Here is a 110,391-nt window from a genome sequence, read left to right as displayed (position 1 = left end):
GCGATCGTGTCGCCGAAGAACAGCGCCACGATCATCGGCAGCAGGAAGCTGCTGCTCACGAACAGCGTGAGCACCACGAAGTTGATGCCGCTGGCGGTCGCGAGGTCCACGAAGCCGCCGGAGCGGCGGTTCGGGTCGGACTGACCGATCTCGAAGCTCGCCGCGAGGATGAACGGCAGCAACACCAGGAATCCCAGCACGAGCTGGGTCCTGCGGCGGCGGATCTGCCGTTGCAACTCCACGTGGATGCGGAGCGTGCGGCGCGCCTTGTACCCGACCGACGAGCCGTCCGGCGCCACCTTGGTGTGCTGCAGGGCGGCCGCGTCGGTGAGGTCTTTGAGCGCGCCGGGGTCGGTGTGGACGCTGTTCTCGTTCACCGGTCCACCTCCTGCGGGATTGGTGCCTTCGTGCGGTTCGGGTTGGCGGTCCGCACGGGTGCGAACGCGGGCGTCGCCGCGATCTCGTCCGCCACGTCGAGGCCGGCCTCGGCCAGCACCTCGACGGCGGCGGGGTTCGGGGCGTCCGCCGTGGCGGACGCCGCTGCCATCAGGAAGTCATTCACCGACCAGCTCCAAGAACGCGTCTTCCAGCCTGCGTCGCGGGCCCGCCTGGTCCACTGCCACACCGGCCGCCACGAGAGCGGTCAGTGCGACGGAACGCGGGACGCCGTTCATCGACGCGTGCACGGCATCCTCGTCCTCGTGCACGTCGTGCACGCCTTCGAGACTCCGCAGGACATCGGCTGCCTTCGAGGGGGAGTCGACGCGGAACGTCGCCTCGCCGCCTCCCGCCGCGATGTCGGCCACCTCGCCGGCGGCGACGAGCTGACCCTTGTGCATCACGACCACGTGCGAACAGGTCTGCTCCACCTCGGCCAGCAGGTGCGACGACACGACGACCGTGCGGCCCGCCGCGGCGTAGCGGCGCAGGACCTCGCGCATCTGGTGGATCTGGGGCGGGTCGAGCCCGTTGGCGGGCTCGTCCAGGATCAGCAGGTCCGGAAGGCCGAGCATCGCCTGGGCGATCGCCAGCCGCTGACGCATGCCCTGGCTGTACGTGCGCACGCGGCGGTGCACCGCCTTGCCGAGGCCCGCGATCTCCAGCGCCTCGTCGAAGTGCGCCTCGTCCACCGGCCGGCCCGTCGCCGCCCAGTACAGGTGCAGGTTCGCTGCGCCGGACAGGTGCGGCAGGAAGCCGGAGCCCTCGACGAACGACCCGATCCGCGACAGCACCGGAGCGCCCGGCGTGACCTTGTGCCCGAAGACCCGGATGTGGCCCTCGGACGGGTGGATCAGGCCCATCACCATGCGCAGCGTCGTGGTCTTGCCGGCGCCGTTGGGGCCGAGCAGACCGAGCACCATGCCGTGCTCCACGCGGAACGACAGGTCCTTCACCGCCGTCACGCCGCCGGGGTAGGCCTTCGTGAGGTTGGTGATGACCAGCGGCACGTCGGCGAGGTCGGGGTCCGAGTCCTGCGCCATGCGCCGGCGGAACATCGCGATGATGCCGGAGCCGATCAGCACCAGCAGCGCGATCACGATGCCCCACAAGGCTTCCGTCGGGAAGCCCTCGGTGACGTTGCGGCCGGGCACCACGGGCACCGAGATCTCGTCGGAGGCCAGCGAGATCCGGTACGCGGCGGGCTGCTCGGCGTTCGCGAACGCCTGGTCCGTCGTGGACACCACGAGAGCCAGCTTGTGCTCGCTCTCAACAGGACGGACGGTGCCGGGCAGCGTCACCGTCACCTCGGCGGCGGAGCCGTCCGTCGGCAGCGCCACGCGGAACGGGGCGACGATCGAGCCGGGCAGCGTGCGGGTGCCGTCCGCGGAGACGTCGTAGAGCTTCGCGAACAGGATCGCCTCGCCGGACGTCTGGTCACCGCGCGCGACGCGCAGCTTCACCGTCGACGACCCGGTCAGCAGCACCTGCGAGTCCAGCGCGTCCGACGTGAACACCGCGGCCTGGCCCGGCATGTCGAGCGACAGCCGCGACGAGATCGCCGACGACCGTGACAGCGCCGAACCCAGGCCCGGCAGGTTGCTGATCGACGCCGGGTTGCCGCCCGCCGGGTTCACCACGACCTGCTCGCGTCCGCTGAGCTTCAGCGTCTTGCGTTCGGTGGTGGAACCCGCGGCGAGACCGGGGTACGACGGCGCGACGACCGTGCGCAGCGACGGCTGGCCGGACGAGCGGAACGCGCCCTGAACCGTGTACTCGAAGCCGGTGCCGGGGTCGGTTCCCTTGCCGCGCAGGTGGAAGTCCATCCAGTCGGCGATCTCGCCGCGCAGCGCGGTGCCGGGGTTGCCGCCGTCGTGGCCGCCCGCGTACCAGACCATCTTGACCTGGCCGCCGGCCGCCGCGATCTGGCGCGCGGTGGCGTCGGACTGGTCGAGGCCGAACAGGGTGTCCTGCTCGCCCTGCACCAGCATCGTCGGCTGCTTGATCTGGTCGGTCACGGCGACCGGGGACGACTTGCGCAGCAGTTCGAGCGTCTGCTGCGAAGCGCTGCCCGTGGTGGCGACCTCGGTGTAGGCGGTGCAGACCTCGGGCGTGAACCGGCCGCACGCGCCCAATGACGGCGTGGGCGGCTGGAGGCCCTGCGCACCCGAGTTGCCGCCCGGCGCGGGCGCGGTGCCCTGCTGGTTCGACGACTCCCGCTGGCCCGTCTCCGGCGCGTCACCGGTGGGGGACGAGAGGTCGATCGACGTCATGCCCGCGGAGAAGAAGATGCCCGCCCACGACCGCTTGAAGACGCCGTCCTCGCCGAACGCGGTGGCGGACGGGGTGGCGTCCGCCCGCGGTGTCGCCAGCGCCGAGTTCGGCAGCAGCGACTGAGCGAGGTCGTTGTAGGTGATGACGGGGACGATGGTGTCGACGCGCTTGTCGACGCCCGCGAGCAGCAGTGACAACGCACCGCCGTACGACGCGCCTGTCACGCCCACGCGGGGGTCGCCACCGCTGTCCTTCTCCACCTCGTCACGTGTGCCGAGGAAGTCGAGGAGCTTCTGAGCGTCGCGGACCTCGCGGTCGATCGAGTTCAGCGCGATCTGGCCTGTGCTGCGGCCGAAACCGCGCGCGGACCACGTCAGAACGACGAAACCGCGCCGGGCGAACTCCTCGGCCTGGGTGTGCACGCTGCGCAGACTGCCGCCGAAACCGTGCGCGAGCATGATCGCGGGCGCGGGCGTCTGCTGGGGGAGGTAGAGGCGCGTCTCGATCGTCACCGTCTGAGCGCTGTCAGGGCTCTCAGGTGCGTCGATGTTCGCTTCTTTGAAGGAAACGGCTACGGGGTCGTCTCCGGATCGAGTGAAGTACACGCCACCTGCGACGAGGGCGAGGACCACGATCAATGCGGGGATCGTCCACCTGCCGCGAAGGCGGGATAGGCGGGACACGGGGATGACGATATGCGAGTTTTGCTGAGAACCGCCTGTCAGGATCCGCTCGCGGTCTCAGTATGAGTGGATCTTCAGCAGGCCTTCAGGTAGCGGCGGTTCAGGGCCGAACGACACGCGGCGTATTCCCGTTGCGCCTGGTTACGTGGGTCTGCTCACCCTGTGTGGCGCTAACCGCACTTCGTGGAGCACAATATTGACGCAGCATGGAGGGGAGTACTCCCTAAGCGGCGGTGTCGTCAATACGGAGCTTGGCGTGAAGCTCCCGGTGCCGTCGGTCGTTCGAGAGATCATCTCGGCGGCGGAGGAGACCTCCGGGTTTATCTGGCATGCGCTGAGAATCCCGGAGGTTGGGTTGTGAACGTCCCCGCATGGATGTGGCTCGCGACGATCGGTGGTCTGCTCGTTCTGCTCGCCGTGGACCTGGTGATCGTCGATCGGAAACCCCATGAGGTGACGATCGGTGAAGCAGCCCGCTGGGTGGTCTTCTACGTCGCGATGGCCGCGCTCTTCGGCCTCGGGATCTGGTACTTCTCGGGTGGTCAGTACGCCACGGAGTTCTTCGCCGGGTACATCACCGAGTACTCGCTGAGCGTCGACAACCTCTTCATCTTCTTGATCATCATGACGACGTTCAAGGTGCCCGCGATCCACCAGCACAAGGTGCTGCTGATCGGCATCCTGCTCGCGCTCGTCATGCGCGGCATCTTCATCGCGGCCGGCGCGGCGCTCATCAGCCAGTTCAGCTGGGTCTTCTTCATCTTCGGCGCGTTCCTCATCTACACCGGCTGGCAGCTGGCGCGGGAGAACCACGACGAGGAAGAGGAGTACAAGGAAAACCTCATGCTCCGCATGGTGCGCAAGGTTTTCCCGGTGACCGACGACTTCCACGGCTCGAACTCGTTCATCAAGATCGACGGCAAGCGCTACGTGACCCCGATGTTCATCGTGATGGTCGCGATCGGCTCCACCGACCTGCTCTTCGCGCTCGACTCGATCCCCGCGATCTTCGGCCTCACCAAGGAGCCGTTCCTGGTGTTCACGGCCAACGCGTTCGCGCTGATGGGCCTGCGCCAGCTGTACTTCCTGCTCGGTGGCCTGCTCGCGAAGCTCGTCTACCTGTCGATCGGCCTGTCGGTCATCCTCGGCTTCATCGGCGTCAAGCTGATCCTGGAAGCCCTGCACACCAACACCCTGCCGTTCCTCAACGGCGGCGAGCCGTTCCACGTGCCGACGATCGGCATCGAGGTCTCGCTGTCGGTGATCATCGGCGTGCTGGCGATCACGACCATCGCCAGCCTCCTCAAGGTGCGGCGCGACCCGGAGGCCGCGAAGCACGTCGGCGCCGACGCCGGTCACTGAACTCAGCGCTGGTGCGGAAGCGGCACGTGCCCACTGGGGCGCGTGCCGCTTCCGTTTTCGCGTGCTGTCGTGGATCTCAGCTGACGGAGACGCCGTTCTGGTAGACGGCGCGGACGGCCCGCTTCAGCGTTCCGGCCTTCACGTGCTGCTCGGCGTCCCCCTCCACGAGAACGAGATCGGCGAGCTTGCCAGGGGCGAGCTCGCCGAGTTCGTTTCCGAGGCGCATCAGCGCGGCGGCGGACGTGGTGGTCGCGTAGAGCGCTTCCGACGGGGACATGCCGTACTCGACCATCAGCGTGAGCTCGTTGAGGTTGTCGCCGTGGGGGCCGACGCCGGAGTCGGTGCCCATCGCGATCTTCACGCCTGCCTGGTGCGCCTTCTGGAACGCCTGGAAGTGCTGCGAGACAACGGCATTGGCCTTGTCCAGGATGACGTCCGAGATCGCCATGCCGGCCGCGGCCTGGTCGAGCACCATGCGCGGGGCCATCAGCGTCGGCACGAGCCACGTGCCGTTTTTGATCATCTCCTCGACGCCCTCGTCGGTGAGGAACACGCCGTGCTCGATTGACCGCACGCCGTTGCGCACGGCCGTGAGGATGCCGTCGCCGCTCATCGCGTGCGACATGACCGCGATGCCCGCGGCGTTGGCCTCCTGCACGATCATCGCGATCTCCTCGTCGCGGAAGTGCGCGTGGCGGGGATTGCTGCGCGGTGACATCACGCCGCCGCTGGAGGCGATCTTGATGATGTCGGCGCCGTGGCGGACCAGCGTGCGGATGACCTTGCGCAGTTCCTCCGGGCCGTCGGCGACGGTGTCCGGCAGGCCGGGGTGCAGCGGCGGTGAGATGTGCGCGCCGCACTGCATCCAGTCGTCGTTGTGGCCGCCGGTCTGCGAGACCATGTTGACCGCGATCTGCATGCGCGGGCCCTGGATCAGGCCGCGCCGCACCGCCTCCGCGACACCGAGGTCGGCGCCGAGCGCGTCGCGGACCGTCGTGATGCCGCACTGCAGCGTCGCTTTCATGTTGCCGATCGCCTCGTAGAACGGCAGCGAGAACGGCGTGTTCAGCGACCGCACGAGGTCGGCGCCGCTGAACATGAAGTGCACGTGGCAGTCGAACAGTCCCGGCAGGATCGTGTGGCCGGTCGCGTCGACCTTGGTGTCACCGTCGAGTCCGATGCCCACGTCGACGATGCGGTCGCCCTCGACGACCACGTCGCCGGGCTCGGTCGTCCGTCCGGTGAAGACCCTGCCCCCAGAGAACACGATGCGCGTCATACGCGGGAATCTATGCGCTGAGTCAATTTTTGTGATCGGTCAACAAATAACTCTGAGCCTTGCTAACAAGTTCTGTTAACGTCCTGGCCGTGCGCCCTGAAGACCTGCAGCTGCTCACCACGCCCGGCACCGTCGCCGTGTCCGGAGACCTGGTGCTGGTCAGCATCACCACGCCCGACCTCGACAAGAACACCTATCGGGGCGGTCTGCACCGGGTGTTCCCGGATGGCACGACAACACCGTGGACGCACGGTGATCGTGACAATGCGCAGCGCATTTCTCCCGACGGCCGGCTGGTCGCGTTCCTGCGCGTCAGCGGAAAGTCGAAGCCGCAGCTCTACGTCGTTCCGGTGGACGGCGGCGAGCCTCGCAAGCTGACCGATCTGCCGTTGGGCGCCGGTGCCCCGGTGTGGTCGCCGGACTCGTCGCGGCTCGTCTTCGTCGCCCGCGTGCCGGAAGAAGGCCGTTACGGCACGACCGATGACGGCCCCGAGGCCGAGGCGCCGCGCCGCATCACGCGCCTGGACTACCGGGTGGACGACGTCGGCTTCCTCGCCGATCGCCGCCCGCGCCTGCACGTGGTCTCCCTCGACGGCACGGTTTCCGAGGCGACCGACGGCTCCTTCGACGTCTCCGATCCGGCGTGGATCGACGACTCGACGCTGGTGTTCGTGGCGCCGCGCGACCTCGGCGTGTCCGAGACGTTGCACTCCGACCTGTACACCGTTCCCGCTGACGGCGGCTCGGCCTCGTTGCTGGTGCGCGCTGCCGGCGAGGCCTCGATGCCGTTCGTCGCCAACGGCTCGCTCTACTGGCTGGGCACCGAGTTCTCCGGCATCGACGCCGTCGCGCGCAACCACGGTCTGTGGAAGGCGTCGCTCGACGGGTCGTCGCCCGTCCGGCTCACCGACGTCGAAACCGTTGACGTGGAACGACTTTCCGGCCCGCCCGTGGCCGACGCCTCCGGTGTGCTGCTCGTCGTGCGCAACCGCGGCGCGTTGGAGCTGCAGCGGATCCCGTTCGACGGCGGACCCGGCGAGGTGCTGACGGGTTCGTCGGCTGCCGTCCGGTCGTTCGCGACGGACGGGTCCACTGTGGTCGCCGTCGTGTCCACTCCGGACAGCCCGGGCCAGGTCGAGTTCGTCGGAACCGGTGTGCGCACGGCGTTCTCGTCGGTCGAGGCACGCCGTGTGGTCGAACTGGAAGGCTCTGCCTCCGACGGCTACCCGGTGCACGGCTGGCTCGTGCTGCCCGACGGCGACGGCCCGCACCCGGTCGTCATGGCGGTGCACGGCGGCCCGTTCATGTACCACAGCTGGGGTTTCTTCGACGAGGCCCAGGTCTACGCCACCGCCGGATACGCCGTCGTGCTGCCGAACCCGCGCGGCTCCGCGGGCTACGGCCAGGCCCACGGCCAGGCGGTGATCGGCAAGTTCGGCTCCGTCGACGTGGACGACGTCCTCTCCCTTTTGGACGTGGCCCTGGCCCGTCCTGATTGCGACTCCGAACGCGTCGGCGTGATGGGCGGCTCGTACGGCGGCTTCATGACGTCGTGGCTGTCCGCGCATCACGGCGAACGCTTCCGCGCCGCCTGGTCCGAGCGCGCCGTGAACGCGTGGGACTCCTTCGGCGGCTCGTCCGACATCGGCTACTTCTTCGCCGACGCCTACTGCGGCACCGATCCCGAGGCGCAGCGCGCGATGTCGCCGCTGACCTACGCCGAGAAGATCAACCTGCCGTTCGCCGTCGTCCACTCCGAACAGGACTGGCGTTGCCCGCTGGAGCAGGCGCAGCGCATGTTCGTGGCCTTGAAGCGGCGTGGTGTCGAGGCGGAGATGCTGATCTTCCCCGGCGAGGGGCACGAGCTGACCCGGACCGGGCAGCCGCGGCACCGCAGGCAGCGCTTCGACGCAGTTCTGGAGTGGTGGGGCCGCTACCTCAAGGCCTGACCTGCCCGGAACAGCCAGCCGACCGGTGATTCCCGCACCGCGTCCGCCTTCAGCCACACGCGGACGCGGCGCGGGACCAGCTTGACGGAGCGGAGCTTGTCCTCCAGGTCGGCGAGTTCCGCGCGCACGAGTTCGTCCACGGCGACCCCGACGTGCAGGCTCGTGGTCGCGTCCGCCCGCAGTTCGGCGAACCGATCGCCGACGTGCGCGCGGAACTGGTGGAAGTCCTTGGGGAACGTCTCACGCAACTCGAGAATCTTCTCGACCGGCACGTCGGCGAGTCCCTCCGGGATGACGGTCTGCACCGCGGCGGTGATGAACTTCTGGGTCGTCTGCAGGCGCGGAGAGCGCGATGGCAGACCGAAGAGCACCTCCGTGATGCGGTCGGCGGTCGGCTCCAGGAGCGCGTCGTGGGGCAGGACCTGGTCGGTCACCGGGTGCAGCGACTCCCGTTCCGCCAGCCGGTTCGCCAGCAGGCACATGTAGACGGTGGCCAAGTCCGGGTGCATGCCCAGCCAGTTCTCGCCGCCGACGCTGTGCCTTTCACCGAGGCCGTGTTCCACGAGCACGTCGGCGAACCCGCGGCTGAGCCTGTCGTGGTGCAGGTAGGTGAGTCGCGGGTCCGCTGCCGGTCCAGCCGATGACGGGACGGCGCGAGCGTCCCACTCCGCGCGCTTCTCGACGCCGAAGCGGGTGCGAAGCTCGTCCGGGCGGGTCACGGCCACGTGGAGGAAGGCGTCGGAGTCCGCGAAGGACGTGCTCGCGGCGGACAGATCGCTGAGCACTCCGGCGTTCGCGAACCTCGTCGAGACCCGGGAGTCGGCCGGCCTGTAGTTCTGGGGGACCAGGCGGGTGATCACCGGCCAGTACATCGCCGCGTACTTCAGCCACGTGTCGTCGCGGATGTGGATGTACGGGTAGTAGAAGGCGATCGCGGAAACACGGTCCCGCACGTGCGTGACGTGCTGCAGATGTCCGACCTGCACCGCGGTGCCTTGCACGGGTCCGTTGATCTCGTTGTGCGTGCTCACCCGAGCAGTGTGTAGTTCAGTTCCTCGCACACGCGCGCCAACGGGAGATCGAGACCCGGATGGTCCAATGGCAGCAACACGTCCGGCGCCGCAGGCAGCCCGGAAGCCCCGGGCGGGTCCCACAGGCAGATCGCCGGGTCTCCCGAGTCCATCGACGACCGGTACCAAAGCCCGTCCAGCTCCGGATAAGCCGCCCGGATCGCCCGCGACCACGCCTGGGTCACGATCTTCGGCCCGGTCGAGATCTCCTGCGAGGCCCCGACGCGCGTCGGCCACAACCCGCCCAGGTCCAGCAGCCTCAACGTACGGCGAGGCCGGAGCACCACCAGGAACGGCGAGCGGGTGCGGCGGTCCACGATCGACGTGGCCTGGAAGACCTCGGCGATCGACGTGCGCACGGACAGGCCGAAGTAGAGGACGCCGTTCTCGTGGTCCTGGACGGGGCTGCCGTCGTCGGCCGGTTGTTGCGCGTCGAAGCGGGCGTGGGGGAGCGGGCCGGTGTAGCGGAACGTGTTCCAGCGCTGCGGGTGGGAGCCCTTCGCCGTGAACACGCGCACCAGGCGGGTCGCCCGGTGCACCGCCACCACGTCCTCGGTGCGGCGCAGGTGTGCCTGGAGCACGGCAGGGGCAGGCGGCTGCGGAAGCCGTGACATTCGGGTCCTGTCGGGTGTTCGGGAACGCTCAGGCAGGTGTGCCGAGCGTGGAGGCCAGGGTGGCGACGCGGCGGGGGTCTCCTCCGGCGAGGAGCCATTCGCGCGGGGTCGCGGGCTTGCCGTCGACGGGCAGGTCCTCCTGGAGGGTGGTCATGAACGCGGCGACGACGAGCGCCGGTTGGTCCGACGGGATCTCCGCCAGCACGGTTTCGAGGCCCGGGAGCACGCCCGTGCCCGCGAACTGCCAGGCGGGCAGGCGCCAGCTGCCCCTGTCCTTCCAGCCCACGAGCCTGCCGACGCCCAGGCGGTGCCGGATGCGGCTCGTGTCGACCTGGAGCTGGCGCGCGGCGTCGTTCACCGTCAGCGCCGAGTCGCGCAGCACCGCGTGGGCCACGACCGTGCGGGTGCGCGGCTTCGCGTCGGACGGGCCCGCCGGCGAGAGGTCCAGGCCCACGTCGGTCAGCGCCGCCTGCTGGTCCGGCGTGAAGTACGTGGCCGGTTCCGGGTGTGGCGGGGCGAGCCTTCGTGCCGCGTCGGTCACGAGGGCCAGGAACTCGTCGGGACTCACCTGCAGGCCGGCCTTGGCCAGCACCGTCTCCAGGGCAGGACTCATGCGCACAGAATAGCCCGTGCGTGCGCATCTGTGCGCCCTACGAACGGTCTAAGCAGGAACGATCGACGTTGCGCGCTCACGCGACGACGCTACGTGAGAATTCCCGGTCCGGACCGGTGACGTGGGCCTCATCTGGCACATCGATACCATTCCCGGATGCAGCTCGACCGCACCGCCAAGCGGGTCGTGGTGGCGTGGGCCGCCGTCATGGTCGCCACGATCACCTACGTCATGCTCCGCCCACCGGGGTGGTCGCTCGATCTGCGCGTCTACCGCAACGGTGGCGCGGCGTTCCTCAAGGACATCCCGCTCTACGTCGAGGGCTTCGCGAAACCCCTCGGTGGTCCCGACCTGCCCTTCACCTACCCGCCGATCGCCGCCGTGCTGTTCAGCCTGCTGGCGCTCGTCCCGCTCGGGGTCGCGATCTTCGCGGTGGCGGCGGCGAACCTCGCGATGCTCACGGGGCTGTGCCTGATCGCGGCGGGCCGCGTGCTCGGCTGGGGTCCGGACGCGGTGAAGTGGGGACTGGGCGCGGCGGCGGTGTCGTCGATCTTCGACCCGTTGCGCGAGACGTTGTGGTTCGGCCAGATCAACCTGCTGCTGGGTCTGCTGGTGATGGCCGACTGCCTGCTGGAACGCACCCGCTGGTGGCCGCGGGGCGCGCTGATCGGGCTCGCGGCCGCGATCAAGCTGACGCCGGCGTTCTTCGCGTTGTTCTTCGTGGCACGGCGGCAGTGGAAGCCCGTGTTCGTGTCCATCGGCTCGTTCTTCTTCTTCGTGGTGCTGGGGTTCCTCGTCTCGTTCGGCGACGCCAAGGAGTACTGGACGCACGCGCTGCTCGATCCGGGCCGCGTCGGGCGCCTCACCTACGCGTCGAACCAGGCCATCCGCGGCACGCTCGCCCGCTTCGGCCTGGAGAACGGTGCCCAGGTCGGCGTGTGGCTCGTGCTGGCGCTGGTCGTCGTGGCGGCCGTGTGGTGGCTGGCCTCGCAGCTCGGGGACATCGAGGCGTTCTTCGTCGTGGCGATCGGCGGCCTGCTGATCTCGCCCGTGTCGTGGGGGCACCACTGGGTGTGGATCGCGCCTGCGCTCGTGCTGCTCTCACGGCCCGAGTTGCGCCGTCAGTGGGCGTCGTGGGCGGTCGTGGCGGTGTTCGCGATCGGGCCGCACTGGCTGTTCCCGCGCGACAACGACGTCGAGCGGAACTGGGCGTGGTGGCAGCAGGTGATCGGCAACCTCTACGTGTTCGTCGGGGTCGCCGTGCTGGTCACACTCGCGGTGCGGGTCGTACGAGACCGCCGCCGAGCTGCTTCAACCGCAGGCTGAACAGCACCAGCACCACGCCCCACAGGATCGCGAAGACGCCGATGGTGATCACGAACGCCAGCGCGCCCGCGGCCGGGTTCACGACGAGGATGATGCCGAGCAGCACCGTGAGCGCGCCGGTGACGACGTAGAACCACTCGTTCGTCATCACCTTGCGCAGGCGGATGGCGTCGACGATCTGCAGCACACCCGTGACGAGCGCCCACGCCGCGATGAGGAGCAGCAGCGCGGTCGCCGTGATGCCCGGCCAGAACAACGCGATCAAGCCCGTGACCAGCCCGAGCACGCCGATGAGGCCGAGCGCCCAGCGGGCGGGCCACTCCTTGTGGGTGAGGGTCAGGTACAGCATCATCGCGCCGTCGAAGAACGCGTAGGCGCCCCACAGGATGATCAGCGCCAGCAGTGTCAGGCCCGGCCAGAGAAGAGCGGCCAGGCCGAACAGGACCGCGAACACCCCGCGCACCGTGAAAAGCCACCACCGTTGCATGTTCAGGATCGTCTCGGCTGTTGCTGGGCTCGGCAACCTGAGACCCTCGTCCGGTGCTGATCCGAGTGGCTGACTGGGAGCGCATCCGATCCGGCGAGATCACGTTGCAGTTCCGGCGGTGGAAACGGCCGACCGTGCGCGCCGGCGGGAGGTTGCGGACGTCGCAGGGCGTGCTCTCGATCGACGAGATCGAGGTCGTGTCGCGGGTGACCCGTGCGGAGGCGGTGGCGGCCGGATTTCCCTCCGTCGCCGCGCTGAAGTCCTCTGTGGACGGACGGGAGGGCTCGCTCTACCGGATCCGCCTGCGTTTCGCGGGCGACGATCCGCGCATCGAGCTGCGTTCGTCGTCCGATGTGGACGGAGTGGAGCTGAAGGAGGACGCCCTGGCGGTGCTGCGGCTGATCGCGGCGAACCCCGGCGTGCGGGCTGCGGACCTGGCCGCCTCGCTCGGCCGCGAGAAGCTGCCGTTCAAGGCGGACGTCCGCAAGCTCAAGGCCAAGGGACTGACCGAGTCGCTGCGGGTGGGGTATCGCCTCTCCCCGCGGGGAGAGGCGTACCTGAAAACCCTCGACTAACCCTGGCCCGTGATGATCGTGACGGCCCGGTCCTGCGTCTGCTCGTTCACCTCGGCGACCTGGAAGCCACGCGCCGCCGCGTGCGCCACCAGCTCGGGCTCCGGCGGCAGGCCGTACTTGCGCAGGTAGTGCGGCACGGCGCCGGCCCAGATCCAGGTGCCGTCGGTGCGGAAGTTCAGCGGCACGTCCTGCTCGCCGCTCTGCGAGAACTCGTCGAGGTCGTAGCTGCGCGCGGCCAGCACGACCGGCGCCGACTCGAGGTAGGCGAGCAGCCCGTCGAGCAGCTGCGGGTCGACCGGCTGACGGTTCACGATGATGCGGCCGTCGTCGTTCTTGCCGTCGTACACGCGTGCCGTGCGCAGCTCGTCCGAACCAGCCTGCGGCTGCTCCGGCTGCGCGGCCGGCACCTGGTACTCCTGTTGCGGCTGCTGGGGTTCCGGCTCGGGCGCGGGCAGCGGCGGCAGGCCGACGCGCTGACGCCACCAGTCCGGGATCATCCGGTCCGGCCGCGGGAACGTCTGCAACTCGTCGCGGAACCCGATGGGCGGCGGCGCGTTCCGCCAGCGCGGCTCGTCCTCGGCGTTGAAGTCCACCGTGAACGCCGCAGGCGCCTCGATCTCGTACGTCGCGCTCAGCCAGGTGCCGCGCTCGGGGTGGTACATGCCCCCGCGCAGGTGCCCGAACATCTGCACGACGTCCATCGGTGGCCGCACCGGTCGCAGCTGGCCATCGGGCCCCGCGAACGCCAGGTCGACCTCGATGTGCCGGCCTGCCGCCCGGTACTCGGCCCGGATGCGCTGCCAGCCCTGCGGTACGACAGGCAGCATGGCACGGCCGATCTGCCGCACCAGCTGCTGCTGGTCCTGCTCGCTCAGCGGTGTAGCCGGCTGGCTCATGTGGTCCTCGCCCCTCTCCCCGTGAAAGCCCGCTGATCTTATCGGGCTGCCGTGACGCGCGCGGGCCGGTCGTACACCCCACGCCGTTCGCACCACTCTGAGTGGGTGTCCGGCCCTGCGGTTCCAGGACCGGTCAGAGGCTTTCGCGCGTCCAGGAGCCGTTGTACAGGTACGGCGGCAGGTACTCCGACGTGACCTCGATCGGGATGTCCGCGTCGTGCGCGACGCTCGCCAGCCCGAGAGGGCCGATGGCGACGTACCCGTTCGGGGACTCCTCGTTCTCCTCCGTCGACCAGAGTTCCCTGAACAACTCCAGCGCTTCCGCGAGCGCCTGGTCGAACTGCTCCTCGCGGCCGGCGTCGATGATGTTGTGGAACACGTTCAGCTGCGGGAAGGCGACGACGCGCACGTGCTCGCGGTGCACCGGGTCGACCTCGTCCGCGGCGGTGGCCTTCAGCGCCGTGTTCAGCGCCTCGTGCACGCCTGGCTGCTGGAGGTTGAACTTCTGGAACATGTCGACCATGAGGAAGACGTAGTCGGGTTCCTCGCTGCCGGAGGCGCGCAGCACCTCCAGAGGCACCGCGCTGAGCTGCTCCGTCTTCGCGACGTCCCTGGCGATGGCCGCCAGGTGGTTCGTGGTGAGCCAGGTGCCGCCGGACGCGAAGTACACGGGACCTGTCGCGGTGACCGGAATCTGCTTGCCCCGCAGGGTGATCTCGACCGGCGTGCCCTCTTCGGCCGTGGCCACGGCGTAGATCGCTGCGCCGACCTCCGCGGCGAAGCGCAGGCTGTCCCAGGTGTCGCCGTCGCTGCCCGGCGGGTCGACGGCGCACCGGTGGCCGAGATGGCGGAGCGCGTCCCTCATCAACCCGCTCAGCGCGAGCGTGCGGACGTTCGGGAGGGAGTCGACCGTCTCCTCGATCCGCCGCTCGATCTTCTCCAGCTGCTCGGCGGACCAGTCCGGATCGACCTCGTGCCGGCTGACCTCGACCATGTCAGCGGTTGGACCAGGTGCCGCTCACCAGGTTCTCCGGCAGGTAGTCGGACTCGACCTCGACCGCGAAACCGTTGTCCCTGCCGCGGATCGCCATGGCGAGCACGGCGAGCGCGACGAATCCGTCGGGGTTGTCCGCGAAGTCGACCTGACGCCAGTAATCGCGGTGCGCCGTGGTCGCCTGCACCAGTGCGTCGGTGAAGTCCTCCTGCCCGCCGCGCAGGACGCGGAACAGGACGTTCACCGGCGGGTACGCGACGAGCAGCATGAAGTCGCTGGAGGCGAACTTCGCCTGCCCCGGATCGGTCAGGTCGATCACGGACTCGAGCAGAGCGGGGGGAACCTGGTCGCCGCGGAGGTAGCGCTGCATCGTGTCCACCCAGGGGAGGACGTACTCCTCGACCTTCGCGCCGCTGCCGAGCAACGTGTACTTGCCGACCTGGCACAGCTCGGCGATGCGCTGCTCGCTGCGCGTGGCGATGGCGAGCCAGGCGGCGGTCAGCCAGTCGACCGGGGTGGCGTGGTGGTTCGGGCCGAGCACCGGCAGCCGGTACTCCCGGTCACCCAGCCGGTAGGGGACGAAGTCCTCCGACTTGGACGTGCGGGCGAAGACCGCGTTCGCCGTCTGGGACGCGAGCACGGCCGCCTGCCACGTCTCTTCCTTGCCCGCGGCCGGGTCGAGCACGGTGAGGTACTCGAAGCGCATCAGCGCGCGCCTGCGTGCGGCGCTCAGCGCGTCCGGGTCCGACTCGACGTCCTCCAGCGCCGACTCGATCAAGCGCTGGAGCGTGTCCACCTGACCGCGGGCGAATTCCTCGCTGATCTCGTGCCTGGGAATTTCGTGCATCGCGTTGCCGGTCCTCACCTGGGCATCAATGGCAGACGTGGTTGGTAATCGTAGCCTTCGAACGGCCGGTACTTCCATCCGGTCAACTCGTGGTCGACGCCCGTTTCATTCGTTTGTGCGCGCACCTCGACGTAATCGAGCCGACCGTCCTTCTTCGCCTTTCGCAATTCCTCGGCGAGCTCCGCGTCGGCTCCACCCCGGCGTTCCATCGCCTGCAGGGTGTCGTCGAAGTACGCGGGGTGGCCCTGCTGGTAGACCTTGGGGCCCTCCGCGGTCTGCACGATGCGTTCGCTCGCCGGACCGCTGGGCGCCTTGGCCTCGTGGACGACGTAGTCCGGCTTCTGCCCGTCCAGGTAGTCGACCTTGTAGACCTGGTCGAAGTTGCTGTTGCCAGGAGTGCCGGGCCGGTGCATGGGCTCGATCTCGGCCAGCACCCTGCCGGTCTTGGCGTCGTAGACCTCCAGCACGTCACGGCTGGTGTGCGACGGGTCGAAGTCGCCGCCGCCCTTGGTGCGGAAGTCGACCTCCGCGTCCGGGAACGCGTGCGCGAACTGCGAGTGCACCCGGTCGCGCAGGGCGTGGGAGGACACCTGCTCGCCGAAGTGCTCCGAAGCGGTCGTCTGGGCGCCGATGGCCTCCGAGCGTTCCGGCGAACCCTTGGGGGTCTCGTCCATCGCCTTCTGGCGCTCGGCCATCGCTTCCTGGCGCGCCTTGGTCTTCTCGTCGATCCGCTGGTCGTCCGCGGCTTTCCAGTCCTGGTCCTGGCGGTAGTCGTCCGGGCGGGAATCCGTGTCGCCGCCGGAATTCGTGTCGGCGTCCGAACCGTCCCGGGGAACTTCCTTCGCGCGCGTTTCATCGAAGCCGAGAGATTCGGCGGGCGGCCGGTCGGACTTCAGTTCCGGCTTGCCGTCCTTGAGGTCGACGGGCGGCGGCTTCATCCCGTCCACGTCCGGGCTGCGGTCCGCCCGCACCACCAGTTCGGTTCGCCCGTTCGTCGTGCGCTCGTAGTAGTGGTGCTTGATGTAGTCGTCGCTGGCGATCTTGTCGCGCGGCGACATCCCGCTCGTCCCACCGGGCTCGTCCCGCCAGTCGGTGGGACCGCTGTCGTTCGAGCTGTCGCCCCGGTCGACGGCGCCGTCCGTGTCGGTGTCGGCATCCGGGTCGTGGCGCTGCGTGTCGGGTGCGTAGCCGTCGTCGCCGGTCCTCGTGCTCGAACCGTCCGGGTGGTGGGTCTCCCACTCGCCGTTCGGCGGGATCTTCGGCTGGCGGGTGCCGTCGGGCCGGATCTCGGGGTCGCTCGTGAAGACGCGGCCGTTGGCGTCCGTCCAGGCCGGCTTGGTGGGGGCCAGCACGGGTGCGTCGAGGTGCTTCGAGAGCTGCTTGGCGAAGTCGTTGCTGGCGGCGTCGCAGCCGATCAGACGCACCGGCTTGCTGCCGTCGTAGCCGGAGCGGCGGAGCATGTCCGCGTACTCCTTCGGCGTGTAGTCGTGGCCGCCGATGCGAGCCCGGCCGTCCGGGGTGACGTGGACGTCCGCGGTGAAGTAGCGCGGGTCGTTGGGGACGCGGTGCGGCAGGTCACCCATGTCCGGGTCGCCGCCGTGGTGCGAGACGCCGGACGGGGTGGTCTCGGCGTGCCGCTGGTGCGCCTCCTCGGGGGAGGGGCGATCCGCGGGCGGGGCGTCCTGGTCGTGGTTGTTCGGGCTGTCGGGGTCGCCGTCGTGCGGCTTGTCCGGGGTGTTGTCGTGCGGCTTGTCGCCGTCCGGGCCGTGGTGCGGCGCGTCCGCGTCGGGGCGGTGCGGCGCGTCGGCGTCCGGGCGGCGGGGTGCGTCGGCGTCGGGACGGTGCGGGGTCGCGGCTTCCGGGCGGGTGCTGTCCGGGGCGCGGTGGGGCGCCTCGGCCGTGTCGGTGCCGCGGTGGCGGGGGCCGTCCGGGGTGTGCGGGCGGGAGCCGTCCGGGCGGGTGCCGTCGGGACGAGAGCCGTCAGGGCGGGTGCCGTCTGGCCGGTTGCCGGGGCCGCTGCCGTCCGGGCGCGACGGGCTGTCAGGCCGGTGCGGCGCGTCGGGGCGGTGAGGGGCGTCGGGACGTGACGGACCGCCGTGGGGCGCGTCCGGTCGAGACGGCGAGTTCGGGCCGCCGTGCGGTGCGTTGGGCCCGTGCGGTGCGTTGGGTGCGTGTGGTGCGTTGGGACCGCCGTGGGGCGCGTTGGGCCCGTGCGGGGTGTTCGGGCCGTGCGGCGCGTTAGGCGCGTGGGGCGCATTCGGACCGTGTGGTGCGTTGGGTGCATGCGGCGCGTTGGGGCCGCCGTGTGGTGCGTTGGGTGCGTGGGGCGCGTTGGGTGAGGCCGGGCGCGTTGGTGCGGACGGGCCGTTGTGCGGAGCGTCGGGGCGTGACGACGGCGTCGTGTTGCCGTGTGGTCCGTCAGGGCGCGACGGGGCGTGGGGCGCGTCGGGACGCGACGGTCCGCCGTGCGGGCCGGACGGGCCCGTGTTGGGGCGGCCCTGGGGGGCGTCCGGGCGTGACGACGGTGCGTTCGGGGCGTCCGTGCGGGCCGAGGGTGCGTTCGGAGCCGTCGGTGCGGACGACTGCGGGCGCATCGGGGCGTCGCCGCGAGGGGCGTTCGGCCCGGAGGGGGAGTGCGGGGCGCCTGCTCCGGGAGCGTGTGGTGCTCCTGCCGACGGGCTGTGGGCCGGTGGCATGTTCGGACTGGACGGTGCCGACGGGGCGTGCGGTGCGGCTGCCGACGGTGAGGTGGCGCGGCTCGGAGGAGTCGCGTCGGGACGTGCCGCGTTCGGGGAGCCGGCCGAGGGGCCGCCGGCCGACGGGCTGTGCGGGGCACCGGCCGAGGGGGCGTGTGGCATGCCGCCGCCCGAAGGCATTCCGCCCGACGGGGCGGACGGTGCGGAAGGCATCGAGGGTGCCGAAGGGGAGGACGGCATCGACGGGACCGACGGTGCGCTCGGCATCGAGGCCGGACGGGACGGGGCGTCCGCGCGGGAGGCCGACGTCGACATGTCGGGAGAGCGCGGCGCGGGTGCGCCGGAGCCCAGGTCGCCTCGGCTGCCGGGGGTGCCGGTCCAACCCTGGCCGGGACCCGTCGGCGGACGGCCTGCCGCCGGGGACGACGGTGCGCCGCCGCCCGCGGCAGGGGCGCCGCCGCCCATCGGGCCGGACTGGGCCGGCGTCGACGGGGAGGTGTCCGGGGTGCGGGTGGGGGCCTGCGGGGCGTCCGGGCGCAGAGGCGCCTCCGGCGGTGCCACCGAGGACTGGACGGTCTGGCCCGTGTTGCGGGTCGGCGCCGGTGCGTCCGGGGTCGACGAGGTGTGCGGGGCGCTCGGGGCCGCCGGTGAAGAAGGCGAGCCCGGAGAGCCGGGAGAGCTGTCGGGCGTGCGCGGGGCCGAAGGGGGCGAGGAGTTGTCGGGGGTCCGCGACGGGGCGTCGGGCGTCGAGCTGTCCGGGGTGCGCGTGGGCGACGGCGCGGACGAGGGCGACGAGGTGTCCGGGGCACGCGAAGGCGCGTCCGGCGTCGAGGACGGCGAAGAAGGCGATCCCGGCGGCGAGGACGACGAAGGAGAGGAAGGAGACGAAGGAGAACTGTCCGGAGAGGACGGAGAGGACGGTGAAGAAGGCGAGGACGGCGAACTGTCCGGCGAAGAAGGTGAAGAGGGTGAGGACGGCGAACTGTCCGGAGAGGACGGTGAAGAAGGCGACCCACCGGGAGACGACGGCGAACCAGGGGTGCCGGAAGGCGAGAGGTCCGGGGCGTTGGTGCTGTGGAACAGGCCGCCGGGCTTGATGGACTTCGTGGAGATCACGTCGAGTCCGGTCACCTTGCCGACCAGCTTGCCGACGACCTTCATGATCTTCGTGAAGATCTCGACCAGCTTGCCCAGCAGCGGCGAGACCTTCTTGATGGTCTTGATGAGCTTCTGGATCAGCTCACCGATGCGGGTGGCCCACTTCGAGATCGCGGTCACGGCCTGCGCCACGATCACCGGCGTGCCGAAGCCCAGCGTGAACACGGCCTCCAGCACCCACGTGATCAGCTTCGCGACCAGGTCGGCGATCAGGTCGCGCACCATCTCGCGCACGAACCCGACGACCATGCCCATCACGCCGACGACGGTGCCGACCGAACCCGCGGCGGAAGCCGCGCCGGACAACGCGTCCAGCTGCTCGCCGGCGGCTTTGCGGTAGGCGTCGCCCGCGCTGCCGGTCCATCCGCCGGTGCCGTCGACGGCCGCCTTGTAGTCGCCCGCGATCTTGCCGAGCTCCTGCGAGACGTTGCCCCACGTCGTGGAGTACGACTGGATCACCGGCGGGTCGCCCGCCAGCCAGTCCAGGGCCTCCTTCAACGGCTGCATGTGTTCCATCAGGAACGAGGCCGCGGACGACAGCAGCGTGCCGAACGGGTCGATCGCCATCGAGGCGGCGTCGGCCACGAGACCCACGACGCCGAGGCCGCCCTCGATCCAGCTGCCCTCGGAGATGCCCTTGTACGCGTCCACCGCCGAGTCGGCGATGGAGAAGCCGGTCGCCCAGCCGTTGTCACCGGTACCGGCGTTGAAGAAGCCGGACGGTTCGGCGGGGGCCTTCGCCACCAACGGGTTCGGTGAGGACATCAGACGCCACCCTTCAGCGTGCGGGTGATCTGGTCTTCGACCTCTTGGTAGTGCTTCGCGGTCTCGGTGATCTTCTTGGCGGTGGCCTCCATGGCCTCCGCCGCGCCGCTCAGCGCGTCCATGCCCCACTGCTCGACCGGATCGAGCAACATCCGGAACGGCTGGCAGATGATCCCGTACGCGTCAGTCGGCATCGACACGGTGTTGGCCGCGTCCACTGCTCCCTGCAGTCGCCCGTGCAGGCCCTCCAAGGCCTTGGCGTGCGCTTCCAGCACGTCCGAGGTGACGTTGAAACCACCGGAAGTCATCGAACCCCCTCAAGTTCGAGCAGCGGACAGAAAGATCAGGAGAGCACGGACTCCCCGCCGAAGTCGTCGTCATCGTCTGACGGCGGCCGGCGGCGCGGGGGAGGCGGCTGGGTCGGGCGGGGCGGCGGCGGTGCTTCGTCCTCCACCCGGAAGTTGATCTCGTTGCGGTCGTACGGCGTGCGCGTCGGCTCTTCGGCCGGCGGCGCCGGGAAGTTCTTCTTGGCCTCGTTGAACAGCACGTTGGCCGTCTCGTCCTGCGTGCCGATCGTCTCGGCCATGGCTTCCTGCAGCAGCTCGGGAATCCGGGACTGCGCGCGCTGCAGCAGCTTCATGATCTCGCCGCTGACCTCGGACATGCGCTTGCCGGAGGCGGACTCGTTGATCACGAGGTTCTGCAGGATCCCGTTGGACCCGACCAGGATCTCGATGGAACCGTCCTGCGACCGTTCGGAGATCGTCATCCCCTGCACGCGCGTCGCCATCTCCTGATAGCGCGCGGCGCGTTCCTGGATGTTCTGGTTCCAGTTCGCGAGCATCTGCTCGGACCCGGAGATGTCCTCGGGCACCGGTGATTCCCTCCCAAAGCGGCGGCGGACTCAAAGGATGACGCAGCCGGATCCGATCTCGTTCCACCCTGGAGTCAAATCGGCTGTGCAGACCAACGGCGTCCCACCGATCGGACCAGTGGGACGCCGTTCAGGTCAACTGACTAGTTCACACCCAGCAGGTCGACGACGAAGATCAGCGTCTCGTTGGGCTTGATCACGCCACCGGCACCGCGCGCGCCGTAGCCCAGGTGCGGCGGGATGACCAGCTTGCGGCGGCCACCGACCTTCATGCCCTGGACGCCCTGGTCCCAGCCCTGGATGACGCGGCCGCCACCGAGCGGGAACTGGAACGCCTCGCCGCGGTCCCAGGACGCGTCGAACTGCTCACCGGACGAGTGCGACACACCGACGTAGTGCACGGACACGAACTGACCGGCCGTGGCCTCCGGACCGTCGCCGACGGTGATGTCCTCGATCAGCAGGTCGGCGGGCGCCGGGCCGTCGTGCGGGTCGACCTCAGGCTTCGTGGGGGCCATCACAACTTCCTCTCGGAACGGGGTTGTTCGCGCTCGATCCAATCACGCGGGGGCGGGCACGGCCGAATGGCCTACGCGGACCAGCCCTACCCGGTCCGGAGTCCTCATGTCTTTCTTTAATCACCACCGGCCCCGCGGCCGGGGGACACAACAGAAGAAGGAGATGATCATGGCGGCACCCCTGCACCGCCTCCGGTCACTGCTCGGCGCGGCACTGGCGGCGGCAACGCTGTCCATGGCCTGCGTCAGCGTGGCCGAAGCAGCTCCGACTCCGACCGCCGACGGCGAGTTCGGCACCCAGATCGTCGGCGGCACGCGCGCGAGCACGTCCACCTACCCCTGGGTCGTCTACCTCGCCACGAGCAGTGGTTTCCAGTACTGCGGCGGCACTCTCGTCGCTCCCAACAAGGTCGTCACAGCCGCGCACTGCACCGTGGGCGACTCGGCGTCCGCTGTCCGGGTCGTGGCGGGCCGCGACGACAAGAACTCCACCGCGGGCACCGTCGCCCGGGTCACGAAGATCTGGATCCACCCGAGCTACCGCGACGTGACCCTCGGCTACGACGTCTCGGTGCTCACGCTCGACCGCAACCTGTCGCAGACCCCGCTCCCGTTCGCCACCTCGGCGGACAGCGCGCTGTACGCCACGGGCACCAGCTCGACGATCCTCGGCTGGGGCACCACGTCCTCCGGTGGCTCGGCCTCGCGCTACCTCCTGCGGGCCACCGTGCCGCTGACCAGCAGCTCCAGCTGCACCAGCTCGTACGGCAGCGACTACAAGGCCACCCACATGGTGTGCGCCGGTTACAGCCAGGGCGGCACCGACACCTGCCAGGGCGACTCCGGTGGCCCGCTCGTGGCCGGTGGCAAGCTGATCGGCATCACGTCGTGGGGTGAGGGATGCGCGGCCGCCGGTTACCCCGGCGTCTACACCCGCGTCTCCACCTACGCGGCGCAGATCCAGGCACAGCTGTAAAAAACGTGAGGCCGGGAAGGGGCAACCCTTTCCGGCCTCACTTACGTCCTGGAGACATGAACGGCAAGAAGCTGTTGGCCGGCGCCGCCGTGCTGGTCGTCGCCGGAGTGAGCGTGAGCTCCGCGGTGCGGGACGAAACCCTCGCACCACCACCGATCGTGGACTACGGGCCGGTGCGCCTTGTCGCGTTCGATTCATGTGACAACGCATTGACCGAACTGCGCCGCGCCATGTCCCCGTACGTCAGCGCGTACGGCCTTGGCGGCCAACGGTTCCTCACCATGGAGAGCTCGGCGACGGACAACAGCGCGGGCGTCGCGCAGAAGGACACGCCGCTGAGCGCCCCCACTCCGCCCGCGCAGCAACAGGACCACTCGACGACGAACGTCCACGAGCAGGGCGTCGACGAGCCGGACATCGTGAAGACGGACGGGAAACGCGTCGTCTCCATCGCCGACGGCAAGCTGCGCGTCATCGACGTGGCGTCCAGGGCGATCACCGGCACGGTCGACCTCGGCGAGCGCCGGGCGAGCCAGCTGCTGGTCTCCGGCGACCGCGCGCTGGTGGTCGCCGACAGCCCCGTGCCCATGCTGAAGCCGTCGCTGCCGCCCGACCGCCCGTCGTTCGTCCCGGAGACCGCCACCGAGCTGGTTCTCGTGGATCTCAAGGGGCTCAAGGAGATCAGCAGCCTCAAGACCGACGGCTTCTACCTCGACGCCCGCCAGATCGGCGGCACCGCCCGCGTCGTCGTCCGCTCGCAGCCGCGCCTGCCGTGGGTGTACCCGGACCAGACGACCAACGAAGCGGGATCGTTGCGCCGCAACAAGGAGATCCTGCAGAGCGAGCCCATCTCGTCGTGGCTGCCGCGCTACGAGCTCACCGAGAACGGCGCCAAGTCGAGCGGAACCCTGGTCGACTGCGCGAACGTCAGCCGCCCGACCGCGCCGAGCGCGACGTCGATGCTGACCGTGCTGACGTTCGAGCTCTCCGGTCAGCTCGGCACCGGCCAGCCGGTCTCGATCGTGGCCGACGGCGACACCGTCTACGGCACCGACCGCAGCCTCTACATCGCAGACGACCACCGCCTGCTGCCGGAACTTCCTTCCAGGCCACCGGTTCAGCGCCCGATCACCACGGCGATCCACCAGTTCGACATCGGCAACCCCGGCCCGCCCAAGCACGTCGCGTCCGGTGACGTGAACGGCACGCTGCTCAACCAGTACTCGCTGTCCGAGCACGAGGGCGTTCTCCGCGTCGCCACCACCACGGGCACCGAAACCCGTTGCTGCTGGCGGATGCCCGCGGACGTGGTGCCTCAGCAGGACATCGCTCCGGCGCCGTCGGAGAGCTTCGTCACGACACTGCGCCGCGAGGGCGACCAGCTCGCCAAGGCCGGTCAGGTCGGCGGGCTGGGCAAGGGCGAACGGATCTACAGCGTCCGGTTCATCGGCAAGCTGGGCTACGTCGTCACGTTCCGCCAGACCGACCCGCTCTACACGCTCGACCTGAGCGATCCCAGGCAGCCCAGGGTGACGGGCGAGCTGAAGATCACCGGCTTCTCCGCCTACCTGCACCCCGCGGGCGACGGGAAGCTGATCGGCGTCGGCCAGGAGGCGACCGAGCAGGGCAGGACGACCGGTACGCAGGTGTCGTTGTTCGACGTGGCCAATCCCGCGTCACCGCAACGACTCGCGCAGTACCACCTGCCGAACTCGAACTCCGAGGCCCAGTTCGACCCGCACGCGTTCCTGTTCTGGCCGCAGGACGGCACGCTCGTCATCCCGGTGTCGGCCAACCGGACGAACTACGAGGTCTCCTCGCTGGTGCTGCGCGTCGAGGGCAACCAGCTGCGCGACAGCGGCAGGATCGTCGAACCGTCCAGCCCGAACAACTACGGCGGCCCGAGGCGCACGATCGTCATCGGTGACCAGCTGTGGTCGATCTCCAACGCGGGCGTGCAGGTCAACGCGCGCAGCGGCCTGGCACAGCAGGCCTGGCTGCCGTTCACGCCCTAGCGCGGTCTCCGTTGAGCAGGCGGTGCGACAACACCGTGCCGCCTGCCATCGCCGCCGGGATCACGACCAGCGCGGCCAGCGGGATCAGGCACAGCAGGTAGGTCGGCACGGCGAGCCCGAGCACCAGGCCGCGGCGCGTCGCGAGGATCTGCCTGCGCTGCTTGAACGTCCGGCCGCGTCGCGTGAACGGGATGCCGGTCAGCTCGATGCCGAGCAGGTAGCCGTTGATGAGCACGGCCAGCACCGGTACGACCGTCTGCCCGATGATCGGGATGAACCCGCAGAAGAACAACGGGATCGCGAACAGGATCGACGTGCCGACCAGCAGGAGCGTGCCGCGCAGCCCCACCAGGAACCCGCGCCACCAGCCGATCTGCTCCGCGTCCGGCACGCCGCCGAGCTCGTCCTCGACCTCTTCCGAGATGTACTCGTAGAACGGGCCGCCGATCATGAGCGTGATCGCGGTGAACAGCAGCACGCTCAGGCCGAGCCCGGCCGCGATCACCGAAATTCCGACGGCGACCTCGACGACGCTCTTCCAGGTGTCGCTCCACGAGTCCGCGAAGCCGGTGAGCCATCCGGCGATCGAGTCGATGTTGGTGACCAGCAGCACCCAGCCGCCGATCATCAGCACGGCCGTGATGACCGCGGGCAACGCGCCCATCAGCACGCGCTTGGGTGAGCTGAACACCAGGCTGAACCCACGCAGCAGCAGACCGACACCGGCACCGAAGTCCTTGATCACGCGCGCAGGATAGTCGGTTTCGTCCCCTGTTGAGACGAGGTGGAGTGATTTCGCGGGGCGCGGCATGATGGGCGGTCCGAGTGCGGGAGGCGTTGAGGTTGAGCAACCCAGCTAAGAACGCCGTCGTCGTCCCGGACGGGCCGCTGCCGATGCTGCCGCCGTCCCTCTGGGAGTCGAGGGACGTGCGCGAGGCGGTCGCCGCGGAGTCACCCGGCGCCGTGGTCGCGATCGCACGCAGGGCGCACGGCCTGCGTCAGGACGAACTGGGCACGCTGGCCGGGTTCTCCCAGTCCGCGATCTCCCGCCTGGAGTCGGGCAGCAACATCGCCTACGACCTGCGCGTCCTGCGCACGTTGCAACGGCTGCTCGGCATTCCCGCCCACCTGCTCGGGCTGACCGACCGCACGGTGCCGGTGCTCTCCGGTGACCTGGTCGTAGGCATGGAGGGCAAGGCGCTGATGGCGTTGTGCGCCTCCGCCGTCTTCAGCGCCGACAACGACAACGCGGTGAGCCAGCTGCTCGTGCTGCGCCGGATCGTCAACGACGCGCACAACTGGCGTGCGACCGGTGCCCTCATGCCCGCCGTCCGCAGCATGTACGACGTAATCGACACCTTGCGCCGCAACGCGCGTGGCGAGATCCGCCGGCGGTTGCTCGGCACAGGCGCGATGTACGCGGAGTTCTACGGCTGGCTGTTCGAGGAGGTCGGCGACCTGCGCAACGCAGGCGCGTGGACGTCCAGGGCGTTGGAGCAGGGTCAAGCCGCGGACGACAGGGACGTAGTCGCGTACTGCTACGTGCGGATGAGCCAGCTCGCCGAGGCCGACGGCGACGACGACCGCGTCATCGGCCTGGCGCGGGCCGCCCAGCGCGAGACCGGGGTGAGCCCGGTCGTGCGCGCGATGGCGTTGCGGCAGGAGGCACGCGGCCTCGCACGGGCGGGCCAGAACGCGTGCATGCAGCGATTCGACCTCGCACAGGCGTTGGTGCAGAACGTCGAAAGGCCGCTGACGGACGAGTACTCGATCGGCTACTGCTTCACCGACCTGCACGTCCAGATGCAACGGGCCGCGAGCATGGTCGCACTTGCCGACCACCGTCGCGCCATCGACGCGTACACGGAGCTCATGCCGCGGTGGGGCAGCATCTGTCAGTGGGAGCAGGGCGTGCACACGGCCACCCTCGCCTATGCGCACGCGGCCAACGGTGACGTCGACCAGGCCGTCGAACTGGGGTTCGCGGCACTGGACCTGGCCCGCGCGACGGGGTCGCAGCTGATCGTGAACGAGCTGACCAGGCTCGGACCGTGGGCCGCGACGCCGGCGATCGCCGAGCTCACGGCCCAGCTCCGGTAGCCGTCGTATGCGAGTTCCGCATACGGCACCCGCAAATCGTATAGAACCCTGCCCATTTCGCCGGGCAGCCCGCACGATCTGAGTGTGATCGATCTGGCCGAACGAACGCCGCGCTCGGACGAGGTCACCGAGAGGTTCTGCGCGGCAGTGGCAGAGCAGAACTCGGGCCCTTACCGGCTCAAGTTCTACGCCACCACGCACGCCGTCGTGTGTGTGGTGGACGACGCCGAGGTGAAGGCATGAGCATGCCTGTCTTGCTGGTCCGCAAGCGCGTGGGTGTCGTAGGCGAGACACAACGCACGTGCCACCTCGTACCCGTGCCCGACGACGACACGTTGCTCGCGTTGACCGCGTACTGCGGCGAACTCATCCATCAGGGCGAGGCCGAACTGCTCTCCCAGCCCTCGGGAATGCCGTGCGTCGGCTGCCTGTTCCGCGTGCCGATGCCTCGCTAAGCGGGCGGTGAGGCGATGCAGGCCGTGCCGAACCGGCGGAACCCGACGCGTTCGTAGACCCGCGCGATCTCCAGGCTTCCCGCCGACAGGAACACCAGCTCCGCGCCTCTTTCCAGGGCATCACGCGCCAGTTCCGCGGTGACCGCGCCACCGAGGCCACGTCGCCGTGCCGCCGGCAACGTGCCGATGCCCGCGATCTCCACGACGTCACCCGCCCGTTGCGCTGTTCCTACCGCCAGTACGCCCTCGCCTGGCAGGTCGGCCACCGCGTGACGGTGCCGGGTGCTCATCGGGACGGCGCCTCGCAGGGCCGCGTCCCGTTCCGCCACACCGGCTTCACCCGCGGCAGTGCCCGGCGACGAGAACGCGAGCTCCGCCACGACGGACACCTCGACGGGCCTCGTGCCGAGCACGCGCACGTGCGGATGCGGTTCCGGCAGCTTCTCGGGATCGAGCACCAGCAGCGGTGCTTGGAGCACCTCCAAGCCAGCTTCGACCGCGACGTCGAGCAGGCCGGGTGTCGTCTCGTGCACCCACTCGAACGCCTCGGGCACACCGAGTTCGCGCTGCCGTTCCCGCACCTTCACCACGTCCGCGACCGTCGGCTGCCCGCCGGGGAACCGGGGCCGCGCGTAGTACGGGTAGCCGTCGCCCGCCTGGACGAACAGCACCAGCTCGCCGTGTTCCTCAACGCGAGATCCCGGTCGGGGCACAGAGTCGTAAAACTCTTCCAGAACAGTCCGCACAGAAGATCACGCTAGCTACCTTTGGCGGTATGAAGCACGGCATTTTCGGTAACGAGCTGTCATGAGGGCCCTGGCGGCATTCGTCACCCTGCTCCTGGTCCTCACCGGCTGCGGCAGCGACCGCGAGGACCGGTTCGCCCGGCCCGGCGCGCCCAAGCAGTCGCCGAGCGGGAAGTTCGTCGCGCACGCCGAGAGCGCGAGCGAGGTCCGGGTGACCGACCGCAACGGTGGTGACGTGTTCCGCAAGTCCTACGAGTACGCGACGAGTTCGCGGGCGGACGGCATCGGCGTGGTGTGGCTGTCCCAGAAGGACCAGCTGTGGGTGCTCGTCCCCGGTGACACGAGCGAGCGCGTCGAGGCCGGTCCCGACGGTGTGTGGACGGCGGTGGAGGCCGACCTACCGGGCGAGATCACGCGGCTCGGGTGAGGGGTCCGGCTCGCCCTCGGTGATCCGCCGGCCGCGCTCCAGTTCCGCGTCGAACTCGGCGCCGAGCAGCACGGCTATGTTCGAGATCCACAGCCACACCAGGAAGACGATCACGCCGCCCAGCGAGCCGTAGGTCTTGTTGTAGGACGCGAAGTTCGCGACGTACACGGCGAAACCGACGGTCGCGAGCACCCACAGCACGATCGCGAGGAGACTGCCGGGGCTGACCCAGCGGAAGCCCTGCTGCCGGACGTTCGGCGCGGTCCAGTACAGGACCGCGAACGCCAGGCTCACGAGCAGCAGGATGACCGGCCACTTCACGATGTCCCACACGGTGACCACGGTGTCGCCGAGTCCGACGGCGTTGCCGACCGCGTCCGCGATCCCGCCGGTCAGCACGAGCGCACCGAGCGTGAGCGACACCAGCATCACCGCGCCGAGCGTCAGCCCGAGTCGCAGCGGCACCGTCTTCCAGAACGGGCGGCCTTCCTCGACGTCGTACATGGCGTTGCACGCGCGCATGAACGCACCGAGATAGCCCGACGCGGTCCAGAACGCCGTCAGCAGACCGATGATGCCCAGCAGGCCGGCCGCGTTCTGACTCTTCTGCAGCTCTTCGATGGACGACTTCACCAGGTTGCCGGCCTCACCGGGCGCGACCTGGTCGACGTACTTCAGGAGTTCCTGTGTCGTCGTGTCGCCCAGCAGCGCGAGTGCGGACGTCAGCACGATGATCCCGGGGAACAGCGACAGCACCGCGTAGTAGGTGAGCGCTGCGGCCCAGTCCGTCAGGTTGTCGTCGTTGAACTCCTTGACCGTCCGTTTGAGAACGCCCCACCAAGCACCTTTCGGCAGCTTGGTGGGGCCTTCGACGGTCTTACCTGCGGGCACGGCGGCGCCAGCTGAACGACCGGGTGCCGGTGCCGACTCCGGCGAGGTGCAACGCGAGCAGCAACAACCCGAGCACGATCAGCGTGTTGACGGTGATCACGTCACCGAGCGCTACCTTCGCCAGATCGAGGATCAGCGCGAGGCCGAACGAAACTGCGGCGATGATGGCCAGCATGTGTCCACCTCCTAAGTGGTTGAGCTGCGGATACCCATTTGTTCAAGGGCGAATCGCGCCGTTCGGAGCAATGGTCGTGCCATGATCGGTCCCGTGGACGTCCAGCGCTGGCAAGCAGCCGCGGTTCCGTGGTGGGTGACCAGGGTCGGGCTCGTCGGTGGGTGGATGGTCGCCTTCTACTTCGCCGTGAGCGCGAACGAGTCGCCGTGCACGGTCGCGCACCCGTGCCTGCCGGATCCGTTGTTCTCTCTCGCGGTGGTTCCGTTGCTGGCCACGCCGTTGCTGCTGTTGTTCGGTCGTGTGCTGACGGGCTGCGCGATGGGCGTGCTGTTCGGTGCGATGGACCTGATGCTCGACGGCAGTGCGGTGGCGAACCTGGCGTTCGGGCTGCACGCCGCCGCGTGCGCGTTGGTGGCGGCGTGGACGGTCAGGTCGCGTGCGGACCAGCACGAGGCGGCGGGCGCGACGATCGTCTCGCTGCCGGACCTGCCGCCACAACGCGGAGTTCTCCGCGTCGTCGCCGTGCTGCTGGTCCTCTTCGGGTTCCTGACGTTCGTGCAGTACAGCCTCACCAACGACGCGATCGAGCAGCACATCGCGAACGCCAGCCGCGTCGACGCCGAGGTCGTCGAGATCAAGAACACCTTCGAGGTGTGGGTGGAGCTGCCGGACCGGCAGCGCGCCGCGTTCGAACCGCTCGCGCCGGAGTCCTATCAGGTCGGCGACGAGGTGCCGGTGCTCGCGGACGGCACGTGGGTGCGGATGGCGAACGAACCCGAGGACGTCACGTGGTGGCTGACCATCGGTGGCTCCGCCGTGTTCTTCGCGATCCTGCTGGCCGCACGGGAACGCCGCCGCCGCGCGTTGTGGACGGGACCGGTGAAGGCCATCCGGTTGCAGATCCACCAGATCGGGCCGCGCCGGATCCTGTTGCGGTACGGCAAGAAGGACATCGCCACGCTCACCACGCTCGCCGACCTCGGGCTGGAGGAGCCGCTCTACCACGACACCGAGGAGTTCGGCCGCGTGTGGCGCGGCGAGGAGGACCCGCCGGTGCGGCTCGACCCCGCCGAGGTGCTCGTCGCGGGGGAGTGGCACCACGGCGGCCAGGTGGCGTTGCTCGTCGAGGGTGAGGTCGTGGCGACCAGCACGCTGAACCGCGTCCGCCCGCGCCACATCGTCCACAGTGCACATCTGCCGGGTGAGCCGGTCACGGCGGGCACGCCGGTCGAGTTGCCGCACGCGATCTGGCCGGGGGACCGCCGGCGGGTCGAGGGCGTGGCGCTGCTGCTCGGCGCCGCCGGTGCGTTGATCGCGCTGAAGTTCTACCCCGAGCTCATCGTGCTCGGGCTGATCGGCATCCAGTGCGTGCTGTCGGCCGTGACGCGGTTCCAGCCGATGCTGCGCCTCGACCACAACTCGGTCGTGCTCTACACCGGTGTCTTCACCTACCGCGTGCCGTGGGCGCAATTGCACGGTGTGCGTCGTTCCGGCCCTCAGCTCATGCTCGCGTTCGGGCCGCACGGTGACGTTCTCACGACGCCGCACCTGCCGGACGCGCAGGCGGGCGAGAAGCTGATGTGGGCCCGCGCCCGGTCGTTGATCGCGGAGCACCCCGGTGAACGGGTGACCCGCAAGCTCAACATCAGCGTGCTGATCGGCGCGGTCTACGCCGCGCTGGTGCTGTTCATCTGAGCTTGGCCACGGCCTTGAGCAGACGGTCCACATCGGACTCGTCGGTGTAGGGCCCGATGCCCGCCCGGACGGCGCCCTTGTCGCCCAGGCCGAGCCACCGCGAGCATTCGAGGGCGTAGAAGTGGCCGGCGGGCGCGTTCACGCCCTCGGCCCCGAGTCTGCGGTAGACCTCGGCCGGGTCCAGTCCGTCGACGGAGAACAGCACGGTCGGCGTGCGCGACGAGGCCTTGCTGTAGATGCGCACGCCGAGTTCCCGCAGCCCGTTCTCCAGCTGCTCGCGGAGACCGAGTTCGTGCTCCTCCAAGCCGTCCAGCTCCCGCATGAACTCCACCGCCGCGGTCGTCCCGGCGAGCAGCTCGTACGGCAGCGTGCCCAGCTCGAACCGTTCCGGCACGGCGTTGGTCGAGGGCAGCAGCTTGTCCGGCCGCAACGTCTCCAGCAGTTCCGGCGCCGCCGCCAGCACGCCGAGGTGCGGGCCGAGGAACTTGTACGGCGAGCACACGAAGAAGTCCGCGTCCAACGCTTCGACGTCGACCGGCACGTGCGGTGTGTAGTGCACGCCGTCGACGTAGACGAACGCCGCCGCCTCGTGCGCCGCCCGTGCGATCTCCGCGACGTCCGGACGCGTGCCGAGCAGGTTCGACGCCGCCGTGATCGCGACGACGCGGGTGCGGTCGGACAGCAGCTTCGTCACCGCCTCGACGGGCAGCTCACCGGTCGTGCGGTCGAACGGCGCCCATCGCACCGTGGCCCGGGCAGCCTCGGCCGCCTGCACCCACGGCCTGATGTTCGCGTCGTGGTCGATCCTGGTCACGATGATCTCGTCGCCCGGCCGCCAGTTCTTCGACAGCGTGCGGGCGAAGTCGTAGGTCAACTGGGTCATGCTGCGCCCGAACACGATGCTGCCGGCGTTGAGGAACTCCGCCATCGTGCGCCGTGCGGTCCGCACGATCTCCTCGGCCCGCCGTTCGGCGGCCGTGACGCTGCCGCGGTTGGAGACCGCGGAGGTCAGCGTGGCCCTGACGGCCTCGCCGACGACGTCGGGCACCTGCGCGCCGCCGGGTCCGTCGAAGTGCGCGGCACCCTCGCGCAAGGCGGGGAAGTGGGCGCGGACCGCTGCGACGTCGTAGGCCATGCCCTCATCGTGCTTCAGCACCCACGAATCGGGAAAGGATCAACCGTAGGGTCATCACCTGTTCGGTGGCGTCGAAGTCGGGGTCGATCAACCTGCCGTAAAGGCCGTCAACCAGTGCCTGCACCCAGGTCGCGGCCGTCAGCGCGCTCACCGGGAGAGTGATCTGGCCGGCGTCGTGCGCCTGTCGCAGCAGTTCGGCCAGTTCGTCGCGCATCACCTGTTCGTTGCGGCCGACGAGTTCCCACAGCTCCGGGTCGCGGCTGGCCTGTGCCACGACCTCCAGCACCAGCCCGGCCACAGACCGGTCGAGCGCGGGCACGCACAGATGGTCGACCATCAGCAGGACGCCGTCCCACGGGCTCAGTTCGCGGGCCTTCGCGAACATCTGCGCGTTGTCCTCGGCGTCCTGCACGAAGATCTCGCGGAAGATCGCCCGTTTGGTGGGGAAGTAGTGGAAGAGACTGCCGGTGCTGATGTCGGCGGCCCTGCAGATGTCCGCGACGGTCGTGCGTTCGAAACCCTTCTGCGCGAACAACCCCGCCGCGGTGTCGGTGATGTGCCGCTTCTTCTCCGCGTGCTTGACCGGGTCTACCGTTCGCACCTGTAGTACTGCCTCTTCTTCTCGTCCCGCACGGAGACGCCGCGTTTGCGGATCTCCCGCGCCAATTCTGCGGCCTCCGCGTTCTCGTACCTCGCGATGGCCTTCCTGCGGGCCGTGAACAGCGCGTTCACGTCCGCCGGCAGTTCGGGCGCGTGCTCGACCCACATCCGGAACTCACCGGCGAACGGGTCCGCGTCGCGCCAGCGGTAGCCCTGCTCGGTGAAGGCCCGTTCCAGCCTGGCCCTGCTCAGGTCGGAGGTCTCGCGGGCCAGTTCGGCGCCGCCGGGCGACAACAGCACGAGCTGCTTGCCGTCCGCGAACACCGACTCGATCTCGTCGCGGCCGAAGCCGAACGTCCTGTCGTCCTTGTGCAGCGTGATCCGGCTCGGCGAGACCTCGACCGACATCATCTCGCTCGCCCAGAACAACGCGAACACGAAGCCCGCGCCCGCGCCGACGGCCAGGGCCGCGAGCGTCGACCACGGCTCCGGGATGTCCGTGACCAGCTCGAACACGCCCTGGAACGGGAACCAGCTCAGCGTCGTGATCCACCCGGCCGCGAGCTTGAGCCCCCATCCCGCGGCGGCACCGACGGCCGGGCACGCGACCCAGATGCCGTACCGGACAGCTGCGGTCTCCTGCACAGTCGTCATGCGCCAATACTAGACCGAGCGCTCGGTTTATTCTGGGTTATGGCAGGTAGAAGGTCAGCAGATCGCTCGTGACCGGCGGGAACAGCCTGGTCATCAGCTCCTCCTTCGGGCCGGGGTAGACGTCGGAGAACCGGCGGCGCAGCCCGTCCATGCCGTGCGGGCCGAACAGCAACGGCGCCAGCAGGTCCGGGGCGATGCCCGCGCCGCCCTGCGAACCGGGGCCGAGCAACGTGCCGCCCCACTCGTACGGGCCGATCTCCTCGCCGTCCCAGTGGAAGCGGACGTGCGTGCGGTAGAAGCCGAGCACCACCTCGACGGGGTCATGGCCCCGCAGGCGTTGCGCGAAGACCGGCTTCAGGTGCTCCAGCAGTCTCGGGATGCTCGGGATGCGCACCATGTACTGGTCGAGGTCCGCCTTCCTGGCCCCCAGGTGTTCCTCCAGCGCCGGGTGCCGTTCGCCGGCCTCGGCCGGATGCACCAGTGCCACCAAGGCTTTAACGGCGTCGTCGTCGATGCCGGCGATCTCGCCGAGCACGACGTCGCCCTCTTCCTCCGGCGTGCTGCGGCCCGTGGCGACCGGGGTGCCGTCGCGGTCGACGATCCACGTGATCGACCCGGTGCGGTCGATCAGCCAGCGCCAGCACGGCGTGCCGTGGCCCACGCGCAGGTCCGCGCCCTGCTGGGCTTCGTCCTGGAGCCGGTTCAGCACCGGGATGTCGGCCTCGGTCGCGCGCCGGATCGTGTGTCCCGCAACGGCTTCCGGCTTCCGGACGAGCGGGCGAGTCTGCTTGATCGGGATCGAGTAGACGTAGCCGAACTGGCGGTAGAAGTACGGGACGCCCATCACGAACTGGAGCAGGTGGCCGCGCTCGGCCGACCTGTCGTTCGCCCAGTCCATCAGCCCGCGTACCAGGCCCCTGCCCTCGTACTCGGTGTCGGTGGCGACCTGTTCGATCTGGCCCGCCGGGATGTCGAGGCCGGCGAGCGTCACCGTCTCGTCCATCAACGTGAGGGTGGAGACGATCCGGCCGTCGTCGTCAGCGACTCCGACCCAGTCGCAGCCCGCGTCCGGGTCGGTCATCAGCAGGCGGGCGTCGACGCCGTCGCTGGGGTCCATGCGCGAGACGACGAGCTTCTCGATCCGGGGGAGGTCTTCAGGGCGTGAGGTGCGGATTTCCACGGGCGGAGTGTTTCCAGGGCGGTGGTTGTCCGCAAACGGATTTACGGTCGTCCGCATGGACTGGAACAAGCAGTTGACGGACCAGCTCGAATTCCACTGGAACGTGCAGTTGCGGCCACGGCTGGAAGGCATGACCGACGACGAGTACTTCTGGGAGCCCGTGCCCGACGCGTGGACCGTGCGTCCGGACAACACGATCGACTGGCAGTACCCGGCGCCCGAGCCCGTGCCGGTCACCACGATCGCGTGGCGGATGGCGCACATCATCGTGGGCGTGTTCAACGCGCGCACGGCCTCGCACTTCGGTGGTCCGCCCGCCGATTACGCGACCTGGCAGTTCGCGATGACCGCGGACGACGCGTTGAAGCAGTTGGACGACGCCTACGCGGCGTGGATGGCCGGCGCGCGCACGGCGGACCTGTCGAAAGCCGTCGGTCCAGCGGAGGGGCCGTTCGCGGCGGAGCCGATGGCGACCCTGGTGCTGCACATCAACCGTGAGGTGATCCACCACGCCGCGGAGATCGCGCTGCTCCGGGATCTCTATCTCAGGGAGAGTTAGTCACCTGCAAGTGCCTACTTTCTAGAAGTTGGCGCTAACTGCAAGATGGTTCCCGTCGAGAACACGAGGGGGATCATCATGCGAGTCATCACGCAGAAGACGGTGGGCGACGCGTCCGTGCTGGAGGTCGCCGAGGTGGCGACGCCCGTGCCCGGACCGGGGCAGGTGCTGGTCAAGGTGGGTGCGGCGGCCGTGAACCCGGTCGACACCTACATCCGCTCCGGCGGATTCCCCGCGCTCGGGGAGCCGCCGTTCACGCTGGGCTGGGACGTCGCGGGCACCGTCGAGCAGGACGCCGAGGGGTTCGTGGCCGGTGAGGACGTCTACGGGCTGCTGACCTTCCCCGGCACCGGCGGTGGCTACGCCGAGTACGCCGTCGTGAACGCCGCCGACCTGGTGCGGCGGCCGTCGTGGCTGACCGTCGAGCAGGCGGGCGCGACGCCGTTGGTGGGGCTGACCGCGTGGCAGACGCTCGTCGGGCGGGCCGGCGTGTCGGCCGGTCAGCGGGTGCTGATCCACGCGGCCGCCGGTGGCGTCGGGCACGTCGCGGTGCAGGTCGCCAAGGCGCGCGGCGCGTACGTGATCGGCACGGCGTCGGCGGCCAAGCACGACTTCCTGCGCTCGCTCGGGGTCGACGAGGTGATCGACTACCGCCACCAGGACTTCACCGAGATCGAGCCGGTCGACGTCGTGCTGGACACGATCGGCGGGGGGTATGCCGAGCGGTCCGCCCAGGTGATCAAGCCCGGTGGCGTGCTCGTGTCGGTCGTTCCCGGCAACCCGGGTTTTGACGTTGACCGAGCTTCCGAGCTGGGCATCCGGTTCGAGCTGTTCCTGAGCGTCGTCGCGTCCGGTGCCGATCTGGCCGCGTTGCCGCAGGTCAAGGTGCAGATCGATCACGTGGTGCCGCTGGCCGAGGCCGCGAAGGCCCACGAGCTCGTCGAGTCCGGCCGGACGACGGGCAAGGTCGTCCTGGTGCCGTGACCCCTCGTTAACCGTGCGTTGACCATGTACACCGATCGTGTGACACACATCCACACGATCGGGGAGTGTTCATGGCGCGGTGGAGTCCACTTGCCTTAGTTGTCGCTTTGCTGGCGGCGGTTGGCCTTTACGGGTCGACCGCCGCTGTCGCAGCAGCTCCGCTCACCGTGGCGCAGGCGATCGCGACCCAGAACGGGTCGTCGGCGACTGTCCGCGGGTATGTCGTCGGCCAACCCACGGCCACGACGACGGTCATCCGTTCGGGTTATCCCAACGACTACGCGCTGGCGCTGGCCGACTCGGCGTCCACGACCAGCACGTCGAACATGGTCTACGTGCAGATCCCGTCGGCGTTCCGCGCCTCGTGGGGCATGCAGTCGAACCCGTCGCTGCTGGGCAAGCAGATCGACGTCACGGGCTTGCTGAGCGCGTACTTCTCCCACGCCGGACTGACCTCGTCGACGGCGTTTGCGTTCGCCGGCACGGCCCCGCCGACGAGCAGCACGACCACTCCGCCGACCACGAGCGGTCCGCCCTCGGCCTGCGAGAGCTACTACACCTCGGCCTGCGGCAAGAGCGGCGCGGCGTTGAAGTCGGCGTTGAACTCGATCATCCGCACCCAGACCAAGCTCAGCTACGACCAGGTCTGGGACGCGTTGAAGGTCACCGACCAGGATCCGTCGAACTCGAACAACGTGATCCTGCTGTACAGCGGTCGTTCGCAGGCCAAGTCGACCAACGGCGGCGGCGCCAACGACTGGAACCGTGAGCACGTCTGGGCCAAGTCGCACGGCGACTTCGGCACGGCCACCGGTCCCGGCACCGACATCCACCACCTGCGTCCCGAGGACGTGTCGGTGAACGCCACCCGCGGCAACCTGGACTTCGACAACGGCGGGAACGCGGTCCCCGAGGCGACGGGCAGCAGGTACGACAGCGATTCCTTCGAACCACGCGCCGCGGTGAAGGGCGACGTCGCGCGCATGATCTTCTACATGGCCGTGCGCTACCAGGGCGGCGACGGGTTCGCGGACCTGGAGCTCAACGACCAGGTGTCCAACGGGTCCGAGCCGAAGATGGGCAGGCTCTCGGTGCTGAAGGCCTGGAGTGCCGCCGACCCGCCGGACGCGTTCGAGAAGAACCGCAACCAGGTGATCTTCGACCGCTACCAGAAGAACCGGAACCCGTTCATCGACCACCCGGAGTGGGTTTCCTCCATCTGGCCGTGAGACGTTCGAGGAAGGGGCGTTGCGCGGAGACGATCTTCGCGCTCGCCTCTTCCACGCTGAACCACTGCACGCGGTCGACCTCGGGGAACGTTTTCTTCTGACCCGACTTCGGCGGCCACTCCATCTCGAACGTGCCCGGCGTGACGGTCTCCGGATCCAGATCGCCTTCGAGCGCCCAGACCGTGATGACCTTGCCGGAGCCCTTGGCCTCACCGAGCGGGATCAGCTCGCCGTCCGGCACCGGGAGCCCGAGCTCTTCCTCGAACTCGCGCCGTGCGGCTTGTTCGGGCGTCTCGTCCTCGGTGTACTCGCCCTTCGGCACGGACCACGCGCCGGCGTCCTTGCGGGCCCAGAACGGGCCGCCCATGTGCCCGAGAAGCACCTCCAGCTGCTCGCGTCGTCTGAAGAGCAGGATTCCGGCCGACCGTTTCATACTGTCCAGCATGGCGGACTGGGTCCTGCACGTGGACCTCGACCAGTTCATCGCGGCGGTCGAGGTGCTGCGCGATCCGTCGTTGCGCGGCAGGCCCGTGGTGGTGGGCGGCAACGGCGACCCGACCGAACGCGCGGTCGTGGCCACCGCGTCCTACGAGGCGCGCGAGTTCGGCGTGCGCTCGGGCCTGCCGCTGCGGACCGCGTTCAAGAAGCTGCCGGACGCCGTCTACCTGCCGGTGGACCACGCCCTGTACGAGGCCGCGTCGGCGGACGTGATGGCCGTGCTGCGCTCGTTCCCCGTGGTCGTCGAGGTGATGGGCTGGGACGAGGCGTTCGTCGGGGTTTCCACGGACGATCCCGTTGAGTTCGCGCGGTCGTTGCAGGCGGCGGTGCTCTCGGCGACGAGCCTGCACTGCTCGGTGGGCATCGGCGACAACAAGCTGCGGGCCAAGATCGCGACCGAGTTCGGCAAGCCCGCCGGCGTCTTCCGGCTCACGCGGGAGAACTGGGCCGAGGTGATGGGGCACCGGCCGACGTCCGCGCTGTGGGGGATCGGCGCGAAGACCGAGCGCAAGCTGGCCGAGCTCGGTCTCGTGACCGTGACGGACCTGGCCACGGCTTCCGTCGACGCGCTGGCCGCCCGGTTCGGTCCCCGGATGGGTCCGTACTTCCGCGGGGTCGCTCAGGGCGCCGGTGACACGGTCGTGAGCGCGACGCCGTGGGTCGTGAAGTCCCGGTCGCACGAGAAGACCTTCCAGCAGGACCTCGCCTCGTTGGACGACATCCGCCGCGAGGTCGTGGCGCTGGCGCACCAGGTGGCGGCGGACGTGGTCGCCGAAGGGCGTCCGGCCGTGCGCGTGGGCGTGAAGGTGCGGTTCGTGCCGTTCTTCACGAAGGTCCGTCTGATGAAGCTGCCTGCGCCGACGTCCTCCGCTGAGGAGCTGGCGGCGGCCGCTCTGGTCGTGCTGGACCGCTTCGAACACGGTCGCGCCGTACGCCTTCTGGGGGTGCGCGCAGAATTCTCTGACGAAGATGTCGAACCGAAGCCTTCTCCTTCGACGTATCAGTAAGTAGAGGATTTGAAGGCTAGGAGAAGAAGATGACCGACACATCGCTCACCCACCGCGACCGCGCCGTTCTCAGAGCAGTGGCCGACGGCCGTTGCGAGATCGCCGGAAGCTCCCTGCTCGTCGACGGCCTGTGCTGCGCCGACCAGTTCGCCGGACTGCGCCTGACCACTGCGGGCCTGATCAGCGCCCGTTCCGGCCCCGCGGCACTGACCAGCGCGGGCTATCAGATGCTCGCCGCCTGACCGTTCTTGCGGAAGATGGACATCAGGTACTTGTTCGAGAATCGATAGGCGCCGTCTGGGGTCCGGAACGGTTCAACGGCGGCCCGGATTTTTTCCACGACTTTTTCCTCCCCCTCGCTCTCGATGATGCGCTGATAGCTGCCCACGCTCAGGAAGCTGCGCAGCATCGTGGCCTCGTCGGGATGTTCCTGGGGAATGTCGATCGTGAGTTTCTCGTGTGGTTCGGGCAGCGTCGCGCCCTTGCGCCCGCCAGGCCCTCTTACGGCCCGGCCGATGACCAGCAGGTCGCTCGCGTGCTCCGGATGCCACTCGCACACGACCACGTAGTCCTTGCTGACCCTGACCGCCTCCGCGAACGCCTCATCGGGATCCGGCGCGAAGAACAGCGCGTTGAACGCCGTCACGACGTCGAACGTGCCGTCCTGCCAAGGCAGTCGCCCCAGCGGCAGCTCGTGGAACTCGGCGGTGCTCGCCTGCCGCGCCAGCGCGATCATGGCTGTCGAGATGTCGATCCCGGTCGCCCTCGCGCCCGCTTCCGTCGCGGCGGCACAGAACTCGCCGCTACCGCACGCCAGGTCGAGAACTCTTTTGCCCTCCGTGATGCCGGTGCGTTCGATCGCGGTCTTCCAGGCAGGCATGGACATCTTCGCGCCGATCGCCGCCCGCTCCGCTGCCTTGCGGCCCCACAACTCGCCTTCCTGGATTTCGGTCATGATCACGACCCTAGTGATCCACCGACGTGCTCGCCGGAAATCCGCTGGCCGGGACGCGGATCATGGCAGGCATGGGTGTTCTGGCACGAGTCCTGCGGTCGGTGGGCGGTGAAGAGGTGCTGGACCGGCTCGCGGGCCTGTCCGGCAGCGACCTGACGAGCCTGCTGCTCGCGTTGGCGCGCCGACGTGCCGGCGCGCTGTCCGGCGCCGATGTGTTGCGGCAGTACCGGTCCGACCGGTTCGTGGCGCCTTCTTCTGTGCCGTTCCCCGTGCTGCGCGCGGCGGAGGATCGCCTGCTGGCCGCGCTGCCGTCGTCGTTCTCCGTGTTGGGACTTGCTCCTGTGGCACCGCTGGGGACGTGTTCCGCGGTGGCCGAGATGGACCAGAACAACATCTTGTCGACCATGCGCGGCACCGAGGTCGCGGCCGATCCGACGAACGCCCTCGCTTTGGAGGCCGCCCTGCTGCGCCAGGCCGGATCGGACGACGTGCGGCTGGCGGCGATGCAGCGGGTGGTGCGCGCGCAGTTGTTCGGCGGTGCCGGGAGGTTCGCGCACTTCACGTTGTTCGCGGCGGTGTCGGCGGGACGTGATCGCGGTTCGCTCGCCTTCGAGCGTGAGCATTTCGCCGAGCACGTCGCGTTCCTGCGTGAGGCGTGCGGTGACGTCGAATTCCGCGTGACCGTGCTGGATCCGCGGTTCGAGGTGGTGCGCGGCGATCTGCCCGTCGACCCGTCGCGGCACACCGGCTACTACAAAGGTCTGTGTTTCAAGGTCTTCCGCGACGGCGAGGAGATCGGTGACGGCGGGTTCGTCGACTGGACCGCTCGGCTCACGGGCAACCGCAAGGAACGCCTGCTGATCAGCGGCATCGGCGTCGACCGGTTCGCCACGCTCTGATTCCACCTGACGTCAACAAGTTCCAGTAGGCGACCTCTGGCGGTAGATCGATCAACTAGCCGGATCTACGCTCAGGTGTGGCCTTGTCGGGTCGGGGACCTTGCCGGGAGGGCGACCAATGGCGGCGGAGCTCGGTTGGAAGCGTAGTTCTTACACGGAGGAAGCCAACTGCGTTGAGTGCGCAATCGATGGCTTAGTCGTTCGGATCAGGGACTCCAAGGATCGCGACGGTCAGCGGCTTGAGGTTCCGTGGCTTGGCTGGCAGGCGTTCTTGGCCCTTGCTCGTTCGTGAGTTCGCCGAACGGGTGACGAGCTGCACTCGGATGGAGTCTGGAAGTTGATCTGCGGGGCTTCATGCTGCTATCTCTCCTCTTGAAATTGGTCAATTGGTGGACAAGCATTGTGGAGGACCTCTAATTGGGGGTTACCATTCTGCTATGTAGCAGGTCGTGGGAGGAGGGGCGTTGCCCCGGAAGGAAAGTCCCGTCGTACTGCAGAAGCGCCTGCTTGCCGAACTGAGGCAGACGCGGGACGGGCTCGGCTTGAGTCAGCAAGCTGTCGCCGACGCGATGGACTGGTCTGTTTCGAAACTGATCAGGATCGAAAAGGGGGAGAACAAGATATCGGTCACCGATGTCCAGGCACTCCTCTTCCACTACGGGGTGCGGGATGACGCTCGCGTCGCCGAACTGGTGGGGATGACCAGGGCGATCCGGCAGTCGAAATCGGAGTGGATGGAGAAGTACCGGGGCTCCTTCAGCGAGCAGTTCGCAAGATTCGTCGAGCTGGAGGCGTCCGCGATCCGGGTTCGGCAGTGTCAGCTCAACGTCATTCCGGGACTGATCCAGGTTCCGGAGTACGCGATGGAACTGGTCACGGCATTCGGGCAGTCGGGTGCTCGTGCCGAACGCGGTGTCGAGATCCGGATGCACCGTCAGGTGCTGCTGGAGCCGGACGGCCCCGAGATCGTGTTCTGCCTGGACGAAGCCGTGCTGCACCGGGTGGTCGGTGGTGAGGATGTGCTCCGCAAGCAGTTGGTGCGGATGAAGGAAGTCTGTGCTCTTCCGAACATGACAATCCAGATCTTGCCCTTCGCTGCCGGTATCCACCCGTCGATGAAGGGCTCGTTCTCCATCCTCGAGTTCTCGGAGGGGGAGGAAGACTTCGCTTTGCTGCTGGAGTTCCCCGGCCGCGACGAGGTCCAGACGTCCGGGCCAGAGCTCAAGGAGTACCTGAACCACTTCTACCAGCTGGAGAACTTCGCACTGCCGGCCAGTGAGACGCCGAAGATGATCGACCGCCGACTTGAGGAGCTAGGAGGGGCCTGAATCGCTATGGCCGGGCGGGTGGCTGCGCCAACAGCCACCCGTCCGATGGCAAACCACAACCGAACCCCAGTCCAATGAGGCGAGGCAATGTCGCCGTAGGCAAGCCTATGACGTTCGAACCCTGATGAGTTCCGCCATCCAGGTCCCGTTCGGGTGATGGGCCCTCGCCCAGACCGGTCTTCGCCGACCGGCGCGCGACCACCCGCAGGAGGCTCATCATGCGCAAGGGCACCAGAAATCGCACCCACCCCCTCGTAGATCATCACGGGAGAGGGCGCTGCGATGGCCATATTCGTTAGCTACAGCAGTAGCGATGGGGGTCTTGCCGCCTCGGCCGTGGTGGGGGCGTTGCGGTCCCGCGGGTTCGACGTGCTCTGGGACGGCGATCTCCCGATCATCCGTCCACTGTCCATTCCGGCCTGGATGGAGACCGCGGTCCGGGACAGGACGGTTCTCGTCATCGTGTCGGACGACTACGTGAAAGCGTTGCAGTCCAACGACTTCGTGGAGCGCAGGGGAGTGCGCTACGAGGCGGGGCTGGTGCGGCACAAGATCTACCACCACGGCGGCGCGAACGGATGCGCCGTGATGCCGGTGGTGCCGCCGGACGTCGACGCGAACGCGCTGCCGTCCGTCCTGCAGCAGTTGGTGCTCCACCGGTTCGATCCCGGCACGCGGCTCGGCGAGGAGGAGTTGGTGCGCAGTCTCGGCGCGCTCGAGGTGGGGAACGGGGGTGAAGTGATGCAGGTGGAACAAGGGGTGGCGCACCGGACCCGGCTGATGCTGGCGGATCTGGAAGCGCATCCGCCGTCGTCGGAGCTCGCGTACCGGCTCGCGCACGAACTGGTGGAGCAGGGCGAAAGCGATCTCGAACTCGCCAGGGCGTTCGACTCGGTGGTCGGCGTCGCGAAGGCGCACGGCGATGTCAGGTTGGTCAGCCGGCTGTCGCAGGTGTGCCTGAAGACGCTCTCGTCGACGTCGCCGTTGAAGGGGGAAGGGTCCCTGATGGCGAAGGTCCTCGTGTCGGGGAAGGCGTGGCACCTGTTGCGGGAGCACCGTTTCAGCCAGGCGGCGTCGGTGGCCGAGGAGGGGACGCAGATCGCGAAGAAGTACCGCGACCTGCCCACGGCCGCGCGGGGACAGCGTGCCCACGCGCGCGTCTTCCTGCACATGGCGATGGAGGCCATGCCGTACGACCGCGAGTTCTACCTGCGCAACTGCGAGCATCTGCTGATCCTCGCGACCACGTCGTTCCGCTCCATCGGCGGACCGACCAGCGAGGAGGTCGGGGTGTGCGCCTCGCTGCACGCGGAGAAGCAGTTGCTGCTGCACGAGATGACGGGCGATCGGGATCTCCTGGCGGCCGCGTGGGAGAGCGCGGGGGTGGCCGAGGGCCTGCTGACACCGGGCACCGAGCCGTACCACTGGCTCACGGTCCTGCAGGCGCGGCTCTGCCTCGCGGCACGGAAGTACAACGAGGGCAAGGAGTTCGTCACGAGCGTCATCGCCACCGCGGACTATCCCGAGGTGGTCGCGAGGTCGCGGCAGGTGCGTGCCGACCTGCTGCTCGCCACCCGTGAGAAGTCCGAGGCGCTGCGGGATCTCCTGGACGCCGAGGAGCAGTTCCGGATGCTGGGTTGCGACTACGCGGCGGCGTCCTGCTGGTGGACGATCGCGAAGATCGACTCGACCAAGCTCGTCGGCTTCCGCCTGAGCGCGGCCGACGTGCAGCGGCTCGAAGATCTCGCGCCCGACCCGCGTGACCGGCGGCTGGCCGTGCTGGCGCACGAACTGCGGACCGCGAACAGGCTCGGCCGGCGGTGCGTGCCGGACTGGGCCTGCCTCGTCGACCGCGTGCAGCACGCTTGACCCCGATGGCGCGGCCGTTGCGCGACGGCCGCGTCCGGGGTCCTGTGGCTTTCGGTCAGCGCTCCGCGTAGCGCTCGGTCAGTTCCTTCTCGCGGTCAGCGGGCCACGGACAGCGGATCTCGCCCTGTGTGGCCGCGAAGAACAGTTCCAGGTGCACGTGCCAGGCCGCGAGCGCTTCGGGACCGTGCGCGTTCTCCTGGACGAGCGTGAGGGTGGTGCCCTGCAGCGGCACGTGCTCGAACTCCCAGCGCACCTTGCCCTTCGGCTCGCCGTCCTGGAGCCACTCGTACTCCAGCACACGCGGTGCTTCGACCCTCGTGACCTCGCCCGGCGTCAGGCCGGGGTGGGCGGCGCGGACCGGTACCGCGTCCTCGGTGCCTTCGGTGAGGACCTTCCAGACCTCGTCCAGCGGTGCCCACGCGAGGTCGCGGACGAACCGCACGCCGTCGGCCTGGTCGGTGCCCTCGTCGAGGCCGAACTTCCTGACGTAGTGCTCGATGAGCGACAGCCACTCCGTCGGTGGCTCGTACTTCGTGCCGTCGGCGTGGGCGACCAGCGCGTCCAGGCAGGTGGTCCAGCCCGGTGCGTCGCGGCCCACGGACAGCATGTTCGTGACGACCGCGGTGAAGACCAGCAGACAGCCGTCCTCGCGCGGCAGGATCTCGAAGCGCAGCACGTCGTTCAGCCAGCGGAACGCGAAGACTTTCGGCGGGTCGGACTCCAGCACCTCGCCCTCGCCGCCGTCGGAGTCGACGGGTGCGTCGTCCGGGAACGTGAAGCGCATCTTCCGGCCGTCGAGCTCGACCTCGGCCGGGAACCAGTGCTTCATCTCGGCGGGTTCGGTGACGACCCGCCAGACCTTCTCCGGCGAGTGCCGCAGCGCCCGTTCGAAGCGCAGCACGGGCTTGCCCTCGATCATCCGCAGTTCGGCGTCCACGGTCAGTCCTCCTCGATCTCGTCGAGCCGGCGTTCCAGTGCGTCTAGGCTCTTCTCCCACATCCGCCGGTACGGCGCGAGCCAGGCGTCGATCTCCGCCAGCGGCCCAGGCGACACCCGGTACCAGCGCTTCTGGGCGTCGGTGCGCACCTCGACCAGACCGGCCTCCCGCAACACCTTGAGGTGCTTCGAGACGGTCGGCTGGGCGAGCGTCAGCCGGTCGACGAGGTAGCCGACCGGCTGCTCGCGTTCACGCAGCAGGTCGAGGATCTCCCGGCGACTCGGATCCGCCAGCACGGCGAATGTAGATGCCATGCCAGCAATATAGCTCGATCGGCATATACGCGCTACCTCAGCCCGCGAGGCGGATCGCCACCTCCGTCGTCCACTTGCTCTGGTCCGGCTCCACCGCGGGATCGGTGAAGTACGTCTCGAGGCGAGCACCCCACCTGTCGCCGGCGCGGTCGAACTGGACGGTGTGGGCGAGAAGCTGATCGGTGACGGCGGCCAGCCCGTCCGGGCTACCCTCGTGGAGGGCGACCACGTACTGACCGGCGGGCAGCGTGGCCGTGAACACCTCACCGTCGCCGGGCACCTCGGCGACGGTCGGAATCCCGGCCTCGACCTCGAACTCCTCGCCGGTGACGCGTAAGTACCGCAGGAACGGCGCTCCCGTGACCGGTAACTCGCGATCGGCCAGCCACCGCATGACCTCGGGAAAACGGTCGGCGATCTTGGCGAACGTCTCCAGCGTCACCGTGGCCCTGACCGCGGCGTAGGGCTGCTCTCCACGCGTCTCGATGTCCATGCCTCCACGCTAGCCACGACCACTGACAGAAAATCGGCGTTCGGCAGGAGCGGGGTCCGATTAACGTGAAGTTCATGCACCGCACCCTCTCCGTGGCCAGTTCCCCGGTGCGCGACCTGCTCGCGCTGACGTCCCGTCCCGAGGTCATCTCCTTCGCGGGCGGCCTTCCCGCCCCCGAACTGTTCGACCTGGACGGTGTGCGCGCCGCCTACGACCTCGCCCTGCGAGACCGCTCCGTGCTGCAATACGCCCCCACGGAAGGAAATCCGGACCTGCGCGCCCTGGTCTCCGCGCGCCTGACCGGCCGGGGACTGCCCACTTCGGACGTCCTGATCACCACCGGCTCCCAGCAGGCGCTCACCCTCGTGGCCACCGCACTGCTGGGGCCGGGCGCCGTCGTGGCGGTCGAGGAACCGACGTATCTGGCCGCGCTGCAGTGCTTCCAGATGACCGGCGCCCGAATCGTGCCCGTCGCCAGCGACTCCGACGGCCTGGTCCCTTCGTCGCTGAGGTCCGTGGTGGCCGCGGAGAAGCCCGATTTGCTCTACCTGGTGCCGACTTTCGCGAATCCGACAGGCCGCACCCTGTCCGCTCCGCGCCGCGCGGAGATCGCGGAGATCGCCGCCGCGAACTCGCTGTGGGTCGTGGAGGACGACCCCTACGGCGAACTCCGCTACCGCGGCTCGGCCGTGCCGCCAATCGCATCGATCAGCGACAGAACCATCTATCTGGGCAGCTTCTCGAAGGTCGGCGCCCCTGGCATGCGCCTGGGCTGGGTACGCGCTTCGGCGGACCTGCTGCGCACTCTGGTGATCGTGAAGCAGGCAGCCGACCTCCACACGTCCACAGTGGACCAAGCGGCCGCCGCGGCCTACCTGACGCACAACGATCTCGACGCCCACATCGCGCGCCTGTGCACGGAATACGGTGCCCGCCGCGACGCGATGATCGCCGCGCTGCCCGCCACCGTGCCGCCCGGCACGACGTGGAGCGACCCGGACGGCGGCATGTTCGTGTGGCTGCGGCTGCCCGACGACGCGGACAGCGCCGTGCTGCTGAAGGAGGCTCTGCTGCACGACGTCGCTTTCGTGCCTGGTGCGCCGTTCTTCGCGACCATGCCGGACCACGCGACGTTCCGGATGTCGTTCACCACCAACACGGTGGAGGAGATCGGGGAAGGCATGGCGCGCCTGGCGAAGGTGCTGCGGTGAGTCTGCTGGACGACGAGAAGTGTCAGACCCCGTGAGTACGTTGAAACGCAGGGGTTCCCGATTCGGGGGGACCCCTGCGCAAGCGTGTTCGACGGCCGATGTGCGGCTGTGCGTGGTCTGTTCGGGCTGGTGGCGCGCGGGCCGAGGCGGGCCGAAGCGTGGCGAAAGCGACGGAAAGCGCGGTGTGGCGACGGTGCTCAACGGTGATCGCGAGCAGTGTCAGACCCTCTGAGTACGTTGAGATGTAGGGGTTCCCAGCTCGGGGGGACCCCTGCGTGAGCGTGCGTGCACGGCTTGCACCACGTGGGCGACAAACTCGGTCTGCTGACCCGCGCCGCGTCCTGGCTCACGCCCACCGGCCGATTCGTGGCGAGCTTCGACGTCGACGGCGTGCGTCGCGCCGACGGCACCCCGTTCGGCCGCACGCTGACCAAAGCGTTGCGCGTGGCCGGATTCAGCTACGACAGTCGCAAGCGCCTGGTCGGCTTCGAGGGGGCGGGCAGGCCGGAGTTGCCGTTCGCCTACCTGGGCGCGGACGACAAGGCCGGTCCGAACTACACGGGCCAGCCCGCGGTCCACTCCCGCTACGAGCCGCTACGAGCCGCTACGAGGCCCAGGGACCTACGCCCGCGACGCGGTCGACCTTGATGCGCGTGACGAACCCGGCCGGCGGGTTGTCCATCGGCGGGAACTTCACCTCCGGCCCGAGATAGGTGTGCGCGAGGCGCTGGAGCAGTTCCGGCGCCCCGCCCTCGGTGATGCGTGCGGTTCCGTAGACGACGAGGTACTCCTGCAGGCCGTGGTCGTTGATGTTGGGCGTCTCGATGGACAGCGCCACACGGCCGTCGTTGCGGATGTTGCGGACCTTCTGGTGCGAGGCCAGGTGGCCGGACACGATCTCGTCGCCGTCCAGCCCCACCCAGACGATGGTGACCTGCGGGGAGCCGTCCTGGCCGAGCGTCACGAGGTGGCCGAGCGCGTTGGACTCCAGCACTGGTCTGGCGGATTCGGGAAGCATGACGGCGACGCTACGCCGGTTGCTACGTGAACAGTTCCAGCGAGTCCTGGTGGTATTCGCACCGGCCGCCGCCGGTCGCGATGGTGCAGGGCACGCGTTTCTTCGTGAGGGCGCCGCACTGCAACGCCGGGTCGTGCACGTGGCACAGACCGTTCGCGCCGGCCGTGATCGGGCAGGGCGTGCCCTTCTTCGTCGGTGCGCCACACGGCTCGCCGCTCAGCTCGCGCGGCTGCTTGGGCTTGGCGGCCTTCTTCGGCTTGGCCTGGGGCTGCTTGACTTCCCGCCCCGTCACCTCCTCGACCCCGCGCACGGCGAGGCGGTCGGCGCGCTCGTTCTCCGGGTGGCCCGCGTGGCCCTTGACCCAGTGCCACTCCACCTCGTGCCGGTTGGCGGCCTCTTCCAGGCGGCGCCACAGGTCGGAGTTCTTCACCGGCTCGCGGGCCTTCGTGAGCCAGCCGTTCGCCTTCCAGCCGTGCACCCACGAGGTGATGCCGTTGCGGACATAAGTGCTGTCCGTGTACAGGTCCACGGTGGACGGGCGGGTGAGGCTCTCCAACGCCATGATGGGCGCCATCAGCTCCATGCGGTTGTTCGTCGTCGGGCCGATGTCACCGCCGTACATGTCCTTCTCGTGCTCGCCGTACCGCAGCACGGCGCCCCAGCCGCCCGGACCGGGATTGGGGCTGCACGCACCGTCGGTGTAGATCTCGACCGCCATGCGTCATGAGGCTACCGACGAGGTCCGACACCCTTGCGACGGCGGTTGGCGGCGATGATGTGGCGGAACATCTCGACGAGCGCCGGCGCGTTGATGGGCTGGTCGCGGTACACGGAGATCATGCGGGCGGTCTTGTTGCCGTGGCCGCTCGTGATGATGTTGTGCGGGTCCGGCACGCTCGCCTTGTCGTAGAGCATCACGTTCACGTGGTCCTTGGTGCCGAGCAACGCGCAGATGTTGCCGTCCAGCACGAAGTACGGCCGGTTCGTGAACTTGATCGTCTCCTCGACGCCCGGATCGGCCTCGTGCACGAGCCTGCGCACCTCCCGGCAGACGTCCTGCTGCCACTCCGGCAGCCCGGCGATGTAGTCGTCAACACGTGTGTCCATAGCCCTATGTCGCAGCCTCTCGCCGTTTCTCGACATCGTGCCCGTGCAGGAAGACCCTGACGCCGGCCGCGATGTCGTCGTCATCCGGCCGCGTCCCCCTGATGGAGGGCTCGCCCGTCATCGTGAGCAGCATCAGGTGCACGGCCGCGCGCCGCGAATCCTGGAACCCGAGCTCGGCGAGCCGGCCCGCGAGCTCCCGCTGCACCCTGCGCGGTCCCGTCTCCTGCCACGCCTCGATCGCGTCGGCCGGGATGTGGGTGAGCTCGGCGTTGATCTGCCGCACCAGCGCGAAGTGCGTGGCGTTGCCGAGTTCGGCGCACATGGCCTTCCCGAACGCCGTGAGGTCCTTCTCCAGGTCCGTGACCTTGTGGAAGTGCCGTTCGATGATCGCGATCTGGTCCTGCGCGGCCTCGCTCGCACTCGCCTGGATGACGTTGCGGAAGAGGTCGGCCTTGTCTGCGAAGTGGTTGTAGAGCGTGCGCGTCGACACCTCCGACTCCTTCGCGATGGCGTCGATGCTCGCCCGTGAGTAGCCGTCGCGCGAGAACACGCTCAACGCCCCGCGCAGGATCGCCTGCCGCTTGTCCGGTCGCATGCCTCGGAGCTTAGTACAACGCTCATTGCACTAAGTACTACGAGCGTTGTACTTTGGCTCCATGCGAATCGCAGTGATCTTGGGGAGCACTCGTCCCGGCCGCCGTTCCGAGGGCGTGGCGCAGTGGGTCGTGAACGTCGCCAACGCCCGTACCGACGCCTCGTTTGAACTCATCGACCTGAAGGAGGTGAACCTGCCGTTGCTGGACGAGCCCGTGCCCGCGATCTTCGGCGAGTACGCGCACGCCCACACGCGAGAGTGGGCGTCGCTCATCGCGCCGTACGACGGGTTCGTGTTCGTCACGCCCGAGTACAACCACTCGTTCCCGGCCGTGCTGAAGAACGCGCTCGACTACCTGTACGCGGAGTGGAACGACAAGGCGGCCGGGTTCGTGTCGCTGGGAGGCAGCGGCGGCCTCCGCGCCGTGGAGCAACTGCGGTTGGTGCTGGCGGAACTGAAGGTGGCGACAGTGCGCACGCAGGTCGCGTTCGGGCGTGGCGATCTGCAGGGGGAGCCGCAGCAGCACGAGGAGCTCAACGCCATGCTCGACGAACTCGTGGCGTGGGCGTCCGCGCTGCGGTCGGTGCGCGCGGTCGCCGCCTAACGCGGCAGCCAGCTCGCGATGTCGGCCATGGCGTCCAGCGTCTCGCCGCTCACCTGGCCGGACGCGGATTCCGTCTCGGCGATCACGACCGAGCCGCCGTCTGATCGCGATTGGTAGTGCAGCCCGGTGAAGCGGACGTCGGCCAGGTCGAGCAGCGGGGTGGCGAGCGGGGTGATGTCGCCAGTGCCGTGCACGTCGATCAGCTTCTTGAACTCGCCCGCGTCACGCCGGTTCCGGAAGCCGACCCACGCCACGGACACGACCGCGACGTTGCCCCGATCATCGCCGACGGCGAAGAGCGTCCGGTCGAGCGACTTGCACGGGTTGCGCACGAAGTGGTCCCGCACCTGGCCGAAGGAATGCGACACGCACTCCAGCGCTGGTTTGGCCGTGCGCTTGAGGGTGCGCATCTTCATCTGACGCCACGCACCGTCCGCGTCGCCGTTTCGGGCTGACTTCTTGCCCTCGGACCTCGCCTTGGTGAGGTTCACTCCGGCTGAGTCGACGGCGACCGTCGAGGCCCCGCCGCCGACGGACAGTCCGCCGGTGCCCGCGGCGACCGACATCGCCAGCACGCCCGCGACCACCACCGCGCCCGCCTTGCCCGCGCCCGGATCCGACCCGCCTCCGGCGCCGCCGATGCGTCTCTCCATTCGTGCCTCCCTGGGCGAGGAGGACACAGCACGTGACGGGGTCGGCGGGGTGGATTGGGTCAAACCACCCGATCGGGTCAGTTCAGGCGGTCCGGCTCGTCGCGGATCGGCGGGACGATCTCCATGATGAGCCTGAGCCCCGCGATCGGCAGGTCGGCGGGAAAGACCGGCATGTACTCGCTGTAGATCTCCAACGCCGTCCCGTCCTCCTCGTAGAGGTCGGGGTGCGCGCCCACGTTGAAGAACGTCATGCCGTCGCGGTGGTGCACCACTTCCACCTCGGTGTCCGGAGGGAACCGGACCACGACCGACGTGCCCGGCAGCAGCGTGTGCTGGTTGGCCCAGGGCTCGAAGCAGAGCCACAGGGATTGGTGTTCGGCGCGCACGACGAGGTTCATGGTGGCCAGGGTGCAACCTCCACCGCGGTGGAGATCAAGCGTGCGGCGGCGACCAGATCCGCTTCCCGGCCGTGTCGCGCCACGGCCTGGAGCCCGACCGGCAGGCCGCACGAGTCGAACCCGGCCGGGATGCTGATCGCCGGGTGTCCGCTGAGGTTGAAGGCCCAGGTCAGCGAAGTGTTGATGCGCGTGCCCGGACCGTCGTGGCCGTGCGGCGGTCCGGGTGTGACCGGGGTGAGCAGCAGGTCCGCGGTCTCGAACACGGAGTCCAGTTCGGCATTCGGGCCGCAACGGCCGGCGAACCAGTCGGAAGCGGGATCCTCGAGCGCCAACGAGACGGGGCGCGGGTGTAGCGCGGCGGCCGCCTGCCAGGCGATCGACGCCTGCTCGTCGTCGACTGAGGCGAAACCCAGGTCGGTGGACCAGACGGCAGTGGGCGTGGTGTCCGCCGTGACGCCCAGATAGGTCGCGAGCAGGTCGGGGTCGCGGGTGAAGACGCCGACCGCGGGCCCGTTCGGAGGACGTCGTCTTCAGGCCGAACACCCCGCACCACGCGGCCGGGATGCGGATCGAACCCGCACCGTCGACGCCCGTGGCCAGCGGCACGACGCCGGACGCCACCGCGACGGCCGAACCCGCGGACGAACCACCCGGCGTGCGATCCAGGTTCCACGGGTTGCGTGTGAGGCCGCGAGAGTTGCGGCCCCACGTCTGCCACGGGGTGCTGCCATCGGGTGTGGTGGTCAGTCCGATCGGCACACATCCCATGGCCATCAACGCTTCCCGGTGACTCCGTCGTTCGCCGCGCTTCACCGCGATGGGCATGCCCGCGAACGGCAGCGAGGGGTCGACCTCAAGAGAGGGCGTGCGGAAGACCTCGTGGAACGCACACAGCGTGGGCTCGACGACATCCAGCCGTGCCAAAGCCCCGGCCACCCGGTCAGGCATGATCCGCCTCGTGAAATGGACTCGCGCTACGCACCACCTGGCCGAACTCGCCGAGAAGTGCGGCGAGCTGCCGACCTCGTTCTTCCGGTTCCAGGTGGTGGAGCTGTGGGTCTTCGGCGATCTGCTCGACGTGCCGCGTGACGTCGACGTCATCGAGGTCGCGCTGGTCACCGACCTGCCGGTGGACGAGGTGCCGTGGATGACCGAACCGGTCGGCGCCGAGCACTGGGCGAACTCGACGCGGCTGTCGCGCAACCCGTTCGAGGCGCGCTGGCGCTCGAAGGACGCCCCGGTGTGGAACCACCGCATCGAGCGGCCCGCGCTGGTCTGGAGCGCGGCGGACGGCGTCAGCGAGGAAGCGCTCGTGGCGGTCGGCGACGGCACGGGTGAGCTGGTGCGCTCGGCCGCGCCGTCGGAGGACGAACTGCGCAAGCGCGTCGAGGACGAGTTCGAGGTGAGCCTGAGGGCGTTGCGGCGGGCGAACCAGGACTACACCGACCACCGCTGGAGCCCCGGCAAGCTCACCCCGCACTCGGACGCCCTGTGGCGCACGACCACCGGTTATCTGGATCTGCTGGACGTGGTCGACTGACGCCGAACCGTCCAGGGCGTCACCAGCCGCGCGAACGCCACTCCGCGAGCGACGGACGTTCCTTGCCGAGGGTCGAGTCGTCGCCGTGACCGGGGTAGAACCACGTGTCGTCGGGCAGCACGGCGAACAGCCTGTCCTCCACGTCGTTGATCAGCGACGCGAAATTGTCCGCGGACGTGGTCTTCCCCACACCCCCCGGAAAGAGTGAATCTCCGGTGAAGAGGTGCGGGTGGCCCGTCGGGTCGTCGTAGACGACGGCGATGGAGCCCGGCGTGTGGCCGCGCAGGTGGATGATCGAGAGAGGGACTTCTCCCACGTTGATGGTGTCGCCGTGGTCCACGAGGACGTCCGGCGGGACCGGGAGGACGGCGGCGTCCAGTTCGTGCGCGACGGTGTTCGCGCCGTGGGCTCCGGCGAGTGCGCCCAGCGCCTGCCAGTGATCGGCGTGCTGGTGCGTGGTCACGATCGTGCGCAGGCGCGGGCGGTTCGGGATGTGGCCGAACAGGTCGGAGAGGCGCTCGAAGTCGTTGGCCGCGTCGATGAGCAACGCCTCGTTCGTGGACCGGCAAACCAGCAGGTAGGCGTTGTTGTCCATCGGTCCGACGGAGATCTTCGTGATGGTCAGCGCGTCCAGGGTGCGGCGGGCCGCCGGGCCCTCCGGATCGACGTGACCGGTGTAGTTCTCAAGTACGTCCACGGTGGCAGACGGTAGTCGCTCGATGCGGCGAGACGCACACCTTCAGGTTGCATACAGGTCTCACTCATAGGGTAAGTAAGGATCAAGCTTCGATCCGCGAGTACTCCGAAAGCACCAAACGAACAGGTCCCCGCCTCTCGTGATTCCAGAGCAACGACAGAAGCCCCGGACGGCCCGCAGGGTCAGCTGGGACGTCCTTCGTGTCGTCGCCATCGGGTGCGTGCTGCTCCACCACGCCACGCTCACGAGCGTCAGCAGTCACCCCGATCTCGGGCCGCTGCCGTTCACCTTCCCGATGTCGATGGGCGCCAGCACGCTGATGGTCGTCTCGGCTTTCTTCGCCTGTGCCTCGCTGAACAGCGGCAAGCCCGCACAGTTCCTGTGGAGAAGACTCGCCAGACTGCTGCCCGCGTACATGGCGGCGGTGCTGCTCACCTACGCGGTGCAGAGATGGATCGCCCCTGAGGGGTGGAGTCAGCTCGACGGCAGAGACGTCGTCTACAACCTGCTGCTGATCAACCAGTGGATGCCGGACGTCAACATCGTCGACTTCGCCTACTGGACGGTGCCGGTGCAGATCGCGGCGTTCATCGCCGGTGCTCTGCTCGTGAAGCGACTGAGAGGCACGAAGCTCCGCGTCTTCCTGTGGGCGCTCATCGTCACGCCACTGCTGCTGCGGCCGTTGCTGGACCACTCGCACGCGCTGTTCACCATTTACAACGGGTTCGCGCTGCACAGGGCGCAGTTGTTCGCCGCCGGCATCGCCATCTGGCTGTGGCACAAGGACAGGCTGAAGACCCCGCACCTGGCCGCGCTCCTCGTCGCCACCCTGATCGCGCAGGCGATTCACACGACCGAGTACGGATCGACGCTCGGCTTCGCCGTACTGCTGCTCATGGTGTGCGCGGCGGCCGCTGGACCCGATTGGGTGTTCTTCGCGCCGATCGCCACGCCGGTCACGTGGCTCGCGGGCATCTCGTACGGGGTCTACCTCGTGCACCAGCAGATCGGCACCGTGGTGATGGACCGCATGCACGCCGTTGGGCTGCGGTCCTGGTGGCTGCTCGCCGGCTTCGTCACCTCGGCGCTGGTGCTCGGCTGGGCGATGACGAAGTTCGTCGAACGCCCCGCCTACAAGCTGCTCACTCAGATCCAGTCGGGCAGTTCCGGCAGCTCACCGCGCAGGTCGGTGCCGTCGGTCCTGCCGGTCAGCCACCCGAGGACGGCGCTCGCCGACCCGCTCACCGAGTTGCGGCTCGCCGGGCCGTTGACCGCCCAGCTGCGTTGAGTCCCGTCAGGCAGGGTCACCTCGACGGCGAACGAGTCGACCCTGCCTTCGAACTGCCGCACGGCGTCGTCGAGGAACTCCTCGACGAAGTCGGCGGGCAGGTCGTCGAACCCGACACCCGCGTCGAGGTCGATGAGGTGGATCCAGATCTCCCGCAGCCGGAACAACGGCACCGCGGACGCCGGGATCGCCTGCCCCTTGGGCGCGGTGACCTCCGAACGCCACGCGTGAGCAGGGAACTCGCGGCACGCGGCCTCGAACCGCTGGCACGCGGAGTCGAGATCGGCCTTGATCACCTGGAGGATGCGGCGCGAACCCTCTTCGATGTCCGCGTCACGGTCCGTGCGCGACGCGTAGGCCTGGTGCTCGACCCCCGTCTTGGCCCACGTGAGCAGATTCACCAGCGCGTCGGCGTTGCGCGCGAGGTGGGTGATGACGTGTCCGCGGGTCCATCCCGGGAGCAGGCTCTGGCCGCGCACGGCGGTCTCGTCCAGCTCCTCGACGACCTCGTACAGCACGTCCGTCGCCTCGCGCACGGCGGTGATGTGCCGGTCTGGCACCCCTCGCGGCGCAGGTACGGACGTGTGCTGCGTGGACGGCGTGTAGGTCATGTGCTGCCTCTCCCCGACGTTGAGGCTCTGATCGAAGTGACCAGCCTATGAGTAAAGCCTGCTCAGGGGAATGCGACAGCGGTCGGAACCGTTTTTGTCAGGGGTGCGACCTAGCATGGTCGGCGGGTCGGTCGCAGCCTCCGAAACGATGCTAGTACTCTTCGAACGCTTGTTCGGGAGAGTGTGGCGTGAGTGACCCGCCAATCGCAGCCGAAGGGACCCCAGTGGCAGACCGTCTTGTTGTTCGCGGCGCCCGCGAGCACAACCTGCGCGGCGTGGATATCGACCTGCCGCGGGACAGCCTGATCGTCTTCACGGGGCTGTCCGGCTCCGGCAAGTCGAGCCTGGCTTTCGACACGATCTTCGCCGAGGGCCAGCGCCGGTACGTCGAGTCGCTCTCGGCCTACGCGCGCCAGTTCCTCGGTCAGATGGACAAACCCGACGTCGACTTCATCGAGGGCCTCTCGCCCGCGGTCTCGATCGACCAGAAGTCCACGAGCCGCAACCCGCGCTCGACCGTCGGCACGATCACCGAGGTCTACGACTACCTGCGCCTGCTCTACGCCCGCGCCGGCAAGCCGCACTGCCCGCAGTGCGGCGAGGCGATCGGCAAGCAGACGCCGCAGGAGATCGTCGACCAGGTGCTCGCGATGGAGCAGGGCACCAAGTTCCAGGTGCTCGCGCCGGTCATCCGCGGCCGCAAGGGCGAGTACGTCGACCTGTTCCAGAACCTGCAGACGCAGGGCTACTCGCGCGCGAAGGTCGACGGTGTCGTCCACGCGCTCGCCGAGGTGCCCAAGCTCAAGAAGCAGGAGAAGCACCACATCGCGGTCGTCATCGACCGCCTCAGCGTCAAGGCCTCGTCCAAGCAGCGCCTCACCGACTCGGTGGAGACGGCGCTGCGGCTCGCCGACGGCCTGGTCGAGCTGGAGTTCGTCGACCTCCCGGAGACCGATCCGAAGCGGATCAGGGGCTTCTCCGAGAACCTGGCCTGCCCCAACGGCCACCCGCTCGCGATCGAGGACCTGGAGCCGCGGTCGTTCTCCTTCAACTCGCCGTACGGCGCGTGCACCGTCTGCACCGGCATCGGCGTGCGCAAGGAGGTCGACCCGGAGCTCGTGGTCCCGGACGACGAGCTGAGTCTGGAAGACGGTGCCATCGCGCCGTGGGCCGGCGGGCAGACCGCGGAGTACTTCGTCCGACTGCTGCAGTCGCTCGGCGAGACCATCGGCTTCCGGATGGACCAGCAGTGGCGTCTGCTGCCAGCCAAGGCGCAGAAGGCGATCCTGCACGGCATCGACGAGCAGGTGCACGTCCGCTACAAGAACCGCTACGGCCGTGAGCGCTCCTACTACGCCAACTACGAGGGCGTCATCCCGTTCCTCGAACGGCGCCAGGAGCAGACCGAGTCCGACTACATGCGGGAGAAGTACGAGGGCTACATGCGCGAGGTCCCGTGCCCCGCGTGTGCCGGCACCCGGCTGAAGCCCGAGATCCTCGCCGTCACGCTGCACCACGGCAAAAAGGGCGACCGGTCCATCGCCGAGGTCTGCGCGATGAGCGTCTCGGAGTGCTCCGACTTCCTCGACGGCCTCAAGCTCGGCAAGCGCGAGTCGATGATCGCGGGCGCGGTGCTCAAGGAGATCCAGGCCCGCCTGCACTTCCTGCTCGACGTCGGCCTCGACTACCTCTCGCTCGACCGCGCGTCCGGCACCCTGTCCGGCGGCGAGGCGCAGCGCATCCGGCTCGCCACGCAGATCGGCTCCGGCCTGGTCGGCGTGCTGTACGTGCTGGACGAGCCGTCGATCGGCCTGCACCAGCGCGACAACCACCGGCTGATCGAGACGCTGACGAGGTTGCGCAACCTCGGCAACACGCTGATCGTCGTCGAGCACGACGAGGACACGATCCGTTCGTCGGACTGGGTGGTCGACATCGGTCCCGGCGCCGGCGAGCACGGCGGCAAGGTCGTGCACAGCGGCCCGTACAAGAAGCTGCTCACGAACAAGGAGTCGATCACCGGCGCCTACCTGTCGGGCCGCAAGTCGATCCCGATGCCCGCCAAGCGCCGCAAGATCGACAAGAAGCGCCAGCTCACGGTCGTCGGCGCGCGCGAGCACAACCTGCGCGGCATCGACGTGTCGTTCCCGCTCGGCACGCTCACCGCGGTCACGGGCGTGTCCGGTTCGGGCAAGTCGACGCTGGTCAACGACATCCTGGCCACGGTGCTCGCGAACAAGCTCAACGGTGCCCGCCAGGTGCCCGGCCGGCACACCAGGATCAACGGCCTGAACGAGGTCGACAAGCTGGTGCGCGTCGACCAGTCGCCGATCGGCCGCACCCCGCGGTCGAACCCGGCCACCTACACCGGCGTGTTCGACCACGTCCGCAAGCTGTTCGCGGCGACCACGGAGGCGAAGGTCCGCGGCTACCAGCCGGGCCGCTTCTCGTTCAACGTCAAGGGCGGCCGCTGCGAGGCGTGCGCGGGCGACGGCACCATCAAGATCGAGATGAACTTCCTCCCGGACGTCTACGTGCCCTGTGAGGTCTGCAAGGGCGCGCGGTACAACCGCGAGACGCTGGAAGTGCACTACAAGGGCAAGACGATCTCCGAAGTCCTCGACATGCCGATCGAGGAGGCGGCCACGTTCTTCGAGCCGATCAACGCGATCCACCGCCACCTGAAGACGCTGGTCGAGGTGGGTCTGGGCTACGTGCGGCTGGGCCAGCCGGCGCCGACGCTGTCCGGTGGTGAGGCGCAGCGCGTGAAGCTCGCGTCGGAGCTGCAGAAGCGCTCGACGGGCAAGACGGTCTACATCCTCGACGAGCCCACGACGGGCCTGCACTTCGAGGACATCCGCAAGCTGCTGGGCGTGATCAACGGCCTGGTGGACAAGGGGAACAGCGTCATCGTCATCGAGCACAACCTCGACGTCATCAAGACGTCCGACTGGATCGTCGACATGGGTCCCGAAGGGGGCTCCGGCGGCGGTATGGTCGTAGCAGAGGGCACACCCGAGCAGGTCTCGCAGGTCGAGAAGAGCTACACGGGGCAGTTCTTGCTGCAGGTGCTCGAGAACGAGGAGGTGTCAGCAGCAGGGTGATGATTCCACTCGATGCGCTGGCCCACCGCGAGCGCGCTCTTCAGGCGTCGCGCGGGGAGCCCGTGGCGTACCCCTTCAGCCTCGTAGAGGCGCTCGACTCGTCGGAGCAGGCACTCCGGCGCGTCGCGGCTGTCAGCTGGATGCGGACCCTGGAACGGCTTCCTCATCTAGTCGACAAGTGAACTCGGCCGGCCTAGTGAGGCGCTCAAGTCTCACTAGAGCCGTATGCCACACCGCAAGGAATTCGCGCAGGGAGTTCGCGCAGGGAATTCTTGGCGCGGTGTGAGTTTCGTCGAGGATCTGTCACTCGGACGTGGTATCCGGGATGATGGCGGCCGTGTCACTCAACCGCTATCGCTTCCGCAGCGTGTGGCACGTCGACGCGCCCCCGGATGTCGTGTACGAGGTGCTGTCCGACATCGCGAACTACCCGCTGTGGTGGACCGAGATCCGCAAAGCCACGAAGATCGACGACGAGACCGGCGAGCTCAGGTGCCGTTCGTTCCTGCCGTTCGACCTCGTCGTGCAGGTCAGGCACAGCATCAGGAACCAGCAGGCCGGGCTTCTCCGCGCCACGTTGTCCGGCGACCTCGAAGGCTATGCGAGCTGGGAGATCACCGGCCGGGACGGCGGCACCGATCTCATGTTCGACCAGGAAGTGGTGGTCAACAAGCCGCTGCTGCGGCGCCTGGTGCTCATCGCGAAGCCGTTCTTCCGCGGCAACCACGACATGATGATGCGCGGCGGCTTCAAGGGCCTGAAGCAGGTCCTCGAAGCCAAGTCCGCCAGCCGGGGCGAAGCCTAAGTGGTGCCGATGCCGATTTCCGCGCCGTTGTTCGTGCTGGTGCATTGCAACGGAGGCCCGAGAGCCTGCCGTGAGCAGGCCCACTCGCCGGAGATCCAGCTCAGGTTCTCCCCGTTCGTCTGACCGGCGTCGATCGCGGCCTGGTAGCGGTCGGCCACCTCGATGGCGGCGGCGCAGCCCGTCCTCGCTGACACGTCGGTCACCTTCGCCTCGCCCTCACGGCACACGACCGAATTGGGCACACAGCCAGCCCCCCACTCCTTCCACACCTCCGGGGGCACGTCGCCGCACAACATCTCGTAGTGAGCCTCCACGAAGTGCCACGCCTGGTCCTTGAACTCGAACAGGACAGGAAACGAGATCCCGCCGAGGCTGGGGGCGATGTCCGCCTGAGCGAGTACGTAGCGGTCCTGCTGACAGTCGAACTCGGTCAGACGAGCAGGCCGTTGCTCGTTGTCCTTCACCTGGTGCAGCGCTTGGAGCACTTCCAAGGTCACCGTCTCGCAAGCCTTCGGCGTTTTCAACTCCTGCGCCACGAGGTCCGCGGGTACCGAGATCTCCTTCATCGTGGTGACCAGTTCGCCAGAGGTCATGGTGAGGTGCGGTTCCTGGGCGCCGGTGGCCGCGGCGATCTCGCCGAGGACCTTGACGTGCTCGCTGGTGAGCCGGTGGCCGACGAACCGGAAGTCGATCTTCACGCCGGCCTTGTCCGTGTGCTGCTTGATGATCGTGCGGACCTCGTCGGCGTTCTTGCCGCAGGCGTCGGCGCCACCGCGGGCGATGACCACGACGCGGTTGGTCGCGGAGCCGCGGAACGGGTAGGTGCGCGCGAAGTCGTCGATCGCGGCGAGGATGCCGCTCAGCAGAGTCGCTTTGCCGCCGGGGGTGATGGCCCGGGCCGAATCACCGATCTTGCCGGCCTGGCCGGTGCCGGGCGTGACCAGTTCGGCGGTGTCGGGGGAGTCGCAGGTGCCGCCGAAACGGCGCAGTGCCAGCGAGTCGTCGGCGGACATGTTGGACGCGGCGGCTCCGACGGCGTCCGCCACCTCGCCGAAGTCCGGCGACTCGGACGCGTCGACGAGGAACGTGGTGCGGTGGTCGGGCGTCAGCAGCACGACTACGCCGCCGAAGGTCAGCCCCAGTACCGCCACGACCGCGATCCCGGCCAGCAGCCAGCGCTTCATCTCGTCACCTCACCGCTGGTAGTCGCCGAGTCGCACGGCCTTGTTGTCCGTCGTCCGCACGCACCTCAGCGGTGTCCCGGCATGCGAGTAGCCGTCCTCGTACGGCCAGGAGCACGACCACTCGCCGGAATCCCAGAACAGGCCCTGACCCTGTGCCTGCTGTGCGCTGATCGCGGCCCGGTAGCGGTCCGCGATGTCGATGGCCGCGGGACACCCGACCCCGTCGAGATCCGTCACCTTCTGTTCGCCGTCACGGCAGACGACGGGCTCGAACTCGCACGGCATCTCCCACTGCTTCCAGACCTCTTGCGGAACCGAGCCACAGGGCAGCGACGTGCCCGAGCTCTGGTACTTCCACGTTTCTCCTTGAAGCTCGAAGACCACCAGGAGGTTGTCGACCACGGCGGTGGTGGTGTTCGCCTTCGCGAGAACGAACTTGTCCTGCTGACACTTGACGTCGAAGTAGCGCACGTCGGCTCCCAGCGGGTGCGCTGCCGCGAGCGTCTCGGGGGTAACGCCGTCGCACGGCGCTGTCTTCACCTCTTTGGCGACGAGGTCCGCGGGGACCGAGATCTCCTTCATCGTGGTGACGAGCTCGTCGGAAGTCTTGGTGAGAAGGGGTTTCCGCGCATCGGTGGCGGCCGCGATCTCGTTGAGGACCTTGACCTGGTCGGCGGTGAGCCGGTGGCCGACGAACCGGAAGTCGATCTTCACGCCCGCCCGTGCGGTGTGCTCGTCGATGATCGTGCGGACCTCGTCGGCGCCCTTGCCGCAGGCGTCGGCGCCGCCACGCGCGATGACGACGACCCGGTTGGTGACGGAGCCGCGGAACGGGTAGGTGCGCGCGAAGTCGTCGATCGCCGCGAGCACGCCGCTCAGCAGAGTCGCGCTGCCGCTGGGCTTGATCGCGCGCGCCGCGCCGGCGATCTCGGTGGCCTGCCCGGTGCCGGGCGTGACCAGCTCCGAGGTGTCCGGAGAAGCGCAGGTGCCGCCGAAACGACGCAGTGCCAGCGAGTCGTCGGCGGACATGTTGGACGCGGCGGCTCCGACGGCGTCCGCCACCTCGCCGAAGTCCGGCGACTCGGACGCGTCGACGAGGAACGTGGTGCGATGGTCGGGAGTCAGGGTCAACCACGCCCCGCCGGTCACCAGCCCCAGCACCAGAACCACGGCACCTGCCGCCAGCGGCCAGCGTTTCATCCGGTTCCCCCTGGGCCCTTCGCACGCAGCGACGTGAGCTCGTCCGTCATGTTCCCCGCCTCGGCGTTGTACGCCTCGGCGGCCTTGGAGTAGACGGCGAGCGGTTCCGCCAGGTTCCGCCCCGAACGAGCCGAGCCGAGCAACTGCTCCGCCGCCTCGATCACCGAGGCCTGCAACGTGCGCAGCCGCACCGCCATGTCCCGCAACCGCACCGCTTCCGCCGAACTGGTGCGGCCGTCGAGGTCCTTGATCTCGAAGTCGACGACGGCGTCCCTGGCCTCGGTCATCGCGGCGTCCGCGAGGTCGAACCGGCCGCTCTTGATCGCCTCGGTCGCCGAGTTGAGCTTGTCCACGGTCGGGTTCAGCACGTTGACGACCGACTGCGACGACCGCAGCACCGGCTCGATGGTGGTGAACCACGCGAGCACGCGCTTCAGCTCCTCCGGCGAGTCCGTGAACGTCGGCTTCTGCTGTTTGAGCTGTGCGGCCAGCTCCGTCAGCTCGTCGCCACCGTCGTCGACCTGGTAGCCGATGAACCGGAACTCGATCGACAGCCCGGCCGCCGCGACCCGGTCCCGGATCTGGGACTGGACGAACTCGTCGTCGGGATCGCACGCGTCCCGGCCGTGCCTCGTCACGACGATGATCCGGTTGACCTGCTTGGCGTTCAGCGAGAACGGGGTGGTGAAGTCGCTGACCGCCTCGACGATTCCGCGCTGCAGCGTGGCTTTCGTGCCCTGCCGCACCGACTGCGCGGCCTGGGCGATCTCCTGGCGGTTGCCGGTGCCGAATCCGACGAGCTGCGTGGTGTTCTCGTCCGAACCGCACTCGCCGCCGAAGCTGCGCAACGACTGGGAGTCGCGCTCGCCCGAGTTGCCGATCACGGTCGTCAGCGCACCGGTGACGCTCGCCAGATCACCCTCGGCGGCGTCGATCAGGAACGTCGTCTTGTAGACGGGCGTGAAGATCGGGACGACCCACCGCATCACCGCGACCGTGCTGCCGGCGATCAGCACGCCGGCGAGCAGGGCGATCAGCAGCCGCCGCACGCTCTTCGGCAGTTCCCAGAACGTGTTCCACTGCCGTGCGTTGTCGCCGACGATGACGCCCTTGGCCTTGCCCAGGTGCACCGTGTACTTGGGATCCGCGTCCGGCTCGTCGAGCTCCTCGTGGGCCTTCTGGATCGCCTCGGAGGCCGTCTTCGACAACTCGTTCGTCGCGTCGACGGACAGCCTGATCTCGTCCATGGAAAAACGGTAGCGAGTTTGGGCGCGAAAGAAGTCAGGTTCGGCCGGACAGGTGCCGCACCAGCGCGGCGAGCTGCTGCGCGTACTTCGCGGCGAACTCGGGCGTGGCCGGGTCCTCGCCGGTGATCTGGCCCGCGCTCTGCCGCAGGGTCAGCGGCGCGGAGGCAGCCGCCATCAGGGCCAGCAGCAGGAACGCGGGGTCGACGTCCGCGGGCAGTTCGCCGGCGGCCTGCCGCGCCCGCATCCCTTCCACCTGGCCGCGGAAGAACTCCTCGTCGGTCGGCGGACTGTCGCCTGCCAGGTTCGCCCACGCCCACATGCGGCCGTGGTCGGTGAGCGTGGTCATCACGAAGCCCGCCACCACCTCGTCCAGCGCCTGGCTCCGGCCGGCCAGTTCGGCGGCGGAGCCGTGCCAGCTCGTGGCGAGCTCCTTGTAGATGCCTTCCTTGCCGCCGAAGTAGTACGAGATCAGCTGCTTGTTCACGCCCGCCCGCGCCGCGATGTCCGTGGTGCGCGTGGCCGCGTAGCCCTTCGCGCCGAACTCCGCCGCGGCCGCTTCCAGGAGCAGGGCCCGCGTGCGTTCCGGGTCGCGTTTGCGCTCCGAGGCGCTGGGAGAGCGGCGTTGATCCACGTCGACACGGTAGCCGACGGCCTGCTTTCAACCAATGAGTTGACTTAATCAACCAAGCGGTTGAAACTCGGCGACATGAGAATCGCAGTGATCGGTGGGGGAATCGGCGGGCTGTGCCTGGCGCACGGGTTGCGCAAGGCCGGCGTGGACGTGGCGGTGTACGAGCGCGATCTCTCGCGCACGGACCGCCTGCAGGGGTACCGGGTGCACATCAATCCCGACGGTGCCGCTGCGCTGCGGGAGTGCTTACCCGCGGCGAACTGGGAGCGGTTCGAACGGAGTGCGGGCTCCAGCGAGAACGGCTTCGGCTTCCTGACCGAACAGCTCAAGCCGCTGCTCGTGCTCGACCCGGACGAGGAGAAGCACTACTCGGCCAGCCGGATCACGCTCCGGCAGGTGCTGCTCGACGGGCTGGACGTGCGGTTCGGCAAGCGATTCGAGCGCTACGAGCAAGGTGACGACATCAAGCTGCACTTCGACGACGGCACGACCGCGAACTGCGACGTGCTGGTCGGCGCGGACGGGATCCGGTCACGGGTGCGCGAGCAGTACCTGCCGCACGCGGGCACCGAGAAGATCGGGGTCACGGCGATCGCGGGGAAGCTGTACCTCGACGACAACGACTGGGTGCCGCGGCGGCTGGTCGTCAGGGCCAACTCGATCATCCCGACGAGCAGGGCCGGCATGTTCCTGGTCGTGCACGACGGGCTGGGCGTGACCGACAACGAGGACGATCCGTTGTTCGACAACGTGCGTCCCTACCTGATGTGGGCCTACGCGGCCGCCGGCCTGACCGTCCACGATGGACAGGACCTGAAACGCGAGGTGCTCGGCCGGATCTCGCGGTGGAGCCCCGAGCTGAACCGGATCGTCGCGGCCTCGCCCGCGGAGACGATCAGCGAATGGCGCCTCCGGTCGTCCAGGCCGATCGAACGCTGGCAGCCGACGAACGTCACGTTGCTCGGCGACGCCATCCACGCGATGACGCCGATGAGAGGCGTCGGAGCGAACATCGCGCTCAAGGACGCGCAACTGCTCACGCGGTGCGTCGCCGAAGGCGGTGACGCGATCGCCCGGTACGAGAAGGAGATGTACGACTACGGGTTCGCCGCCGTGCGCGACTCGCTCAAGGCCGCCCGTCAGTTCGCCGACGGTGGCCCGGTCGCGCGGACCATCTTCAAGACCGTGCTCAGGACCGCGAGCGCGGTGCCCGCGCTGAAGCGCGCGATGTTCTGAAAATCAGTTTGAACCGTTCTGGCTCGCTCTGCGTGTGATGGGCGTTGGGTGGCACTAGCCAGGAGGTTCAAGATGATCCGCAAGAGCGTTGCGGTCGTCGCGTTGGGGTTGATCTCGCTGACCGCCTGCGCGGGGACGCCGGAGAGCACACCGGTGGCGCAGCAGCAGCAAGAAGCCGTGGTGGCGTTGAACGTCGCCGAGAACGCGGACCTCGGGCCGGTGGTCACGGACGTCGAGGGGTTCACCCTCTACCGGTTCGACGGCGACAAGCCGGGGGAGTCCACTTGCGACGGTGAGTGCGCCGCCGCGTGGCCGCCGGCGACCGTCGCGGACGAGAACTTCGGCGTGACCGGCGTCGAGCGGAACCTGGTCAGCAGCATCGTCCGCAAGGACGGCAGCCGTCAGATCACCGTCGACGGCATGCCGCAGTACCGGTTCGCCAAGGACGCCAAGCCCGGTGAGACCAAGGGCCAGGGCCTGCAGGGCAAGTGGTTCGCCACCGGCAAGGACGGCGCCCGCACCCAGCTCGCGGCGCGAACGGGTGTCATCGCCGGGCTGGGAGCGGTGCTGACCAACAACGCCGGTCTCACGCTCTACCGGTTCGACGGCGACACGGCCCAGCCTCCTGCGTCCACTTGCGACGGTGGTTGCGCCGAGAGCTGGCCGCCGGTGCTGGTGGAGGGCGAGACGCCGCGGGTGAAGGGCGTCGACCCGAAGCTGCTCGGCACGGTCACCCGCGAGGACGGCAAGAAGCAGCTCACGGTCGCGAACTGGCCGCAGTACACGTTCAAGAACGACAGCAAGCCCGGTGAGGCCAAGGGCGTCACGGTGCCGAAGTGGTTCGCCACCGCCACCGACGGCAAGAAGGCCCAGCAGAACAAGGCGATCGCGTTGACCAGCGCGACCGTCGGAGATCTCGGCGTCGTCGCCACCGACAAGGACGGCATGACGCTCTACCGGTTCGACAACGACTCCGCGGAACCGCCGACGAGCACCTGCTCCGGCGACTGCGCGGTGCAATGGCCGCCCGCCTTCGTCAGCGAGGGCTTCCAGGTGCAGGGCGTGGACGCCGCACTCGTGGGAACGATCGAGCGGGACGGGAAGAAACAGCTCACCATCGCGGGGTGGCCGCAGTACATGTTCGCAGGGGACAAGGTCTGCGGTGATGCCAACGGGCAGGGCGTTGGCGGGAAGTGGTGGGCGACCAAGGCCGACGGAAGTCGCGCCGGCCAGTAAAAGGGGAGAGAAGGAGCCCCGGCGGGAAGCATCCCGCCGGGGCTCTTTTCACTTGAGACGCACCAGAAGTGCCTGCTCCGGTTCGAGCACCGGCAGCTGGATCCCGACCTCCGACAGCACGGAACCGGGCAGTTCCACGGACTTCCAGTCCGCGGGGAGCCTCTGGATCAGCCTGGGTCGTCCCGCCGGAGCGTCGAACGACACCCGGTACGTCCGCTCCGGGTCGAGACCGGGCAGCCGCACTCGCCGGGGCTTGTTCTGCACGGAGGTCGCGAGCTGCACGTACCCGAACAGGGCCTCGGATTGGTCGGCGGCAACGATTCCGTGCACCCAGGCCGAGGGGTCCGGGTGGTCGGAGTGCACGGTGACACCGGTGTGCACCAACGCCCGCACGTCCTTGTAGTACTCGATCGCGGCCTGCAGCCCGGCCCGTTCCTCGTCGGTGGCCGAGTTGATGTCCCACTCGATCCCGAAGTGCCCGAACAGCGCCGTCGCCACGCGGAATGACAGGTCGTGCACGCGTCCGGTGGTGTGCGACTTCGTGGGGCCGACGTGCGCGCCCATCAGCTCGGGCGGCAGGAAAACGCCGGTCCACCGCTGGATCAGCTGGCGTTCCAGGGCGTCGTTGCAGTCCGACGTCCACACGCGGTCGGTGTGCGCGAGCACGCCGAGGTCGATCCGCCCGCCGCCGGACGAGCAGCTCTCGATCTCCACGTGCGGGTGCCGGAGCCGCAGTTCCTCGAGGAGCCGGTAGTACGCGGCGGTCTGCTCGTGCACGCGCGAGCCGATCAGGTCGCGGTTGTGGTCCCACTTCACGAACGCGATGTCGTTGTCCGACAAGACGGACGACACGCGGTCGAGGATGTACGCGTACGCCTCGGGGTGCGCGATGTTCAGCACCTGCTGGTTGCGCGACGGTGGCGGCAGCACGCCGGGACGCGGTCCGAGCACCCAGTCCGGGTGGGCGCGGTAGAGGTCCGAGTCCGTGTTGACCATCTCCGGCTCGAACCAGAGGCCGAACTCCATGCCGAGCGCGCGGACGTGCTTGATCAACGGGGTCAGCCCGTCCGGCCACACGGTCTCGTCGACGTACCAGTCGCCCAGCCCGGCGGAGTCGTCGCGGCGGTGGCGGAACCAGCCGTCGTCCAGCACGAACCGCTCGACCCCCATGGCGGCGGCCGTGTCGGCCAGCGACGTCAGCCGCGCGAGGTCGTGGTCGAAGTAGACGGCCTCCCACGTGTTGAGCACGACCGGGCGCGGACGCAGTGAACGCTCCCGCAACTGCCGGTGGAACGCGGCGCTGATGCCGTCGATGCCCGCGCTCGAGTACGCCGCGTAGAGCCACGGCGACTCGTATTCCTGGCCTGGTGCCAGCGTGATCTCGCCCGGCAGCAGCAGTTCACCGCCGCCCAGGACGGGCAGGCCGTCGACGAGGTTCTCCGCGTACGTCACGTGGTTGCCGCTCCACGCCACGTGCAGCGCCCACACCTCGCCGTCGCGGAACGAGAACCCCGGCGTACCGGCTAGCAACCCGATGGTCGCGTCGTGCCCGGTGCGGCCGCGGCGGTTCTCGCGCACCCACGAGCCGTAGTTGAACGCCTGCCGCTGCGGCGCGCGTTCACGAGCCCAGCGCCCGGTGAAGTCGAGCAGTTCAGTGGCGTAGGAGGGGACGGGGAGCGCGGTTTCCAGGCCCTCCAACGAATACGGCGACGTGCCGTCGTTGCGGACGACGTGCCGGAGCCGGAGCATGCCGGACGGCAGCAGTTCCAGCGTGCCGTTCACGGTCAGCTCGGCGGCCTCGTCCGACGCGACGTAGCGGAAGATCGAGCCGTCCTCCCCGGAGAACGACGTCACCGTCAGCGCGGGCGCGAAGTGTTCGCCACCCCGGTGGCCGCGCAGTCCGGGACGGCCGACGTAGCCGGCGCCCGCGTCGGGCAGAAGCGCGAGCGGCACCGGGTCGTCCGGCGCGTTGTTCGGATTGGTCCACGACACGGCGTCGACCAGGCCGCGCAGCGCGGTCCGGTCGAGGTCTCCGAGCGTTCGCCCCCAGTGCGTCACGACCGGCAGGCTCGCGCCCATGAGGGTGATGACGATGCTGGAGGTGTCGTCGTGCAGGTGCACGACCTCCGTGTTGCTCATGCGGGCCCCGTCCACATCAAACACAAATGAACATTGAGCCGATCCTCAGATCTGGACCCGGTGTTGTCAAGCGTTGGGGAATGTTGAGTTGTGTCCGATTACTTCGAGCACTTTGGAGCCTGCAGATCACTCAGGCTCGGGCCCTCCGGCTTCCACGACACGGCGTCGACGGCCGCCACCGTGAGCGGTGCGTCGAGGCCCTGAGCTGGGAACACCTGCGCCTTGTCCAGGTAGTCCTGCAACTTCGGCACGAGCTCGCCCAGTCCCTTGCGATGCCCCGCGACCAGCTCGTCGCCCCGAGGCAACGGCGACGGACCGATGGCGTCGTATGCGGTTTTCGACTGCGCGTACATGTCGCGCAGCTTGGTCAGGGAGGCGATCACCGCCGGACGGTCCGCTTCCGTCGGCTGCTGGCCCTGGGCGAACTTCGGCGCCATCGCCACCACGGCGCTGACCACGAGGATCGGGTCGTCCGCGGCGCAGACCTGGTCGACCCACGCCTGCACGGCCGCTGGGTCCGGCGTGGCCGAAGAGGGTGGAGACGCGGACGGCGGTGGCGAGGAGCACCCCGCCACCGCCGCGACCACGAACAGACAGATCAGGTTCCGGAGCACCCGATCAGACAACCAGACTGAGCAACCCCGCGACCACGAATCCGACCACCGACAGGATGGTCTCGAGGACCGTCCACGACTGCAGCGTCTCCTTGACCGACAGGCCGAAGTACCGCGACACGATCCAGAACCCGCCGTCGTTCACGTGCGAGGCGATGATCGAACCGGACGCGATGGCCATGACGACCAGGGCGAGCTGCGGCTGCGAGTAGTTCAGGTCCGCCACCACCGGCGCGACGATGCCCGCGGTCGTCACGATCGCGACCGTCGCCGAACCCTGTGCGATGCGGATGACGCAGCTGATCACGTACGCCAGCGCGATCACCGGCAGGCCGATGCCCGACAGCTCGTTCGCCAGCGTCTTGCCGATGCCCGTCGCGGCCAGCACGGCGCCGAAGAAACCACCGGCGCCGACCACGAGCAGGATCATCGCGACCGGCTTCAGGGACGCGGCGGACAGCTCCGCGACCTTCTCCCGCGTCATGCCGCGCCGGAAACCCAGCAACCAGAAGGCGAGCAGCACCGAGATCGTCAACGCCACCGCGGGCGTGCCGAAGAACGTCGCCACCGAGTACAGGCTCGATCCCTTGGTCAGCAGGATCGAGCCGAACGTGCCGGCGAGGATCAGCACCAGTGGCAGGCCGATGATCGAGAGCACGAGTCCGAGCGACGGCGGGTCACGATCGTCGCCGCCGTTCTCCGCGCGCGCCAACTCGGCCGCGGCCAGCATCTCCTCCGGCACCGGCACGTTGAGGCGCTTGCCGATCCAGTACGAGTACAGGACACCGCCGACGAACCAGGACGGGATCGCCACCGCGAGACCCATGATGATGATCCAGCCGAGCGACACCTTCAGCAGACCGGCCGCCGCCACCGGTCCGGGGTGCGGCGGCATGAACGCGTGCATGACCGAAAGGCCGGCCAGCAACGGCATGGCGAACAGCACGATCGACTTGCCGCTGCGCTTGGCCGCCACGTAGACCAGTGGCGCGAGCACGAAGATGCCGATGTCGAAGAAGACCGGTACGCCGAAGATCAGGCCCGCGAGACCGATCGCGACCGGCGCCTTCTTCTCGCCGAACGCGTTCATCAGCTTGTCCATCAGGACCTGCGCGCCGCCGGACGCCTCGAGGATCGCGCCGAGCAGCGTGCCGAGACCGATGATCGCGGCGATGTGCCCGAGGATGGAGCCGAAGCCCTTCTCCAGCAACGAGTCCGAGGCCTTCTGCGCCGACCCGACCAGCGTCTCCACCGGCACGCCGGCCAGGAGGGCGACCAGCAGTGCGACGACGATCAGCGCGATGAACGGCTCGACCTTGAACTTGATGATCAGTAGCAGCAGCACCGCGATGCTGACTACCGCGAGGGTGAGCAAGCCCCCTGTTGAGTGTTGCAACCAGTCGATCACGGGCGGCTCCTGAGTGAATGGCCTGGCAATGAGCCGGTGGCGGTTCCGTCGTCGATCACCGTCACCCCGTTGCAGAACACGTACGGGATGCCGGCGGCCTGCTGCCGAGGCTCGTCGAACGTCGCCGTGTCGGCGATGTTCGAGGCGTCGAACAGCACGAGGTCGGCCGCGTAGCCCTCGCGGACCAGACCCCGGTCGGTGAGCCGCAAACGTTTGGCAGCTCGGCCTGTGAGGTGCTCGACGCACTCCTCCAGGCTCAGCACGCCCAGTTCGCGGACATAGCGCGCGAAGTAACGGGGGAACGTGCCCCACGCGCGCGGGTGCGGCCGGTCACCCACGAGCAGCCCGTCGCTGCCGCCGGTGTGCGCCGGATGCTTCATGATCGCCTGCACGTTCTCCTCGTGGCCCACGTGCATGAGGCACGAGGTACCCATCCGTTCGTCGACCAGCACGTCGAAGTACAGGTCGGCGGGAGCGCGGCCGAGCCGCAGCGCCGAGCTGTAGACGCTGGCGCCGACCAGGTGCGCGTTGCGGTCGTTGCGGACACCGTTGATCTCGATGGAGTCCCAGTCGACCGGCACGCCGTGGCAGCCGTCCGAGCCGGTCTCCTCGATCTCCTCGCGGATGCGCTCCCGGGTGTCCACATCGGACAACCTTGCCAGCGCGCTGTCCGGCCCGCCTTCCGTCGCCCACGACGGGAGGAGCGCCGAGAGGTACGTCGCGCCGGGCAGGTACGGGTAGGTGTCGAGCGAGATGTCGGCGCCACCGGCGATCGCGTCGTCCAGCAGCGCCAGCAGTTCGGGCGCTTTCCCCTTGTTCACCGGGAAGTTCATCGTGGCGTGCGCGAGGTGCAGCGGGCATCCGGAACGCTTCGAGACGTCCACCATCTCGGCGTACGCCTCCAACGCGCCGGCGCCGTAGCTGCGGTGGTGCGGGCTGTAGAAGCCGCCGTAGTTCCCGACGACTTCGCACAGCTGCACGAGTTCGGACGTGTCCGCGTACATGCCGGGCGTGTAGGTGAGCCCGGACGACATGCCGAAAGCGCCCTCCACCAACGACTTCGCCAGCTTGTTCTTCATGACGAGCATCTCGGCGTCGGTCGCGGCACGGTCCTCCCAGCCCACGGCCAGCATCCGCAGCGTCCCCTGCGGCACCAGGTACGCGGCGTTGACCGCGATGCCCTGGTCGAGGCGGTCGAGGTACTGGCCGACCGAGCGCCAGTTCCAGTCGAAGCCCGGCGGGTCGTCGTTCCACCCGGCGAGCTGGCCGCGCAACGTCGCGAGCACCTCGTCGTTCACCGGCGCGTACGACAGCCCGTCCTGGCCGAGCACCTCGGTCGTGACGCCCTGCGAGACCTTCGCCAGGTGATCGGGTTCCGCGAGGATCCGCAGGTCCGAGTGCGAGTGCATGTCGATGAACCCCGGCGCGAGCACCAGCCCGTCCGCGTCGATCGACCGCGTGGCCGAGATCGACTCGCCGATGGACGAGATGACGCCGTCCTTGATCCCCACGTCCGCCCGGTAGGCGGCCGCGCCCGTGCCGTCGGCGATCAGCGGTCCGCGCAGAACGACGTCGTCCATCCCGGCACTCCTCAGAAGTAGGTTCGGATCAGGTCGACCACGGTCGTGCCCTGCACGACCGGGATGAGCTGCCACTTGTCGAACACCGTGCAGGGGTGCGAGAGACCGAGCCCGATCCAGTCGCCGACGCGGACCGTGGACTCCGGCCCCAGCGACAGGAACGCGTGCTGGTCGTTCAGGGCGGTCACGCGAGCCTGGGTCAGCGGGGCGATCGCGCCGTCACCGCGGCGCACGAGCTGAGGCTCCGGCAGGCCCTCGTCGAACGACGCGTCGCGCTTGCCGATCGTCAGCAACGCCAGGTCGCGCTGCGGCCGTGACGTCACCTGGGCCCACGCGCGAAGAGCGCTCTTGAACGGCTCGACGCCCTCGATGCGGGAGAACGGCGAGATCCCTCGGTAGAAGCCGTCGTCGTGCGTGATGTACGCGCCGCTGCGCAGCACCGGGGTCACCGGAACCGGCCACGGCTTGGCCAGCGTCGCCGCCACCTGGTCGAAGTACGCGCTGCCGCCGGCGGTGACGATGACCGAGTCCAGCTCGTCGAACAGCCCGGCGTCGGCCAGCCTCAGCACCAGCGTGCGCAGGTCGTCGAGGTAGCCGTCCACAACGGACTGCGACGACTCGGAGGCGTCGTGCGCCAGCGCGCCCTCGTAGCCACCCGCGCCGACCAGTCGCAGCACCGGACTCTGGTCCACCGCCCGCGCGACGGCCAGTGCCGTCTCCAGGTCCCGCGCGCCCGTTCGCCCGCCGGGAGCGCCGAGCTCGACGATCACGTCGACTGGCCGTCCGGGCTGGAGCTCCTGCAGCGTCTCGCTCATCAGCGCGACGCCGGCCTCGGAGTCGGCCCAGCAGCTGAACTCGAAGTCCGGGTCGCCGTCGAGCTCGCCGACCAGCCAGCGCAACGCCGCCGGGTCGAGCAGCTGGTTCGCCAGCAGGATCCGGCTCACCCCGAACGCCCGGTAGACCCGCAGCTGCGACGCGTTGGCCGCGGTGATGCCCCAGACGCCGTGCTCGATCTGCCGCTGGAACAGCTGCGGCGCCATCGTCGTCTTGCCGTGCGGGGCCAGCTTCACGCCGTGGTTGTCACACCACTTGGACATCGTCGTCAGGTTGTGCGTCAACGCGTCCGCGTCCAGCACGACGAGCGGTCCGACGAACTCGTCGGCGAACAGGTCGAGCCGCCGGTCGGCCACCTCACCGATGGTCGCGCCGAACGTGCTCGACGGCAGGCCCTTGAAGCGCCAGCTGACCTGTTCCGACCTGATGTCCGCGACGGCCGAAAGGTCCATCTCCATCAGATGTTGCATATTTTGCAACTCCCATTGCGCGATGTGATGCTGAGTTGTGTAGCATTCGTACTCGCCGCCGTCAACGAACACCTCTGGAGCACGTATGCGGTTCGAACACGTCGGCGGTGTCGTGTGTCTCGGCGAGACCATGGTGATGATGGTTCCGGGTGAACCCGGTCCTGTGCATCTGGTGCGCACCTGGCACCGGGCCGTCGGTGGCGCCGAGTCCAACGTCGCCATGCACCTGACCCGCCTCGGCGTGCGGTCCTCGTGGGTCAGCGCGGTCGGCGACGACTCGTTCGGGCTCGCGGTGCTCGACACGGTGGGCGGCTTCGGTGTCGACGTGTCCGGCGTGCGGATCGACTCGTCCCGCCCGACCGGCCTCTACGTCAAGGAGGCCTCACCGCACGGCAGCCCGGTGCGCTACTACCGGCGCGGTTCGGCGGCGTCGGGCATGGGACTGGAGATGATCGACCGGCTCGGCCTCGGCGAGGTGAAGCTGGTGCACCTCAGCGGGATCACGCCCGCCCTGTCCGACTCGTGCCTCGCGCTGATGCGCGAGCTGCTGAGGCGGCCGCGGCACGGGTTCCGCATCTCGTTCGACCTGAACTGGCGTCCGGCGTTGTGGACCGACCGCGACCCGCGCGTGCTGCGGGAACTCGCGGACATGGCGGACGTCGTGCTGGCCGGCTCCGACGAGGCGGAACTGGTCTGGGGCACCGGTGACCCCGCGCGGTTGCGGCAGCTGCTGCCCGGCCCGCGGTCGCTGGTCGTCAAGCAGGGTGCCGATGGCGCGACGCTGCTCGAAGGGGGCTCGGCGTACTTCGAACCGGCGCTGAAGGTCGAGGTCGTGGAACCGGTCGGCGCGGGCGACGCGTTCGCGGCGGGCTTCCTCGCGGCCACCCTGGCGGGGGAGAGTCCGTCGGTCCGGCTGCGCGCCGGGCACCTGCAGGCGGCGTCCGCTTTGCTCACCGCCGAGGACGTCGGCGATCCTTTGCCGGACGACGTGACAGATCCGCTGCTGCACGCCGATTCGCAGACGTGGGCGTCCGCCCGCCTGGAGGTGTGAATGAGCCAGAGCCTCGACCGCGCGCTCACGCTGGTGAACCAGCTCGCGACCGGTCCGAAGACGCTGGACGAGCTGTCCGGCGTGATCGGCGTGCACAAGTCGACGACGCTGCGGTTGCTGCGCACGCTGGAGTCGCACCGGTTCGTGCAGCGCGACGGCGTGCACCACTACCGCCTCGGCACCGCACTCTTCGACCTCGCGAACCTGGCCCTGGAGGAACGCGACGTCCGCCGCGCCTCCGAGGCCGCGTTGCGCGACCTGAACTCCCGGCTCGGCCACACCGTCCACCTCGCGTCCTACGAGGACGGTGAGGTGATCTACATCGACAAGTACGAGTCCCGGCACCAGATGCGGATGTACTCGCGCATCGGCCGCCGCGCGCCGTTGCACTGCACGGCCGTGGCGAAGATCCTGCTGGCCGACCTGCCCGCCGCGGCGTTGCAGAAGGTGCTGGCGGGCATGGAGTTCCCGCGCCTGACCGCGAACACCATCATCGGCCCGACCGCGTACCTGGCCGAACTGGAACGCGTGCGCGCCAACGGGTACGCCGTCGACAACTCCGAGCACGAGGACTTCATCCACTGCATCGCCGCCCCGATCAGGGGTGCTCGCGGCGAGGTGCTCGCGGCCGTGTCGATGTCCGTGCCGAAGGTGCTGCTCGACTTCGACGGCCTGCTGGCCCACCTGCCAGACCTGCTCGCCACCGCCGAAGCCGCATCGGCCGAATGCGGTTTTGTATCCAGATAAGGGGAATTCCGTTGTCCAAGGTTGAGATCAAGACCGCTGACGCTCCGCAGCCGGTGGCCCGTTTCTCGCAGGGTGTGCGCAAGGGCAACATCCTGCAGGTGGCCGGCCAGGTCGCGTTCGACCCGAAGTCGGGCGAGATCGTCGGCACCACGGTCGCCGAGCAGACGCGCCAGACGTTCGCGAACCTGCACGCCGTGCTCGCCGCCGGTGGCGCGTCCATCGACGACGTGGTGATGATCCGCGTCTACCTCACCGACACCGCGCACTTCGCGGAGCTGAACGAGGTCTACGGCGAGTTCGTGACGGACCCGGCGCCCGCCCGCACCACCGTCTACGTCGGGCTGCCCGCCGGACTGCTGGTGGAGATCGACGCGCTGGCCGTAGTCGACTGATCCACTGTGCTGCCCGTCAGGCACCCTCCGGCCGGAGGGTGCCTGACTCGTTCTCCGAGGCCGAGAGTGGAAGCTGACGCGAAGATGACCTACTACCCGGATCTCTCGCCGTACGAGTACTTCGAGTCCGACGAGAAGATGCTCAACGTCGGCTGGCTCGACGCCGATCACGACTTCCCGCGTGGTCCGGTGGCGCCCGAGTTCGTCGACGCGCTGCTCAGGCTCAACGAGGACGTCCAGAACCAGACGCGCGGATTCCATTGGTGCGTCTTCTGCAAGGGGGCGTTCGAGGACGTGCCGAAGCCGCACCGGCCGTCGGCTGTCACCTCGATGGGCTCGGCCGAGATCCACGCGGTGGGCGCCGACGGCGTGCGGTACTCCGCGCCCACACTGGTGATTCATTACGTGATCGAGCACGAGTACCAGCCGCCCGAGGCGTTCGTGGCGGCCGTGCTGCACACCGCGGACGTGAAGATGTAGCTGTACTTAGGGGTCTTACCGCTCACAGGCGGTAAGACCCCGAAGTACGTTGTGGCAGCATCCGGTTATGAAGTGGTACGCGGACAGACCGGTCAGGTTCACGCGTCAACTGATCGCCGACCTCCTCGCCGTCGGCTGGGTCGGGCTCTGGATCTGGGTGGCGACCACCGTTCACGACTGGGTGCTCGAACTGAGGGCGCCGGGAGACGGACTGGTCAGCGCGGGCGGCAGCATCCGGGACGCCTTCACCAACGCCGCCGGCAAGGCCAGGGGCGTGCCCTTCGTGGGCGAGGACCTGGCGGGGGCGCTCGGCAACGGCAGCAAGGCCGGCGAGACGCTCACCAACGCGGGCAACGCGCAGATCGGCGTGGTCCAGGACTCCGCGTTCTGGCTCGCGGCCGCACTGGTCGTCGTCCCGGTGCTGTTCCTGCTCATCACGTGGCTGCCCATCAGGCTCCGATACGCCCGCAAGGCCGCCAACACCGCGAGTCTGCGGGGGATGCCGGACCTGCTGGCCCTGAGAGCGCTCACATCGTTGTCCCCGCGGGAGCTCGGCAAGTTCGACGGTGATCCTGCGGTGGCCTGGCGGACCGGGGACACGGACGTCATCGACGAGCTGGCACGACGTCAGCTCGCCTCGGTGGGGGTGCGGGCATGATCGCGCTGGCGGTGATCGCCGCTGTGGTGGCGATGTGCGCGGTGGCCGTGTCGTTGTGGCAGGCCCGCGAAGCGAAGCACGCCCAGGACGCCGCGAAGAAGTCCCACGAGGCCGCCGCCAAGGCTCAGGAGGAGGCGCAGGCCGCGCGCAAGGCCGTCGAGCAGGCCACGGCCAGCGCTTTCCAGGCCAAGAACGTGGCGGAGGAGGCGAAGAAGGCGGCGGCGAAGGCCGAGGAGGCCGTCGGGAAGGCGGCGGAGGCGGCCACGGCGTCACGGATGCTGGCCGACGAGGCGCAGCTCATCGCCCAGCAGATGACCGCACAGGTCAACGGACTGGTCGAGGTCATCGCCGCCCGCGGCAACCGCAGCGGCATGCCGACGTTCGCCATCACGCCCGGCGCACCCGACGAGTTCCGGCTCAGCTACTTCGGCGGGCCCGCCGTCATCGAGCAGCTCACGGTGTCCGTCGTGCCGGGCAGCCGCGTGCTCGGGCTCTCCCAGTACGACGACGAGCCGCCGGTCGAGCACCTCGAGGTGGGGCCGCTCCACAACGGCTCCGCCATCACCTTCCGGGCCGCCACCGGGCAACGGGCCAGCGCGGTGTTCCAGGTCAGGGCGGAGCCGTGGGAGCCGATCGTGGTGCGCGCCGAGTGATCCGCCAGGCGGCCGAGCTCGAAGGGCAGTGCGAGAACTGCGGTGCGCCGCGCACGGGCTGGGCGGTGCAACTCGTCCAGGACGGCGAGCTCCGGTGGGAGGAGGACTGGCAGTGCACCGGGTGCCAGGTCGCCTCGTGCGACCGGGGCCAGGGTGCGCCCGCGTGGATCCGCGACGAGATCCTGGCCCGGCACGGGGCCTGGTGCCTGACGCTCACCGACGAGTCGGTCGGAGGTGGAGTGCTGCTGAAGGCGTTCCGCGACGCGCTCGGGTTCTCCATCGGGGAGGCCCAGGAGGCGGCGCGGGCGATGAGAGAGTCCGGCTACGAGGGCACCTACGTGGAGATGACGCTCGTAGCCGGCCTGCTGAACCTGGCTCCGCCGGTCAGTACACGGGACCCGTGAACTTCTCGCCGGGACCCTGGCCGGGCTCGTCCGGCACGGCCGAGGCCTCGCGGAACGCGCGCTGCACCGACTGCAGGCCGTCCTTGAGCGGAGCGGCGTGCGGGCCGAGGTACTCGGAGGTCGCCGTGATCAGGCCGGCGAGGCCGGTGATCAGGCGGCGGGCCTCGTCGAGGTCGCGGCGCGGGGAGTTGTCGGGGTCCGGGTCGGCGAGGCCCAGGCGCTCCGCGGAGGCGGACAGCAGCATCACCGCGGCCCGGCTGATCACCTCGATGCTGGGGACATCGCCCAGGTCACGGATGCTGTCTTCAAGCGGATCGGTCACGCCCTATTCAAGCAAGCCCCCGTGCGGGGCCGACGTCACAGGGCCGCGATTGGGGGGTTGACAAGAGCGTCTGCTAGTATTTCGGACGCGACCAGCTCTCGTTAGTGCGAGAGCGGCAAGTGGAGCCCCGCTCCCACCCGCGTTCACCGCTTCTTGAGGTGGCCGGGTCCGGTCCTCCAGGCTACTGGCACACGGGTGCTCGAAGTTCTGGGGTGAGATCGGTCGGAAGCGGGCCCCTTCACCGGGAGACGGTGACGGGGCTCTTGTTTTTGGCGCAACCGAGTCTCAAAGGACGTGAATGACAAGTCCCTCGAACCGCGGTGCACCCGTCAGCACCGAGCCGCGCATCAACGACCGCATTCGGGTGCCGGAAGTTCGTCTGGTCGGGCCGAATGGTGAGCAGGTCGGGATCGTTCGCATCGAGGACGCGCTCCGACTCGCGCAGGAAGCGGATCTCGACCTCGTCGAGGTCGCCGCTCAGGCTCGCCCGCCGGTCTGCAAGCTCATGGACTACGGCAAGTTCAAGTACGAGACGGCGCAGAAGGCTCGCGAGTCTCGTCGGAACCAGCAGCTGACGGTCATCAAGGAGCAGAAGCTCCGCCCGAAGATCGACCCGCACGACTACCTGACGAAGAAGGGCCACGTGGCCCGCTTCCTCTCGCACGGGAACAAGGTCAAGGTGACCATCATGTTCCGCGGTCGTGAGCAGTCGCGCCCCGAGCTCGGCTACAGGCTTTTGCAGAAGCTGGCGGAGGACGTCGCGGAGCTGGGCTTCGTCGAGTCGAACCCGAAGCAGGACGGCCGCAACATGATCATGGTGTTGGCGCCGCACAAGAACATCAAGCCGCGCGTGGTCAAGCAGGACGACGACGCACCCGAGGCGGATGACACCGCCTCGGAAGAGGCGTAGGACGCACGCCCGCCCCCGACCCGGTGGGTAGCACGAGACGAGGACGGAAATGCCGAAGAACAAGACGCACAGCGGGACCTCGAAGCGCTTCAAGGTCACGGGCAGCGGCAAGATCCTCCGGGAGAAGGCCGGCAAGCGCCACATCCTGGAGAAGAAGTCCAGCAAGGTGACGCGTCGCATGAGCGGCACCGCGGTCGTGTCCGACCACGACGCTCCGCGCATCAAGAAGCTGCTCGGTCTCTGACCCGCTTCGACACCCCCTAGCTAATTCGGGAAACCGGCCCCCGACGCCGGTTTCCCCATGAGATCGACAGGATGTACCCGTGGCACGCGTCAAGCGGGCTGTAAACGCCCAGAAGAAGCGTCGTACCGTTCTCGAACTGGCCAGCGGTTACCGCGGCCAGCGTTCGAGGCTGTACCGCAAGGCCAAGGAGCAGGTGCTCCACTCGCTCAACTACGCGTACCGCGACCGCCGTGCGCGCAAGGGCGACTTCCGCAAGCTGTGGATCCAGCGCATCAACGCTGCTTCCCGTGCGAACGGCATGACCTACAACCGCCTCATCCAGGGCCTGCGCCTGGGCGGTGTCGAGGTCGACCGCAAGATCCTCGCGGACCTCGCCGTCCACGACGCCACCGCCTTCACGGCGCTCGTCGAGATCGCCCGCAAGGCGCTCCCGGCCGACGTGAACGCTCCGGCCGGGAGCCAGGCCTGAGCGACAACGCTCGCGCGCACCACCGACCCGAGGCAGATCCGTTCACCGAACGGACGCCTCGGGTCGTTGCTGCTCGCCACCTGACCCGCCGCCAGGGCCGCGACAAGGCAGGTCGTTTCCTCGTCGAGGGCGCCCAGGCCGTGCGCGAGGCACTCGCCTGGAAAAACGGCGAGGTGCACGAACTCTTCGTCACGGCGACGGCCGCGCAGCGCAACGCCGAACTGCTCCAGACTGCCTCGAACCAGGGCATCCGGATCAGCGAGGTGACCGACAAGGCCGCCGACTCGCTGTCGGAAACCGTGACGCCCCAGGGCATCGTCGCGGTCTGCGACGCCGTCCCGCAGCCTCTCGATCGGGCGCTGCAAGGAACTCCGCGCCTCGTCGCCGTGCTCTACGGCGTCTCCGATCCCGGCAACGCGGGCACCGTCACGCGCGTGGCGGACGCGGCCGGAGCGGACGCGGTGATCTTCGCGGGCGACACGGTCGACCCGCACAACGGCAAGTGCGTGCGCGCCTCCACCGGCTCGCTCTTCCACCTGCCGATCGTCCGTTCCCGGGACGCGGACGAGGTCTTCGCCGCGTGCCGCCAGGCCGGCCTGAGGCTCGTGGCCGCCGACGGCTACGCGAAACAGGACCTGGTCGAGGCCTCCTCGCAGGGCGAACTCAGCCGGCCGACCGCGTGGGTGTTCGGCAGCGAGGCCCACGGCCTGCCCGACGACGTGGTGGCGAAGCTGGACACGTCGCTGAAGGTTCCGCTGTACGGCGCCGCCGAGAGCCTGAACCTCGCGACGGCGGCCGCTGTCTGCCTTTACGCCTCCGCCAGGGACCAGCGGAATTGAGCTGACGGGTGCCGGGCGCGCGATTACTGTGCGCCCCGTGCGCGAATCAGAGATCGAGATCCTGTGCTCCCAGCTCGCCTCCTACTACGTCTTTCCGGACACTGCCAACGAGATCGCGAACGTCCTGCGCGCTCGTCAGGCCGAGGGTGCCTACTCCGATGTGGACGATGACGAGGAGTTCGCGGCCAAGGTGACCGCGGACCTGCAGAGCGTCAACGGCGACAAGCACCTCCGCCTGCTCTACAGCGCGGAGGAGGTCCCCGAGACCGGCCAGGAGTCGGCCTGGGACCCGGTGGCCTACAAGAAGGAAGCCGAGCTCGACGCGTTCGGCATCCGCAAGGTCGAGCGGCTCGAAGGCAACATCGGCCTGCTCGACCTCCGTCTGCTGCACGACGCCGAGATCGCCACGCCGGCCTACGTCGCCGCGATGAACCTCATCGCGCACACCGACGCGTTGATCATCGACCTGCGCGAGAACCGCGGCGGCGACCCGCACACGGTCCAGTTGATCTGCAGCTACCTGTTCGACAAACCGGTGCACCTCAACGACATCTACAACCGCCCGGAAGACATCACCCAGCAGTTCTGGACGCTCCCGTACGTGTCCGGCCCGAAGTTCGGCGGCACGAAGCCGGTCTACGTCCTCACGAGCGCGCGCACGTTCTCCGGCGCGGAGGAACTGAGCTACAACCTCCAGCAGACCGAGCGCGCCACCCTCATCGGTGAGACCACCAGGGGCGGCGCCCACCCCGGCGACCGCTACCGGGTCGGCCCGCACCTCAAGTCGTCCATCCCGAACGGCCGCGCCATCAACCCGATCTCCGGCACCAACTGGGAAGGCGTAGGCGTCGTCCCGCACATCAGCGTGCCCGCGGACGAGGCCTTCGAGGTCGCCTACAAGAAGGCGACCTCGGCCACCAAATAACTAATCCAGCCGGGCCGTCAACTCGCGCACGAGCGGATCGGTACCGGACGGCTTGTTCTGGCGCCGCAACGCCTCCGACAGCACCGAGAGCACGGTGGAGACCTGGTTGTCGTCGGGCAGCAGCGATGCAGCCCGGCGCGCCTCGGCCTCCGCGCCCTCGGCGTCGTCGGCGTTGAGGAGCACGTGCGCCGCCTTCAGCACGACGAACACCCGCCAGCCCTCGTCGCCCAGCGACACCACCAGCGCCTCGGCGTCGCGGTACTGCTTCATCGCCAGCGCGAACTCACCGGCCTGGCCGTGCACCCACGCGCGGATCGCGGCGATCTCCGCCTGCCGGCGGGTGACCTCGGTCGGGTCGTCCAGCAACGGCAGCAGCGCCTCGGCCTCGTCCACGGCCGCACGCGTCTCGGTGATCTCCTCGTCGGGCAGGTTCGACGCCAGCTCGACCAGCGAGCCGATCGCCTCCGAGAGGTTGCCCTCCTGCTGCCACAGCGCGGCACCGGCGCGCCAGGACGCCGTCGCCTCGTCGTGCTTGTCCAGCCGGCCCTGCACCGAGGCGAGCGCGTCGAGCAGGAACGCCCGCCGTCCCGTCTCCTCGGGCGGCAGCAGATCCGCAGCCTCGCGCAGGTACCGCTCGGCCGCCGGGAGTTCGCCCAGCTTGCGGCACACCTGCCCGAGCCGGAACACCACCTGCAGCCGCAGGTCCTCCTGGCCGTCCTGCAACAGCCGCAACGACTCCTCGAGAACCTCGGCGGCCTCGACGAACCGGTCCGTCTGCACGTATCCGCCGCTCAGCGCGAAGCAGAAGTGCGCGGTGTGCCCGGGGGAGAGGTGCACGCGCGAGATCGCCACGGCCTCGCGGAGATCGCCCAGGCAGGCGCCCTCCTGGTCCAGTTCCTGGATCGCCGCGACCTGGTACCAGCGCGCCTCCGCGGACTCCGGCAGCGGGAACGCCGACACGAACGCGCGCGCCGTCGCCACGGCCTCCGTGACCTTGCGCAGCACGGTTTCCAGCCGCAACTGCAGCCGGTAGCCCTCGAACCGCGCGTTCAACGGGAGTTCGCCCGCCATCGCGGCCAGCACGTCCGCGTAGGCGCCTTCGACGTCCTGCTGCCGTGCCTTGTGCTCCGCGGACTCGATCACGACCCGGCCGCGCAGTTCCGGAACGTCCAAAGAGGACGCCAGCGCGATCATCTCGTCGGCCCGCTCGTGCGCGTGCGCGTCGTCGTGCAGCTCGGCCAGCGACAGCGCCGCGACCGTCCGCGTGTAGTCCGTCGTCGCCTCGGCCAGGCACCGTTCGGCGAGCTCCAGCCCACCTTCGAGGCCCATCGCGAGCCGCGCCTGGTACCGCAGCGCGAGGTCGGCGGGCAGCGCCGTCAGCATCTCGTCGAACGCCGCCGGGTCGAACGGCACCAGCCCGGTCGTCATCCGCCGGATGCCCGCGTGCGCCGCGAGATCGGGCGGCAGCAACGAGTCCATGTCCGCGGGCAGCGAGTCGAGCATCCGCCGCGCCTTCACGAAGTCGCCCTGCTCGTACAGCAGCACCATCGACTCGGCGATCTCCACCGGGTCGCCGAACACGACGGACTCCTCGACCGGAGCGGCCACCGGTGCGGCCGGCACCGCGAGCTCGACCGCCGGGTAGTCCTTCTGCTCCAACGCCTGCGTGACCCGGTCGAGCCACGCCGACGTGCCGTTGCGCTCGTCGAACTGCTTCGCGAGCTGGATCGCGCGCTTCGACAGCCGGTCGAGCAGCTCGGCGGCCGTCCGGGTTCCGACCGCGGGGACCTCGAACACCGTGTCGGCCGGAAGACGCTGCAGCAGAACGGAAGCGCACTCCGCGAACGACATCTCGTCGGCCGGCAGCTGCACGCCCGTCACCTTGTGCAGCGACCGGCGCAGGATCTCCTCACCGCGCGACAGGTTGCCCGTCAACGCGCAGAACCGGATGTGTTCGTGCACGTACGAGGTGATCTCGTCGTCCTTGATCAACCGGTACGCCGTGGTGTGCGCGTGCGCGGCCTTCTCGACCTCGCCGGTCTCCAGCAACGGCCACAGCAGCGCGGACAGGATGCCCTGCGGCTGCGTGGCGCAGCCGGTGTTGCCCGACAGGCCCTCCCAGCCGTGCGCGGCGGCTTCCTGGTGACGGCCCAGCCTCGCCAGCATCCAGACCTGCTCCTCGATCACGCAGGCCTCGCAGTCCGCCATCGGCCCGCGTTCCGTGGCGAGGTAACGCCCGAGCTGCTCGGCGAGGCCGACCATGTCACCGATGTGGTACGCGTACTCGGCACGGGCGCCGTGCACCGGCTGCACCGAGAAACCGAGCCTGCCGTAGCGGTCCGCGAGCTGGCCGATCACGGCCTGCAGCTGCTCCAGCGAGAACTTCGGGTCCCGGCGCAGGCCCGTCGCGATCCACTTGTGCGCCCAGTTCAGCGAGTGGACCTCGTACTCGTTGAACGCCTCGGGATCCTTCTCCTCCGCGGCCCGCACCCACGCGAACGGCGCGAGCATCAGGTCGTAGCGCGACAGGTAGTAGGCCGAGTCGATCAGCGCGGTCCGGCACGACACCCCGAGCGGCAGGTGCCCGAGCGCGTCGGACATGCGCGCGGCCCGTTCCAGCGCCTCGTGCTTCGGCATGCCCGTGGGCATGTTGTACGCCTCCAGGAACGCCCTCTCCGCGTCTTCAGCGGTGAAGTCGGCCATGTTCACTTACCCCCAACGGCGCGGTCCAGCAGTTCCAGGAACGAGCGGTTCAGCGCCGCCGTGTCCTTCGGTCGCATCGCTCGCCGAGCCTGCAGAACGGCGTGCACGTACAGAGATTCGAGCGTCAGCTCCACCAGCGACGGGTCGTTCAACCGCGCGAGCCGTTGCACCAACGGGTTGCGGCAGTTGAGCACCAGCTGCTCGGGACGTGACGAACTGGACCCGGCCGTCAGCTGGCCCAGCAGTTCCGCCCACAACGGGTCCGTCACCTCCTCCGCGGTCTGCTCGGTGTCGAGCTTGCGCTGCTGCTCGGCGTTGCTGATCAGCAACGCGGGCAACGAGACGGGGTCGAAGTCGCGGATCACCGCGTCGCAGTCGTGCCGGTCCAGCGCCGCCGCTCCCTCCGCCAGTCGCAGTCGCAGCGCCGTCTCGATCTCCGGTTCCGGATCGGCCAGCGCCGCCAGCAGTTCCGAGGGAGCCACCCGGCGCGCGACGGCCGGACCGTCCAGCGCGCTGAGCCGGTTCAGCAGCTCCATGTCGTAGGCGTAGCCGGCGTTCACGAGACCCAGTCCCTGCGCGGCCGCGACCGGTGCCAGCTGGTGGAACTCGTCGACGTCCGGGATGTAGAGGATCGCGCCGTGCTTGCGCTTGAACTGCCGCAACGGGATCGCGCCCTCGGTGGTCTCGAACGGCAGCCAGCGCTCGACCAGCCGCAGCATCTCGTCGTCCGAGCGCGCCAGCGACTTGATGCCCAGGTGGTGCGCGGCCAGCAGCTCACCGGCCCGGCGCGGTTCGATCGCGTCCAGCCTGATCAGCCAGTCGCGGATCTGCTCGCCCAGCTCCTCGCGCACCGCCAGCAGCATCTCGTCCTGGTAGAGCGACTCGCGCGACGCCGTCGGCCGGATCGCGGAGGCGTCGACCACGCACCGCACGAAGTAAGCCCAGTCCGGCAGCAGGCCCTCGACGTTGTCGCCGACCAGCATCCGCTTCAGGTACACCCGGTGCGTCTGGCGCGTCCCGGGATGGACCCCGGACGGCAGCACGAACGCGACGCCGGTCAGTCCCGCCGCCTCGACCTCGATCGGGATCGCCTCGAACGGCGTGAACCCCAGGACCTGCTCGCAGTACGCGGAGAGATCGGCGTCCTCGTCGTCCCACGGGCGTTCGCCGCGGGTGACCTGAGCGCCGTCCAGCGTCACGACGGCCGGCAGCAGATCGCCGTAGTCGCCTACCAGCGGCCGCACGACGTCGGCTTCGAGCCAGTGCTCGTTGCCCCGCGAGGCGGTCAGCTTCACCGTCGTGCCCACCGGCACGTCACCATCCACAACGGACACGGTGTAGTTGCCCGAGGAGTCCGCCTCCCACCGCACGGCAGGACCGCCGCGAGAGGACCGCGTGACGACCGTCACGGACGAGGCGACCAGGAAGCACGACAGCATGCCGACGCCGAACTGGCCGAGGAACCCCTCGCGGGCGAACCCCAGGTCGTCGCGCTTCGAGGTGCGGCCGAGCGTGGACAACAGCTCGTGGACCTCGGTCTCGGTGAGCCCCACGCCGGTGTCGGTGATCGTCAGCGTGGAACCGCAGGTGATCGTGACGTCGGCGGGGCAGGACGGGTCGAGCTCGCGCCGTGCCGTGATCGCGTCGACGGCGTTCTGCAGCAGTTCACGCACGTAGACGCGCGGGCTGCTGTACAGGTGGTGGCTGAGCAGGTCGATGATGCCGCGCAGGTCGACGCGGAAGGTGTGCGACATGATGCCGCCCATCCTAGGGACGACGTGAGGGCGATGCCGCTCTTTAACGGAACGTCCCGGAGCGGTCAACAGCGCACCCACTAGGATCGGCCTGTTGATTACCTGTTGTCCGCTGTGGGTCAAAACTGGGAGCTGTCCACAAACCATGTCCGGAGCCAACGACCCGTACGACCCGAAGCAGGTCGCGGCGCTGTCGGCCGAGAACCTCGACGCGGCCGTGCAGAAGGCGCGCGAGGCGTTCGCCGGAGCTGCCGACCTCGAGGCACTGGCCGCGGTCAAGCCCGGCCACCTCGGTGACCGGTCGCCCGTGCTGCTGGCCCGCCGCGAGATCGGTGCCCTGCCCCCCAAGGCCAAGGCCGAGGCCGGCAAGAGGGTGAACGAGGCGCAGTCCGCGATCAAGACCGCGTTCGACGAGCGCTTCGCCGTGCTCCAGGTCGAACGCGACGAGCGGGTGCTGCGCGAGGAGTCCGTCGACGTCACGCTGCCCTGGGACCGCTTCCCGCGCGGCGCGCGCCACCCGATCACCACGCTCGCCGAGCGCATCGGTGACGTCTTCGTGGCCATGGGCTACGAGATCGCCGAGGGCCCCGAGCTCGAGACCGAGTGGTTCAACTTCGACGCGCTGAACTTCGGCAAGGACCACCCGGCCCGCTCGATGCAGGACACGTTCTACATCGCGCCGGGTGACTCGCAGCTGGTCCTGCGCACGCACACCTCTCCCGTGCAGGCCCGCACGCTGCTCGACCGCGAGCTCCCGGTGTACGTGGTGTGCCCCGGCCGCACGTTCCGCACCGACGAGCTCGACGCGACGCACACCCCGGTGTTCCACCAGGTCGAGGGCCTCGCGGTCGACAAGGGCCTGACGATGGGCCACCTCAAGGGCACGCTCGACGCGTTCGCGCGCTCGATGTTCGGCGAGGACTCGAAGACCCGTCTGCGCCCGAGCTTCTTCCCCTTCACCGAGCCGTCGGCCGAGGTCGACGTGTGGTTCCCGGAGAAGAAGGGCGGCGCGGGCTGGGTCGAGTGGGGCGGCTGCGGCATGGTCAACCCCAACGTCCTGCGCGCCACCGGCGTCGACCCGGACGTCTACTCGGGCTTCGCGTTCGGCATGGGCCTGGAGCGCACGCTGCAGTTCCGCAACGGTCTGCCCGACATGCGCGACATGGTCGAGGGCGACGTCCGCTTCACCCAGCCATTCGGAACGGAGGCCTGATCCGGATGCGCATCCCGGTCAGCTGGCTGGTCGAACACCTCGGTTTCGACGAAGTCCCCACGCCCGACGAGCTCGCCGAGGCGTTCACCCGCATCGGCATCGAGGTCGAGGAGGTGAGCCCGCTCGGTCCCGTGACCGGCCCGATCGTCGCCGGTCGCGTCGTCGCCATCGAGGAGCTCACCGAGTTCAAGAAGCCGATCCGCTACTGCCAGGTCGAGGTCGGCCCCGAGCAGGTCAACGACATCATCTGCGGCGCCACGAACTTCGTCGAGGGCGACTCGGTCGTCGTCGCGCTGCCCGGCGCCGTGCTGCCAGGCGGGTTCGCGATCGCCGAGCGCAAGACGTACGGCCGCGTGTCCCAGGGCATGATCTGCGCCTCCGACGAGCTCGGCATCGGCGACGACCACTCCGGCATCCTCGTGCTGCCCACCGGCACCGCGCAGCCCGGCGACGACGCGCTGGAGCTGCTCGGCCTGAACGACACGGTCATCGAACTGGCGCCGACCCCGGACCGCGGCTACGCGTTCTCGGTCCGCGGCCTGGCCCGCGAGATCGCCTGCGCGCTGGACGTGCCGTTCGGCGACCCCGGCCTGATCGAGGTCCCCGAGCCCGAGGGCGAGGCGTGGCCGGTCCACATCGAGGACCGTCCCGGCTGCTCGCGGTTCGTGGCGCGCCGGGTCACCGGTGTCGACCCGACCGCGCCCACGCCGTGGTGGATGCGCCGCCGCCTGATGCTCGCGGGCATGCGGTCCATCTCGCTGCCGGTCGACGTCACGAACTACGTGATGCTCGAACTGGGCCAGCCGCTGCACGCGTTCGACGCCGCTTCGCTGTCCGGTGCGCTGACGGTCCGTCGCGCGCTGGCGGGGGAGAAGCTCACGACGCTGGACGACTCGGTCCGCGCTCTCGACATCGACGACATCGTGATCGCCGACGACTCGGGCGTGATCTCGCTCGCCGGTGTCATGGGCGGCGCGTCCACCGAGGTCGGCGACAGCTCCTCGGACATCCTGCTCGAGGCCGCGAACTGGGACCCGGCGTCCATCGCGCGCACGGTCCGCCGGCACAAGCTGCCGTCCGAGGCCGCGAAGCGCTTCGAGCGCACCGTCGACCCCGCGCTGGCACCGGTGGCGCTGGAGCGGGCCGCGAAGCTGCTCAACCACTACGCCGAGGGCCAGATCAAGCCCGGCCGCACCGACGTGGGCGCACCGGCGCTGCCCGAGGCGGTGTCGATGCCGATCGACCTGCCGGACCGCATCGCCGGTGTCCGCTATGCCCGTGGCGTGACGGCTCGCCGTCTCGGCCAGATCGGCTGCCAGGTCTCCGTGACCACCTCGGACGACGGCCAGACGATCGTCACGGCCGTGCCGCCGACGTGGCGCTCCGACCTCGTGCAGCCCGCCGACCTGGTGGAGGAGGTGCTGCGGCTGGAGGGCTACGACACGATTCCCTCCGTGCTGCCGCCCGCCCCCGCCGGCCGCGGTCTGACCGAGCAGCAGCGCCGCCGCCGCACGGTGTGGCGCACGCTGGCCGAGGACGGTTTCGTCGAGGTCAAGCCGTTCCCGTTCATCGACCCGTCGGTGTTCGACGCGTTCGGTCTGGCCGCCGACGACATCCGGCGCAACGCGGTCGGCGTGCTGAACCCGTTGGAGGCGGACAAGAACGTCCTCGCGACGACACTGCTGCCGGGCCTCCTGGAGACCCTCCAGCGGAACCTGGCCCGTGGTGCGAAGGACGTCTCGCTCTACAACATCGCCCAGGTGACGCTGCCGCGCGCGCAGCAGGTGCCCGTGCCCGCGCTCGGCGTGGACCGCAGGCCGACCGAGGCCGAGGTGGCCTCGCTGCTGGCCGCGCTGCCGCACCAGCCGCTGCACGTCGCCGGTGTCCTCACGGGTCACCGCGAACTGGCCGGCTGGTGGGGCAAGGGCCGCATCGCCGAGTGGTCGGACGCCGTCGAGGCCGCTCGCCGTGCCGCAAGGGCGTACGGGGTCACCCTGCGCGTCGTGGCGTCGGACCTGCTGCCGTGGCACCCCGGCCGCTGCGCCGAGCTGCGCGTCGGCGACTGGCCCGTCGGTCACGCCGGTGAGCTGCACCCGAAGGTGATCGAGGCGCTGGGCCTGCCCAAGCGCACGGTGGCGTTCGAGCTCGACCTGGACGCGCTGCCGCTGGACGACCACCGCCCGGCCCCGATGGTGTCGGCGTACCCGCCGGTGCTGCTGGACGTCGCGCTGGTCGTGGACGCCTCCGTGCCGGTGCAGTCGGTGTCCGAGGTGCTCGGGGCGTCCGCGGGCGACCTGCTCGAGGACATCCGCCTGTTCGACGTGTACACGGGTGAGCAGCTGGGCGAGGGCAAGAAGTCGCTCGCTTACTCGCTGCGCTTCCGGGCGCCGGACCGCACGCTGACCGTCGAGGAGGCGACCGCGGCCCGCGATGCCGCCGTCACCGCCGCCGGCGAACGTCTGGGTGCCGCTCTGCGCGCCTGATCGGCCGCGATGGACGAGGGCCCGGGGTTCCGCACGAATCCCGGGCCTTTCCACGTCGCCAGGACACACCGATGAATTGCCGGTGAAAGTTCGCTCGTTCGGCTGAACGCCGATGTGTGGGATTTGGGATCAAATCAGCAGGTGGTAGCCCTGCGTAGCTGTCAAGGTGCCAAAGGTCCCTCATTACAAGGGGAAATCGGCAACCGTCGGACGCTTGCGCAGTACGTGAAGGTTCTCCAAGATTGGCGACGCGGCCCGCCAGGGCCGAGGGGCGAAGCGATGAACCACCGGGCGAGTCTGGTCGCCGGTCCGGTGGGGAGCTATTGGCGAACCCACCGCCTGGGAGCAACAACTCTGGAGAGTTGCGCCATGCGTAGTCTGGGTCCGCGCCTTGAGATCGCTGTGTCTTTGACGATTCTCATGCTCGGCGCGGCGGTCGTGGCGGCCATGCACCTCACCTGGCCAGACCCTGCGACGCCCGCGATGGCCTACTCCGTGAGCAGCGGCGAGTCGGGCATGCAGCAGCTCAAGCCGTTCGAGATCAACGACATCTCCGGCGCGGCCGTGGAGCTCAAGCCGGGTGCCGTGGGCGAGCGCAAGGTGCGGCTGTCCAACCCCAACCCGGTCGGCATCATCGTCGAGAGCCTGTCCGCGGTGCCAGGTCAGCCGCTCGACGCCACCCAGCAGCGCGTGGAAGGCTGCCCGGCCGGTGTGCTGACCGTCGTCCCGCTCACCGACATCGTGGACATCCCCGCCGGTGGCGCGGTCGAGGTCACGATGAAGGTCGAGGTCGCCCAGGACGTGCCGGCGGAGTGCGCCGAGCTCGTCTTCCCGCTCACCTACTCGGGCCGCGCGAAACACGGCTAGTCAGCCGCTCGCGTGCCTCAGGCCATTCCGACGGCACCATCGAGTAGACGACCGTGTCCCGCTGCGTTCCGTCCGGCCGCGTGACGTTCGCGCGCAGCACCCCGTCCTTCGACGCGCCGAGCTTCTCGATCGCCCGCTGCGACCGCACGTTCGCCGCGTCGGTGTACCAGCCGACCCGCAGCGCGCCGCGCACGTCGAAGGCCTCGGACAGCAACAGCAGCTTCGCCTCGGGGTTGATCGCCGTGCCGTGCCACTCGCTGCCGACGATCGTGTAGCCGATCACCAGCCTGCGGTGCTCCGGCACGACCTCGTAGAACGACGTCGTGCCCACCACCCGTCCGGTGGCGACCTCGATCTGCGCGAACGCCTCCCGTGACCCGATCGCTTCGGAGACCCACGCGCGCATGTCGTCGACACTCGAAGGCTGACTGCTCAGCAACCAGGTCCAGATGTCCGGGTCACGGGTGACCTCGAACAGTTCGGTGGCGTGATCCAGCGACAGCGGTTCGAGCCTGACGTGCTTGCCCTCCATGTGATCGACACTAGTGGTGCGACCGGCAACCTTCACCGCGCCTTCGACGCTCAGCAGGGCGCCTCGCGGCACCGGCCCACGCCACAGCCAACCAGGATGAGGACGTGGGGCCGGCACCACGATGCACCCGTCTGACCGCCGAAGACGGGGCAAAGGCTGCCGGTCGCACCACTAGAGGTGTTTCAGAGCCTCGCGCCGTGACAACGGCGACAGCCCCGGCCGCGCCTCGACGAACGCGCGCACCCAGCCCGGTTCGGTCTTCGCGAACTCCCGCAGCGCCCAGCCGATCCCCTTGCGCAGGAAGAAGTCGGGGTCGTCCGCGTTCGCGTCGACGCACGCCGTCAGCAGCTCGACGTCGGTCGCGCCCTTGAACCCGAGCTGGCAGATCACCGAGGTCCGCCGCCGCCACCTGTCCGCGTCGACGGACCACTTCAGCATCAACGGCCGCACGACGTCCGGTGTCGAGCGCAGCAACGGCCCGACGCGCTTCGACGCGATCTCGTCCACGTAGTCCCACCACGCGCCGGTCACGATCATCTCGTCGAACCACGGCATCAGGTCGACGGACTGGAACCGGCGATCCCCGCTCAGCGAGAGCGCGACATAGCGTTCCTCGCGATAAGTGGCCTCACGCCACAACGTCTGGATCGCGTCGAGCCACTCGTCGCGGCCGGGCAACTGGGGCAGCGACTTCAGCAGCGCCACTCGTCCCGGTTTCTGCACGCCGAGGAACGGCATGTCGGACTTCATGTACGCCTGCATCTCGGGCGCCTTCACCGGATCCGCGAGCTCCTCGAGTCCCGCTCGAACCGCGTCGATCAAGGAAACCTTAAGTGTCACGCCCAAACGGTATAGGCATTAGGAGTAGCCCTGTTGAGATTTATGGCCCCATCGGTACCGAAAGTGCTAACGAACCCGCAAAACATCACTTGACCGGGGGCTTCTGTGAACAGAATGGGTGCTTGGCCCCTATACAGTTCGCGTTCATGCGCGTGCTCATGGTTGTGGCGGCGCTCGTGCTCGGCAGCATGGGTGCTACCAAAGCGGACACGGTGGATTACCTGGATCTGCCGCTGGTGAACGGAAACGGCGAACAGCGGGGTGGAGTGCACCCCGATCTGCCGTCCGACCGTGCCGCGCTGGAGCAGGCGCTGACCGGATACCGGGCCAGGGGCATCGCGCCCACGCGCTTCAAGGCGTTGCTGTGGCACTACTGGATCGTCCGCGCCGCCGAGGACGCGGGCGTCAACCTGTCCGAGTGGGACCCTCAACGCACCGCCGACTCCAACCGCGCGGTGATCTTCGCCGTCTACGACTTCTACGCGAAGCTCTACCTGACCCACCCGGACACGTTGCGGTGGATGGGTTTCGCGAACATCGGCGCCCCCGCGTTCGCCGCCGGCATGCTCGATCTCGGCACGGTCCCGGAACTGCGCTGGTTCTCGTCGATGCTGATGTCGATGCAGAAGCACATCTTCATGGACCTCGGCGCGATGCACGCCGCCTACCTGCACGGCGGGATCGAGGCCGTGCAGGAGTTGCGCGACGCGGGCGTCATCGACCCGGACACCACCGCGGCGTGGGCGGACCCGGCACAGGCGGTTCTGGAGTTCTCGTCGCGCGAGCAGAACCTGGTGATCGCCGACCAGTTCGACCGCATGCGTTCCCGGCTGTTACCGCCCGGCGAGATGGTCACGTACGCGATCACGGTCGCCGGCCCGATGCCGGTGCCGGGCGGGAAGACACCGGCGCGGTACCGGCCGTTGTTCGGCGGTCCGCTGCCCGCGTTCAACTACGCGGACCGGGTGGCGCGCTGGGACTTCCTGAGCAACGACACGGTTCCCGCCTATGAGCGCCTGAGCGCGGACGCCGTGCACAGGATCGTGCAGCGGCCGTTCGCGGACCGGGTCGCCGATTACCGCGCCAGGGTCCGGTTGCTCGACCTGGTTCTGCCGTTCAGGAGCAACTCCGGAGTTCGCTGAGCACCTTCAGCCGGTCCTCCTCGATGATCCTGCGCGTGGTGACGCGATCGGGGTAGCAGCGCATGAACATCGAGGTGAAGTGCGTGCCGTAGTGGATGGTGTCGCCGTCCGGGTCGTCCAGCGGGCGCACGACGGCCTCGAAGTTCGGCTCGTGGAAGTAAGCCATCGTGAACCGCTCGCGGGTGTTGAGCAGGACCTTGTGCGGCGTGGACAGCAGCTTGCCGCCGGTGAGGAACTGCAGGACGTCACCGGGGAACACGGTGACGACGCGTTCGACCGGTGCGACGAAGTTCCAGCCGTGGGCGTCCTGGAAGCTGCCCGCCGCCGACTCGTCCGGGAGCCAGTTGCGCGGCCGGTCCTCACCCTCGATCGGCGGGCGGACGAAGAGGCCGCCGACGTCGTCCTGCGCGGCCAGCACGAGCAGCCCGTAGTCGGTGTGCGCGCCGATGCCGCGGTCGGTCTCGGACCTGGTGGGGAAGCGCAGCACCCGCATGTGGTGCCAGCCGTCCACGGTGAGCCTGGTGAACGTGTCGATGTCGAGCCCGAAGCCCAGTGCGGTGAGCTGAAGGACGCGTTCCCCGGCACCGCCGAGCATCGTCATGAACTCCCGCATGGCGTCGCGGTAGCGCTCGTCCGGCCACGGAACCGGTCCGTGGCACGGCCATTTGCCCACGACGCGGGAGTCGTCGAGCGGAACGTCCTTGCAGATCGTGAAGATCTCCGAATAGTCCGCGATGCCGTCGGTGACCTCTTCTCCGGACGCGATGTAACCGGAATAGGTCAGGTCGCTCACAAACCGTGACTTTTCTTCGAGCGTCAATCCGTGGAAGAACCGTCTGCTCGCGGCCATTGCCGCCGCGGTGGTCCGGTCCTGTGCCGCGTCGGTAGCGATCTGCAGGATCCCGTCGGCTTGCCAGGCCGTGATGAGTCGGCGGCCGAGCTCGGCGTCATCGTCCGAACCGGTGACGGTCTCGGGAAGGCGGAAGGTGCGAAGTCCTGTCATGGACTCACGCACGACACAATTCATCGCAAGGTTCATATTTCGTTCGGGGGTGGAATCGAATCCGTCTTAGTAGGCTGACGACCATGACGCCGTACGACTACGACCTGATCGTCATCGGCTCTGGCCCTGGTGGCCAGAAGGCGGCGATCGCGGGTGCGAAACTGGGCAAGCGCGTAGCGATCATCGACAAGCAGGAGATGGTCGGCGGTGTCTGCGCGAACACGGGAACGATCCCGTCGAAGACGCTGCGCGAAGCCGTCATGTTCCTGACGGGCATGAGCCAGCGCGAGCTGTACGGCGCGAGCTACCGCGTCAAGCAGGACATCACCATCAACGACCTGATGGCTCGCACGCAGCACGTGATCGGCCGTGAGGTGCAGGTCGTGCGCGCGCAGCTGCACCGCAACGGCATCGATCTGCTGAACGGCTTCGGCCGGTTCGTGGACGAGCACACCGTGACGGTGGACGGGGCCCACCGCGGCGACCACACCACGATCAGCGGCGAGTTCATCGTCATCGCGACGGGCACGACACCGGCCCGCCCGTCCGTCGTGGACTTCGACGAGGAACGGATCCTCGACTCCGACGAGGTCTTCGCGCTCACCGAGATCCCGTCGTCGCTGGTCGTGGTCGGTGCGGGCGTGATCGGCATCGAGTACGCGTCGATGTTCGCGGCCCTCGGCACCCGCGTCACGGTCGTGGAGCAGCGCGAGAAGATGCTCGACTTCTGCGACCCGGAGATCGTCGAGTCGCTGAAGTTCCACCTGCGCGACCAGGCCGTGACGTTCCGCTTCGGCGAGAAGGTCGTGAACGTCGAGGTGTCGCAGGGCGGCACCATCACGACGCTGGCGTCCGGCAAGCGCATCCCGGCCTCCGCCGTCATGTACTCCGCGGGCCGGCAGGGCACCACCGAGAAACTGGACCTCGCCGCCGCCGGGCTGGAAGCGGACAACCGCGGCCGGCTGAGCGTCGACGAGCACTACCGCACGCCCGTCGAGCACATCTACGCCGTCGGTGACGTGATCGGCTTCCCGGCGCTGGCCGCGACGTCGATGGACCAGGGCCGCCTGGCCGCGTACCACGCGTTCGGCGAGCCGGTGCACGACCTGACGGCGTTGCAGCCCATCGGCATCTACACGATCCCGGAGATCTCGTACTGCGGCGCGACGGAAACCGAGCTCACCTCGTCCGCGGTGCCGTACGAGGTGGGCATCTCCCGCTACCGCGAACTCGCGCGCGGCCAGATCATCGGCGACGCGTACGGCATGCTGAAGCTGCTGGTGTCCACTGTGGACCGCAAGATCCTCGGCGTGCACGTGTTCGGCACCGGCGCCACGGACCTCGTGCACATCGGCCAGGCCGTGATGGGCTGTGGTGGCACGGTCGACTACCTGGTCGACACGGTCTTCAACTACCCGACGCTGTCCGAGGCCTACAAGATCGCGGCCCTGGACGCCACGAACAAGATCCGCGCGCTGGACCGCTTCACGACCCGGTGATCACGACCGGGTGAGCCCGGCGTCGTGGGCCACGATGGCGGCCTGCACGCGGTTGGCGCACTCCAGCTTGGGCAGGATCCGGCTGATGTGCGCCTTCACCGTGCCGGTCGCCATGAAGAGCTGCTCGCCGATCTCGGTGTTGGACAGTCCCTCGCCCACGAGCCTGAGCACATTGCGTTCGGTGTCGGTGAGCGCGTCGATCTTGCGTCGCGCGTCCGACCCGTCGTTCGGCGCGAGCAGGTGCTTCTCGATCAGGCGCTTGGTGATCTGCGGGGCGAGGATCGGTTCGCCCCGCGCGGCCTTGCGGACGGCGTTGATCAGCTCCTGCGGCGGGGTGTCCTTGAGCAGGAACCCGGTCGCGCCGACCTTGAGGGCCTGGGCCACGTAGGAGTCCTCGCCGAACGTCGTGAGCATGACGACGCTGACCCTCGACGCGATCTGCTCGGCGGCCTTGAGGCCGTCGCCGCCGGGCATGCGGATGTCGAGCAACGCGACGTCGACCGCGTGCTTGAGGGTCAGCTCGACGGCCTGCCTGCCGTCGCTCGCCTCGGCCACCACGGTGATCTCCGGGTCGTTCTCCAGGATCAGCCGGATGCCGGCCCGCATGAGCGTTTCGTCGTCGGCGATGAGAACTCGGATCACGCCGGCCAGCCTACGGGCGCTCCTGGACCTTCGAGGACAACTTGCCGTCCCGGAAGCACAGCTTGTACTGCAGGTCCGGGTTGTGCGACGTCCGGAACCGCGAGCAGCCGTCCACGCCGAGCTGCCCGACGCCGAACTGGTCGTAGATGTCCCCCTCGTCGGTGACGCCCACCTTCAGCGAGTCGAAGTACGGCGCGTTCATCTGCGTCGGGTTGAGCAACGCGAAGAGCAGCAGCACGAGCAACGCGCCCGCGATCGGCAGCAACGCCAGCAACCCGAGGCAGCCGCCACCCAGCACGCGCGGCACGGTCAGGACCTCGGCGGCGAGCGGCGGGGGTATCTCGGCGACCTCGGAACTGGCCTGGTCGGCCTGGGCCGGCGGGTGCAGTGGCACGTCCGCCGCCACCCGGAAACCGCCCTCGACCGGCGGGCCAGCGCTGAACGAGCCGCCGAGCAGCCCGACGCGTTCCTCCAGGCCGATCAGACCGCGCCGGGTGCCCTTGCCGGGAGTCGCCGGTGACGGGCCGTTCAGCACCTGGATGCGGGCCCGGCCGCCCTGGACCGCGACCTGCACCCGCGTCCGGGCGGACGGCGCGTGCTTGGCGACGTTGGTCAGAGCCTCGCGGACCACCCGGTGCACCGCGCGGCGGGTGCGGGAGTCGGCGCCGTGCAGGTCTTCGCCGGACCAGTCGAGGGACGCGGCGAGTCCGGACGTCTCGACCAGCGCGGCGATGTCGGAACGGGTGCCGGTGTCCTCGTCGAGCGACTCGGGTTCGGGGTTCGTCCGCAGCACGCCGAGGATCTCGCGCAGTTCGGCCATCGCGAGCGACGACGTGGTGCGGATCAGCTCGGCCTGTTCGTGCAGTTGAGGGGCCTTGCGGGCGGTCGTGAGCTCCAGCGCCCCGGCGTGGATGGAGATCAGGCTGAGCCGGTGCCCGAGCATGTCGTGCATCTCGCCGGCGATGTGCGCGCGTTCCTCGGAACGGGCCGACGCGGCGGTCAGCGCACGGGCGCGTTCGAGGTACTCGTTGCGTTCCTGCAGCAGCCGGACCATTGGCCTGCGGCGGCCGAGCAGCATGCCGGAGACGGCGGGGAACAGCACGAAGAACACCGAACCGATGACCGCGCCGGCCACGGCCTCCCAGAACGGCATGCTCTGGTAGCTCTCCTGGAGCAGGCTGAACGCGGACTGAAGCACCGTCATGATCCCGAGCAACGCCCACAAGCGCTTCAGGGGCATGACGCGACGGCACGCGGTGAAGACCACGAACGTCGTGATGGCCTGCGCCCACAGGTTGTTCACGGCGAAGAGCGGTCCGGTGAGCAGCAGCGCCCACTCGGGTTTGCGTGGAGCGAGCCACACGAGAGCCGCGATCCACAGCGCGGTCCCGACGGTCAGCGCCGGGTGGGGGACCGGGGCCAGCGGGGCGATCAACGGCACCAGGCCCACCAGGAACGCGAGCGCCGGCCAGACGAACCTCATCGGGCGAGCTCCTTCTTCGAGGTCATCAGACCCGACTCCCGGTCGAAGCAGAGCTCGAAGTCGCGGTCGGCGGTGTCCTTCACGTGGTAGCGGAAGCACCCGCCGTGGTCCGAGAGCACACCGAAGCCGTACGTCTCGGTGACCTCCTGCTCGTGCGTCACCGACGGCTGGAACGCGTCGAACTCCTGCCGGGTGATCTCGCCGCGGCCGAAGATCGCGACGACGAGCAGCACGAACGCCGTGCCGAGCGCCGGGACGAGCGAGAGCGTGGCCAGGCACCCGCTGCCGACCACGCGCGGCACGGTCAGGATCTCGGCGGTGATCGGCGGCGGCGCCTCCGTCACGGCACTCGCGGCCCCGGTCTCCTCCTGCACGACCGGGTGCAGCGGCAGGGTGGCCGTCACCCGGAACCCCGCGCCGGTGGGCACCTCCGCGAGGAACGACCCGCCGATCAGCCCGACACGTTCCTCCAGCCCGATGAGCCCGCGGCGCGTACCGGCACCCCGAGGCTCGCCGCTGGGACCGTTGACGACCTCGACCCGCACCCGGTCGGCGACCGCCACGGACACGAGCGTGCGGGCTGACGGCGCGTGTTTGTGCACGTTCGTGAGTGCTTCACGCACGACCCGATGCACCGCTCTGCGCAGTCGTGCGTCGGCATCGGCGAGATCGGAGCCCGTCCAGTCGAGGTGAACGGTGAGGCCTGCCGCGGCAGACGCGGCCACGAGCCGTTCGACGTCCGCGCGCGTGCCGGCGTCCTCGGCGTGTTCGGTGGACGCACCGAGGACGCCGAGGATCTCCCGCAGTTCCTCCATCGCGACCGCGGACGTCTTGCGGATCAGTTCGACCTGTTCGCGCAGTTCAGGAGCTTGCTCGGCAGCCGAATGCTCCAGCGCGCCCGCGTGCGCGGTCAGCTGCCGGAGCCGGTGGCTGAGCATGTCGTGCATCTCGCTCGCGATGTGTGCGCGCGTGGCCGACCTCGCGGTGCTCGCAGTCAACGCGCGCGCGTGCTCCAAGTAGTCGTTGCGCTCCATCAGGACCTGCGTCAACGGCTTGCGCCGCCCGATCAGCGCCCCGGACACGGCGGGGAAGACGAGCAGGAAGAAGACCGAGAACAGCGTGCCGAGCAGGTACTCGGTGAAGCTGTCCCCGGCACGCCACGCGTGCAGGCCGCCGAACGCCGCCTGCAGCACCGCGGTGACACCGACCAGCGCCCACAGCTGTCCCTGTGAACGGACCGACCGGGCAGAGCGGAAGACGACGAGCGACGTCGGGGCGATGGCGAGCAGGTTGTTCACGCCGTTGAGGGGAGAGGTGAGGACGATCGCCCACCGCGGCCAGCGCGCGCTGATCGGCACCAGCGCGGCCGCCCACAGCGCGGACGCCACGATCAGCCACCAGTGGACGGGCCTGCCGAGCGGCGCGAACAGCGTCACCAGCGCCAACAGGAGGGCGCCCGCCGCCCACAACCCGTCGCGCACCTTCACGTTCACGCGGATCATCATGGTCGACCGCGTTCGGCGCCCCACAGCGCCAGGTGGCCCCGATCGGGTGGCCAGGTGGCCACGCTCCTGTTGAGTGAGTTTGCATGACCGTGCATAATCATGCGCATGACAGTGAGGATCGCGGTCGCGGGCGCCAGCGGGTACGCGGGTGGCGAGCTGCTCCGCCTGCTACTCGGCCATCCGGACATCGAGATCGGCGCGCTGACGGCCAACAGCAGCGCCGGCGACAGGCTGTTCAAGCACCAGCCGCACCTCCTGCCGCTCGCGGACCGACAGCTACAAGACACCACAGTCGAGACTCTCAAGGGCCACGACGTGGTGTTCCTCGCACTTCCCCACGGTCACTCAGCCGCGCTGGCCGAGCAACTCGGCGACGACACCGTCGTGATCGACTGCGGCGCCGATCACCGGCTGACCAGCGCCGACGACTGGAAGCGGTGGTACGGCGGCGAGCACGCGGGCACCTGGCCGTACGGGCTTCCCGAGCTTCCCAACCAGCGGGACGCGCTCGTGGGCGCACGCCGCGTGGCCGTTCCGGGCTGCTACCCGACGGTGTCCTCGCTGGCGTTGGCTCCGGCCGTGGACCTGATCGAGGACGAGGTCGTCATCGTCGCCGTGTCGGGCACGTCCGGCGCGGGCAAGTCGTTGAAGGCGAACCTGCTCGGCTCCGAGGTCATGGGGTCGGCCAGTGCGTACGGCGTCGGCGGCGCGCACCGGCACACGCCCGAGATCACCCAGAACCTCTCAGCGGCGGCGGGCCGTCCGATCAAGGTCAGCTTCACGCCCGTGCTCGTGCCGATGTCGCGGGGCATCCTGGCCACCTGTTCTGCCCAGCTCAAGGACACCGCAAACGTTCGCGAGGCCTACGAGAAGGCGTACGCGGACGAGCCGTTCGTGCACCTCCTGCCCGAAGGCTTCTGGCCGACGACGAAGGCCGTTCTCGGCTCGAACGCCGTCCAGCTGCAAGTCACCGTCGACTCCGACCTGGGCAGGCTCGTGGTCGTGGCCGCCGTCGACAACCTGGCCAAGGGCACCGCCGGTGCCGCTGTCCAGTGCATGAACCTCGCTCTCGGACTGCCGGAAACGACCGGCCTCTCGACCGTTGGAGTCGCTCCGTGAACCGCAACAAGGGCGTCACCGGACCCCAGGGCTTCCGGGCCGCCGGGATCGCCGCCGGAATCAAGGAATCCGGCGCGCTCGACCTCACGCTCGTCGTGAACGACGGGCCTTCCGACGCCGCCGCGGGTGTCTTCACCACGAACAAGGTGAAGGCCGCACCGGTGTTGTGGTCGCAGCAGGTGGTGCAGTCCCGACGCCTCACCGCGGTCGTGCTCAACTCCGGCGGCGCCAACGCGTGCACCGGCCCCGAGGGTTTCCAGGACACCCACGCCACCGCGGAGAAGGTCGCCGAGGTGCTCGGCACCGGCGCCGTCGACGTCGCGGTCTGCTCGACCGGCCTGATCGGTGAGCGCCTCCCGATGGACAAGATCCTGACCGGCGTCGAGAACGTCGCGAAGGAGCTGGACTCCTCGGTGGAGGCCGGGCTCAACGCCGCCACCGGCGTGATGACCACGGACAGCCGCCCGAAGCAGTCGTGGAAGGCCTCCGAGCAGGGCTGGTCCGTCGGCGGGTTCGTGAAGGGCGCGGGCATGCTCGCCCCGAACATGGCCACGATGCTGTCGGTCATCACCACCGACGCCAAGATCTCCGGCGACTCGCTGGACAAGGCGCTGCGCCTGGCCACGTCGAGGACGTTCGACCGCCTCGACGTCGACGGCGGCACGTCCACCAACGACACCGTGCTGGTTCTGGCCTCCGGTGCTTCGGGTGTCGAGCCGACGTTCGAGGACTTCACCGCGTTGCTGACCGAGGTCGCGGGTGACCTGGTCAAGCAGCTGCAGGGCGACGCCGAGGGTGTGACGAAGGAGATCAGCATCACCGTCAAGCAGGCCGCCACCGAGGCCGAGGCCGTCCACATCGGACGGACGGTCGCCGAGGACAACCTGGTGAAGACCGCGCTCTTCGGCAGCGACCCGAACTGGGGCCGCATCGCGATGGCGCTGGGCCGCGCGGACGCCGAGATCGACCCGGACGTCTTGCAGATCCTGATCAACGGAGTGTCGCTCTACCGCAACGGAACCCGCGACCGCGACCGCAGCGAGGCCGACCTGTCGGGCCGTGACGTCGAGATCGTCATCGACCTCAACGTCGGTGACGCCGAAGCCACCGTGCTGACCACGGACCTGTCCCACGACTACGTCGAAGAGAACAGCGCTTACTCCTCATGAACGCACAAGAAAAAGCGGCGGTCCTCGTAGAAGCGCTGCCGTGGCTGGAGCGTTTCCGCGGCGCGCTCGTGGTCGTCAAGTACGGCGGCAACGCCATGATCGACGACGAACTGAAGAAGGCGTTCGCCGAGGACATGGTGTTCCTGCGGCTGTGCGGCCTGCGCCCGGTCGTCGTGCACGGCGGCGGCCCGCAGATCAAGTCGATGCTCGACAAGCTCGGCATCCACAGCGAGTTCCGCGGCGGCCTGCGCGTCACGACGCCGGAAGCCATGGACGTCGTGCGGATGGTCCTGGTCGGCCAGGTCGGCCGTGAGCTCGTCGGCCTGATCAACCAGCACGGTCCTTACGCCGTCGGCATCTCCGGCGAGGACGCACACCTGTTCACCGCTACCAGGCGTGGTGCTCTGGTGGACGGCGAAGAGGTCGACATCGGTCTCGTCGGCGACATCACCGAGGTCAACCCGGACGCGGTGCTCGACATCGTGCGTGCGGGCCGCATCCCGGTCGTGTCGTCGGTCGCACCGGACATCCACGGCGTGCCGCACAACGTGAACGCGGACACGGCGGCAGGCGCTCTCGCGGTCGCTCTCGGCGCGGAGAAGCTCGTCGTGCTGACCGACGTCGAGGGCCTGTACGCGAACTGGCCGGACCGCTCGTCGCTGCTGAACCAGATCCAGGCGGCCGAGCTGGAGAAGATCCTGCCGGACCTGGAAAGCGGCATGGTGCCGAAGATGGAGGCCTGCCTGCGCGCGGTGCGCGGCGGCGTCCCGCAGGCGCACGTGATCGACGGCAGGCTGGCCCACAGCGTTCTGCTGGAGGTCTTCACCACTGAAGGTGTCGGAACGATGGTCTTGGGGGACAACAAGTGACCTCGCGGTGGCAACAGTCCATGATGGACAACTACGGCACACCTTCGCTGCAGCTGGAGCGCGGTGAGGGCGCACACGTCTGGGACGCCGACGGAAACCGTTACGTCGACCTGCTGACCGGCCTCGCGGTCAACGCTCTTGGCCACGCGCACCCGGCGATCGTCGAGGCGGTCTCGACGCAGATCGCGAAGCTCGGCCACACCGGCAACCTGTACGTGAACGAGCCCGCGCTGAAGCTCGCCGAACGCCTGCTGGACCTCGCGGGGGAGCCCGGCAAGGTCTTCTTCTGCAACTCCGGCGCCGAGGCCAACGAGGCGGCGCTGAAGATGGCGCGCCTCACCGGCCGCACGAAGATCGTCTCCACGCTCGGCGGGTTCCACGGCCGCACGATGGGCGCGCTGACGCTCACCGGCCAGGAACCGAAGCGCGCGCCGTTCGAACCGCTCGTGCCCGGTGTCTCGCACGTTCCGTTCGGTGACGTGGCAGCACTTGAGGCCGCGATCGACGACGACACGGCGGCGTTCATCGTCGAACCGATCCAGGGCGAGCAGGGCGTCATGGTGCCTCCTGCCGGTTACCTGCAGGAGGTCCGCCGGATCACCTCCGAGCACGGCGCGCTGTTCATCCTCGACGAGGTGCAGACCGGCATCGGCCGCCTCGGCACGTGGTTCGCGTTCCAGCAGGCCGGGATCGTGCCGGACGTCATGACGCTCGCCAAGGGCATCGGTGGCGGTCTGCCGCTGGGCGCCACGATCGGTTTCGGCGCGGCGGCGGAGCTGTTCAAGCCCGGCCACCACGGCACGACCTACGGCGGCAACCCGGTGTGCTGCGCCGCCGGACTCGCGGTGCTCGACACGATCGCCTCGGAAGGCCTGCTGGAGCACGTCTCGTCCGTGGGCAAGGAGATCGCCGCGGGCGTGGAGGCGTTGCACCACCCGGCGATCTCCGGTGTCCGGGGAGCAGGCCTGCTGCTCGGCATCATGCTGCGCGAGAAGGTCTCGGCGAAGGCCGCGGCGGCCGCGCAGAAGGCCGGTTACCTGATCAACCCGATCCAGCCCGACGTGCTGCGGCTCGCACCGCCCCTGGTTCTGGAAGAGTCCGACGCGCAGGCCTTCGTCGCCGCGCTTCCCACCTTCTTCGAGGAGACGCAGTGACTTTGCGGCACTTCCTTCGCGACGACGACCTGTCCACTTCGGAGCAGGCCGCGGTGCTCGACCTCGCGGACACCTACAAGGCGGACCGGTTCACCGCGAAGCCGTTGGCGGGCCCCAAGTCCGTCGCGGTGATCTTCGAGAAGAACTCCACGCGCACCCGGTTGTCGTTCGAGGTCGGCATCGCGCAGCTCGGCGGCAACCCGGTGATCATCGACGGCCGGTCGATGCAGCTGGGCCGCGAGGAGACCATCGAGGACACCTCGCGGATCCTGTCCGGGTACGTCGACGCCGTGGTGTGGCGGACGTTCGCGCAGGCCCGCATGGAGGCGATGGCCTCCGTGTCGCGCATTCCCGTGGTGAACGCGCTGACCGACGAGTTCCACCCGTGCCAGGTGCTCGCGGACCTGCAGACGATCCGCCGCCGTTACGGCAAGCTGGCCGGTCTGACGCTCACGTACCTGGGCGACGGCGCCAACAACATGGCGCACTCGCTGCTGCTCGGCGGTGCCACGGCCGGTATGCACGTCCGCATCGGCGCGCCGAAGGGATTCGTGCCGAACCCGCAGTTCCTGGAGGACGCCAAGAAGCGCGCCGCCGAGACCGGTGGTTCGGTGGCGTTGATCAGCGACCCGCGTGAGTCGGTCGACGGGTCGGACGTGCTCGTCACCGACACCTGGACGTCGATGGGGCAGGAGAACGACGGCAAGGACCGCGTCGGCCCGTTCCGCCCGTACCAGGTGAACGCTTCCTTGCTGGAAGCGACGGGCAAGCCGGACTCGACGGTGCTGCACTGCCTGCCCGCGCACCGCGGCTGGGAGATCACCGACGACGTGCTCGACGGCCCGCAGTCGCTGGTGTGGCAGGAGGCCGAGAATCGGCTGCACGCGCAGAAGGCGTTGCTCGTGTGGTTGCTGGAGCAGTCGTCATGACCCGCACCGCCCGTCAGGGCCGCATCGTCGAGATGGTGGCGCAGCGTGCCGTCCGCAGCCAGTCCGAGCTCGCGAAACTGCTGGCGGCGGAAGGCATCGACGTCACGCAGGCCACGTTGTCACGCGACCTCGACGAGCTGGGCGCGGTCAAGCTGCGCGGTCCTGACGGCGGTGCGCCGGTCTACGTGATCCCCGAGGACGGCAGCCCCGTGCGCGGCGTGCAGGGCGGGACCACGCGCCTGGTCCGCGTGCTGGCCGAGCTGCTGGTGTCGACGGACTTCTCCGGCAACCTCGCGGTGCTGCGCACTCCTCCCGGCGCCGCGCAGTTCCTGGCCTCCGCGCTGGACCGCGCGGCGTTGCACGAGGTCGTCGGCACGATCGCGGGTGACGACACGATCCTGGTCGTGGCCCGCGAACCGATGACCGGCGCCGAGCTCTCCGACCGGATCACCGCGCTGGCCTCGGGTTCCGTCGATGAATGAGCCCGTGCACGCCGTTCTGACGTTCGACGCGGGTGTGCCGGTGGCGGTGGACGGCGAGACCGTCTCCGTCGCCGAGGCCGTCCGCGAGCTCAACTTCCGTGCCGGCGTCGTGCGGTCGAGCCTGGGCTCGGTCGCGGTGCGGGTCGCACGGATGGCTTTGCCGTCGGGTTCCGGCGAGGTCGACGTCGCGCTGTACCAGGGGCGCGTGGTCGGTCTCGTCGCCCGTTCGGAAGAATCGCTTTACGACTTCGCCAGCTGAAAGTTGCGTGTGATGAGTTCTTTGTGGGGTGGCCGGTTCGAGTCGGGACCGGCCGAGGCGATGGCACGGCTGTCGCTGTCGACGCACTTCGACTGGCGGCTCGCGCCGTACGACATCGCGGGCTCGCGCGCGCACGCCCGTGTGCTGCACGCGGCCGGTCTGTTGACGGACGAAGAGCTCGCCGGCATGCAGAAGGCGCTCGACGAGCTGCTCGCCGACGTCGAGTCCGGCGCCTTCACCCCGGTGCTGGAGGACGAGGACGTCCACACGGCCCTGGAGCGAGGCCTGATCGACCGCGCCGGCACCGAGCTGGGCGGCAAGCTGCGCGCCGGCCGTTCCCGCAACGACCAGGTCGCCACGCTGTTCCGCATGTGGCTGCGCGACGCGGCTCGCCGTGTGGCCGCCGGTGTGCTGGACGTCGTCGACGCGTTGGCTCAGCAGTCCGAGACGCACTTCGGTGCCGTCATGCCGGGCCGCACGCACCTGCAGTCCGCACAGCCCGTGCTGCTGTCGCACCACCTGCTGGCACACGCGCACTCGCTTCTGCGCGACGTCGACCGCCTGCACGACTGGGACAAGCGCGCCGCGTTCTCCCCGTACGGCTCGGGTGCTCTCGCTGGTTCCTCTCTCGGCCTGGACCCCGCGAAGGTGGCCGCCGACCTGGGCTTCTACGCCCCGGTGGAGAACTCGATCGACGGCACCGCGTCCCGCGACTTCGCCGCCGAGATCGCGTTCGTGCTGGCCATGATCAGCGTGAACCTCTCCCGCGTCGCCGAGGAGATCATCATCTGGACCACCGCCGAGTTCCGGTTCGCGGTGCTCGACGACGCCTGGTCCACCGGCAGCTCGATCATGCCGCAGAAGAAGAACCCGGACGTCGCCGAACTCGCGCGCGGCAAGTCGGGCCGCCTGATCGGCAACCTCGCCGGGCTCCTGGCGACCCTGAAGGCCCAGCCACTCGCGTACAACCGCGACCTGCAGGAGGACAAGGAGCCCCTGTTCGACTCGGTCGAGCAGCTGGAACTCCTGCTCCCGGCCTTCGCGGGCATGGTGGCGACTCTTCGTTTCGACGTCGCCCGGATGGCCTCGCTCGCTCCGGCCGGCTTCACCCTGGCCACGGACATCGCGGAATGGCTTGTGCGCCAAGGCGTTCCGTTCCGCGTGGCCCACGAGGCAGCCGGCGCGTGCGTCCGCGCGGCCGAGTCCCGCGGCGTCGGTCTGGAGGACCTGACCGACGACGAGTTCCTCGCGATCTCGCCCGCCCTGACCTCCGAGGTCCGCTCGGTGCTGACCGTCGAAGGCTCCATCGCGTCGCGCGACGCCCACGGCGGCACGGCCCCCGCACGCGTCCGCGAACAGCTGGACGCACTCGTCGCGAAGGCTGCTTCCGCACGTGAGTTCTAGGCTCCTGACCAGGGAGGAGCTGGCCATCGACCCGGTCGATGCCGCCCAGCTCCTCCTCGGTTCGTTCCTGGAGGCAGGCGGCGTGCGGGTGCGCATCGTCGAGGTGGAGGCCTACCGGGGCGGCGACGACCCGGCCTCCCACTGCTACCGCGGCAAGACCCCGCGCAACGAGGTCATGTTCGGCCCGGCCGGCTTCCTGTACGTCTACTTCGTCTACGGCATGCACTTCTGCGCGAACGTCGTGTCTCTGACCGACGGAGTCCCCGGCGCCGTCTTGTTGCGCGCGGGCGAGGTGGTCTCCGGTGAGGACATCGCGTTCTCTCGCCGCCCGGCCTCCCGTTCCGCCGCCGAGCTGGCCAAGGGCCCTGCACGGCTGTGCAAGGTCCTCGGGCTCGATCGCACGCAGAACGGCCTCGACCTGACGTCCGCTGACTCGCCCGTGCGTCTCTATGCGGGCGAACCGGCTACGAAGGTGTTCGCCGGCCCACGCGTCGGTGTCGCCGTGGCGATGGACGTGCCGTGGCGGTTCTGGATCGACTCTCCGGCCGTGTCGACCTACAAGAGAGGCGGCAAACGCCGCCCGTCAGCGTGACAGCCTGTCCAGCGCGGCCTTGAACTCCAGCTCCAGGGCAGGCTCCACCTCGAACACCAGCGGCACCGTCATGTCGATCCGCTCCCCGGCCGTCAACCGCTCGACCAGAGTGTCCGCCACCTCGCGCAGATCCCGCGCGACCCCGTGCATCGCCTCCAGCTGCCGGTCGGCGAACCGCGCCTGCACCCTAGCCGCGGCACGGGCCTGCTCGTTCGCGTAACTGGTCCCGTGGATGCCCCGCGCCCAGTCGAGGATCTCGTCGAACGTCCGCACGAACAGCTCGCCGAGGTGCACGATCTGGTCCGCGTCCCCCGCCTCGCCGGCCCTGCCGAACGCGGCCTCCTGGGTGTCCGCGGTGAAGACCGACTCCACCGCCACCTTGATGATCTCGCTCAGCAGCACGTTGCGGTCCCGGATCAGGTCGATCCCGTTGCCGTGCTCGACGGTCCCGTTGCGCGGCGAGTAGCGCAGGAAGTGTTCGCGGTACTTCTGCTGCAGCTCGGCAAGTCCTTGCGCCACAACGGTCGCGTAGAGCAGGTATTCCCAGCCGCGCGGCTTCTCCCGCACCAGCGCGGCCACCGACTGGGGCGTGATGGGCGTCGTCGAGGTGAACTCGGCGCGGTGTTGCGCGAGCTTCTGCACGACGGACTGCGCGATCACCTCGGGTTCGTGCACGCGCAGGTCCAGGAACCCGATGCTGGACAACAGACCGGGCACCTCGGTGTCGTCGAGCTTGATCGGCAGCACGTAGTCGTTCTGCTGCTCCAACGCCCGTGCTTGCGCGGTACGGCGTTCATGCCGTGCCCACTTGTGCTCGACGTAGTGCCGTGAGGCGAACATCAGCACGTAGCGAACCTTGTGCGTCAACGTCTCCGTGGTGTGCTCGATCAGGTCGAGGCCCCACCGCGTGACCAGCTGGTCCTCGTCGTAGTAGACCTTGACGCCGAGCTCTGCCAGGCGGCGCACGATCGGCTCGACCTGGGCGCGGTCCTGCTCGGCGAACGAAGGGGCGACGTCGAATTCGTACTCGGCCACCGGGCTAAGGTACGGGTCCATTCGACGTCTTGGGGACAACGCCGAGAAGCTGCGCTGTCTGACCTGCTACGCGCTCGAGTTCCTCATCGGCGGACGCTCACTCGCCAAGGCTCTCGACTGGGCCGAAAGCCTTGGCGTGGAGCTGCCGCGCCGCTTCGTCAGCGAACGGTCGTAGTCCTGCGGTACCAGGCGCGCCGATGTCCGACCGGCAGCGCGATGCGGGTGATCAGCGCGGTCAGCAGACCACCGATGACCAGCCACAGCAGCGCGGCCAGGCCCTCGTTGAGCAGCGTGGCCACGGACGCGTTCTCCGGCGTGAACAGACCGTCCAGGCCGAGGGTGATGCCGTCCGCCCACCCCGCGACGAACTGGAAGAACCCGTTGCCGGCGTTCGCACCCGCGATCACCAGGAAGATGTGCACCAACAGCACGATGGCGAATGTCCAGCACACGACGTCAATGACCGCACAGACGGTCCGCACCGTCCGCACCCTGCGGTAGTCGTTGTCGCGCTCGACGACCTGCTCCTCGACAACCGGCTCGTTCACGCGAGGCATGTGCTCGGTCGGCCGGCGTAACTCCGCATCACGTGGGTCCGTCATGTCGATGGACTTCCCGCCCGGGTAGCACGTCGAAACCCGTTTCCCCAGCTGATGCCCAGAAGTTGCCCAGGCCGCCGCGGCAGTGTCCGCCCCACGCCTGCGCCTCGGCCAAGCCATGAGGCTCGCACGTGACGCGAACACCGGTTGTGCCGAGGTCACCGGCTTCGTCGCCTGCCACGTCCGGCTGGGCGGCCACGACGTGGATCCTGGCCGAAGACGTGCTCGCCGAGGCCCCAGACACTCGCGTGTGGCGACCGCGCACTCGCGTTGCACCGGGCCACCGGCCACGGCGAAGCGCGCACCGCCCTGCTGCTCAGGTAGGCACCTCGAATTCGGTTTGGGCAGGTAGGGGAGAATGAGCGGCGTGAGCGAGCACATCCTTGACGAACTGTCCTGGCGCGGCCTGATCGCGACGTCCACCGACCTCGACGCACTCCGGAAGGACCTGGACGCCGGCCCGCTCACCCTCTACTGCGGTTTCGACCCGACCGCGAAGTCGCTGCACGCCGGCAACATGGTCCCGCTGCTCATGCTGCGGCGCTTCCAGAGGGCGGGGCACCGGCCGATCGTCATGGCGGGTGGCGCCACGGGCATGATCGGCGACCCGCGCGACAGCGGTGAGCGCACGCTGAACTCGCTGGACACCGTCGCCGAGTGGGCCGAGCGCATCCGCGGCCAGCTGGAGCGGTTCGTGGACTTCGACGACTCGCCCACGGGTGCCGTCGTCGAGAACAACCTCAACTGGACGGGCCAGATCAGCGCGCTGGAGTTCCTGCGCGACGTCGGCAAGCACTTCTCGATCAACGTCATGCTGTCGCGGGAGACGGTGAAGCGCCGCCTCGAGGGCGACGGCATGTCGTACACCGAGTTCAGCTACCTGCTGCTGCAGTCGAACGACTACCTGGAGCTGAACCGCAGGTACGGAACCGCGCTGCAGGTCGGGGGCTCGGACCAGTGGGGCAACATCGTCGGCGGCGTCGACCTGATCCGCCGGGTCGAGGGCAGGCACGTGCACGCGCTGACCGCGCCGCTGGTCACCGACGCCGAGGGCCGCAAGTTCGGCAAGTCCACCGGTGGCGGCAACCTGTGGCTGGACCCGGAGATGACGTCGCCGTACGCCTGGTACCAGTACTTCGTGAACGCCGACGACGTCACGGTGCTGAACTACCTGCGCCTGTTCACGTTCCTCACCCGTGAGGAGCTGGACGAGCTGGAGAAGCAGACCGCGGAGGCGCCGCACCAGCGTGCCGCGCAGAAGCGGCTCGCGCAGGAGTTCACCGACCTGGTCCACGGAGAACGCGCGACGCAGCAGGTCATCCTCGCGTCGTCGGCGCTGTTCGGCCGGGGTGAGCTGCGCGACCTGGACGCGTCGGTGCTGGAGGCGGCACTGGCCGAGGCGCCCAAGGGACAGGTGCGGCTCGCGGACGAGCCCACGATCGTCGACCTGCTGATCGCGTCGGGCCTGGCGGACAGCCGGGGTGCCGCACGGCGGACGGTCAACGAGGGCGGTGCCTACGTGAACAACGCGAAGGTGACCGACGAGGAGTGGAAGCCGGCGCCGTCGGACCTGCTCCACGGCAAGTGGCTGGTGCTCCGTCGCGGCAAGCGCAACAACGCCAGTGTCCAGGTAGAGCTCTGACCTGCACGTTCTGGTCGTAGAAGGCCGTCGGTCCCACTCGGGACCGACGGCCTTCGGTCTTTCTTGATGTGATCGCGGTCACAGTGTGCACGGGTTTGCCCTGCGATAGCGTGACCGGAGGGTCCTGTGCGGGGCTGCTGACCTGCGATTTCTCAATCGCGGGCGGCTGGGTTGCCCCCGATTTGACCCCCAGTTGGCGTGCGTGTAACTTTCTCCATGTCAGCGAGGAACGGGCCGGGAACACCGGAACGGAGCGCGACACAGATCACGAACCAAGCTTCCACGGACTGTGGTAGAGTGGGTGATCTGGAAACGACGAAGACCCAGCCGGTAGCTCTTCTGAGCTCAGAGGCCAAGGGCGTCGGAAGTTTCAACCACAAAGCTTAAGTACGACACAGCCCCGGAAGCGACGTCTCTCTGTGAGACTAG

The 110,391-nt window shown here is 68.9% G+C and carries 112 protein-coding genes and 4 pseudogenes (1 of these 116 only partly in view); 58 read left to right on the top strand and 58 right to left on the bottom strand.

The genetic code is table 11. The annotated features are described in order from the left end of the window. The 3 genes in view from SK854_RS22515 to SK854_RS22505 are tightly spaced (each overlapping or abutting the next) and all read right to left on the bottom strand, a layout consistent with a single transcriptional unit that may run on beyond the window. Positions 1-377 carry the 5' portion of an ABC transporter permease gene (locus SK854_RS22515; RefSeq protein WP_319977059.1) on the bottom strand. Its footprint begins 550 nt before the window's first position, so the window shows 377 of its 927 coding nt (coding positions 1-377); the start codon lies at positions 375-377; its stop codon lies off the left edge, out of view. Next, entirely contained in the window at positions 374-562 is a 189-nt protein-coding gene (locus SK854_RS22510; protein WP_084401629.1) for a hypothetical protein, read from the bottom strand. The genes SK854_RS22515 and SK854_RS22510 overlap by 4 nt, the downstream gene beginning before the upstream one ends. After that, positions 555-3,224 (bottom strand): alpha/beta fold hydrolase, encoded by a 2,670-nt coding sequence (locus tag SK854_RS22505; RefSeq protein WP_406601808.1) that lies wholly within the window; start codon positions 3,222-3,224, stop codon positions 555-557. Before SK854_RS22505 ends, SK854_RS22510 begins: the two co-directional genes overlap by 8 nt. Before the next feature lie 528 nt (positions 3,225-3,752). Here SK854_RS22505 and SK854_RS22500 point away from each other — a divergent pair. Continuing rightward, complete coding sequence (locus SK854_RS22500; protein WP_319977057.1) at positions 3,753-4,757, top strand: TerC family protein; 1,005 nt, start codon at positions 3,753-3,755, stop codon at positions 4,755-4,757. 76 nt (positions 4,758-4,833) lie between these two features. Here SK854_RS22500 and SK854_RS22495 read toward each other — a convergent pair whose 3' ends face one another. Next, positions 4,834-6,036, bottom strand: coding sequence for a metal-dependent hydrolase family protein (locus SK854_RS22495; RefSeq protein ID WP_319977056.1), 1,203 nt, complete (start codon positions 6,034-6,036; stop codon positions 4,834-4,836). An 89-nt stretch (positions 6,037-6,125) separates the two neighbouring features. Here SK854_RS22495 and SK854_RS22490 point away from each other — a divergent pair, with 89 nt between their 5' ends. Further along, complete coding sequence (locus SK854_RS22490) at positions 6,126-7,985, top strand: S9 family peptidase (RefSeq protein WP_319977055.1); 1,860 nt, start codon at positions 6,126-6,128, stop codon at positions 7,983-7,985. Here the strand turns inward: SK854_RS22490 and SK854_RS22485 are convergent. Genes SK854_RS22485 through SK854_RS22475 form a run of 3 tightly spaced genes read right to left on the bottom strand, consistent with a single transcriptional unit; the run spans position 7,970 to position 10,282 of the window. After that, the gene (locus SK854_RS22485) at positions 7,970-9,016 is read right to left on the bottom strand and encodes a DUF6236 family protein (protein WP_319977054.1); all 1,047 of its coding nucleotides are present in this window, start codon (positions 9,014-9,016) and stop codon (positions 7,970-7,972) included. The genes SK854_RS22490 and SK854_RS22485 overlap by 16 nt on opposite strands. Beyond that, complete coding sequence (locus SK854_RS22480) at positions 9,013-9,669, bottom strand: RES family NAD+ phosphorylase (protein ID WP_093596775.1); 657 nt, start codon at positions 9,667-9,669, stop codon at positions 9,013-9,015. The genes SK854_RS22485 and SK854_RS22480 overlap by 4 nt, the downstream gene beginning before the upstream one ends. A gap of 28 nt (positions 9,670-9,697) precedes the next feature. Further along, positions 9,698-10,282, bottom strand: a complete 585-nt coding sequence (locus tag SK854_RS22475; protein ID WP_319977053.1) for a DNA-binding protein — start codon at positions 10,280-10,282, stop codon at positions 9,698-9,700. Positions 10,283-10,438: 156 nt separating this feature from the next. On the opposite strand from SK854_RS22475, the gene SK854_RS22470 reads away from it, so the two are divergent. Further along, complete coding sequence (locus SK854_RS22470; RefSeq protein WP_319977052.1) at positions 10,439-11,608, top strand: glycosyltransferase 87 family protein; 1,170 nt, start codon at positions 10,439-10,441, stop codon at positions 11,606-11,608. Here SK854_RS22470 and SK854_RS22465 read toward each other — a convergent pair. Further along, positions 11,550-12,095 (bottom strand): HdeD family acid-resistance protein, encoded by a 546-nt coding sequence (locus SK854_RS22465; RefSeq protein ID WP_319977051.1) that lies wholly within the window; start codon positions 12,093-12,095, stop codon positions 11,550-11,552. The genes SK854_RS22470 and SK854_RS22465 overlap by 59 nt on opposite strands. Before the next feature lie 53 nt (positions 12,096-12,148). Here SK854_RS22465 and SK854_RS22460 point away from each other — a divergent pair, with 53 nt between their 5' ends. After that, on the top strand, positions 12,149-12,670 hold the full coding sequence (locus tag SK854_RS22460) for an ASCH domain-containing protein (protein ID WP_319977050.1): 522 nt from the start codon (positions 12,149-12,151) through the stop codon (positions 12,668-12,670). Here SK854_RS22460 and SK854_RS22455 read toward each other — a convergent pair. From SK854_RS22455 to SK854_RS22425, 7 genes are all read right to left on the bottom strand, one after another. After that, complete coding sequence (locus SK854_RS22455; protein WP_319977049.1) at positions 12,667-13,566, bottom strand: hypothetical protein; 900 nt, start codon at positions 13,564-13,566, stop codon at positions 12,667-12,669. The genes SK854_RS22460 and SK854_RS22455 overlap by 4 nt on opposite strands. A gap of 133 nt (positions 13,567-13,699) precedes the next feature. Next, the gene (locus SK854_RS22450) at positions 13,700-14,560 is read right to left on the bottom strand and encodes an immunity 49 family protein (RefSeq protein ID WP_319977048.1); all 861 of its coding nucleotides are present in this window, start codon (positions 14,558-14,560) and stop codon (positions 13,700-13,702) included. 1 nt (position 14,561) lies between these two features. Next, positions 14,562-15,407, bottom strand: coding sequence for an immunity 49 family protein (locus tag SK854_RS22445; protein WP_319977047.1), 846 nt, complete (start codon positions 15,405-15,407; stop codon positions 14,562-14,564). Between the two features lie 14 nt (positions 15,408-15,421). Next, entirely contained in the window at positions 15,422-20,026 is a 4,605-nt protein-coding gene (locus SK854_RS22440; protein WP_319977046.1) for a hypothetical protein, read from the bottom strand. Next, positions 20,026-20,334: a type VII secretion target gene (locus SK854_RS22435; RefSeq protein ID WP_319977045.1), complete on the bottom strand. Its 309-nt coding sequence runs from the start codon at positions 20,332-20,334 to the stop codon at positions 20,026-20,028. The genes SK854_RS22440 and SK854_RS22435 overlap by 1 nt, the downstream gene beginning before the upstream one ends. Positions 20,335-20,369: 35 nt before the next feature. Then, positions 20,370-20,900: a YbaB/EbfC family nucleoid-associated protein gene (locus tag SK854_RS22430; protein ID WP_319977044.1), complete on the bottom strand. Its 531-nt coding sequence runs from the start codon at positions 20,898-20,900 to the stop codon at positions 20,370-20,372. Between the two features lie 143 nt (positions 20,901-21,043). Next, on the bottom strand, positions 21,044-21,418 hold the full coding sequence (locus tag SK854_RS22425) for an FKBP-type peptidyl-prolyl cis-trans isomerase (protein WP_319977043.1): 375 nt from the start codon (positions 21,416-21,418) through the stop codon (positions 21,044-21,046). Between the two features lie 169 nt (positions 21,419-21,587). Here SK854_RS22425 and SK854_RS22420 point away from each other — a divergent pair, with 169 nt between their 5' ends. Both SK854_RS22420 and SK854_RS22415 read left to right on the top strand, forming a co-directional pair. After that, positions 21,588-22,394: a S1 family peptidase gene (locus SK854_RS22420; protein ID WP_319977042.1), complete on the top strand. Its 807-nt coding sequence runs from the start codon at positions 21,588-21,590 to the stop codon at positions 22,392-22,394. 56 nt (positions 22,395-22,450) lie between these two features. After that, the gene (locus SK854_RS22415) at positions 22,451-24,409 is read left to right on the top strand and encodes a beta-propeller domain-containing protein (RefSeq protein ID WP_319977041.1); all 1,959 of its coding nucleotides are present in this window, start codon (positions 22,451-22,453) and stop codon (positions 24,407-24,409) included. Here SK854_RS22415 and SK854_RS22410 read toward each other — a convergent pair. Beyond that, positions 24,399-25,154: an EI24 domain-containing protein gene (locus SK854_RS22410; RefSeq protein ID WP_319977040.1), complete on the bottom strand. Its 756-nt coding sequence runs from the start codon at positions 25,152-25,154 to the stop codon at positions 24,399-24,401. The two genes, SK854_RS22415 and SK854_RS22410, sit on opposite strands and share 11 nt — an antisense overlap. Positions 25,155-25,252: 98 nt before the next feature. On the opposite strand from SK854_RS22410, the gene SK854_RS22405 reads away from it, so the two are divergent. From SK854_RS22405 to SK854_RS22395, 3 genes are all read left to right on the top strand, one after another. Beyond that, positions 25,253-26,509, top strand: a complete 1,257-nt coding sequence (locus SK854_RS22405) for a helix-turn-helix domain-containing protein (protein WP_319977039.1) — start codon at positions 25,253-25,255, stop codon at positions 26,507-26,509. Positions 26,510-26,593: 84 nt separating this feature from the next. Then, positions 26,594-26,752, top strand: a complete 159-nt coding sequence (locus SK854_RS22400; protein ID WP_319977038.1) for a hypothetical protein — start codon at positions 26,594-26,596, stop codon at positions 26,750-26,752. After that, positions 26,749-26,964 carry a hypothetical protein gene (locus SK854_RS22395; protein WP_319977037.1) on the top strand — a complete coding sequence of 72 codons (216 nt, stop codon included), beginning with the start codon at positions 26,749-26,751 and terminating at the stop codon, positions 26,962-26,964. The genes SK854_RS22400 and SK854_RS22395 overlap by 4 nt, the downstream gene beginning before the upstream one ends. Here SK854_RS22395 and SK854_RS22390 read toward each other — a convergent pair. Beyond that, positions 26,961-27,635, bottom strand: a complete 675-nt coding sequence (locus SK854_RS22390; RefSeq protein WP_319977036.1) for a GNAT family N-acetyltransferase — start codon at positions 27,633-27,635, stop codon at positions 26,961-26,963. The two genes, SK854_RS22395 and SK854_RS22390, sit on opposite strands and share 4 nt — an antisense overlap. A 136-nt stretch (positions 27,636-27,771) precedes the next feature. On the opposite strand from SK854_RS22390, the gene SK854_RS22385 reads away from it, so the two are divergent. Continuing rightward, on the top strand, positions 27,772-28,137 hold the full coding sequence (locus SK854_RS22385; RefSeq protein ID WP_319977035.1) for a hypothetical protein: 366 nt from the start codon (positions 27,772-27,774) through the stop codon (positions 28,135-28,137). Here the strand turns inward: SK854_RS22385 and SK854_RS22380 are convergent. Both SK854_RS22380 and SK854_RS22375 read right to left on the bottom strand, forming a co-directional pair. Then, positions 28,108-29,028: a YihY/virulence factor BrkB family protein gene (locus SK854_RS22380; RefSeq protein WP_319977034.1), complete on the bottom strand. Its 921-nt coding sequence runs from the start codon at positions 29,026-29,028 to the stop codon at positions 28,108-28,110. The two genes, SK854_RS22385 and SK854_RS22380, sit on opposite strands and share 30 nt — an antisense overlap. Next, entirely contained in the window at positions 29,015-29,203 is a 189-nt protein-coding gene (locus SK854_RS22375; protein WP_319977033.1) for a hypothetical protein, read from the bottom strand. The genes SK854_RS22380 and SK854_RS22375 overlap by 14 nt, the downstream gene beginning before the upstream one ends. Before the next feature lie 81 nt (positions 29,204-29,284). Here SK854_RS22375 and SK854_RS22370 point away from each other — a divergent pair, with 81 nt between their 5' ends. After that, positions 29,285-30,898, top strand: a complete 1,614-nt coding sequence (locus SK854_RS22370; protein ID WP_319977032.1) for a hypothetical protein — start codon at positions 29,285-29,287, stop codon at positions 30,896-30,898. Here the strand turns inward: SK854_RS22370 and SK854_RS22365 are convergent. Genes SK854_RS22365 through SK854_RS22350 form a run of 4 tightly spaced genes read right to left on the bottom strand, consistent with a single transcriptional unit; the run spans position 30,891 to position 34,467 of the window. Further along, the gene (locus tag SK854_RS22365; RefSeq protein ID WP_319977031.1) at positions 30,891-32,033 is read right to left on the bottom strand and encodes a cysteine desulfurase-like protein; all 1,143 of its coding nucleotides are present in this window, start codon (positions 32,031-32,033) and stop codon (positions 30,891-30,893) included. The genes SK854_RS22370 and SK854_RS22365 overlap by 8 nt on opposite strands. A 4-nt stretch (positions 32,034-32,037) precedes the next feature. Then, a complete protein-coding gene (locus SK854_RS22360; RefSeq protein WP_319977030.1) occupies positions 32,038-32,634 on the bottom strand; it encodes a TetR/AcrR family transcriptional regulator in 597 nt (198 codons plus the stop codon). Then, the gene (locus SK854_RS22355; protein WP_319977029.1) at positions 32,622-33,287 is read right to left on the bottom strand and encodes a YqeB family protein; all 666 of its coding nucleotides are present in this window, start codon (positions 33,285-33,287) and stop codon (positions 32,622-32,624) included. Before SK854_RS22355 ends, SK854_RS22360 begins: the two co-directional genes overlap by 13 nt. A 37-nt stretch (positions 33,288-33,324) precedes the next feature. Then, the gene (locus SK854_RS22350) at positions 33,325-34,467 is read right to left on the bottom strand and encodes a GNAT family N-acetyltransferase (RefSeq protein WP_319977028.1); all 1,143 of its coding nucleotides are present in this window, start codon (positions 34,465-34,467) and stop codon (positions 33,325-33,327) included. Between the two features lie 55 nt (positions 34,468-34,522). Between SK854_RS22350 and SK854_RS22345 the strand changes: the two genes are divergently transcribed. The 4 genes and pseudogenes from SK854_RS22345 (at position 34,523) to SK854_RS22330 (ending at position 37,239) form a co-directional block, all read left to right on the top strand. Next, positions 34,523-35,026 carry a DinB family protein gene (locus tag SK854_RS22345; RefSeq protein ID WP_319977027.1) on the top strand — a complete coding sequence of 168 codons (504 nt, stop codon included), beginning with the start codon at positions 34,523-34,525 and terminating at the stop codon, positions 35,024-35,026. Between the two features lie 78 nt (positions 35,027-35,104). Further along, positions 35,105-36,010, top strand: coding sequence for an NADP-dependent oxidoreductase (locus SK854_RS22340; protein WP_319977026.1), 906 nt, complete (start codon positions 35,105-35,107; stop codon positions 36,008-36,010). A 71-nt stretch (positions 36,011-36,081) separates the two neighbouring features. Further along, a pseudogene (locus SK854_RS22335) lies at positions 36,082-36,474 on the top strand (DUF6359 domain-containing protein); the annotation flags it as partial. Then, on the top strand, positions 36,460-37,239 hold the full coding sequence (locus tag SK854_RS22330; protein ID WP_319977837.1) for an endonuclease I family protein: 780 nt from the start codon (positions 36,460-36,462) through the stop codon (positions 37,237-37,239). The pseudogene SK854_RS22335 and the gene SK854_RS22330, both read left to right, overlap by 15 nt. On the opposite strand, the gene SK854_RS22325 is transcribed toward SK854_RS22330, so the two are convergent. Further along, on the bottom strand, positions 37,199-37,672 hold the full coding sequence (locus SK854_RS22325) for an NUDIX domain-containing protein (RefSeq protein ID WP_319977025.1): 474 nt from the start codon (positions 37,670-37,672) through the stop codon (positions 37,199-37,201). The two genes, SK854_RS22330 and SK854_RS22325, sit on opposite strands and share 41 nt — an antisense overlap. Positions 37,673-37,682: 10 nt before the next feature. On the opposite strand from SK854_RS22325, the gene SK854_RS22320 reads away from it, so the two are divergent. Further along, positions 37,683-38,744 carry a DNA polymerase IV gene (locus tag SK854_RS22320; RefSeq protein ID WP_319977024.1) on the top strand — a complete coding sequence of 354 codons (1,062 nt, stop codon included), beginning with the start codon at positions 37,683-37,685 and terminating at the stop codon, positions 38,742-38,744. A gap of 29 nt (positions 38,745-38,773) precedes the next feature. Then, on the top strand, positions 38,774-38,986 hold the full coding sequence (locus tag SK854_RS22315; RefSeq protein WP_319977023.1) for a hypothetical protein: 213 nt from the start codon (positions 38,774-38,776) through the stop codon (positions 38,984-38,986). On the opposite strand, the gene SK854_RS22310 is transcribed toward SK854_RS22315, so the two are convergent. Next, positions 38,968-39,699, bottom strand: coding sequence for a class I SAM-dependent methyltransferase (locus SK854_RS22310; RefSeq protein ID WP_319977022.1), 732 nt, complete (start codon positions 39,697-39,699; stop codon positions 38,968-38,970). The genes SK854_RS22315 and SK854_RS22310 overlap by 19 nt on opposite strands. 71 nt (positions 39,700-39,770) lie before the next feature. Here SK854_RS22310 and SK854_RS22305 point away from each other — a divergent pair, with 71 nt between their 5' ends. From SK854_RS22305 to SK854_RS22290, 4 genes are all read left to right on the top strand, one after another. Further along, positions 39,771-40,598: a hypothetical protein gene (locus SK854_RS22305; RefSeq protein WP_319977021.1), complete on the top strand. Its 828-nt coding sequence runs from the start codon at positions 39,771-39,773 to the stop codon at positions 40,596-40,598. Between the two features lie 118 nt (positions 40,599-40,716). Beyond that, entirely contained in the window at positions 40,717-40,890 is a 174-nt protein-coding gene (locus SK854_RS22300) for a DUF397 domain-containing protein (RefSeq protein WP_319977020.1), read from the top strand. Positions 40,891-41,062: 172 nt separating this feature from the next. After that, positions 41,063-41,926: a helix-turn-helix domain-containing protein gene (locus SK854_RS22295; RefSeq protein WP_319977019.1), complete on the top strand. Its 864-nt coding sequence runs from the start codon at positions 41,063-41,065 to the stop codon at positions 41,924-41,926. A gap of 282 nt (positions 41,927-42,208) precedes the next feature. Continuing rightward, positions 42,209-43,795 carry a TIR domain-containing protein gene (locus SK854_RS22290; protein WP_319977018.1) on the top strand — a complete coding sequence of 529 codons (1,587 nt, stop codon included), beginning with the start codon at positions 42,209-42,211 and terminating at the stop codon, positions 43,793-43,795. Positions 43,796-43,850: 55 nt separating this feature from the next. On the opposite strand, the gene SK854_RS22285 is transcribed toward SK854_RS22290, so the two are convergent. The 3 genes from SK854_RS22285 to SK854_RS22275 are packed head-to-tail and all read right to left on the bottom strand — an operon-like array spanning position 43,851 to position 45,539. Further along, a complete protein-coding gene (locus SK854_RS22285) occupies positions 43,851-44,732 on the bottom strand; it encodes an SRPBCC domain-containing protein (protein WP_319977017.1) in 882 nt (293 codons plus the stop codon). Positions 44,733-44,734: 2 nt separating this feature from the next. Continuing rightward, positions 44,735-45,046, bottom strand: a complete 312-nt coding sequence (locus SK854_RS22280; protein WP_319977016.1) for an ArsR/SmtB family transcription factor — start codon at positions 45,044-45,046, stop codon at positions 44,735-44,737. A gap of 37 nt (positions 45,047-45,083) precedes the next feature. Next, on the bottom strand, positions 45,084-45,539 hold the full coding sequence (locus SK854_RS22275; RefSeq protein ID WP_319977015.1) for a GyrI-like domain-containing protein: 456 nt from the start codon (positions 45,537-45,539) through the stop codon (positions 45,084-45,086). 74 nt (positions 45,540-45,613) lie between these two features. Between SK854_RS22275 and SK854_RS22270 the strand changes: the two genes are divergently transcribed. After that, positions 45,614-46,750 carry an aminotransferase-like domain-containing protein gene (locus SK854_RS22270; protein ID WP_319977014.1) on the top strand — a complete coding sequence of 379 codons (1,137 nt, stop codon included), beginning with the start codon at positions 45,614-45,616 and terminating at the stop codon, positions 46,748-46,750. A gap of 303 nt (positions 46,751-47,053) precedes the next feature. Beyond that, positions 47,054-47,398: a hypothetical protein gene (locus SK854_RS22265; protein ID WP_319977013.1), complete on the top strand. Its 345-nt coding sequence runs from the start codon at positions 47,054-47,056 to the stop codon at positions 47,396-47,398. Here SK854_RS22265 and SK854_RS22260 read toward each other — a convergent pair. From SK854_RS22260 to SK854_RS22245, 4 genes and pseudogenes are all read right to left on the bottom strand, one after another. After that, positions 47,355-47,768 (bottom strand): PPOX class F420-dependent oxidoreductase, encoded by a 414-nt coding sequence (locus SK854_RS22260; protein ID WP_319977012.1) that lies wholly within the window; start codon positions 47,766-47,768, stop codon positions 47,355-47,357. The two genes, SK854_RS22265 and SK854_RS22260, sit on opposite strands and share 44 nt — an antisense overlap. A gap of 274 nt (positions 47,769-48,042) precedes the next feature. Beyond that, positions 48,043-48,486 (bottom strand): annotated as a pseudogene (gene rnhA / locus SK854_RS22255) (ribonuclease HI); the annotation flags it as partial. Between the two features lie 11 nt (positions 48,487-48,497). Then, positions 48,498-48,875: a DUF1801 domain-containing protein gene (locus SK854_RS22250; RefSeq protein ID WP_319977011.1), complete on the bottom strand. Its 378-nt coding sequence runs from the start codon at positions 48,873-48,875 to the stop codon at positions 48,498-48,500. Positions 48,876-48,879: 4 nt separating this feature from the next. Beyond that, the gene (locus SK854_RS22245; protein ID WP_319977010.1) at positions 48,880-49,470 is read right to left on the bottom strand and encodes a TetR/AcrR family transcriptional regulator; all 591 of its coding nucleotides are present in this window, start codon (positions 49,468-49,470) and stop codon (positions 48,880-48,882) included. 61 nt (positions 49,471-49,531) lie between these two features. Between SK854_RS22245 and SK854_RS22240 the strand changes: the two genes are divergently transcribed. After that, the gene (locus SK854_RS22240; protein ID WP_319977009.1) at positions 49,532-50,074 is read left to right on the top strand and encodes an NADPH-dependent FMN reductase; all 543 of its coding nucleotides are present in this window, start codon (positions 49,532-49,534) and stop codon (positions 50,072-50,074) included. Here the strand turns inward: SK854_RS22240 and SK854_RS22235 are convergent. The 4 genes and pseudogenes from SK854_RS22235 to SK854_RS22220 form a co-directional block, all read right to left on the bottom strand. Next, positions 50,071-50,727, bottom strand: coding sequence for a hypothetical protein (locus SK854_RS22235; RefSeq protein WP_319977008.1), 657 nt, complete (start codon positions 50,725-50,727; stop codon positions 50,071-50,073). The genes SK854_RS22240 and SK854_RS22235 overlap by 4 nt on opposite strands. A gap of 77 nt (positions 50,728-50,804) precedes the next feature. After that, entirely contained in the window at positions 50,805-51,125 is a 321-nt protein-coding gene (locus SK854_RS22230) for a hypothetical protein (protein ID WP_319977871.1), read from the bottom strand. Then, positions 51,122-51,388 carry an amidase family protein gene (locus SK854_RS22225; protein WP_319977836.1) on the bottom strand — a complete coding sequence of 89 codons (267 nt, stop codon included), beginning with the start codon at positions 51,386-51,388 and terminating at the stop codon, positions 51,122-51,124. The genes SK854_RS22230 and SK854_RS22225 overlap by 4 nt, the downstream gene beginning before the upstream one ends. 316 nt (positions 51,389-51,704) lie before the next feature. Further along, positions 51,705-51,893 (bottom strand): annotated as a pseudogene (locus tag SK854_RS22220) (amidase family protein); the annotation flags it as partial. 190 nt (positions 51,894-52,083) lie between these two features. Between SK854_RS22220 and SK854_RS22215 the strand changes: the two are divergent. Next, positions 52,084-52,665, top strand: a complete 582-nt coding sequence (locus SK854_RS22215; RefSeq protein ID WP_319977007.1) for a DUF7711 family protein — start codon at positions 52,084-52,086, stop codon at positions 52,663-52,665. Between the two features lie 19 nt (positions 52,666-52,684). Here the strand turns inward: SK854_RS22215 and SK854_RS22210 are convergent, their stop codons facing one another. After that, positions 52,685-53,362, bottom strand: coding sequence for an MBL fold metallo-hydrolase (locus SK854_RS22210; RefSeq protein ID WP_319977006.1), 678 nt, complete (start codon positions 53,360-53,362; stop codon positions 52,685-52,687). A gap of 139 nt (positions 53,363-53,501) precedes the next feature. Between SK854_RS22210 and SK854_RS22205 the strand changes: the two are divergent. Next, positions 53,502-54,461 (top strand): annotated as a pseudogene (locus SK854_RS22205) (acyltransferase family protein); the annotation flags it as partial. A gap of 47 nt (positions 54,462-54,508) precedes the next feature. Here SK854_RS22205 and SK854_RS22200 read toward each other — a convergent pair. Then, positions 54,509-55,261, bottom strand: a complete 753-nt coding sequence (locus tag SK854_RS22200; RefSeq protein WP_319977005.1) for a maleylpyruvate isomerase family mycothiol-dependent enzyme — start codon at positions 55,259-55,261, stop codon at positions 54,509-54,511. 224 nt (positions 55,262-55,485) lie between these two features. On the opposite strand from SK854_RS22200, the gene uvrA reads away from it, so the two are divergent. From uvrA to SK854_RS22185, 3 genes are all read left to right on the top strand, one after another. Beyond that, positions 55,486-58,365, top strand: a complete 2,880-nt coding sequence (gene uvrA / locus SK854_RS22195) for an excinuclease ABC subunit UvrA (RefSeq protein ID WP_319977004.1) — start codon at positions 55,486-55,488, stop codon at positions 58,363-58,365. Continuing rightward, positions 58,365-58,547 carry a hypothetical protein gene (locus tag SK854_RS22190; protein WP_319977003.1) on the top strand — a complete coding sequence of 61 codons (183 nt, stop codon included), beginning with the start codon at positions 58,365-58,367 and terminating at the stop codon, positions 58,545-58,547. Before uvrA ends, SK854_RS22190 begins: the two co-directional genes overlap by 1 nt. A 155-nt stretch (positions 58,548-58,702) precedes the next feature. Next, complete coding sequence (locus SK854_RS22185; protein ID WP_319977002.1) at positions 58,703-59,170, top strand: SRPBCC family protein; 468 nt, start codon at positions 58,703-58,705, stop codon at positions 59,168-59,170. Here the strand turns inward: SK854_RS22185 and SK854_RS22180 are convergent. The 4 genes from SK854_RS22180 to SK854_RS22165 are packed head-to-tail and all read right to left on the bottom strand — an operon-like array spanning position 59,167 to position 63,432. After that, positions 59,167-60,354 (bottom strand): vWA domain-containing protein, encoded by a 1,188-nt coding sequence (locus SK854_RS22180; RefSeq protein ID WP_319977001.1) that lies wholly within the window; start codon positions 60,352-60,354, stop codon positions 59,167-59,169. The two genes, SK854_RS22185 and SK854_RS22180, sit on opposite strands and share 4 nt — an antisense overlap. 9 nt (positions 60,355-60,363) lie before the next feature. Then, the gene (locus SK854_RS22175) at positions 60,364-61,554 is read right to left on the bottom strand and encodes a vWA domain-containing protein (RefSeq protein WP_319977000.1); all 1,191 of its coding nucleotides are present in this window, start codon (positions 61,552-61,554) and stop codon (positions 60,364-60,366) included. Then, positions 61,551-62,801 carry a VWA domain-containing protein gene (locus SK854_RS22170; protein ID WP_319976999.1) on the bottom strand — a complete coding sequence of 417 codons (1,251 nt, stop codon included), beginning with the start codon at positions 62,799-62,801 and terminating at the stop codon, positions 61,551-61,553. The genes SK854_RS22175 and SK854_RS22170 overlap by 4 nt, the downstream gene beginning before the upstream one ends. A 34-nt stretch (positions 62,802-62,835) precedes the next feature. Next, the gene (locus tag SK854_RS22165; RefSeq protein ID WP_319976998.1) at positions 62,836-63,432 is read right to left on the bottom strand and encodes a TetR/AcrR family transcriptional regulator; all 597 of its coding nucleotides are present in this window, start codon (positions 63,430-63,432) and stop codon (positions 62,836-62,838) included. Between the two features lie 75 nt (positions 63,433-63,507). Between SK854_RS22165 and SK854_RS22160 the strand changes: the two genes are divergently transcribed. Together SK854_RS22160 and SK854_RS22155 are read left to right on the top strand one after the other, a co-directional pair. Then, positions 63,508-64,668 carry an FAD-dependent oxidoreductase gene (locus SK854_RS22160; protein WP_319976997.1) on the top strand — a complete coding sequence of 387 codons (1,161 nt, stop codon included), beginning with the start codon at positions 63,508-63,510 and terminating at the stop codon, positions 64,666-64,668. Between the two features lie 72 nt (positions 64,669-64,740). Further along, the gene (locus SK854_RS22155) at positions 64,741-65,904 is read left to right on the top strand and encodes a hypothetical protein (protein WP_319976996.1); all 1,164 of its coding nucleotides are present in this window, start codon (positions 64,741-64,743) and stop codon (positions 65,902-65,904) included. Positions 65,905-65,952: 48 nt separating this feature from the next. On the opposite strand, the gene SK854_RS22150 is transcribed toward SK854_RS22155, so the two are convergent. The 5 genes from SK854_RS22150 to SK854_RS22130 form a co-directional block, all read right to left on the bottom strand. After that, a complete protein-coding gene (locus SK854_RS22150; RefSeq protein ID WP_319976995.1) occupies positions 65,953-68,043 on the bottom strand; it encodes an alpha-galactosidase in 2,091 nt (696 codons plus the stop codon). A gap of 98 nt (positions 68,044-68,141) precedes the next feature. Then, positions 68,142-68,657, bottom strand: a complete 516-nt coding sequence (locus SK854_RS22145; protein ID WP_319976994.1) for a hypothetical protein — start codon at positions 68,655-68,657, stop codon at positions 68,142-68,144. Positions 68,658-68,661: 4 nt separating this feature from the next. Further along, on the bottom strand, positions 68,662-70,065 hold the full coding sequence (locus SK854_RS22140) for a GntP family permease (protein ID WP_319976993.1): 1,404 nt from the start codon (positions 70,063-70,065) through the stop codon (positions 68,662-68,664). Further along, entirely contained in the window at positions 70,062-71,645 is a 1,584-nt protein-coding gene (locus tag SK854_RS22135) for an N-acyl-D-amino-acid deacylase family protein (RefSeq protein WP_319976992.1), read from the bottom strand. The genes SK854_RS22140 and SK854_RS22135 overlap by 4 nt, the downstream gene beginning before the upstream one ends. Positions 71,646-71,656: 11 nt before the next feature. Continuing rightward, the gene (locus SK854_RS22130; protein WP_319976991.1) at positions 71,657-72,937 is read right to left on the bottom strand and encodes an amino acid deaminase; all 1,281 of its coding nucleotides are present in this window, start codon (positions 72,935-72,937) and stop codon (positions 71,657-71,659) included. A gap of 97 nt (positions 72,938-73,034) precedes the next feature. Here SK854_RS22130 and SK854_RS22125 point away from each other — a divergent pair, with 97 nt between their 5' ends. From SK854_RS22125 to SK854_RS22095, 7 genes are all read left to right on the top strand, one after another. Next, positions 73,035-74,000 (top strand): sugar kinase, encoded by a 966-nt coding sequence (locus tag SK854_RS22125; RefSeq protein ID WP_319976990.1) that lies wholly within the window; start codon positions 73,035-73,037, stop codon positions 73,998-74,000. Then, positions 74,001-74,747, top strand: coding sequence for an IclR family transcriptional regulator (locus SK854_RS22120; RefSeq protein ID WP_319976989.1), 747 nt, complete (start codon positions 74,001-74,003; stop codon positions 74,745-74,747). It abuts the gene before it with no gap. An 11-nt stretch (positions 74,748-74,758) separates the two neighbouring features. Beyond that, positions 74,759-75,139 (top strand): RidA family protein, encoded by a 381-nt coding sequence (locus SK854_RS22115; RefSeq protein ID WP_030481733.1) that lies wholly within the window; start codon positions 74,759-74,761, stop codon positions 75,137-75,139. Between the two features lie 84 nt (positions 75,140-75,223). Beyond that, positions 75,224-75,619 (top strand): DUF7919 family protein, encoded by a 396-nt coding sequence (locus SK854_RS22110; RefSeq protein ID WP_319976988.1) that lies wholly within the window; start codon positions 75,224-75,226, stop codon positions 75,617-75,619. A gap of 67 nt (positions 75,620-75,686) precedes the next feature. Next, complete coding sequence (locus tag SK854_RS22105; protein ID WP_319976987.1) at positions 75,687-76,277, top strand: hypothetical protein; 591 nt, start codon at positions 75,687-75,689, stop codon at positions 76,275-76,277. After that, the gene (locus tag SK854_RS22100; RefSeq protein WP_319976986.1) at positions 76,274-76,930 is read left to right on the top strand and encodes a hypothetical protein; all 657 of its coding nucleotides are present in this window, start codon (positions 76,274-76,276) and stop codon (positions 76,928-76,930) included. The genes SK854_RS22105 and SK854_RS22100 overlap by 4 nt, the downstream gene beginning before the upstream one ends. Beyond that, entirely contained in the window at positions 76,927-77,334 is a 408-nt protein-coding gene (locus SK854_RS22095) for a hypothetical protein (protein WP_319976985.1), read from the top strand. Before SK854_RS22100 ends, SK854_RS22095 begins: the two co-directional genes overlap by 4 nt. Here SK854_RS22095 and SK854_RS22090 read toward each other — a convergent pair. Further along, entirely contained in the window at positions 77,315-77,656 is a 342-nt protein-coding gene (locus SK854_RS22090; protein ID WP_093596535.1) for a DUF1844 domain-containing protein, read from the bottom strand. The two genes, SK854_RS22095 and SK854_RS22090, sit on opposite strands and share 20 nt — an antisense overlap. A 298-nt stretch (positions 77,657-77,954) precedes the next feature. Here SK854_RS22090 and infC point away from each other — a divergent pair, with 298 nt between their 5' ends. The 5 genes from infC (at position 77,955) to SK854_RS22065 (ending at position 81,043) form a co-directional block, all read left to right on the top strand. Continuing rightward, a complete protein-coding gene (gene infC, locus SK854_RS22085; RefSeq protein ID WP_093596532.1) occupies positions 77,955-78,566 on the top strand; it encodes a translation initiation factor IF-3 in 612 nt (203 codons plus the stop codon). A 49-nt stretch (positions 78,567-78,615) separates the two neighbouring features. After that, positions 78,616-78,810, top strand: a complete 195-nt coding sequence (gene rpmI / locus SK854_RS22080) for a 50S ribosomal protein L35 (protein WP_258948200.1) — start codon at positions 78,616-78,618, stop codon at positions 78,808-78,810. A 79-nt stretch (positions 78,811-78,889) separates the two neighbouring features. Continuing rightward, on the top strand, positions 78,890-79,279 hold the full coding sequence (rplT, locus tag SK854_RS22075; protein WP_319976984.1) for a 50S ribosomal protein L20: 390 nt from the start codon (positions 78,890-78,892) through the stop codon (positions 79,277-79,279). After that, positions 79,276-80,118, top strand: coding sequence for a TrmH family RNA methyltransferase (locus tag SK854_RS22070; protein ID WP_319977835.1), 843 nt, complete (start codon positions 79,276-79,278; stop codon positions 80,116-80,118). Before rplT ends, SK854_RS22070 begins: the two co-directional genes overlap by 4 nt. A 28-nt stretch (positions 80,119-80,146) precedes the next feature. Next, positions 80,147-81,043, top strand: coding sequence for a S41 family peptidase (locus SK854_RS22065; protein ID WP_406601807.1), 897 nt, complete (start codon positions 80,147-80,149; stop codon positions 81,041-81,043). On the opposite strand, the gene SK854_RS22060 is transcribed toward SK854_RS22065, so the two are convergent. Continuing rightward, the gene (locus tag SK854_RS22060) at positions 81,044-83,746 is read right to left on the bottom strand and encodes a tetratricopeptide repeat protein (RefSeq protein WP_319976982.1); all 2,703 of its coding nucleotides are present in this window, start codon (positions 83,744-83,746) and stop codon (positions 81,044-81,046) included. A 2-nt stretch (positions 83,747-83,748) separates the two neighbouring features. Beyond that, positions 83,749-85,500 carry an HSP90 family protein gene (locus tag SK854_RS22055; protein WP_319976981.1) on the bottom strand — a complete coding sequence of 584 codons (1,752 nt, stop codon included), beginning with the start codon at positions 85,498-85,500 and terminating at the stop codon, positions 83,749-83,751. A gap of 145 nt (positions 85,501-85,645) precedes the next feature. On the opposite strand from SK854_RS22055, the gene pheS reads away from it, so the two are divergent. The 3 genes from pheS (at position 85,646) to SK854_RS22040 (ending at position 90,063) form a co-directional block, all read left to right on the top strand. Next, positions 85,646-86,713, top strand: a complete 1,068-nt coding sequence (gene pheS / locus SK854_RS22050; RefSeq protein ID WP_319976980.1) for a phenylalanine--tRNA ligase subunit alpha — start codon at positions 85,646-85,648, stop codon at positions 86,711-86,713. 5 nt (positions 86,714-86,718) lie between these two features. Continuing rightward, positions 86,719-89,196 carry a phenylalanine--tRNA ligase subunit beta gene (gene pheT / locus SK854_RS22045; RefSeq protein WP_319976979.1) on the top strand — a complete coding sequence of 826 codons (2,478 nt, stop codon included), beginning with the start codon at positions 86,719-86,721 and terminating at the stop codon, positions 89,194-89,196. A gap of 369 nt (positions 89,197-89,565) precedes the next feature. After that, positions 89,566-90,063: a hypothetical protein gene (locus SK854_RS22040; protein WP_319976978.1), complete on the top strand. Its 498-nt coding sequence runs from the start codon at positions 89,566-89,568 to the stop codon at positions 90,061-90,063. Here SK854_RS22040 and SK854_RS22035 read toward each other — a convergent pair. Then, complete coding sequence (locus SK854_RS22035) at positions 90,032-90,595, bottom strand: GNAT family N-acetyltransferase (protein ID WP_319976977.1); 564 nt, start codon at positions 90,593-90,595, stop codon at positions 90,032-90,034. The two genes, SK854_RS22040 and SK854_RS22035, sit on opposite strands and share 32 nt — an antisense overlap. Before the next feature lie 171 nt (positions 90,596-90,766). Further along, complete coding sequence (locus SK854_RS22030; protein WP_319976976.1) at positions 90,767-91,435, bottom strand: DNA alkylation repair protein; 669 nt, start codon at positions 91,433-91,435, stop codon at positions 90,767-90,769. A 146-nt stretch (positions 91,436-91,581) separates the two neighbouring features. Here SK854_RS22030 and SK854_RS22025 point away from each other — a divergent pair, with 146 nt between their 5' ends. Further along, complete coding sequence (locus tag SK854_RS22025) at positions 91,582-92,577, top strand: hypothetical protein (protein ID WP_319976975.1); 996 nt, start codon at positions 91,582-91,584, stop codon at positions 92,575-92,577. Here SK854_RS22025 and SK854_RS22020 read toward each other — a convergent pair. Further along, a complete protein-coding gene (locus tag SK854_RS22020; RefSeq protein WP_319976974.1) occupies positions 92,552-93,580 on the bottom strand; it encodes a 2-oxoglutarate and iron-dependent oxygenase domain-containing protein in 1,029 nt (342 codons plus the stop codon). The genes SK854_RS22025 and SK854_RS22020 overlap by 26 nt on opposite strands. Positions 93,581-93,663: 83 nt before the next feature. Here SK854_RS22020 and sthA point away from each other — a divergent pair, with 83 nt between their 5' ends. After that, entirely contained in the window at positions 93,664-95,079 is a 1,416-nt protein-coding gene (gene sthA / locus SK854_RS22015; RefSeq protein WP_319976973.1) for a Si-specific NAD(P)(+) transhydrogenase, read from the top strand. Here sthA and SK854_RS22010 read toward each other — a convergent pair whose 3' ends face one another. From SK854_RS22010 to SK854_RS22000, 3 genes are read right to left on the bottom strand one after another with little or no spacing between them, the layout of a single operon-like run. Further along, positions 95,080-95,721 carry a response regulator transcription factor gene (locus SK854_RS22010; protein ID WP_319976972.1) on the bottom strand — a complete coding sequence of 214 codons (642 nt, stop codon included), beginning with the start codon at positions 95,719-95,721 and terminating at the stop codon, positions 95,080-95,082. It lies immediately after the preceding gene. A 10-nt stretch (positions 95,722-95,731) separates the two neighbouring features. Beyond that, positions 95,732-97,204, bottom strand: a complete 1,473-nt coding sequence (locus SK854_RS22005; RefSeq protein WP_319976971.1) for a sensor histidine kinase — start codon at positions 97,202-97,204, stop codon at positions 95,732-95,734. Next, positions 97,201-98,697: a sensor histidine kinase gene (locus SK854_RS22000; RefSeq protein ID WP_319976970.1), complete on the bottom strand. Its 1,497-nt coding sequence runs from the start codon at positions 98,695-98,697 to the stop codon at positions 97,201-97,203. Before SK854_RS22000 ends, SK854_RS22005 begins: the two co-directional genes overlap by 4 nt. A 117-nt stretch (positions 98,698-98,814) precedes the next feature. On the opposite strand from SK854_RS22000, the gene argC reads away from it, so the two are divergent. The 9 genes from argC to SK854_RS21955 are packed head-to-tail and all read left to right on the top strand — an operon-like array spanning position 98,815 to position 106,686. Continuing rightward, a complete protein-coding gene (gene argC / locus SK854_RS21995; RefSeq protein ID WP_319976969.1) occupies positions 98,815-99,828 on the top strand; it encodes an N-acetyl-gamma-glutamyl-phosphate reductase in 1,014 nt (337 codons plus the stop codon). Beyond that, positions 99,825-100,997 carry a bifunctional glutamate N-acetyltransferase/amino-acid acetyltransferase ArgJ gene (gene argJ / locus SK854_RS21990; protein WP_319976968.1) on the top strand — a complete coding sequence of 391 codons (1,173 nt, stop codon included), beginning with the start codon at positions 99,825-99,827 and terminating at the stop codon, positions 100,995-100,997. Before argC ends, argJ begins: the two co-directional genes overlap by 4 nt. After that, the gene (gene argB / locus SK854_RS21985; protein ID WP_319976967.1) at positions 100,994-101,866 is read left to right on the top strand and encodes an acetylglutamate kinase; all 873 of its coding nucleotides are present in this window, start codon (positions 100,994-100,996) and stop codon (positions 101,864-101,866) included. The genes argJ and argB overlap by 4 nt, the downstream gene beginning before the upstream one ends. A gap of 20 nt (positions 101,867-101,886) precedes the next feature. Beyond that, positions 101,887-103,020, top strand: a complete 1,134-nt coding sequence (locus SK854_RS21980) for an acetylornithine transaminase (RefSeq protein WP_319977834.1) — start codon at positions 101,887-101,889, stop codon at positions 103,018-103,020. Next, positions 103,017-103,949 carry an ornithine carbamoyltransferase gene (gene argF / locus SK854_RS21975; protein WP_319976966.1) on the top strand — a complete coding sequence of 311 codons (933 nt, stop codon included), beginning with the start codon at positions 103,017-103,019 and terminating at the stop codon, positions 103,947-103,949. The genes SK854_RS21980 and argF overlap by 4 nt, the downstream gene beginning before the upstream one ends. After that, positions 103,946-104,431, top strand: a complete 486-nt coding sequence (locus tag SK854_RS21970) for an arginine repressor (RefSeq protein WP_319976965.1) — start codon at positions 103,946-103,948, stop codon at positions 104,429-104,431. Before argF ends, SK854_RS21970 begins: the two co-directional genes overlap by 4 nt. Then, positions 104,424-104,690, top strand: a complete 267-nt coding sequence (locus SK854_RS48255) for an argininosuccinate synthase (protein ID WP_402904957.1) — start codon at positions 104,424-104,426, stop codon at positions 104,688-104,690. The genes SK854_RS21970 and SK854_RS48255 overlap by 8 nt, the downstream gene beginning before the upstream one ends. Positions 104,691-104,702: 12 nt before the next feature. Continuing rightward, positions 104,703-106,094 (top strand): argininosuccinate lyase, encoded by a 1,392-nt coding sequence (gene argH, locus SK854_RS21960; RefSeq protein WP_319976964.1) that lies wholly within the window; start codon positions 104,703-104,705, stop codon positions 106,092-106,094. Then, entirely contained in the window at positions 106,084-106,686 is a 603-nt protein-coding gene (locus tag SK854_RS21955; RefSeq protein WP_319976963.1) for a DNA-3-methyladenine glycosylase, read from the top strand. Before argH ends, SK854_RS21955 begins: the two co-directional genes overlap by 11 nt. Here SK854_RS21955 and SK854_RS21950 read toward each other — a convergent pair. Then, the gene (locus SK854_RS21950) at positions 106,678-107,721 is read right to left on the bottom strand and encodes a toll/interleukin-1 receptor domain-containing protein (protein WP_319976962.1); all 1,044 of its coding nucleotides are present in this window, start codon (positions 107,719-107,721) and stop codon (positions 106,678-106,680) included. The genes SK854_RS21955 and SK854_RS21950 overlap by 9 nt on opposite strands. A gap of 158 nt (positions 107,722-107,879) precedes the next feature. Next, the gene (locus SK854_RS21945; protein ID WP_319977833.1) at positions 107,880-108,278 is read right to left on the bottom strand and encodes a hypothetical protein; all 399 of its coding nucleotides are present in this window, start codon (positions 108,276-108,278) and stop codon (positions 107,880-107,882) included. A gap of 409 nt (positions 108,279-108,687) precedes the next feature. On the opposite strand from SK854_RS21945, the gene tyrS reads away from it, so the two are divergent. Further along, a complete protein-coding gene (gene tyrS, locus SK854_RS21940; protein ID WP_319976961.1) occupies positions 108,688-109,962 on the top strand; it encodes a tyrosine--tRNA ligase in 1,275 nt (424 codons plus the stop codon). Positions 109,963-110,391 lie beyond the last annotated feature (429 nt).

The organism is Lentzea sokolovensis (assembly GCF_033949975.1).
Lineage (GTDB): Bacteria > Actinomycetota > Actinomycetes > Mycobacteriales > Pseudonocardiaceae > Lentzea > Lentzea sokolovensis.
Note: the sequence above shows the minus strand (reverse complement) of the source record. Positions and strands in the feature narration are given on the sequence as shown.

What these genes read in the sequence shown, in the direction of transcription:
- SK854_RS22495 (WP_319977056.1), bottom strand. Translation starts at nt 6,036, where the DNA reads ATGACGCGCATCGTGTTCTCTGGGGGCAGGGTCTTCACCGGACGGACG.
- SK854_RS22480 (WP_093596775.1), bottom strand. Translation starts at nt 9,669, where the DNA reads ATGTCACGGCTTCCGCAGCCGCCTGCCCCTGCCGTGCTCCAGGCACAC.
- SK854_RS22475 (WP_319977053.1), bottom strand. Translation starts at nt 10,282, where the DNA reads ATGAGTCCTGCCCTGGAGACGGTGCTGGCCAAGGCCGGCCTGCAGGTG.
- SK854_RS22470 (WP_319977052.1), top strand. Translation starts at nt 10,439, where the DNA reads ATGCAGCTCGACCGCACCGCCAAGCGGGTCGTGGTGGCGTGGGCCGCC.
- SK854_RS22465 (WP_319977051.1), bottom strand. Translation starts at nt 12,095, where the DNA reads ATGCAACGGTGGTGGCTTTTCACGGTGCGCGGGGTGTTCGCGGTCCTG.
- SK854_RS22455 (WP_319977049.1), bottom strand. Translation starts at nt 13,566, where the DNA reads ATGAGCCAGCCGGCTACACCGCTGAGCGAGCAGGACCAGCAGCAGCTG.
- SK854_RS22450 (WP_319977048.1), bottom strand. Translation starts at nt 14,560, where the DNA reads ATGGTCGAGGTCAGCCGGCACGAGGTCGATCCGGACTGGTCCGCCGAG.
- SK854_RS22445 (WP_319977047.1), bottom strand. Translation starts at nt 15,407, where the DNA reads ATGCACGAAATTCCCAGGCACGAGATCAGCGAGGAATTCGCCCGCGGT.
- SK854_RS22440 (WP_319977046.1), bottom strand. Translation starts at nt 20,026, where the DNA reads ATGTCCTCACCGAACCCGTTGGTGGCGAAGGCCCCCGCCGAACCGTCC.
- SK854_RS22435 (WP_319977045.1), bottom strand. Translation starts at nt 20,334, where the DNA reads ATGACTTCCGGTGGTTTCAACGTCACCTCGGACGTGCTGGAAGCGCAC.
- SK854_RS22425 (WP_319977043.1), bottom strand. Translation starts at nt 21,418, where the DNA reads ATGGCCCCCACGAAGCCTGAGGTCGACCCGCACGACGGCCCGGCGCCC.
- SK854_RS22420 (WP_319977042.1), top strand. Translation starts at nt 21,588, where the DNA reads ATGGCGGCACCCCTGCACCGCCTCCGGTCACTGCTCGGCGCGGCACTG.
- SK854_RS22415 (WP_319977041.1), top strand. Translation starts at nt 22,451, where the DNA reads ATGAACGGCAAGAAGCTGTTGGCCGGCGCCGCCGTGCTGGTCGTCGCC.
- SK854_RS22395 (WP_319977037.1), top strand. Translation starts at nt 26,749, where the DNA reads ATGAGCATGCCTGTCTTGCTGGTCCGCAAGCGCGTGGGTGTCGTAGGC.
- SK854_RS22385 (WP_319977035.1), top strand. Translation starts at nt 27,772, where the DNA reads ATGAGGGCCCTGGCGGCATTCGTCACCCTGCTCCTGGTCCTCACCGGC.
- SK854_RS22375 (WP_319977033.1), bottom strand. Translation starts at nt 29,203, where the DNA reads ATGCTGGCCATCATCGCCGCAGTTTCGTTCGGCCTCGCGCTGATCCTC.
- SK854_RS22370 (WP_319977032.1), top strand. Translation starts at nt 29,285, where the DNA reads ATGATCGGTCCCGTGGACGTCCAGCGCTGGCAAGCAGCCGCGGTTCCG.
- SK854_RS22365 (WP_319977031.1), bottom strand. Translation starts at nt 32,033, where the DNA reads ATGGCCTACGACGTCGCAGCGGTCCGCGCCCACTTCCCCGCCTTGCGC.
- SK854_RS22355 (WP_319977029.1), bottom strand. Translation starts at nt 33,287, where the DNA reads ATGACGACTGTGCAGGAGACCGCAGCTGTCCGGTACGGCATCTGGGTC.
- SK854_RS22345 (WP_319977027.1), top strand. Translation starts at nt 34,523, where the DNA reads ATGGACTGGAACAAGCAGTTGACGGACCAGCTCGAATTCCACTGGAAC.
- SK854_RS22340 (WP_319977026.1), top strand. Translation starts at nt 35,105, where the DNA reads ATGCGAGTCATCACGCAGAAGACGGTGGGCGACGCGTCCGTGCTGGAG.
- SK854_RS22325 (WP_319977025.1), bottom strand. Translation starts at nt 37,672, where the DNA reads ATGAAACGGTCGGCCGGAATCCTGCTCTTCAGACGACGCGAGCAGCTG.
- SK854_RS22320 (WP_319977024.1), top strand. Translation starts at nt 37,683, where the DNA reads ATGGCGGACTGGGTCCTGCACGTGGACCTCGACCAGTTCATCGCGGCG.
- SK854_RS22315 (WP_319977023.1), top strand. Translation starts at nt 38,774, where the DNA reads ATGACCGACACATCGCTCACCCACCGCGACCGCGCCGTTCTCAGAGCA.
- SK854_RS22310 (WP_319977022.1), bottom strand. Translation starts at nt 39,699, where the DNA reads ATGACCGAAATCCAGGAAGGCGAGTTGTGGGGCCGCAAGGCAGCGGAG.
- SK854_RS22305 (WP_319977021.1), top strand. Translation starts at nt 39,771, where the DNA reads ATGGGTGTTCTGGCACGAGTCCTGCGGTCGGTGGGCGGTGAAGAGGTG.
- SK854_RS22300 (WP_319977020.1), top strand. Translation starts at nt 40,717, where the DNA reads ATGGCGGCGGAGCTCGGTTGGAAGCGTAGTTCTTACACGGAGGAAGCC.
- SK854_RS22290 (WP_319977018.1), top strand. Translation starts at nt 42,209, where the DNA reads ATGGCCATATTCGTTAGCTACAGCAGTAGCGATGGGGGTCTTGCCGCC.
- SK854_RS22280 (WP_319977016.1), bottom strand. Translation starts at nt 45,046, where the DNA reads ATGGCATCTACATTCGCCGTGCTGGCGGATCCGAGTCGCCGGGAGATC.
- SK854_RS22275 (WP_319977015.1), bottom strand. Translation starts at nt 45,539, where the DNA reads ATGGACATCGAGACGCGTGGAGAGCAGCCCTACGCCGCGGTCAGGGCC.
- SK854_RS22270 (WP_319977014.1), top strand. Translation starts at nt 45,614, where the DNA reads ATGCACCGCACCCTCTCCGTGGCCAGTTCCCCGGTGCGCGACCTGCTC.
- SK854_RS22260 (WP_319977012.1), bottom strand. Translation starts at nt 47,768, where the DNA reads ATGCTTCCCGAATCCGCCAGACCAGTGCTGGAGTCCAACGCGCTCGGC.
- SK854_RS22250 (WP_319977011.1), bottom strand. Translation starts at nt 48,875, where the DNA reads ATGGACACACGTGTTGACGACTACATCGCCGGGCTGCCGGAGTGGCAG.
- SK854_RS22245 (WP_319977010.1), bottom strand. Translation starts at nt 49,470, where the DNA reads ATGCGACCGGACAAGCGGCAGGCGATCCTGCGCGGGGCGTTGAGCGTG.
- SK854_RS22240 (WP_319977009.1), top strand. Translation starts at nt 49,532, where the DNA reads ATGCGAATCGCAGTGATCTTGGGGAGCACTCGTCCCGGCCGCCGTTCC.
- SK854_RS22235 (WP_319977008.1), bottom strand. Translation starts at nt 50,727, where the DNA reads ATGGAGAGACGCATCGGCGGCGCCGGAGGCGGGTCGGATCCGGGCGCG.
- SK854_RS22230 (WP_319977871.1), bottom strand. Translation starts at nt 51,125, where the DNA reads ATGAACCTCGTCGTGCGCGCCGAACACCAATCCCTGTGGCTCTGCTTC.
- SK854_RS22200 (WP_319977005.1), bottom strand. Translation starts at nt 55,261, where the DNA reads ATGACCTACACGCCGTCCACGCAGCACACGTCCGTACCTGCGCCGCGA.
- SK854_RS22190 (WP_319977003.1), top strand. Translation starts at nt 58,365, where the DNA reads ATGATTCCACTCGATGCGCTGGCCCACCGCGAGCGCGCTCTTCAGGCG.
- SK854_RS22180 (WP_319977001.1), bottom strand. Translation starts at nt 60,354, where the DNA reads ATGAAGCGCTGGCTGCTGGCCGGGATCGCGGTCGTGGCGGTACTGGGG.
- SK854_RS22175 (WP_319977000.1), bottom strand. Translation starts at nt 61,554, where the DNA reads ATGAAACGCTGGCCGCTGGCGGCAGGTGCCGTGGTTCTGGTGCTGGGG.
- SK854_RS22170 (WP_319976999.1), bottom strand. Translation starts at nt 62,801, where the DNA reads ATGGACGAGATCAGGCTGTCCGTCGACGCGACGAACGAGTTGTCGAAG.
- SK854_RS22160 (WP_319976997.1), top strand. Translation starts at nt 63,508, where the DNA reads ATGAGAATCGCAGTGATCGGTGGGGGAATCGGCGGGCTGTGCCTGGCG.
- SK854_RS22155 (WP_319976996.1), top strand. Translation starts at nt 64,741, where the DNA reads ATGATCCGCAAGAGCGTTGCGGTCGTCGCGTTGGGGTTGATCTCGCTG.
- SK854_RS22150 (WP_319976995.1), bottom strand. Translation starts at nt 68,043, where the DNA reads ATGAGCAACACGGAGGTCGTGCACCTGCACGACGACACCTCCAGCATC.
- SK854_RS22135 (WP_319976992.1), bottom strand. Translation starts at nt 71,645, where the DNA reads ATGGACGACGTCGTTCTGCGCGGACCGCTGATCGCCGACGGCACGGGC.
- SK854_RS22130 (WP_319976991.1), bottom strand. Translation starts at nt 72,937, where the DNA reads ATGGAGATGGACCTTTCGGCCGTCGCGGACATCAGGTCGGAACAGGTC.
- SK854_RS22125 (WP_319976990.1), top strand. Translation starts at nt 73,035, where the DNA reads ATGCGGTTCGAACACGTCGGCGGTGTCGTGTGTCTCGGCGAGACCATG.
- SK854_RS22120 (WP_319976989.1), top strand. Translation starts at nt 74,001, where the DNA reads ATGAGCCAGAGCCTCGACCGCGCGCTCACGCTGGTGAACCAGCTCGCG.
- SK854_RS22110 (WP_319976988.1), top strand. Translation starts at nt 75,224, where the DNA reads ATGACCTACTACCCGGATCTCTCGCCGTACGAGTACTTCGAGTCCGAC.
- SK854_RS22105 (WP_319976987.1), top strand. Translation starts at nt 75,687, where the DNA reads ATGAAGTGGTACGCGGACAGACCGGTCAGGTTCACGCGTCAACTGATC.
- SK854_RS22100 (WP_319976986.1), top strand. Translation starts at nt 76,274, where the DNA reads ATGATCGCGCTGGCGGTGATCGCCGCTGTGGTGGCGATGTGCGCGGTG.
- infC (WP_093596532.1), top strand. Translation starts at nt 77,955, where the DNA reads ATGACAAGTCCCTCGAACCGCGGTGCACCCGTCAGCACCGAGCCGCGC.
- rpmI (WP_258948200.1), top strand. Translation starts at nt 78,616, where the DNA reads ATGCCGAAGAACAAGACGCACAGCGGGACCTCGAAGCGCTTCAAGGTC.
- SK854_RS22060 (WP_319976982.1), bottom strand. Translation starts at nt 83,746, where the DNA reads ATGGCCGACTTCACCGCTGAAGACGCGGAGAGGGCGTTCCTGGAGGCG.
- SK854_RS22055 (WP_319976981.1), bottom strand. Translation starts at nt 85,500, where the DNA reads ATGTCGCACACCTTCCGCGTCGACCTGCGCGGCATCATCGACCTGCTC.
- pheS (WP_319976980.1), top strand. Translation starts at nt 85,646, where the DNA reads ATGTCCGGAGCCAACGACCCGTACGACCCGAAGCAGGTCGCGGCGCTG.
- pheT (WP_319976979.1), top strand. Translation starts at nt 86,719, where the DNA reads ATGCGCATCCCGGTCAGCTGGCTGGTCGAACACCTCGGTTTCGACGAA.
- SK854_RS22040 (WP_319976978.1), top strand. Translation starts at nt 89,566, where the DNA reads ATGCGTAGTCTGGGTCCGCGCCTTGAGATCGCTGTGTCTTTGACGATT.
- SK854_RS22035 (WP_319976977.1), bottom strand. Translation starts at nt 90,595, where the DNA reads ATGGAGGGCAAGCACGTCAGGCTCGAACCGCTGTCGCTGGATCACGCC.
- SK854_RS22025 (WP_319976975.1), top strand. Translation starts at nt 91,582, where the DNA reads ATGCGCGTGCTCATGGTTGTGGCGGCGCTCGTGCTCGGCAGCATGGGT.
- SK854_RS22020 (WP_319976974.1), bottom strand. Translation starts at nt 93,580, where the DNA reads ATGACAGGACTTCGCACCTTCCGCCTTCCCGAGACCGTCACCGGTTCG.
- sthA (WP_319976973.1), top strand. Translation starts at nt 93,664, where the DNA reads ATGACGCCGTACGACTACGACCTGATCGTCATCGGCTCTGGCCCTGGT.
- SK854_RS22005 (WP_319976971.1), bottom strand. Translation starts at nt 97,204, where the DNA reads ATGAGGTTCGTCTGGCCGGCGCTCGCGTTCCTGGTGGGCCTGGTGCCG.
- argC (WP_319976969.1), top strand. Translation starts at nt 98,815, where the DNA reads ATGACAGTGAGGATCGCGGTCGCGGGCGCCAGCGGGTACGCGGGTGGC.
- argB (WP_319976967.1), top strand. Translation starts at nt 100,994, where the DNA reads ATGAACGCACAAGAAAAAGCGGCGGTCCTCGTAGAAGCGCTGCCGTGG.
- SK854_RS21980 (WP_319977834.1), top strand. Translation starts at nt 101,887, where the DNA reads ATGATGGACAACTACGGCACACCTTCGCTGCAGCTGGAGCGCGGTGAG.
- SK854_RS21970 (WP_319976965.1), top strand. Translation starts at nt 103,946, where the DNA reads ATGACCCGCACCGCCCGTCAGGGCCGCATCGTCGAGATGGTGGCGCAG.
- SK854_RS48255 (WP_402904957.1), top strand. Translation starts at nt 104,424, where the DNA reads ATGAATGAGCCCGTGCACGCCGTTCTGACGTTCGACGCGGGTGTGCCG.
- argH (WP_319976964.1), top strand. Translation starts at nt 104,703, where the DNA reads ATGAGTTCTTTGTGGGGTGGCCGGTTCGAGTCGGGACCGGCCGAGGCG.
- SK854_RS21945 (WP_319977833.1), bottom strand. Translation starts at nt 108,278, where the DNA reads ATGCCTCGCGTGAACGAGCCGGTTGTCGAGGAGCAGGTCGTCGAGCGC.